The organism is Mesorhizobium sp. WSM4904, from assembly GCF_029674545.1.
Lineage (GTDB): Bacteria > Pseudomonadota > Alphaproteobacteria > Rhizobiales > Rhizobiaceae > Mesorhizobium.
Genome location: NZ_CP121354.1, coordinates 1,746,612 through 1,855,320 on the forward strand (window position 1 = coordinate 1,746,612; position 108,709 = coordinate 1,855,320).

Consider the following 108,709-nt stretch of genomic DNA (forward strand, 5'->3'; position numbering starts at 1 on the left):
CGCCCTAGAATGACGAAGCCGTGGGCCGCTTGGAGCGTTCAGTGATCCTTCGGCCGCCTTGCCTCGAACTCGGCCTTCTTGGCCTCGGAGGCCTCGGTCTGATTGAGCGCCTGCCATTCGGCATAGGGCATGCCGTAGATGATCTCGCGCGACTCATCCTTCGACAACGTCACACCGGCCGCCTCGGCGGCCTCGCGATACCAGTTCGACAGGCAGTTGCGGCAGAAGCCGGCGAGGTTCATCAGGTCGATGTTCTGGACGTCGCCGCGCTCGCGCAGGTGCCCGACCAGCCGGCGAAAGACGGCGGCTTCGAAATCGCGTTTCTGCTCGTTGCTGAGTTCGGCCATTTGATGGAACTCCGTGGGGCTTGAAGCGCGTCGCAATCCTTTAGATTCGCTCCATGCGCTTTAGGTTTTCGATTTTACGCATGTCTCCCGAAACCGGTTCCCACTTTCGGGAGACATGTGTCGAGGCCCGTCACACCGGGCCGGTGCGCGAGCCGAACATCTTCACCTCGTGTATGTCGGCACGGCGGTCGATGGCGTCAACGATCGGGGCCAACCGCTCCGCCCATGCAACGGCGCCGGCGCGATCGGCGATCAGGTCCTGGCGGATCTCGATCAGCGCATGGGCATAACCGTTGACGATGGCGTGCCGGAACATGGTGTCGCCGCGCAGCGCGCCGTCATAGGGCTCGTTGTCGCCGACGACGAGCGCCTTGTCCTCGGCCAGCATGTCGATCAGCGGCCGCGCCGCGCGGTCGTCGCGGTCCCACAGGATGCCGACATGCCACGGGCGAATGAAGCCTTGCATGCGAGGGGTGAAGGAATGCACCGAGAGGATGAACGGCGCTTTGCCGGAAGCATGCGCCACCGAGGAAATCATCGCGCCGACGGCGTCGTGATAAGGCCGGTAGAAGCGGTCGAGCCTTTTCTCCCGCTCCTCGGCGGCCATCGGATAATTCCCTGTCACGATAGTGCCGTCATAAAGCTGGCGGATCAGCGTCGGGTCGTCCTCGCCGCGGTTGGGGTCGATCAGAAGCCGCGAGAAGCCGGCAAGCACGGCCGGCGCGTCGAGCGCCGCCGCCAGCTCGCGCGTCACCGTCTCGACGCCGATGTCATAGGCGATGTGGCGCTCGAACTCCGCCGCCGGCAGGCCGAGGCTGCCATATTCGTCCGGTACATCCCGGCGGGCGTGATCGGCCAGAAGCACGATGCCTTTCTTGCGATCGCCTTCGACGATGTCGAAAGGCGCGAAAACTGTGGATCGGGTCATCGGCTGAAAAACGGTCTGTTCGCGGGCTTCCAGGCGGGGTGGTATCGTCATTCCACGAAGAGGACTGAGGCGCAATGCCGTTGTTTGGCCACGGTTTCTGCAAAAGAATCCCTGATGGGACGACTTACTGCGCGCTGACCCCTTCTAAATCGATTGGAATTGAACAAAACGGCGCGTTGACATGCGCCCGGAGTTTGCTGAAAAGGGGCTTCGAGAGATGCAGATGTGGTTCGCGAAGGGATTTAGAATGGGTTTCGGCGGCAGGCCGAGCAAGCGCTTGACCCTGCCGCTCCTGATCTTTGGCGCGGGCCTCGGCGCGCTTTGCGCGACCTCTTCGGCGCGCGCCGACTTCCGCGTCTGCAACGCGACACAGAATCTGGTGGGCGTCGGAATCGGCTATCGGGCGAAGGCCGGCTGGATCACCGAGGGCTGGTGGCACATCGAAGGGTCGACCTGCAAGACGCTGATCGAGGGGCCTCTGTCATCAAGGTTTTACTATCTTTATGCAGAAGACGCCGAGCGTGGTGGGCGTTGGGACGGCCCGATCAACATGTGCGTGGCCGAAAAAGAGTTCAAGATCGCCGGCGTGAATGATTGCGTCGCCCGGGGCTTTCAGCGCGCCGGATTTCAGGAATATGACACGGGCGAGCAGGCAAGCTGGATGGTCCAGCTGACCGACGAGCCCGCAACGGGAGGCGCGCCAGCGGCCCCCGCTCCGGGAACAAACAATCAATGAGACGTAACCGCAAGGTCAAGATCCTCGCCACCATCGGTCCGGCTTCCTCGTCCGAGGGGATGCTCAAGAGGCTGTTCGAAGCGGGCGCCGATGTCTTCCGCATCAATATGAGCCACACCGACCATGAGCTGATGCGCACGCTCGTCGGCCGCATCCGCGCCGTCGAGGCGGCCGTCGGCCGGCCGATCGGTATTCTCGCCGATTTGCAGGGACCGAAGCTCAGGGTCGGCAAGTTTGCCAACGGCAAGGAAGCGCTGACCGTCGGTCAGACCTTCACGCTCGACGACAATCCGGAACCCGGCACGTCCAGCCGCGTCTACCTGCCGCATCCGGAAATCCTGAGCTCGGTCGAAGCCGGTCATCGTCTTTTGATCGACGACGGCAAGCTGGAGCTCAGGGCGGTGAAGAGCGACGGCAAGTCGATCGTCTGCACAGTGGTCGCCGGCACCTCGATCTCCGACAAGAAGGGCGTCAGCCTGCCCGACACCGACCTGCCGGTCGGCGCGCTGACCGAGAAGGATCGCGCCGATCTCGATGCGGTGCTCGCGGCCAGCGTCGACTGGGTGGCGTTGTCCTTCGTTCAGCGGCCCGAGGATCTGGCCGAAGCGCGCAAGATCGCGCGCGGCCGGGCGCTGATCATGGCCAAGATCGAAAAGCCGCAGGCGGTGGCTCGCCTTGCCGAGATCATCGAGCTCTCGGACGCGCTAATGGTCGCGCGCGGCGATCTCGGCGTCGAGATGCCGCTCGAGGCCGTGCCCGGCATACAGAAGCAGATCACCCGCGCCGCGCGCCGCGCCGGCAAGCCGGTGGTGATCGCGACCCAGATGCTGGAATCGATGATCACCGCGCCGGTGCCGACCCGCGCCGAGGTGTCCGACGTGTCGATCGCCGTATTCGAAGGCGCGGACGCGATCATGCTTTCGGCCGAATCCGCGGCCGGCGCCTATCCGGTCGAAGCGGTCGCCATGATGAACCGCATCGCCACCAAGGTCGAAGCCGACCCGACCTATGCCGGCATCATCAACGCGCAGCGCTCGGAGCCGGAAGCGACCGGGGCGGATGCGATTTCGCTCGCCGCGCGCGAGATCGCCGAGACGCTGAAACTGTCGGCGATCATCTCCTACACGGCTTCCGGCACCACGGGCCTGCGCGCCGCGCGCGAGCGCCCGCAGGTGCCGATCGTGGCGCTGTCGCCGATCGTCAACACGGCGCGCCGGCTGTCGCTCCTGTGGGGCACGCATTGCGTGGTTTCGGAGGACGCCACCGACCTCGACGACATGGTCGACCGCGCCTGCCGCATCGCGCTGGAAGAGGGCTTCGGCAAGCCGGGCGACCGCGTCATCATCACCGCGGGCGTGCCGCTGAGGACGCCAGGCTCGACCAATATGCTGCGCATTGCCTATGTCGGGTCGGAGACGCACTGATCTGCAGCATCAGTGATCCGTACCGTCAGCCCGGCGCCAGTTCGGCGTCCGGCACCTTGAGTTCCGGATATCTGCCGGCGCCTTGCGCGTCACCAGCGATACGGCTTTCCACGGCGCTCGCCATCGCCTGCAAGTCGACGGGCGCGCCGGCAGCCCTCTCGACGGCGCCGACGACGAGGCCGGGAGCGGTCCAGTCGGGCTTGTGGCCGAGATTGCGGACCCAGACCAGCTCGGCGCCGGGGATGTCGCGTCCGAGGCCGACGGAATGGATGGTGGCGTAGACCACCTTGTCGCGATCGCCCGAGATGACGACCGTCGGCGCCCTGATCTCGCGGTAGCCCGGCGAAGCCGCGCGCACATAATCGTAGAGCTGTGCCACATCACGGGCGTTGGCGCGGAACGCGCGCGGCCTCAGCACCAATGGGATCGCGGCCTTGCCGATATAATCGCCCGGCATATGGTTTGGCGAAAAGACACAGGCCGTCGCGCTGCCGATCTGCAGCATGCCGGCGGGGTAGGCAACCGTCTCGGAAAACAGCCAGCCGACCGCCGGAACGGCCGTCAGCCTATAGTACCAGGCGGTCGCGCCGCCCGGCCAGGGATGACTGACGGGCGCCAGGAAGACGAGGCCGAGCGTCTTTTCCGGATGCTCGCGGGCAAAGGCGGTGGTGATCGCGCCGCCGAAGGAATGGCCGACGATAATCGCCCCAGTGATGCCAAGGCGATCCATCAGCGCGGCGACGGTGTCCGCCTGTGCCGCCAGCGTTTCGTTGCGGCCCGATCCGCGCTCGGACCAGCCGAGGCCGGGCCGATCGAGGAACAGCAGCTCGGCACGGCCCTCGAGCAGCGGCCTCAGCGGCAACATCTGATCCTTCAGATTGGCGCTGGCGCCATGGATGAAGACGACCGGCGGCAGGTCGGCGCCGGCAGGTGCCGGAATGTGGACATAGTGGATGCGGGCGCCGTCGATGTCGGCGAATTCACCGACCGGAGGGTTGCGGCGCTCGATCAGCCGGACACCGGCACGGGTGATGCCGGCAAGGGCGAAGAGGAGCGCAATGAGGAAGAGAAAGGCAGCGCAGATGAGGTTCATGCGGGGAGATAAGTGTAGGGGAGTAGGGGAGTAGGGGAGGTGTTTCTGAGCCTTTTCCCCTACTCCCCTACTCCCTCAAATGAATCAAATGCCTTCGCCGGCCAGCTCTTCCGAAAGCGTCGAAACCTGGTCCTGGGCGCTGCGCATCATCGGATAGATGGCGAGCACCTTCTGCCAGGCTTCCAGCGCGGACTGCTTGTGGCCGGTTTCGGCCATGATTTGCGCCAAGCCGGAAAGGGCGCCGAAATGGCGGGGTTCGAGATGCAGCGTGTGGTCAATGTCCGACATCGACTTCCCGTAATTCTTCATCAGGAAATGCACCGTGGCGCGGCGGTTCCAGCCTTCGGCATAGCTGGGCTGCAAGGTCACCACCTGGTCGAGGAAGTCGAGCGCAACGTCGAATTTCTGGTCTTCCGTCGCCTTCTGCGCCCACTGCATCATCAGGTCGATGGAGGCGCTGCCGGACTGGTTCCACTCATTCCAGATGCGGCCGGCGATGCGTTCGGCGGCCTTTTCGTTGCGCTCGCGCTTGAGATCGACAAAGAGCTGGTCGAGTCGTCCTTGCCTGGTCGAGGCGACCGGCGGCGGCGTAATGGCGGGCGGCGGCGAATTGGTGGGCGGTTGGGCGGCGGGCGGCGAGGCGGGCTCCTGAGCCCATGCGGGCATGGCTGTGCCGAGGAGGAGCAGGGCGGTGAAAGAAGCAAAAAGAATCCGCATCGCCGGAATCTAATGCCGGACGGCGGATCGTCAAAATGATTTTAGCGTGAGAAGGCCGGCGAACCGGCAATCGACATCGACAGAGCGCTGCGTCTTTGGTTTTGTGCATGCCGTCTCGACATGCACAAGCCGCGCGCAAGCGTCAGCCCTGGCGCGCCTTGTAGCGCGGAGCGGTCTTGTTGATGATGTAGATGCGTCCCTTGCGGCGAACCAGCCGGTTGTCGCGGTGACGCGCCTTGAGCGCCTTGAGCGAATTCTTGATCTTCATGGTCTTGCCTGTTCGGTCGGGGGCCCGGTCCCGGGCCGAATTTTAAAGGCGCGCCCGAAAAAGCGCGCCTTTGAACTTGCGTGGCTCATAAACGAGGAGCCTTGCCCATGTCAACCGCAAGCGCGCAACTCGGACGCCGCGAACGGCGCACCTCATCAAATATTCGCCATCGGAGTCGCGCCGCATTGCGCGACTCAGGAGCGGCTGGAATGTTGGCGCGACGCAAAGCGATTGGAGATCCAGCATGCGCCGTCTCTTTCTGCCCGCCTGCCTTATCCTCTTCGCGACGGCTTCGGCTGCGTGGGCCGAGGACTGCGACCGCAGCGACGACAGCCAGTCGATGATGAATATCTGCGCCGATGCCGACTATCAGGCGGCCGACGCCAAGCTCAACGCCACCTACAAGGATATCGTCGGCCGCAACGACGAGAAGGCCAATAAGCTGCTGCAGACGTCGCAGCGCGCCTGGATCGCCTTCCGCGACGCCGAATGCGCCTATTCGACCGCCGACAGCGAGGGCGGCTCGATCCACCCGATGGAGCTTTCGCAGTGCCTGACCGAGCTCACCAACGAGCGCATCAAGCAGCTCACCTCTGGCCCCAACTGCCAGGAAGGCGATCCGAGCTGCGCCAGCCCGGACGAAGACGAAGACCAGGACGTGCAGTAGGCGCGGAGCTAAAGCATGTCTCCCGTAAGTGGGAACCGGTTTCGGGACAAAGACATGCGCAAAATCAAAAGCCTCTGTTCGTCGCAATTCCGGACGGAAAACCGCGATGTACTTTTCCTGGAATTGCTTCAGCGCCTGATCCGGGTGAAATGGCCCATCTTGCGGCCGGGGCGTGACTCCGCCTTGCCGTAGAGATGCAGCATCACATCGGGCTCCGCGAGCAGCGCCGGCACCTTCAGCATGTCGTCGCCGACCAGGTTTTCCATCACGCAGTCGCAATGCCTGGCAGGCGAGCCCAGCGGCAGGCCGGCTACGGCGCGGATATGCTGCTCGAACTGCGAGACGGCGCAGGCCGCTTCCGTCCAGTGGCCGGAATTGTGGACGCGCGGCGCCAGCTCGTTGGCCAGCAGCGAGCCGTCGGCAAGGACGAAGAACTCGACGCCGATGACGCCGACATAGTCGAGCGCCGCGAGGATTTTTGCCGCCGCATCCTTGGCTGCCGCGGCGGTTTCCGGACCGATGCCGGCCGGTATCGTCGATGTGCGCAAGATACCGTCGCGATGGACGTTCTCGGCCGGATCGTAAGCGGCGACGCTCCCGTCAAGCCCACGCGCGGCGATCACCGAAATCTCGCGCTCGAAGGCGACGAGCGATTCGAGGATCAGCGGCACATTGCCCATCGCCTCGCAGGTGCCGGCAAAGCCGCCTGTCTCCATGTTGCGGAAGACGCGCTGGCCCTTGCCGTCATAGCCCAGGCGTCGCGTTTTCAGCACGCCGCTGCCGTTGAATTTCTTCAGCACCAGCGTCAGCTGGTCATCATTGTCGACGGGGCAGAATTCGGCCGTCGGAATGCCGATGCCGTTCAGAAAACTCTTCTCGGCCACGCGATCCTGCGCAACTTCGAGCGCGCGGGGCGGCGGATAGACCGGGACGCGCGCGGCGAGCATTTCCGCGGCTCGAACCGGGACATTCTCGAATTCGTAGGTGACGACGGCGCTGGCGGCAGCCAGCTCGGCAAGCTCCGTCGGATCGTCGTAGGCCGCGGTGATCTGCCGATTGGCGACCTGTGCCGCCGGGCAGTCGGCCTGCGGCTCAAGCACGATCGTGCGATAGCCGAGACGAGCGGCCGCCATTGCCAGCATGCGGCCGAGCTGGCCACCACCGATGATGCCGATGGTCGATCCCGGAGCCAGGCTCACGGCGTATCCGCCGGCTCGCTAGCGACCTTGGCGGTCTGGGCGGCGCGCCAGGCGTCGAGCCGCGCGGCGAGCTTGTCATCATTGAGCGCCAGCACAGCCGCGGCAAGAAGCGCCGCGTTGGCGGCGCCCGCCTTGCCGATCGCCAGCGTGCCGACGGGAATGCCGGCCGGCATCTGCACGATGGAGAGCAGCGAATCCTGCCCGGACAATGCCTTGGATTCGACCGGAACGCCGAAGACGGGCAGCGGCGTCATCGCCGCCGTCATGCCGGGCAGGTGCGCGGCGCCGCCGGCGCCGGCGATGATCACCTTGTAGCCGGCCGCCTTGGCGCCCTTGGCGAATTCATAGAGGCGGTCGGGCGTGCGGTGCGCCGAGACGATCAGCCTTTTGTGCGGGATGCCCAGCGCATCCAGCGTTTCGGCCGCCTGGCGCATCGTCGCCCAGTCGGACTGGCTGCCCATGATGATGGCGACGTCGGCACGCTGATCGGTCAAGGTTTTCGCTCCGCGGCGGCAAAGGCGCGCCTTAGCGGAATTCGCCGGCAGCCGCAAGGATTGTCGCGGCTGCCTGCATAGCCGATAGAACCTAGTCCGGCCAGCGCAGCGCGCCGGCCGAATCCTTGCGCGCGGCTTTCATCGCGTCGGCCGGACGCTCCTTCGCGGTCAGCACGGCGCGAAGCTGCTCGGCGACGATCTCGGCCTCGCCGGGATGCAGGTTGCAGGGGTCGAGGAAGAAGTGGCCGCGCTCGACCTCGTGGTTGCGCACGATGACGGGCGGCGAACCGGCGGCGAGCGCGGAGGCAAGGCCGGCGGCGGTGAAGCGGCTTTCCGGCCGCACGAAGACCTGCAGGCGGTCGAGCGGGTTCGCGGTCGGATCAGGGACGATCTGGGCGCCGATGCCGGGAATGCCTTGCAGCGCATCCTTCCACAGATTGAGCGCCGCCTCCTCGCGCCGGCGGATGCCGGCATGGTCGCGCTTCTCCCAGGCTTCGAGCGCCGCCATGGTGCCGGCGATGCTCTCCTTGCCGACTTTCATGGCGCGCGCGACGCCGCGGTTCTGCAGATAGGCTGCGCGCACCAGGTCCTTGCGGCCGGTGACGATGCCGCTGGTCGGGCCGCTCAGGAATTTGTGGCCGCTATAGACGACGATGTCGGCGCCGCGCGCCAGGAAACTGCGCAGATCATATTCCGAGGCCGCGTCGACGATCACCGGAATGTTTTTGGCGTGACAAATCTCGCAGAACTCCTCCAGCGATAGCATGCCGTATTGCACCGTATGGTGCGCGACGACGTAGAGTGCCGCCGCCGTGCGCTCGTTGATCGCCTCGCGCACGTGATAGTCCTGGGTGACGCTGACGGTGCCGGCGGGGATGACCTTGGCGCCGGCGACGCGGATCGACTGGTCGATCGGCGCGCCGTAATTGACGATATGGCCGAGCTGGATCACGACCTCCGACTTCAGGCCTTCGGTGTCGTCCGGCAGCCGTTCGATCGCCAGAAGGTTGGTGCCCGTCATCGCGCCGGCGATCGCCATGGTGATGCCCGAGGCGCAGCAGGCGGTGATGAAGCCGGCCTCACCGCCGGTCAGGCGCGCGACGATGGTGCTCGCGGCGCGCTGCAGATCGTCCATCTCCACCCATTGCGAGGCGATCTCGGCCATGGCGCTGATCGCCTCGGGAACAATGATCGAGGCGCCGAGCGAGGTCATCGTGCCGGAGACGTTGATGATGGGCCTCAACCCTAGGCGCTCGCGGATCGTGGTGTTGGAGCCAGTATCGGAATAGGTTTTCATGGCAGCAGATCCTAATGTCAGGCGGCGATCTCGACGATCGCTTCGATTTCGACGGTGATGTTCCCAGGCAGCGAGCCGACGCCGATCGCCGAGCGCGCATGGCCGCCGATCTTGTCGAAGACATCGGCGAAGAGATCGGAACAGCCGTTGACCACTTTCGGGTGGTCGCTGAAGGTGGGCGTCGCGTTGACGAAGCCGAGCAGCTTGACGACGCGCACGATGCGGCCGAGGTCGCCCGCCGCCGCATGCATGACGGCGAGCAGGTTGAGGCCGGTGAGGCGGGCATGCTCGTAGGCCTGCTCGACGGTCACGTCCTCGCCGACCTTGCCGGTGCAAAGCGTGCCGTCGGCGCGCAACGGCCCCTGGCCGGACAGGAAGATCAGCCGGCCGCTCTCGGCATGGGTGACGAAGTTGGCGATGGGCGTCGGCGGCTCGGGCAGCGTCAGGCCGAGTTCGGCGAGCCGGGTGTAAGGCGTCATGGAAGAGGGCTCCCTTGGATGGCCTTGGCCATCCGATGTCAAAGGTGAATGGCTTGCGTCATCCGATTTCAGAAATGCGAGGCGCGGAAGCGCGCCAGGAAGGTGCGGAGGCGTTCGTTGGTGGTCTCCGCGGCGAGAACCTCCTTGGGCGGACCGACGGCGCTGACGCCGCCATCGGCCATGAAGACGATGCGGCTGGACGCGTCGCGGGCGAAGGCCATTTCATGCGTCACCATCACCATGGTCATGCCGTCCTCGGCCAGGCTGCGCACGACGGCCAGCACCTCGCCGACGAGCTCGGGATCGAGCGCCGAGGTGATCTCGTCGAGCAGCAGGATTTTCGGTTCCATGGCGACGGCTCGGGCGATGCCGACGCGCTGCTGCTGGCCGCCGGAAAGTTCCGCGGGCAGGCTGTCGGCCTTGTGGGCGAGGCCGACGCGGCCCAGCCAATGCTCGGCTATCGAGCGCGCCTCCGTCTTGCTCTTGCCGCGCACCTTGGTGAGGCCGAGCATGATGTTGCCGGCCGCCGTCAGATGCGGGAACAGATTGAAGCCCTGGAACACCATGCCGGTCTCGGCGCGCATCGCGGCCAAGTCGCGCTCGCTGCGGCGCTGGCGCGCGCCGCCGTCGCGGAAACCGACCTCCTTGCCATCGATGCGGATCGAGCCGCTGTCGTAGCTTTCGAGGAAGTTGACGCAGCGCAGCAGCGTGGTCTTGCCGCTGCCGGACGGGCCGATGACGGTGACCACCTCGCCCTTCGCCACCGTGAGGCTGACGGAGCGCAGCACCTCGACGGAGCCGAAGGATTTCGAGACCTTGGCTATGTCGAGAAGCGCTAGACTGTCGTGGGAACTGGTGGCCATCGTGCTATTCCCGGATGAAGGCGAAGCGCCGCTCGAGCCGTCGGCTGGCGAGCGAAAGCGCGTAGTTGACGGCGAAATAGAGAAGAGCGCCGAGGATATAGAGCGGCATCGCCTCATAGGTGCGGCCGATGACCTGATTGATGGCCTGCATCAGATCGGTGATGCCGAGCAGCGAGACCAGCGCGCTGCCTTTCACCGCGTCGGTGACGCCGTTGATCCAAGGCGGCAGGAAGCGGCGGAAGGCCTGCGGAAAGATGACGTAGGCAAGCCGCTGCCGGAAGGTCAGGCCGATCGCCATCGCCGCTTCGGACTGGCCCTTCGGAATGGAGGCGACAGCGCCGCGCAGATATTCGACGACCTGAGCGGTCTTGAACAGAGTGAGCGCGAGCACCGCGGCCCAGAAGGACTGGAGATGCACGCCGACCGCCGGCAGGCCGTAATAGACGAAGAAGATCAGCACCAGGATCGGGATGCCGCGAATGGTGTCGCTGAAGATGCGCACCGCCCAGCGCAGCGGCGCCGGGCCATAGACCAAGCCTACGCCGAGGATGACGCCGGCAATCAGCGACAGCACCACAACCAGCAGAGACACCCAAAGCGTCAGCGCGAAGCCTTCGGCGAGGAACGGCAGGGCGTAGGCGATCTGGCCGAACATCAGCGCGCCGTCCTGTACCAGCGCTCGACCTGGCGCAACGCGAAGAGCAGGGCGTAGCCCGTCAACAGATACATCGCCGTCACCACCAGATAGACCTCGACGATGCGGAAGGTGTTGAAGTTGATCCACTGTGCGCCATAGGTCAGCTCCGGCACCGAGATGACGGAAGCGACGGAGGTGTCCTTGAACAGCGAGATGAAAGTGTTGGAGAGCGCCGGCAGCGTGATGCGCATCATCGTCGGCAAGCGCACATGGACAAGCCGCTGCCAGGGCGTGAGCCCGATCGCCTTGCCGGCGTCGATCTGGCCGCGCGGCACGGCCTCCAGGCCGGAGCGAAACACCTCGACCAGATAGGCGCCGCTGTAGAGGGAAAGTGTCGCGACGAAGGAGGTCTGCGCGCTGTAGACGAGGTCGACGACGGTCGGCAGGCCGTAGAAGACCAGATAGACCAGCAGGATCAGCGGCACGTTGCGAATGAATTCGACGTAAGCCGCGATGATGCCGCGCACGACGCGGCCGGCCGAGACATACCAGACGGCCAGCACCAGCCCGATGACGATGCCGATGGCGATCGAGATCACGGCAAGCTCGAGGCTGAGCAGCAAGCCGCCCCACAGCTTGTCGAAGTGCCGCCAGATCAGGTTGAAGTTGAGCGTATAGCCCATGCGTCCGTCTCAATGGCCTGCGGTGACGAGCATAGGATTCGTCCTCCGCATGGCCCGTGTCGAGGAGAAACAGACGGAAGAGCGTTTGCGCGCCCTTCCGCCGACTTGTCTGACCGCTTGGTCAGATAACGGGGAAGCCCGGGTGACGTGGCGGCGGCTCCTGGCCGAAATATTCCTTGAAGGCGGCATCGTAGAGTGCCGTCTCGTGGCCGAACATGGCGATGGTGAAGGTCTGGTTGACATAGGTCAGCCAGTCGAGATCGCCCTGGCGGACCGCCGCGCCGTAAAGCATCGAATACCAGCTCTTGCCGGCATCGAAATATTTGTCCGGATTGCGCGAGGCGAGCCAGCGCACGGTGGAGAGGTCGACCGCGGCGGCGTCGACGCGCTTCGATTCCAGCGCCTGGAGCACGTTGGCCTGGGTGTCGATCTGCATCACCTGCGCCTGCGGCAGGGCAAAGTGGACCGAGCTTTCGGCATCGACATTCTGCAGGATCGAGACGCGGGTGGCCGGGCCTCCCGCAAGCAGCTTGTCGAAGGTCTTGTTCTCCGAGCCGGGCAGCGTCAGCAGCGCGACGCCTTCGACATAGTAGGGCCGCGAGAAGTGGATCAGCTGCGAGCGCTGCGCGGTCATGGTCATGAACTGGATGGTGATGTCGACCTTGTTGGTGGTCACGTTCGGAATGCGCTGCGCCGGGTCCTGCATGACGAACTCGACCTTGGTCGGATCATCGAAGAGGCCCTTGGCGAGGATACGGCCCATGGTGATGTCCATGCCGACCAGCTCGCCGGCATCGTTCTCGAAATGCCAGGGCGCATTGGTGCTGCCGGTGCCGACGATGAGCTTACCGCGATCGAGCGCGGTGCGCAGCACGCTGTCGGATGCGGCCTGCGCGGCTGCCTTTTCGGCGCTGATCGCGGTGAGCGCGCCGGCGGTGGCAAGTCCCGCCATTCCCAATTTCAGAAAATCACGTCTTCCGGATGTGTCGTTCACAGCGACCTCCTTTCGTGGTGTGTTCCCCAATGAAGCAGCGATACTTGCGTCCGTCGTCATTTGTCTCTTACAAGAGACGCGTGTATCCTGTACAAGACAGATACTAGCATTAGGAATTTGCAATGCAAGATGGCGAGACACTGACCGGGTGGCCGGCCGCTGGCATGGACGAGGAGAAGCCCGCGAATTCGCGCGAGAAGGGCCTCAACCGGGTGCTTCACATTCTGGAATTCCTGCATGCCAACCAGCGCGCGATCGGCATCGGTGAGCTGGCGAAAGGCCTCAACGCGCCACGCTCGACGACCTACACGCTGGTGCGCGAGCTGGTCGAGGCCGGGCTGCTGGAGATGGAAGGCGACGGCAACCGCGTCTATTTCGGCAAGAAGCTCTACCTCTATGGAATGGCCTATATGCGCGGCAACGATCTGCTCAGGCGCGGTCGGCAGGAGGTCGACACGCTGTCGCGCGAGACGGGCGAAACCTCGGAACTGTGCATGCTGCAGAGCGGCCGCTACACGATCGTCCATTCGAGCCCGGGCACCAGGCCGTTCCGCATCAGCTCGGCCACCGGCCTGCAGATACCGCTTCCCTGGACCGCTTCCGGCCGGCTGCTGCTTGCCGGCCTGGAACGGAGCCGGATCGAAGCCATGATCTCGCAGGACGATCTCGTGCTGCCGGACGGCCGCAAGATCGAGCTCGACGATTTCATCGACGACATCGGAAAAGCCCGCGTCACCGGCTATTGCGTGACGTCGGGCCTCGTCGACGCCTACACCAAATGCCTGGCGGCGCCGGTCTTCTCGGCGCCCGGCAAGGTCGAGGCGACGATGTGCCTGGTGGTTCCGATCGACACCTCGGAAGAGCGGACAGGCGAACTGGTGGCGCTGCTGCGCGAGCGCGCCGCGCGGCTGTCGATCTCGTAGCGAAGGAAAGCTGTTGTCAGGCGATGATGTCGGGAATAATCCGGTCTTCGAGCGCCATCAGCCGGTCCTTCAGCATCAGCTTCTTCTTCTTCATGCGCTGGATCTGAAGCGGGTCGCAACCCATGGCAACCATCGCGTTGATGGCGGCGTCGAAATCGGCGTGTTCCTGTTTGAGCCGGGAATATTCTAGGCGTATTTCAGCCTGTTCCTGTTCGGACATTATCTACCGTCTGCGCATGCGTCGCCCCGGATGGGCCTTGGGCGGGCCGGTGGGGTTTGTGACCTGTTGGTCTTGTCACCGGCGCGCCGCTGATATCACATTTCACATTGTCGTGGAATGCTACCACGCGGCATTCGACATCGGGATTGGATGGTGGCAAACTGTCATTGTGCCGTCACAGTAGCGACCTGCGGTGGAACGTGCCTGCGACGGCTGCAATCGAGGAAACCATGAAAGGGAGAACCAATCATGTCTCTTGCATCCCATCTTGATGAGCTGCAGCGGAAGCACGGCGACATCGAGCGTGAGCTTATCGATGCGATGAACCATCCTTCGGTAGACGACCTCGAAATCGCCAGTCTCAAGCGGCGCAAGTTGGCAATCAAGGACGAGATTGAAAAGCTGAAGGCGAAACCGACCGCGCACTGAAGCTCTCTAGACAACATCACCCGCGCCCGTCGTGGTGCAACCCACCGGTGGCAAGAAATGCCACCGGCATGGTGTGTTACACAAAAATCTGCTGGACCGTTTCGGCGCACATCTCGCAGCCCGACCTGTTCGTTTGAGCCGCGGGGCCGCCGATCGAGGACAGCCGATTTGAGGACAATGGCCGTCACTGGCCATTGACAAGCCATCTTTGCTCCGCCACCTCATGCCCGGAACTTCCAGATGAAGGCGGCCGGCATGACCGGATATTTTTCCTCTCCTTTCCCACGCCGCGCATCGGTCGGCGTCGATGTCGGCGGCGTGATGGTCGGCGGCGGCGCGCCGGTCGTCGTGCAGTCGATGACCAATACCGATACCGCCGATATCGACCAGACCGTGGCGCAGGTCGCCGCGCTGCGTCGCGCCGGTTCCGAGATCGTGCGCATCACCGTCGATCGCGACGAGAGCGCCGCCGCCGTGCCGCGCATCCAGGAGAGGCTGGCGAAGCTCGGCGTCAACGTGCCGCTGGTCGGCGATTTCCACTATATCGGCCACAAGCTGCTCGCCGATCATCCGGCCTGCGCCGAGGCGCTGGCGAAATATCGCATCAATCCCGGCAATGTCGGCTTCAAGGAGAAGAAGGACCGCCAGTTCGCGGCGATCGTCGAAATGGCGATCAAGCACGACAAGCCGGTGCGCATCGGCGTCAACTGGGGCTCGCTCGACCAGGAGCTTCTGACCCGGCTGATGGACGAGAACCAGGCCCAGGGCTCGCCGCTCACCGCGCAGGAGGTCACCCGCGAAGTGATCGTGCAGTCGGCGATCCTGTCGGCCGAGATGGCCGAAGAAATCGGACTTGGCCGCGACAAGATCATCCTGTCGGCCAAGGTCAGCGGCGTGCAGGACCTGATCGCCGTCTATACCGAACTTGCGACCCGTTCGAACCACGCGCTGCATCTCGGCCTGACCGAGGCCGGCATGGGCACCAAGGGCATCGTCGCCTCTTCCGCGGCGATGGGCATCCTCCTGCAGCAGGGCATCGGCGACACGATCCGCATTTCGCTGACGCCGGAGCCGAATGGCGACCGCACGCGCGAGGTGCAGGTCTCGCAGGAACTTTTGCAGACCATGGGCTTCCGGCAGTTCGTGCCGATCGTCGCTGCCTGCCCCGGCTGCGGCCGCACGACGTCCACCGTGTTCCAGGAGCTGGCGCAGAGCATCCAGGCCGACATCCGCAAGAACATGCCGGTGTGGCGCGAGAAGTATCCCGGCGTCGAGAACCTCAAGGTGGCGGTGATGGGCTGCATCGTCAACGGCCCCGGCGAATCCAAGCATGCCGATATCGGCATATCGCTGCCTGGCACCGGCGAGACGCCGACGGCGCCGGTGTTCATCGACGGCAAGAAGGTGGCGACGCTACGCGGTCCTTCGATCGCGCAGGATTTCGAGAAGATGGTCGCCGACTATATCGAGCAGCGCTACGGACACGGCAAGGCCGCGGCCGAATAGGCCGATGCGGCGATTGCTCAAAGCCGCGCTGATCCTGCTCTGCTGGCTCGGCTGCGCCGGGCAGGCGCTCGCCGATCCGCCGCAGTCGCGATCCGCGGCCAAACGGCTGATCAACCGCGTCTGCGATCTGATCGAGACCGAGGCCGGCAAGAACGGCCTGCCCCAGGATTTCTTCGCGCGGCTGATCTGGAAGGAGAGCCGTTTCGATCCGAATGCGGTGAGCCCGGTCGGAGCCGAAGGCATCGCGCAATTCATGCCGGGCACGGCCAAGCTGCGCGGGCTTGCCGACCCCTTCGACATCGAGCAGGCTATCCCCGCGTCGGCGAAATATCTTGCCGAAATGAAGGTAGGCTACGGCAATCTCGGCCTCGCGGCGGCCGCCTACAATGCCGGCGAGAACCGCGTGTCGCGCTGGCTGGATTTGGGCGGCTTCCTGCCGATGGAAACCGAGAGCTATGTCTTCGACATCATGGGCGAGCCGGTCGACAAGTTCTCGGACACCGCTTACGGCGGCACCATCCAGCCGCTCGATCCGAAGACGAGCTTCGCGGTTGCCTGCCGCAGGCTGCCGGTGATCATGTCCGAGACCGTCGCCATGGCCTCGATCAACGTCAAGCCGTGGGGCGTGCAGGTGGCCGGCAATTTCCGCCGCTCCGCCGCGATCGGCCAATGGCTGCGAGTGCGCGGCCGGTTCCCGGCCCTGCTCGCCAGCCACGATCCGGTGGTGAGCCGCGTGCGCACGCCGATCGGCCGGCGCGGCATCTACGCGGTCAGGATCGGCGCCGACTCGCGCGCCGAGGCGGACGGCATCTGCGGCAAGCTGCACAGCGTCGGCGGGGCATGCGTGGTTATGCGCAACCGGTAGCGGCGGATGAGCTGGAAAGTACGGGCATGACAGCCAAAATCATCTTGCTCAACGGTGCCGGCAGTGCCGGCAAGACTTCGATCGCCAAGGCACTGCAGACGATGACCGTCGAACCTTTCCTGCATGTGCAGATGGACGCCTTCCTGGAGATGCTGCCGGAAGCGCTGCAGGAGACTATGCCGGGCTTCGCCTACGAGACCATCTGGCAGAACGGCAAACCATCCATCGCCATCGCAACCGGGCCGGTCGGCAGGCGGGCGATGCAAGGCATGCGGCATGCCATCGCCGCTATGGCGCGCCAGGGTAACAACCTCATCGTCGACGACGTGATGGTCGGCGACGAGATGGCCGAATACCGAGCTCTGCTCCACGATTTCGAGGTGTTCGGCGTTGGCGTGTTCGCTCCGCTCGATGTGCTGGAAGCTCGCGAAAGCGAGCGCGGCGATAGGCTGCCCGGACTGTCGCGCTGGCAGTATGAGCGCGTGCACAAGGGTATCAGCTACGATCTCGAGATCGACTCCAGCGTGCTTTCACCGTTCGAATGCGCTGAGCGGATAAGGGCAAAGTTCCGACTATAGAGCCACGGCTCAACCAGGCGGACGGCATCTGCGGCAAGCTGCACAGCGTCGGCGGGGCGTGCGTGGTTATGCGCAACCGGTAGTTCGCATCGCAAGGGAAAGTCTGAAACGCTGGCGGGACAGCGCCCCCTCTGGCCTGCCGGCCATCTCCCCCACTTGGGCATAGGCGCTAAGATAGGTGTTGCAGCGCGGAATCGGTTGTGATTCTACGCTGAGGATGACACACGAATCACTTGTTGATGACGGCTGGGCCGAGACGATTGCGCTTCTCGGCGGCGAAGAGTTGATCGCAGGAAGTGCGCGCGAGACGAAGGCGTTCCTGCGACCGCGGGGTATCCGGTCGGCGTGCGATCTGTTGCGCCTGACATTGGCTTACTGCCTTGGCAAGGTGGGCATGCGGGGCGTCGTGGCCTGGGCGGCGGCGAGCGGGATTGCCGACATCTCGGACGTGGCCTTGCTCGGCCGGCTGCGCAATGCAGGGCCGTGGCTGCAGCAGTTGATTGGGCATCTTTTGAAGCGCGAGGAAAAAGGCTTGGCCAAGGGCCGGCTGATCCGCATCCTCGATGCGACGGCGGTTGCCAAGGCCGGTGCGCATGAGAAGAAGAACAATGGCCTTTGGCGCATGCACTGCGCCTTCGAGCTTGAGCGCGAGCAGTTCGATTTCCTCGAGATCACCGACCAAAGCGAGGCCGAGCTGATCGACCGCGTGCCGGTGGTGGCGGGCGAGATCCGCATCGGCGACCGCGCCTATCTGCAGGCCGAGCGGATCGCAAGGGTCATGGCGCAAGGCGGCGACGTTGTCGTGCGCGCGTCGTGGAAGAATGCGCGATGGCTCGACGCCAACGGCAAGGCGTTCGATCTCATCGGCTACCTGGAGAGCCGCCGCGAGGAAGTCTTCGAAACGCCTGTCCGGTTGGCCCTCAAGAAGGGCGAGCCTGTGAAGATGCGCCTGATCGCCTTGCGCAAATCCGAGGCAGCGGCACAAGAAGCGCGGCGCAAAATCAACAAGGAAGCCAAGGCCAAGGGCAACAAGGTTCGACCCGAGACGCTGATTGCGGCCGGCTTCGTCATCCTTGTGACCTCGCTTGACCGGCAGGAGTTTCCCGCCGGCACGGTTCTCAAGCTCTATCGCATGCGCTGGCGCATCGAGCTCGCCTTCAAGCGTCTGAAGAGCCTGATCGGGCTGCGCGCGCCTCCCGCCAAAGACCCAAGGATCGCAAAGCCTTGGATTCTTGCCCACTTCCTCATCGCGCTTGTGACCGAACCCCTCTCGCAGGAGTTGGGTGTCTCTCCCCCTTGAGCGACGGGCGCCCGCTGCTGTGGCGCGCCACCCGCCAGATCGTCGCCTCGCTGATCGCAGCGATCTTTACTCAGCCTCGCTTGGCAAGCTTGCGCCAAAATCTCCATGCCTTGCGGCATCGTTGGCGTGAGCCACCGCGAAAACGCAAATTTCAAGCCATGCCAAAGCTATCTTAGCGCATATGCCCACTTGGGGGTGTATGGACTGGGGACATCGCGAACAGGTGTGCGAAGACATCGCGAACAGTTTCGTGCGTTTTGCGCGGGGAGGTTCGTGGTGCCATTCGAGGCCAGGAGCGTGATGAGCCAGAAGGAAGAGTTTGTAAGACTGGCGCTGGCGCCAGGGGCGAATGTGAGCGCGCTGTGCCGTCGCTTCGGGATCGGACGAACCTGCGGGCACAAATTGATCGCGCGGTTTGGTGCGGAAGGCGTAGCCGGGCTGGCGGAGCGTTCGCGGCGGCCAAAGTCGAGCCCGCGGCGCAGCCCGCCGTCGCTGGAAGCAGCGGTTGTGTCGCTGCGGAAGGAATGCCCGGCCTGGGGTGGGCGCAAGATCGCTGGCGTGCTCGAGCGCGACGGCATCGGCGCCATTGCTCCTTCGACGGTGAGCGGCATCTTGCGGCGCAACGGCGTCGAGCTGGGTGCGTTGGGCGGCGGCGCTCAGCCCTTCATCCGCTTCGAGCACGAAGCCCCCAACGATCTGTGGCAGATGGACTTCAAGGGCCATGTGCCACTGCGCCAGGGACGGCTGCATCCGCTCACCGTGCTCGACGACCATTCGCGCTTCTCGCTGGCCCTGGAGGCCTGCTCCGACGAGACGACCGAGACCGTCAAGGCGCGGCTGATCACGGCGTTCCGGCGCTATGGCCTGCCGTGGCGCATCGCCATCGACAACGGCCCGCCCTGGGGCGACGGCGGCCGCAACAACCTCACCGTGCTCGGCGTCTGGCTGATCGAGGTGGGCGTGGCCATCAGTCATTCCCGGCCCTACCATCCCCAGACGCTGGGCAAGGACGAGCGCTTCCACCGCTCCCTCAAGGCCGAGGCGCTGCAGGGGCCGCCCTTCGAGAGCCTCCAGCACGCCCAGAGCGCCTTCGACAGCTGGCGCCATCTCTACAACACCAAGCGCCCGCACGACGGCCTTGCCGGCGCTGTGCCGCTCGACCGCTACCGGCCCTCCGGCCGCGACTTCTGCGAGACCGTGGCGCCCTTCGACTACGCCGCCGGCGACCTCCTGCGCAAAATCCAGCAGAAGGGAGCGACCTCGCTGTTCGGGCGTGCCTTCAAGATCTGCAACGCCGTCGCCGGCAAGGTCGTCGCCTTCAGGCCGACCGAAATCGACGGCGTCTTCGATGTCTTCTTCCGACACCAGAAGATCCAAACCATCGACCTCAACCAGTTCCAGCGCTAGCATGGGAAACTGTTCGCGATGTCTTCGCACACCTGTTCGCGATGTCCCCAGTCCATACAGGGGGGAGATCAGATGTTGTGCGCATCTTTCCCAACGCCGAAAGCTGCCTGCGCCTGGTCAGGGCGCTGGCCGTCGAAACCAACGAAAACTGGATGGAGGCCAACCGCTACATCAACATGGACGACCTGCGCGAGCACAAGAAGCTCGCTCTGCGCCAAGCCGCATGACCAGCCTCATGGCCGCCCCTTTTTGCAGAACTTGACGCACACAACCATCTCCCCCCAAGTGGGGGAGATGGCCGGCAGGCCAGAGGGGGGCGCGAAGGAACTCGGCGGTGGTCGATGGCCGCTAGACGCCACCTGCCCTTACGCCGTCTTGGCCGTCACCGTCTCGCTGAGCCAGGTGCCGATCTTGGCGCCGAGGCGATCGGGGGAGACGGGCTTCGGCAGGTAGTCATCCATGCCGGCCTCGATGCATTTTTCGCGGTCGCCCTTCAGCGCATGCGCGGTGACGCCGATGATCGGCGTGTGGCTGCCGTTCCGCTCTTCGATCGCGCGGATGGCGCGCGTCGCCTCATAGCCGTTCATCTCCGGCATGGACACGTCCATCAGCACCAACCGCGGCCGCAGCGAGCGATACATCTCGACTGCGGTACGGCCGTTGCCGGCGATGCGGTAACTGAGGCCCAGGCCGTTGAGGATCTGGCCGAAGACCAACTGGTTCACGTCATTGTCCTCGGCGATCAGGATGTCGATCGGCCCGCTCGGCGCGGCGGTGGACTCCGGCGCCGCCGGTACCGGAACGGCAGGGCCGCGAATGACGGTGAAGGCCGGTGGAGCCGCCTGGGCGAGGATCGGCTCGCGCACGAAATGCGCCTTGGCGCCTTGTGTGCGCGCCCTCTGGATGGCGGAGATCACGGTGCCGAGCAGCACCGCCGAGCGCGCCGGCTTGGTGAGATGCGCGACGATGCCGAAATCGATCACCATCCTGCCGAAATCGACCTGATCGACGGAGGTGAGCAGCACGACCGGAATGGAAGACAGCCGGCTGTCGGCGGCGATCGCCCTGGCGACGTCGGCGCCGTTCATGCCGGGCATCTGGTAGTCGAGGATGATGCAGTCGACCGAGGCGCCGAGCTGGCAGGCACGGTCGAGGAAGGCGAGGCCGACCGCGCCGCTTTCGGCAGCGGCGCAATCGAAGCTCCAGCTGCGCAACTGCTCCAGCAGGATCTCGCGATTGACGGGGTTGTCGTCGATGACCAGCACACGGGCGCCGGTGACGTCGACGGGCACGATCTCGTCGCGCGCTTCCTGGCGGTGCATCGGCAGCGGCACGGCGAACCAGAAGACCGAGCCGCGGCCGATCTCGCTTTCGACGCCGATCTTGCCGCCCATCAGGTCGACGAGGCGGGCCGAGATGGCCAGCCCAAGGCCAGTGCCTTCGTGGCGACGGGTGGACGAGCCGTCGACCTGGGCGAATTTCTCGAACACGCTCTGCAGCTTCTCGGCGGGAATGCCGATGCCGGTGTCCTCGACGCGGACCTTGAGCTGGACCGTGCCATCGGCGACATCGCCGCCGACATCGATCAGCACATGCCCCTTCTCGGTGAATTTCACCGCATTGCCGAGCAGGTTGGTGACGATCTGGCGGAAGCGTCCGGCGTCGCCGACGACGAAAGCCGGCAAGCGCGGATCGACGCGCACGATGAGCTCGAGGTTCTTTTCGGCAACGCGGGCCGACACCAAAGTGGCCACGTCCTCGACCGCTTCCGCGAGGCGGAAGGGAGCGGGGTCGAGCGTCAGCTGGCCGGCATTGATCTTCGAGAAATCGAGAATGTCATTGATAATGGTGAGCAGCGCGTTGCCGGATTTGACGATGACGTCGGTGAAGGTCTTCTGGCGCGGCGTCAGCTCGGTCTTGGCGAGAAGCTCGGCCATGCCGAGCACGCCGTTCATCGGCGTGCGGATCTCGTGGCTCATGTTGGCGAGGAATTCGGACTTGGCGCGATCGGCCGCCTCCGCCTTGAACAAGGAGGCGGCGGTCTCGGCGAAGGCGCGGCGGATCGCGTTCTCCATCGGCCGGAAGATCAGAACCGCCGCGACGGCGATCACGGCGATCAGCAGGCCGCTCGCCCACATGAGCAGCCGGTCGTTGGAGGCGTCGGCGAGGCGCCGTTCGTTATCGAGCGCGGTGCGCACGCGCACCAGCATCGGCTGGGCGAAAAGGTCGTTCTGGTTGCGGATCTCGCGATAGCTCCATTCGTCGACTTTCTGGGCCACCGACATCAGGTTGAAGTTGCGCACCATGTCGCGCGCCGACCAGAACAGATCGCCGTTCACCGAGGCGGATTCGAGCGCGTTGAGGGTGTCGTTCGACAGGCGTGGCCTGATCGCCGCAAGCCGCGCGTTCAGGATATCGATCTCGCCCATCAGCCGTTCGGAATGGCCACGCGCGGCGGTGGTCAGTGCTTCGCGGGTCTCGGCCCGCCAGGCCGTTCCGGTCGTCTCGGCGAAATTGGTGGCGTTGCGCAGGTCGCGGGAGAAGATGACGAAGTTGCCGCTGAGGGCGTCGACCTCGTGACGGTATGAATTCACGCGGTTGAGCGCGAACATGACGGCGGCCGAGGCCAGTGCGAAGACGAGCAATCCCGAAAAGTAGCGAATCCGGATCGACCGGATGAAGGAGGAGTACTCCGGCATGCGCAACCCCAAACCCATACGCACAATTTTAACGGTCGGGATTACGCTTGATTTACATTAAGATTTCGTTGGTGCCGGGCGGGTTTCGCCGGAGGTGCTACTGGTTGACGACGAGAGAGCGGTATCGAGAAGCCACCACCGCAATGATCGCCAGGTGAAGCAGGATCGCGAGAGCTGCACCGATCAATTGCGGGGCAAGGCCTCCCGTCCGGCCAATCATCCAGATCGTGGCGACGCTCAGCGGCAAAAACAAGGTGACGCTGGTGATGAGGCCGGGATTGTATTTGCGGAGCCGCGCCGATGTGACGAGGTGCGCGAGCGCGTTCACGACCATGACATAAGGGGCAACCAGGCCCCAGGCAGGCCCCCATAGGAATGCCGCGTAAAGAGCCAGCAGGTTGATGCCCCAGACAAAAGGTAGATTGATCACGAGAACCGAGGCGACGGTAAGAGCGTTTCGGCCGCCGAAAACATTCTCGTTCGCGAATTTGCGGAATCGGTCGCCGGTGTGCTCTTCGACCTGATGGATCATGTAAAGCGGGCTGTGCAAGAGGATCAGGAACACCGGCAACGAAAGCGAGACCACTGGCGCAACCGCGATAAGCGATGCCGCCATGAACCCGGCACCGATGACCCAATAATCGGCCAGCCAGCCTTGCAGTTTAAGCATTGGTTCCCGCCTCGTCACATTTGTCAGTTGGTGATCCTGCACGAATGGACGCGGATCACCAGAACCAATCGAATGCGTGGACGCCTTGCCCATAGGGACCGGCGCTCCGTGACGGTGTCGAACATTGACTGCCGCGACCGGCCCTGAGACAGTCAATAAAGAAGCGCCCTCCGAAACATGGCACTCCGTCGGCTCAGCCACCCGTTTGCGGCTGCCGGCCGCCTGTCATTGATCAGAGATGGAAACACCGAGCACGAGAGGCGGCCGTGAGCGAACCTACACAGCGAGTGGTTGAGACCAACGGCATCCACCTCAACATCGCGGAGCAGGGAGATGGACCCCTGGTGCTTTTGTGCCACGGCTTTCCCGAGTCGTGGTATTCCTGGCGTCATCAGTTGGCCGCGCTTGCGGCGGCGGGCTTTCGCGCCGTCGCCCCCGACATGCGGGGCTATGGCAAGAGCGATCGGCCGGAAGCGATCGACCAATATACGCTCTTTCACCTGGTCGGCGACATGGTGGGCCTTCTCGACGCCCTTGAAGCCCCCACCTCCGTCATCGTCGGCCACGACTGGGGCGCGGTCGTCGCCTGGCATGCGGCGTTGCTGCGGCCGGACCGTTTCCACGCCGTCATCGGCCTCAGCGTGCCGTTTCGGCCACGCGGCAATGGGCGCCCGACCAGCCTCATGCCGCGAACGGCGGATTCCCAATTCTACCAGCTCTATTTCCAAGAACCCGGCGTTGCCGAGGCAGAGTTGGAACGAGACCCGCGGGCCACGGTGCGCACCATGCTTTACGCCGTATCGGGAGATGCTTTGGACGGTGGCGCCGGAATTGCCATGGTCCCGCACGGCGGAGGCCTCCTGCAAGCCGCCGAGGCGCCTGCGAACCTGCCGCACTGGCTCAGCGAAAGCGACATCGATTTCTACGCCGGCGAGTTCCAGCGCACCGGCTTTGCCGGAGGTCTCAACTGGTACCGCAACATCGACCGGAACTGGGAGCTAATGGCGCCCTTTGCCGGCGCGCGGATCAAGGTTCCCGCGCTCTACATAGCAGGCGACCGCGACTTGGTGGTCGCTTTCCCCGGCATGGATCAACTGTTGGCCAATCTCAGGAACTTCGTTCCGCAAATCCGCGATACGCTGATGCTGTCCGGCTGCGGGCATTGGACCCAGCAGGAGCGCCCGGACGAGGTCAACGCCGCGATGATCGATTTCCTGCGGAGCTTGCCGAACCGGGGCTAGTCCAAGGGAAAAGCGCGTATCGGCTCCGACACGGAAAGTTGGGCGGGCCGCTCTGCAAGCGGCCCGCTTTGCTCGGGTTCAGACCCTATTCCTTGGCCCGGTAGGCGTCGGGAATGACGAAGACCTCGTCGGCGCGGCCATAGCCGCCATCGGGAACCTCCTCGATCAGCACCATCGTGGTGGGACGCACACGTTCGCCGAAATAGTCGACGAACATCTGCGTGGTCTTGTGGACCAGGTCCTCTTTCTGCGCTCTCGTAAGAGCGGCTTCGGGCATCTTGAAGTTGGCAAAGGGCATTTCCAGGTTCCTTTCAGGTTGGGTTTCAGGGCTTTGGGTGAAGGAGGTCGGCAAGGCCGATGCGCTCCAGAAGCTGGGCGCGGACGCGGTCGGCGACACCGTTGACGATGGCCGCACCGTCATCGGACGGATCGATATGGACGCGGAACGGCCGGCGGCCATGCGGCATTGCCACCAGATCGACAATGGCCTCGGCGACTTTCGAGGGATCGGCATCGGCGGGCTCGAGGCCGGCAAGACCTTTTAGCGCCTGCTCATCCGCGCCGGCATAAAGGCCCGACCAATAAGCGGCGGCTCGCCCGGAGTCGGCCGGCTTGCCGGAATGGGCGAAATGCTCCGTGCCCTTGGTGAAGGCACCCGGCACCACGATGCTCGTCTCGATGCCGAAACGGGCAAGCTCCAGCGCGTAGCTCTGCGCCAGCGCATCCATGCCCGCCTTGGCGGCGAAATACGGCGCGAGGAAAGGCGGCGTGCCGCCGCGCGTGCTGCTCGATCCGACCCATATCATCAGTGCGCGGCCGAGCGAGCGCATATGCGGAAGCACGGCACGGTTGACGCGCTGGGTGCCCAGCACATTGACGTCGTAGAGCGCAGCCAATTGATCCGGCGTGAAGGCTTCGGCAGGCCCGAACACCATATGGCCGGCATTGTGGATGACGACGTCGATCCTGCCGGCTTCCGCCAGGATGGTTTCCACGGCCGCCTCGATCGACGGTTCCGACAGCACGTCGAGCGCGATCGGACGCAGCGCCAGTCCCTCCTCGCGCGCCAGCCTTTCCATGTCGGCGGCTGCGGCTCCTCCACGCGCTTGCGGATCGCGCATCGAGGCATAGACCCGGTGACCGGCCATGGCGAGCGCCTTCGCGGTCATCGCGCCAAAGCCGCTCGATGCGCCGGTGATGAGAATTGTCTGCTGCATGGTAGCTCTACCTTTAGATCGCGCCGCCATTGGCGCGGATGATCTGGCCGTTGACCCAGTGGCTGTCCGGGCCGGCAAGGAAGGCGACGAGCCCGGCGATGTCGTCGGGCTGGCCGAGGCGGCCGAGCGGGATGAGCCGGGTGATCGCCTCGATCTGCGCGGCGCTCTTGCCGTCGGTGAAGAGTTCCGTGTCGACCGGGCCGGGCGCGACGGCGTTGACCGTGATGCGGCGCGGGCCGAGCTCCTTGGCAAGGATATGCGTCATCGCTTCGACGCCGGCCTTGGTCGCGGCATAGATGCCGTAGGCCGGCTGGTAGAAGCCCACGACACTTGAAGAAAAATTGATGATGCGGCCGCCATCGTTCAGACGCCTTGCAGCTTCGCGCATGCCGCGGAACGTGCCGCCGAGATTGACGGCGAGCTGGCGTTCGAACGCAGCGTCGTCGGTGTCCGCGATCGGCGACAGCCGCATCATGCCGGCATTGTTGACGAGGATGTCGGCCTTGCCAAAGGCCTTTTCGGCCGCATCGAACAAAGTGACCATGCCGCTCGGTTCGGCGACGTCTGCCTGTACCGCGAGCGCTTTTCCGCTGGCGGCTTCGATGACTGATACGACTTCGTCGGCAGCGTCCTTGCCACGCGCATAGTTGACGATGACGGCCATGCCATCCTGGGCGAGCCGTTCGGCGATGGCCGCGCCGATGCCTCTGGAGGCGCCTGTTACGATCGCGGTTCTTGTCTTCTGCATGATCGATCTCCGTTCATTGTTGTGAAGGGGATATAGATCGCGGCGCTTTCAGGTTAATCGGTCTTCTATTGACAGCAGTATTCGGATGGAGCGAACAATTGGCGATGGATCGATTGGACAGGATGCGGCTGTTCGTCCGCGTGGTGGAGCGGCGCAATTTCACCGCGGCCGCAGCCGATCTCGGCCTGCCGCGCTCGACCGCGACCGAAGCGATCCAGCAACTGGAGGAGCATCTGGGGACAAGGCTGCTGGACCGAACCACGCGCCATGTCGCCACGACGCTCGACGGGCAGGCCTATTACGAGCGCTGCCTGTCGATCCTGGGCGAGGTGGAAGATGCCGAGGCCGGGTTTCGCAGCGCCGAGCCGCGCGGTCTTTTGCGCATCGATGCGCATCCGCTGCTCACGCAGCGCTTCCTGCTGCCGGAACTCCCGGCCTTCCTGGAGCGCTATCCCGGCATCGATCTGCATATCGGCCAGGGCGACCGGCTGGTCGACCTGGTGCGCGAAGGGGTCGACTGTGTCGTTCGCGCCGGTGAACCGCAGGACAGCGGCATGATCATGCGGCGGCTGGCGATGATTAGCGAAATCACCTGCGCCAGCCCGAGCTATCTGAGGCGGCATGGGATGCCGGCCTCACCGGAAGCGCTGGACGGCCATCAGGCCGTCGGGTTCGTCTCCTCGCGCACGGGCGAGGTCCTGCCGCTGGAGTTCACGATCGGCTCAACGGTGCGTCAGGTCACGTTACCCGGCCGGGTGCGTGTGAACAATTCCGACACCGCCGTCGCGCTGGCGCGCCTCGGTTTTGGGCTTCTGCAAGCGCCACGCTACCGGCTGGAAAAGGATCTCATGGACGGGACGCTGGTCGAGGTTCTTGGGGATTTTCCACCCACCCCGACGCCGCTCTCGGCGCTTTATCCGCAGAACCGCCAGCTCGCGCCGCGACTGCGTGTGTTCCTGGAATGGGCGTCGCGCATTTTCGCCAAGGCAAAACTGTGAAACCGGTTCGGCTCGGCTAATACCCACGCCTTCAGTTATTGCGCGTCGCGACAAATGTCGCCGCCGCCTTCAGCAACGCTGCCCGCTCTCCATAAGGATCGAGCAGCGCGTGCGCCTGGTCGATCAGGCCGTGCAGCTGCTCGCGCGCCCAGTCGGGGCCGTGCAGCGCGGCGAGCGTCGCCTTGCCGGCGGCGGCGTCCTTCTTCGTCGCCTTGCCCATCTGCTTTGCGTCGGCCGTGAGGTCGAGCAGGTCGTCGGCGAGCTGGAAGGCAAGGCCGATGGCCGAGCCGAATTCCGCCAGTCTTTCGCGATCGGCGGCGGGCGCGCCGGCGACGATGGCGCCGGCCTCGCAGGCGAAGCGGATCAGCGCGCCGGTCTTCATCGCCTGCAGCCTGATGATGCCGGCCTCGTCCGGCCGCTTGCGCTCGGCCTCGAGGTCGAGCGTCTGGCCGCCGACCATGCCGCCGGCTCCCGCGGCGCGGGCGAGCGCCAATACGAGCGCAATCCGGCGCTCGGCCGGCAGCACGGTCGCCTGATCGGCGATGATGTCGAAAGCCAGCGTCAGCAGCGCATCGCCGGCAAGGATCGCGGTCGCCTCGTCAAAGGCCTTGTGCACGGTCGGCTGGCCGCGGCGCAAATCATCGTCGTCCATGGCCGGCAAATCGTCATGGATCAGCGAATAGCAATGCACGCATTCCAGCGCTGCCGCGACGCGCAGCGCCGCTTCATCATCTGCTGAAAAGAGCGCCGCACTTTCCATGACCAGAAAAGGGCGGAGCCGCTTGCCTCCGTTGAGCGCGCCATGGCGCATCGCCGCCATCAGGCGTTCAGGCCGGGCGATTTCGCCGGAAAGCAGGGGTGCATCGAGGATTTGCCGCAGCAGGTCCTCGCTTGCTGCGGCGCGCGCAAAAAGCGCGGTTTCGAAGGCCGTCTGGTCGTCTTTCATCATGGCCGGGACCGGTAGCCGACACTCAGACATTGCGCAAGAAGCCTGGCACCTTTATGCCGTTGAGCGCATGGCACGGGTGGGGCGGCTTGACGGAACCGATCGTCGAACATGAAAGCGAAGGGCTGGACATGGCGCGACCGCGGCGCCTGAATCGCGCCGGTCTCAAGCGCCTTGGCCGGCGCTGCCTGATCACGGCGATCGTGCTGGCGGCTATCCCGGTCGTGCTTACCTTCCTCTATCTGCCGCCCTTCGTGCATCCCGTCTCGACGCTGATGCTGAAGGATCTCGCGACCTTCTCCGGCTACGACCGACGCTGGGTGTCGATCGACGACGTAGCGCCGGTGCTGGCGCATTCGGTGATCATGTCGGAGGATGGGCAGTTCTGTTTCCATCGCGGCGTCGATCTCGGCGAGTTGCGCGGCGTGGTCGACGATGCGCTTGCCGGCGAGGCGACGCGCGGCGCCTCCACCATCACCATGCAGACGGTGAAGAACCTGTTTTTGTGGTCGCGGCCGCTGGGCAGCGTGCGCAAGGTGGTCGAACTGCCCCTGGCCGTCTATTTCGACGCGGTGATGTCGAAGCGGCGCATCATGGAGATCTATCTCAACATCGCCGAATGGGGCCCGGGCATCTACGGCATCGAGGCCGCCGCGCAGCATCATTTCGGCGTCTCGGCCAGGCAATTGTCGCGCCGGCAGGCGGCACTGCTTGCCGTCACCTTGCCCAACCCGATCGCGCGCAATCCGGCCAGGCCCGGCCCGGGTTTGAGGCGACTCGCCAATCTGATCGAACGGCGGGCCGGCAGGTCGGGAGCGTATGTGGGCTGCTTGGATTGACGCGGACGGGCGCCGGCTCAAAAAAATTCGCGGGCAGTGCTGGCCAAAACGGCGCAACGCGTGTATAGGCACCCGACTTTCTCAGATTATGGCCTCGATGCGGCCCTTTCGCGAGGGTTGCCGGGGCATTTTGACCATGTAGTGGAGCATATCCATGGCCGTTCCAAAAAGAAAAACCTCTCCGTCGAAGCGCGGCATGCGCCGCTCGGCCGACGCCCTCAAGGCCCCGACCTATGTCGAGGACAAGAATTCCGGCGAAATGCGCCGCCCGCATCATATCGACCTGAAGACCGGCATGTATCGCGGCCGCCAGGTGCTGGAGCCGAAGGAAAGCTGAGAAGCTACCACGGTTTGTGATTTTCAAAGACCGGCCAATGGCCGGTCTTTTTGATTTGGCATCAGCGACTACAGAGCCTTCGGGCGAGATCGTGCGTGTTGGCCAAAAGCAGAGGACAACCGGCTGACATCGTTATTTCATTAGGTCTTACAGCGTGTTCGCCCGGTTGCCGAAAAATCTTGACGGCATGCCTGCCGCGGATTTTACAAAAGGGTGCCTCATTGGAGACGCCCAGATGTTCGGTGCCATCCCGCTGCTGATCGTGCCCTTCGTCCTCTACAATCTCGGACTGCTCGGGTTGTTCGGCGGCGGCGACGATCCATGGATGACCGAGATGTTCTCGTTCCGCATGATGTCGGGCGGCGTCTTCTCGATGACGCTCGGCGATCTGATGTTGCTGATCGGGCTGATCTTCCTGTTCATCGAGATCTCGAAATCGGTGCGCACCACCAATGCATCGATCCTGGATCATCTTTTGTCGACGCTGGTCTTCATCGCCTTCCTGGTCGAGTTCCTGCTGGTGAAGGGCGCGGCGCATTCGGTGTTCTTCACGCTGACGATCATAGCGCTGTTCGATGTACTGGCAGGCTTCTCGGTGTCGATGCGGTCGGCCAGCCGCGATATCAATTTGAACTGAAGACATAGAATTTCTGATCGCATGACTTCGCGATTGGCGCAGCACATTGATCGCGTCGTCATTCTATGGCGGAGCAAGGAGCGAAGCGACGCGCGCAGACCGTAGAATCCATTCCGTGACTTCGAAGCGTTGCCGCGGTACAGAATTCTGCTCCGCTGCATTGCCTGGCCAAGGTAACGGCATGGATTCCAGGGTCTCCGCGACGGAGCTTCGCTCCTGCTTCGCCCTGGAATGACGAAGTTTCTTCGCCCCGCCTCAGCCTGCCACCGCTTCAGCCTTCCGCGCGACCACTGCTTCGTACGCGGCCTGCAGCTGCTGGCGCACGGTCGGGGTGCCAGGCGGCGTCTTTGCCGGCGCGCCGAGATGTTCGTGGCGAAGCTCGTCCATGAACTGCTCCCATAGCGGGGGGCCGCCCTTTTCGAGGAGCTCGGCGCGGATCGAAAGCTCCTCGCTGACCGGAAGCCACACGCGCCCCCAGGCGCCGAGATGCGCCATGATCGGCACCAGCGTGATCGCCATCTCGGTCAGGCTGTAGATCGCCTTCTGCTTGTGACTGGGATCGTCGGCCTTGGTCAGCAGACCGAGCTCCATCAGCCGTTTCAGCCGGTCGGCCAGGATGTTGGAGGCGATGCCTTCCAGCGATCCGTTGAGCAATTCGCGGAAATGGCGCCTGCCGCCGAAGATCATGTCGCGCAGGATGATCAGGCTCCAGCGGTCGCCAAAAACCTCGAGCGACAGATTGATCGGGCAGCCGGACCGGTGGTCGATGCTCATGACAGTCTCCAAAAAAACCAGTTGCATTATGATATCGGTCTGATTATCGTGCAACTGATTGCAAAATGCAATCGGATTGAAGCGCAGAGGAGAGAAGAATGACCGCTTTGCCTCGTCCTGAAATCGTCTCGGAGACCTTTGGCAATCCGGCCGATCCGGCGATCCTTCTGATCATGGGCGCCATGGCCTCGATGCTCTGGTGGCCGGAAGCCTTCTGCCGGCAGCTCGCCGAACGCGGCCGCTTCGTCATCCGCTACGACAATCGCGACACCGGCCGGTCAACCAAATATAAGCCCGGCCAGCCGCCCTATGCGTTCGAGGACATGGTGGACGACGCCATCCGCGTGCTCGACGACCACAATGTCCGCAAGGCGCATGTCGTCGGCATGTCGATGGGCGGCATGATCGCGCAGATCGTGGCGCTGAAATATCCCGAGCGTGTCGGCGCGCTCACCGTGATCTCCAGCTCGCCGCTCGGCGTCGATACCTCCGGTTTGCCGGGGACGAGCCAGGCCTACAAGGAGCATTCCGCCGAAGGCGCCGGTGTCGACTGGTCGAACCGGGATCGGGTGCTCGACTACATGGTGAAGGACGCGCGGGCGCTTGGCAGCACTCTGCATCCGTTCGACGAGAGACGTACGCGGGCGATGATCCAGGAAGACTACGACCGTTCCGGCGGTCTCGGCAGCGCGAGCAACCACTTCCTGCTGAAGGGCGGCGAGCAGGAGCGACGGATAAACGACCTGACGGTGCCGCTGCTCGTCATCCATGGCGCCACCGATCCGATCTTCCCGATCGAGCATGGCGAGGCGCTTGCCGACGCGGTTCCCGGCGCCAGGCTGGTGCGGATCGAAGGCGGCGGCCACGAATTGCACCGCAACGACTGGCTGCAAATCGTCGAAGCCATCGCGACGCATCGCTAGAGCGTTTCACCGTTTCACGGAAACGGCGAACCGCTCTATCTCTTTGTTTTGGCGCAATTCCGGACGGAAGGCTACGGCGAAGTCGCCGAGCCCAACCGTTTCACACTTTTCCTGAAATTGCTCTAGCCGGCAGGGGCAGCCTTGACTCTGGCGGTCCATGAAAATAGTTAAGTGATCACTTCAGTGTTACCACCTCGACGCCCGACGACAGGAGAAAAAATGTCCCTGACGCTGCATTTCCATCCGCTCGCTTCCTTCTGCTGGAAGCCGCTGCTCGCGTTCTACGAGAACGGCACGCCCTTCACGCCGGTGATCGTCGATCTCGGTGACGAGCAATCGCGCGCGGCCTTCCTGAAGGTTTCGCCAACGGGCAAGATGCCGGCTCTGCGCGACGACGCGCGGGACCGCACGGTGCTGGAATCGACCATCGTCATCGAATATCTCGCCGTCCACTATCCCGGGCCGGTCGAGCTCATCCCCGCCGACACCGACCTCGCCATCAAGGTCCGCCAGGCCGACCGCTTCTACGACTTCTACGTGCAGGAGCCGATGCAGAAGATCGTCGGCGACCGGCTGCGGCCAAAGGACAAGACCGATCCATTCGGGGTCGAGCAGGCGCGCGAGCAGCTGCGCAATTCCTACGCCATCATCGAAGAGGAGATGAGAGGGAAGGAGATGCAGGGAAAGACTTGGGCGGTCGGCGAGACCTTCAGCATGGCAGACTGCGCGGCCTCGCCGGCGCTGTTCTACGCCAACAAGGTCGAGCCGTTCGGCGACAAATTCCCCACCGTGAAGCGCTATCACGACCGCCTGCTCGAGCGCCCGAGCTTCGTCCGCGTGATCGAGGAAGCGCAGCCCTATTTCAAGCTCTTCCCCTATAGCAACGGCTAACCGGCGATGCTGCACGATCCCGCCCAGCTCGACCTGATGTTCCAGGCGCTCGCGGATCCTGCGCGGCGCCAGATGGTGGACCGTCTATCGCGTGGGCCGGCCTCGGTCAGTCAGCTGGCCGAACCGCTGGCGATGTCGCTGTCGGCCGTCGTCCAACATCTCAACGTTCTCGAGGCGAGCGGCCTGGTGAGCACCGAGAAGCTTGGCCGGGTGCGCACCTGCCGGATCGAGCCGAAGGCGCTACGGGCCGCCGAGCACTGGATCAACGAGCGGCGGCTCGCCTGGGAACGCCGGCTCGACCGCCTCGGCGATTTTCTCGCTGAAACCAAAGACCAAAACTGAGGAACGCCGTCATGACCGAACGATCCGTCGTCCATTCCACCTTCGTCATCGAGCGCTTCTACCCGGCGGCGCCCGAAAGGGTCTATTTCGCGCTGAGCGATCCGGCGGCCAAGAAGCGTTGGTTCTTCGATCCCGACAATCCGATGCCGAGCCGGCATGAAATGGACTTTCGCGTCGGCGGCAGGGAGGTGAATGCCGGTTGCCCGAGAGACGGGCAGATGCATTTCTTCAATGCCGTCTATCAGGACATCGTGCCCAACCGGCGCATCGTCTACAGTTATGAACTGTTGTTCGGCGAAACCCGGGTCTCGGTTTCGCTTGCGACGATCGAGCTTGTCGCGGAAGGCAAGGGCACGCGACTTGTCCTGACTGAGCAAGGGGCCTTCTTCGACGGCATCGATACGCCCTCCACACGCGAGCATGGGACGGGCGAGCTGCTCGACGCGCTCGGGGCGGCGCTGGCCGAGGGAATCTAGAGCGTTTCACCATTTCACGGAAGCGCCGAACCGCTCTAACTCTTTGTTTTGCGCAATTCCGGGCGGAAAACCGCTCACACTTTTCCTCGAATTGCTCTAGGAATCGGGACGGAAGGAGCGGTTAGCTGCCGGGCGTGCCGATCTCCTCGACATTCCAGAACTGATCGAGCCAGATGTTGAGTCGGAGGAAGCCGGCGGTGCTGACGGCGTAGACCCGCCTGGTGCCCTCCGCCTTGGCGTTGACCAAGCCGGCGTCGAGCAGGACTTTCAGGTGCTGGGAAACGGCCGGGCGCGAGACGGGCAACCCGGCTGCCAATTCGTTCACTGTCTTGGGACCGCGGCGGAGCTCTTCCAAGAGATAACGCCGGTTAGGATCGGCTATCGCCACGAAGGCGTCGGAAAACATCATGCCTTATTTGTGAGGCAAAGTTCTCCAAATCTCAACTATCGGTTTCAACCTTTCTGCGCGGATCGAGCCGCAAGGCTTCCGGCGTGACGGCACGGTCGGCCGGCTGCGTCTTGAAGGCGTCGCGGTTTTCGATCGGAACCGGCGCGCGAGCGCGGATGCGCAGCAGCGTGTAACCGGCGAGGCAGAGATGGGCGAGCGCGGTTGCAAGGAAGAGCGCTTCGGGGCGCAGCCAGCCCATCAAGGCGGCCGCAAGCAACGGTCCGATCATGGTGCCGAAACCATAGAGCAGAAGCAGGCCGCCCGAAACCTTGACGAAATCCTCCGCCCGCGCGTGGTCGTTGGCGTGCGCGACGGCGATCGAATAGAGCGTGTAGGCGAAGGCGCCGTAGGCGGCGGTCATCACGATGACGAAGACACCCGAGTGCGGCGCAAAGAGGAAGATCAGCACCGCGACCAGCGCCGCGCCGAAGGCAGCGCCCGCCAGCACGAAGCGGCGGTCCGTCGTGTCGGAAAGCCGCCCCGCGGGGAGCTGCATGGCCGCACCGGCGATGACCACCAGGCTCATCATCAGCGCGATCTCGGCGGTGGAGATGCCGATGCGGGCGCCATAGACGGCGCCGAGCGTGCCCCAGGCGCCATTGGCGATGCCGATCAGAAGGCAGGCCACCGCCGAAACCGGCGAATTTGCATAGAGGCCTTTGACGTCGAGCTTGACGTCCTGCAGCGGCTTCGGATGCGACTGCGTCGACACCGCAGTCGGAATGAGCGACAGGCAGAACAGGATGCCGGTGATCATGAACAGCGAGGCTGATCTCACGTCGCCGCCGGCGACGATCATCTGGCCGCCCATGATCGAGGCATAGGTGACCATCATATAGAGGCCGAAGACGGTGCCGCGGTTCTCGTTGGTCGCCTTCTCGTTCAGCCAGCTTTCGATGACCATGAAAGCGCCGGCCATGGTGAAGCCGGTGAAGGCGCGCAGCAGGATCCAGAAATATTCGTCGATGATGAGGCCGGTGAGCAGTGCGATGATCGCACCGGAGGCGGCGAAGGCGCCGAACGCCCTGACATGGCCGGCGCGGCGCACGAGGCGCGGCGCGAAGAAGCAGCCGGTGACGAAACCGCCGGCCCAGGCTGTGCCCATCAGGCCGAGCGAGGCGGTCGAGAACCCCTCGACCTGGCCGCGCAGCGGCAAAAGCAGGCCATGCAGGCCGGACGCCGCCAGCAGGAATGCGGTGCCGCGCAGCAGCGAGAGGATCGGTCGGTAGGTTGCGAACATGGGCTGATCCGGCTGGAGATTTCAGAGCGCAGCTCTGGCAGTCGCTTTCAGGCTTTTCCGGGGCGAGCGGCCACGCAGCCAGGATTATCCGCGGCGAAACAGCGCCTCGGCGGCGGATTTGGTGGCGCCCTTGGCTGCCCGTTCGGCTTCCAATCTGGCGATCTCCTCGCGCAGCAGGGCAATGCGCGCGGACAACTCGTCGACGGACAGCAACGAGAGATCCTGGCCGATTTCGTGCGGGCGCGGCTTCTTCCTGGGTTCGTCGTCGAAGATCGCCATCGTCGCTCCTCCCTCACTTGGCCATTTGCCTGATTTGGCAATCAGCATACATAGGGCAGGGGCGCCGATGCAAACGACCGGCCAGCAACCGGCACAAGGAGACGGGACACCATGGCAAGCGGACAGAAGATTCCGGCAAAGATGACGGCCGTCGCGATCTCGCAGCCCGGCGGTCCCAGGGTGCTGAAGCCGGAGACGCGCGACGTGCCCGCGCCCGGCCCCGGCGAGATCCTCATTCGCGTGCGCGCCGCCGGCGTCAACCGGCCGGACGTGCAGCAACGCAAGGGCGCCTATCCACCGCCGCCGGGCGCCTCGGACCTGCCGGGCCTCGAGGCGGCCGGTGAAGTCGCGGCGCTCGGCGACGAAATATCGCGCTGGCGCATCGGCGACCGGGTCTGCGCGCTGACACCGGGCGGCGGCTATGCCGAATATGTCAAGGTCCATGCCGGCAGCGTGCTGCCGATCCCGGCCGGCTTCACCTATTCCGAGGCCGCCGCCGTGCCGGAGAACTATTTCACCGTCTGGCACAACGTGTTCGAGCGCGGCGGGTTGAAGAAAGGCGAGACGCTGCTCGTCCATGGCGGCTCGTCCGGCATCGGCACCACCGCCATACAGCTGGCCTCGGCGTTCGGCGCCTATGTCGTCACCACTGCCGGCAGCAAGGAAAAATGCGACGCCTGCCTAAAGCTCGGCGCCGAGCGGGCGATCAATTACCGCGAGCAGGATTTCGTCGCCGAGGTCAAGGACGCAACCGGCGGCCGGGGCGCCGACGTCATCCTCGACATGGTGGGCGGCGACTATGTGGCGCGCAACTACGATGCGGCGGCGGTCGAAGGACGCATCGTCCAGATCGCCGTGCAGGCCGGCGCCGTCGCAAGCGCCGACTTCGCAAAGCTCATGGTCAAGCGCCTTGTCCATACCGGGTCGACGCTCAGGCCCCGCACCGTCGAGTTCAAGGCGGGCATCGCGACTGCTCTCGAGGCTCAGGTCTGGCCGCTGCTCGGCACCCGCAAGGTCGCTCCGGTCATGGACATGATCTTCCCTCTGACGGAAGCCTGGCGAGCGCATGAGCGCATGGAAGAGGGCGAGCATATTGGAAAGATCGTGCTCGACGTCGGCTAGGCTCGAGTCGATATCCAGTGAGGCCGGCCTGACCTGAATCTCGATCCATCCTGCATCGCTGGCGACAGGTTCAACAATGCTTAATGCTGCATTGCACAAAATGCATTGCCGCCATGCAAAAGCGTCCGTTCAATTCGTAGGCAAGGGTGCCTATTTACGCGGCATCGAAACAATTGATCCACGAATGGAGGACTGAAATGAACCCGATCCGCGCTTTCCGCAACTGGCGCCTTTACAACGAGACGGTGCGTGAGCTGAACCGCCTCAACGCCCGTCAGCTGAACGACCTCGGCATCAACCGCGCCGACATCGAGAAGATCGCCCGCCAGGCTCTTTGATTTCAAGCGCGACCCGGCCGCAAGGCCGGACCGCGGCCTCGAAGCCAGAGCCGTCGCAGACGCTTGCTCGTCTCCGGTTCCGAACCCGCTGGACCCTGTCCAGCGGGTTTTGTCTTGTGGAGCCTACAGCGCGTCGCGATCTTTCAGATTCGCTCCCTGCGCTTTAGGTTTTTGATTCACGCATGTCTTTATCCCGAAACCGGTTCCCACTTTCGGGAGACATGCTTTGGTTCCTGATTTTACGCATGTCATTGTCCCGAAACCGCTGCGCACCCTCGGGCCAAGACCGTGGGCATGCTTTTGGGCGACATGCATTAGGCGCTCCTCCCAAAAACATTGCGAAATCGTGACGGAGCGTTTATACAGGCCGCGAATTTCCCATTTTGGTGGCTGTAAAACCACCGCCCGCGCGGGAACGCGGGCGAACGAGAAGGATTTTTGATATGGCCAATACGCTGCTGATGCCCAAGGCGACCGCCGTCTGGCTGGTCGACAATACCGCGCTCTCCTTCGAGCAGATCGCGCAGTTCTGCGGCCTGCATCCGTTGGAGGTCAAGGCGATCGCGGACGGCGAGTCGGCGCAGGGCATCAAGGGCATGGACCCGATCATGACCGGCCAGCTCACCCGCGACGAGATCGCGCGCGGCGAGAAGGACCCGAACCACCGGCTGAAACTGTCCGATCCCAAGGTGCGGGTGCCGGAATCGAAGCGCAAGGGTCCGCGCTACACGCCGCTGTCGAAGCGGCAGGACCGCCCGAACGCCATCCTGTGGCTGGTGCGCAACCATCCCGAGCTCAAGGACGCGCAGATCGCGCGGCTGGTCGGCACCACCAAGTCGACGATCGAGCAGATCCGCGAGCGCCGGCACTGGAACTCGGCCAACCTGCAGCCGATGGACCCGGTGACGCTGGGCCTCACCTCGCAGATCGACCTCGACATGGAAGTCAACCGCGCCTCGCGCGGTCGCGAGCAGGCACAGCCGGTCGCCGGCGACACGCTGCTGCCGGCCGCGCTGACCGAAAGGCTGACGCCCGCTCCGGAGAAGCCGAAGGACGAGGATCAGGAACTGGACGCCAACGCCGTCTTCGCCAAGCTTTCGGCGCTGAAGTCGAAGGACAAGAAAGAAGACGAGGAGTAGGCGCGCTTTCCCTTCTCTCCTTGTGGGAGAAGGTGTCGCCGGAGGCGACGGATGAGGGGTGTTCCAGGGAACGCCGACGCCTCATTCCGTCCAACACCCCTCATCCGTCTCGGCGCTACGCGCCGATCACCTTCCCCCACAAGGGGGGAAGGAGAGGTGCGGGCTTCAGCTCCGCGCCGCACGGTCGGGCGCCATGCCGTAGTCCTCGCTGCGCTCCACGGCGCGATAGAAGTCGGCGAGCTGCTTGCCGCGCTCGGGCTTGTAGATACGGCCGGCAATCACCACCGAAGCGATGCGGTCGATGCGGAAGGCGCGAAAATCGTCGCGCATCTCGCACCAGGCGACCAGGGTCCACACCTTGCCCCAGAACCACAGGCCGAGGGGTCGGATGTCGCGCGCCGTGCCGCGACCGGCTTCGTCCGAATAGTCGATGGTCAGCACCTGGCGCTTCTCGATGGCGCGCTCGATCAAGTCGATCGCTTCGCGCGCGGCATCGCTCACCACCCACATCGGCGTGTGGATCTCGGTGCGGGCGATGCGGTCCTTCTCGGTGTCGGGCAGCACGGCGCCGATCTTGACCAGCGCCTCGTCGGCCGCCCTTGCCATCGCCGCGCCGCCGAAGGCGCGCACCATGCGGGCGCCGGCGACCAGCGCCACGATCTCGTCACGCGTGAACATCAGCGGCGGAAGATCGAAACCCTCTCTCATCATGTAGCCGACACCCGCCTCGCCGTCGATCGGTACGCCGGTCGACTGCAAGTCGGCTATGTCGCGATAGATGGTCCGCTCGGAAACCTCGAGCCACGTCCCGAGCTTCTGCGCCGTGACCAACCGGCCACCGCGCAAATGCTGGACGATTTGAAAAAGCCTGTCGGCGCGGCGCATCGTTTAACCCCTTGGTTTCGGTTCTATGCATGCCGCGGTTCCAAAACCGGTACCCGCAGGTTCGAGGTAGCTTCAATAACGCAAACCTCCTGACAACATACTGTCAGGAGGCTGCGATGAAACCAACCGGGAACAGCGGCGTCCGTCCTGAAACCCAGCGTCTCAATCAACATTACAGCTAGGCGCCGCACAGCCGCTGTCCAAGTCGTGCGCCAAGAATTTTCAGTTCTTGCGCACGCGACCATCGTAGAGGTCCGGCCAACCGATGTCCTTGCGGATATCCGCCGGCAAAGTGTTCAGGAAACGCTGAGTGCGGATCTCGTTCCGCACGGTGCGGATCTTGCCGACATAGTTCTGCGTGCTGCGCAGGATGGTAAAACCGTTCATGACCAGGCTCCTCTTTTTCGATGAGAAGAGTATCTCACACCCCTGCTGACAGCAGTCTGTCAGGAGCTTGGCAGGTTGCCGGAGCCGGCGCCGGAAAGATCGACGCGGCCTTGGGCAACCGGCTGTTTGTCAGGAGAGTGCGGCTGGCCGAAGCGCCAAGAACCGCTTTGACAGCCGCCGGCGATACTGGTCAAAGGCGGCATGACGAAACTTCTCGCCCTTGTCATCATCGGCATCATGCTGATCCAGATCATCAAGCCGCTCGGCTGGCCGGGGCTGAAGCGCCGCAGCGACTTCTGGAAGCTGGCGCTGCTTGCCATGGCCGCGATCTCGCTGGCGGCCGTGCTTGGGCACTGGGCCTGAGGTCTGTCGATATTGGTCGCGCACGGCTTGTGTATGATGGCCTCCTTCGCTTGCGGGAATGAAGCCCGTCACGCGCAACAGTCCGGCCGGTCCTTGCCCTCGGCCTGATATTCGTCGTGCAGGCGCACCCAGTCCATCAGGCCGTGATAGGGTCCGTTCTCGTTGCGGCCCTTCGGCGTCATGTCGAGATAATGATAGGCGCCGATCAGAGCGTCGCCGCCGCGGGCGCGTGACATGAAGGTGAGGAAGATGTCGCCGTTTTCGTCGCGATAGAAGACGCTAGTGCCGGGCAGGTCCTTCGATCGCAGCGGGCGCTTCTCGAAATTATAGACGGTGTCGCCGGCCGCGATCTGCCTGTCGGTAAAGGAGACCTGCATGTCGAAGTTGAAGTCCGATGCGTAGGACGACACCCAGTCGAATTTCCAGCCCATGCGCTGCTTGTAGGGCAGGATCTCGGCCAACGGCGCCCGCGAGACGACGACGAGCGACACGTCGTGGTGTTTGAGATGCCTGTTGGCCCCGTCGATATGATCGGCGAGGAATGAGCAGCCCTCGCAGCGATGGTCCGAGCCGGGCGTCATCATGAAATGGTAGACGATCAGCTGGCTCTTGCCCGCGAACAGCTCCGCGAGGCGCTTCGGGCCCTGCTCGCTTTCGAAGACATAGTCCTTGCGGAGTTTGAGCCAGGGCAGTTGCCGCCGCTCGGCGGCGACGCAGTCGCGAAACCGCGTCAGCTCCTTCTCGCGTTCGAGGTGCCTTCTGTGCGCCTCGAACCAGTCGTCTCGCGAAACCACGGCATTGCGATGCATGACTATCTCCTGTCCTCTCCTGCCAAGGACGTTCGACATGGGCGCGACCCGACATCGCCGCCGCTGTTTCGATGCATCAGGTAGGAATGCGGCCGACAAAAACAAAACCCGGCCTAAAGCGCGTCGCGCCGGAACGGCCTCAGGCGACGCGCTTTAGGTTACTTGTCTTGATGCATGTCATTCGCCCAAAACCGCTGCGCACCCTCGGGGTCAAGCCCGTGGGCATGCTTTTGGGCGACATGCAATAGGCCCGGGTTTTCAGCGCTTTTGGGGAACCAGGTATCAGGCGGCTTTCTCCAACGCCGGCCGCCATTTCCCGAGCGCGGCCAGATGGTTCATGTGGGCGCGATGGATGAAGGCGGCCTGGCCGGCGGCGACGTTCGATGCCTTGCCGCTCCAGGCCTTCTGCGCGGCCGCCTGCAGGGCACGGCCATAGGAGAAGGAAAGCTTCCACGGATGCGGGCCGATGACGTTGATGGCGTTGAGGTTGGCCGTCGCTTCCTCGTCGTCTTGGCCGCCGGAAAGGAAGGCAATGCCCGGCACCGCCACGGGCACGGTTTCGCGGAACAGCTTTATCGTCTTCTCGGCAACCTGCTCGGGACTGTCCTTCTGGCCCGATTTCTTGCCGGAGATGACCATATTCGGCTTGAGGATGGTGCCTTCCAGTACCACGCGCGCGGCATACAGCTCGCCATAGAGCTTCAGCAAAGTCGCCTTGCTCACCTCGTAGCAGGTGTCGATCGAGTGGGCGCCGTCCATCAGCACTTCCGGCTCGACGATCGGCACGATGCCGGCCTCCTGGCAGAGCGCCGCATAGCGGGCAAGCGCGTGCGCGTTGGAGCCGATCGAGGTGGCCGAAGGCACTTCCTTGGCGATATCGATATCGATCACCGCGCGCCATTTGGCAAAACGGGCGCCGAGCTTGTAGTAGTCCGCCAGCCGCTCGCGCAGGCCGTCGAGACCCTCGGTGATGGTGTCGCCGGGAAAGCCGGCGAGAGGCTTGGCGCCCAAATCGACCTTGATGCCCGGGATGGCGCCGGAGGCCTTGATGATGTCGACCAGCGGCGTGCCGTCGGCAGCCTTCTGGCGGATGGTCTCGTCATAGAGAATGACGCCGGAGATGTACTTGGTCATCGCCTCCTTGGCGCGGAACATCATCTCGCGATAGTCGCGCCGGCTGTCGGCGGTCGATTCGACGCCGATGACGTCGAAACGCTTCTTGATGGTGCCGGAACTCTCATCGGCGGCCAAAAGGCCCTTGCCATCGGCCACGATCGCGGCGGCAATGTCTTCGAGACGTTCGCTCATGGTGCTCTCCTTGACGGTTATGTTCCGCGGCAAAGGCAATTCAGCGGGCACCGCTGAATTGCTTGGTAGCCATCTTTTCGCAATTCCGCACGGAAACAGCTGCGCACCATTCCTGGAATTGCTCAAGCAGAACACTACCGCCAAAGGAATGACGCCGGAAAGCTCGAATCGATTGAAAGTCTTTGAGACGCGGACGGCTCGCCGACTGTTGATCGTGTGATGGCTCCGGCCGGATTTCTGCAACGCCAAGCCCGCCTGGCGGCAGACGCTCAGCGCTTCAGCACCTCGACGCCGGGCAGCGGCTTGCCTTCCATCCACTCCAGAAAGGCGCCGCCGGCGGTCGAGACATAGGTGAAGTCGTCGGCAACGCCGGCATGGTTGAGCGCGGCCACCGTATCGCCGCCACCGGCGACCGAAACCAGCTTGCCTTCCTTGGTGCGGGCTGCCGCGTGCTTTGCCGCCGCGACCGTGGCGCGGTCGAAGGGCTCGATCTCGAAGGCGCCGAGCGGACCGTTCCACACAAGCGTCGCGGCGCGGTCGATCCAGTCGGTGACGGTCTTCACCGTCTTCTCGCCGACATCGAGGATCATGCCGTCGGCCGGTACGGCCTCGATAGCGACGGTTTCGCTCGCAGCACCGGCCTTGAACTCCCTCGCGACGACGCCGTCCGCGGGCAGGATGATGGCGCAGCCGGCTTCGGCCGCCTCGATCATGATCTGCTTGGCGGTGGAGGCCAAGTCATGCTCGCAGAGCGATTTGCCGACATCGGTGCCGCGTGCGGCAAGGAAGGTGTTGGCCATGCCGCCGCCGATGACCAGCGCATCGACCTTCTTCACCAGGTTCATCAGAAGATCGATCTTGGTCGAGACCTTGGCGCCGCCGACGATGGCCACCACCGGCCGCACCGGATCGCCGAGGCCCTTTTCCAGCGCATCGAGCTCGGCCTGCATGGTGCGGCCGGCATAGGCCGGCAGCCGGTGCGCCAGGCCCTCGGTCGACGCGTGCGCGCGGTGCGCGGCGGAAAAGGCGTCGTTGACATAGATGTCGCCATTGGCGGCGAGCTTTTCGGTGAAGGCCGGCTCGTTCTTCTCCTCGGCCTTGTAGAAGCGGGTGTTCTCCAGAAGCAGGACGTCGCCGTCCTTCATGGCGGCAACGGCGCCTGCCGCCTTGTCGCCGATGCAATCGGCGGCGAAGCCGACCGGACGGCCGAGCACGTCAGCAGTGGCGCGGGCGATCGGCTCCAGCGAGAATTCGGCCGACGGGCCGTCTTTCGGACGGCCGAAATGCGCGAGCAGGATGACCTTGGCGCCCTTGCCGGAAAGCTCGGAAATCGTCGGCGCGATGCGCTCGATGCGCGTGGCATCTGTCACCTTGCCGTCGGCAACAGGTACGTTGAGGTCGACGCGCACCAGGACGCGCTTGCCGCTGACGGCATCGATATCGTCGAGTGTCTTGAAGCCGGCCATGGTCGTTCCTTTTTAGCGAAAAACGCGGCGACCTTACCCGGCACCGGGGACGATGCAAGGGCTGCGTTGAAGCGCGCGCGCAAAAATGATGTCGTTGTGTGACGTCATCCTTCGGTCGCGGCTTTTTGCACCGCGGGCTCGGACGCCGCCGTTTCGCCTGGTTCGCTTTCGTCGGCTTGCGTTTGAGCGGGCTTGCGCCAGTTGCGGATGAAGGCGACGACGCGGTCGGCGATCTCGCCGGCGCTCAGGAAAACCGGCACACGCGCCACCGGCGCGGTCGGCTCGAAGGACAGGCCAAGGCCAGTGATGCGGCCCTTCTCGTCGACGTCGCGCACGATCAGCTCGATCGGGCCGATCATCACCCGGTCGGCATATTCGGCGTGGCCGCCGAGCCGCTCGGTGACCAGCGCTGCGACCGTGAGCTTCTGTTCGGCCTCGGTGAGGCCCGGCGCGTAGGCGGCTTCCAGCTCACCCGCCGGGCGGGCCGGATCGACGGCGAAGGCGCCGAAGAAATCGGCATCCTCGGGGTCGACCACGGCACGGCTGGCGAACAGCTTGTCGAGCAGGCGCGGATAGCGGTCCGGCACGAAGATGTAGACCTGGTCGCCAGCGGTTAGCCTGCCCATGTCCTGGAAACGCATCGAGCGGCCGTCGCGCAGCACCAGCGAGGGCCTCGCCCAGCGCGGGATGCGCTCGCCACGCGCCACCGGACTGCCCGGTGCCACGCGATAGGCGAGCAGCTCGTGATGCGCCGAGCCCGGCAACTCGAGCTCGACCTTGTCGAGCGGCCCGAGCCGCGCAGGGACGATGAGGCCCAGGCGGCGTGCCAGCGGGCCGACGGTCCAGCCTTGCACCACCAGCGACACCAGGACGATGATGAAGGCGACGTTGAAGATCAGCCGGCCGTTGGCGAGGCCGCCGAGCAGCGGTGTGATGGCAAGCAGAATCGAGACGGCGCCGCGCAAGCCGACCCAGGAGACGAAGGCGACTTCGGGACGCGGCAGGCGGAACGGGATCAGGCAGAGCCAGACGGCTAAAGGCCGGGCCACGAAGATCAGGAACAGGCCGAGCATGACCGCGGGCACCAGGATCGCCGGAAATTGCGAGGGCGTGGCAAACAGGCCGAGGATCAGGAACATGATGATTTGCGCCAGCCACGACATGCCGTCCTGGAAGCGCTTGAGAATGGTGACTGCGCGGATGTCTGAATTGCCGGCGACGAGGCCTGCGAGATAGACGGCCAGGAAGCCCGAGCCGCCGACGGCGCCGGCGGCCGCGAACACCATCAGCGAAAGCGTCAGCACGAAGATCGGCAGCAGGCCGTGGTCGAGGTTCAGCCGCTCGACGAGGCGAACGATGCCAAGGCCGCCGAGCACGCCGATGACGGCGCCAAGCCCCATATTGATGAGGAAGCCGATTGCCAAATTGGTGGCGAGAAAGCTCGCCTCCGGGTTGGCATGTGCGGCGATGATCTCGACCAAAGTGATGGTCAGGAAAATGGCGATCGGGTCGTTGGTGCCGGATTCGACCTCGAGCGTCGAACGAACGCGCTCGCGCAGATGGATCTCGCCGGCACGCAGCAGGAAGAACACCGCCGCCGCGTCGGTCGAGGCGACGGCGGCGCCGAGCAGCGAGGATTCCAGCCAGCTGAGATTCAGCAGATAAAAGGCGGCGACGCCGAAAATGCCCGTGGTCAGAACGACGCCGACGGTGGCCAGCGATAGCGCCGGTCCGGCTGCCTGGCGCAAGGCGTTGAGCGGCGTGCCGAAACCGGAATCGAACAGAATGATCGCCAGCGCAAGTGAGCCGGCAAAGTAAGCCAGCCGCGCATTGTCGAATTCGATGCCGAGGCCGTCGACACCCGTGACGAGGCCGATGCAAAGGAAGAGGAGCAGCAGAGGTGCGCCGAAGCGGAAGGCGATCAGGCTCGAAAAGGCGGCGGCGACAACAAGCGCTGTGCCGACCAGCGTCACGAGATAGATCGCATGCTCCATCCGGAATTGCCCCTCAAATCCGCGTCCCTCCCGCTTTACGGCAGAGTGGGGCGAAGACATGACCAGTGCAAGGCGGCAGCGTGGTTTTTTGCCCCATGCCGCTGATGTCGAACGAAAAACGCCCGGCCGAAGCCGGGCGTTTCACACGATCAAAGGAAGCCTGCGATCAGGCGATGGTCTTGCCGAAGGCGACGGCGGTGTCGCCCATGCGGTTGGAGAAGCCCCATTCGTTGTCGTACCAGGACAGCACCGAGACGAAATTGCCGTCCATGACCTTGGTCTGGTCGAGCGCCGCGATCGAGGAGTGCGGATCGTGGTTGAAGTCGATCGAGACATTCGGGTGATGGGTGACCGACAGGATGCCTTTCAGCTTGCCCTTGGAGGCGGCGATGAGCGCCTCATTGATCTCCTGCGGTGTGGTCGAGCGCTTGGCGATGAACTTGAAGTCGACGACCGAGACATTCGGGGTCGGCACGCGGATCGAAATGCCGTCGAGCTTGCCCTTGAGGTCGGGCAGCACGAGGCCGATCGCCTTGGCAGCACCCGTCGAGGTCGGGATCTGCGACAGCGCCGCCGCGCGGGCGCGATAGAGATCCTTGTGCATGGTGTCCAGCGTCGGCTGGTCGCCGGTGTAGGAGTGGATCGTCGTCATCATGCCCTTCTCGATGCCGACGGTCTCGTGCAGCACGGCGGCCAGCGGCGCCAGGCAGTTGGTGGTGCAGGACGCGTTCGAGATGACGACGTGGTCCTTGGTCAGCTTGTCATGGTTGATGCCGTAGACGACCGTGAGATCGGCGCCGTCGGACGGTGCCGAGACGATGACGCGCTTGGCGCCGGCGGCCAGATGCGCGGCCGCCTTGTCGCGGGCGGTGAAGATGCCGGTGCATTCGAGCGCGATGTCGATGCCGAGCTCCTTCCAGGGCAGCTGGGTCGGATCCTTGATGGCGGTGACCTTGAACTTCTCCTTGCCGACGGAGATCTGGTCGCCGTCGACCGTCACTTCATGCGGGAAACGGCCGTGCACGCTGTCATAGCGGAGCAGATGCGCGTTGGTCTCGACCGGGCCGAGGTCGTTGACGGCGACCACGTCGATGTCCTTGCGGCCGGACTCGTGGATCGCGCGCAGGACGTTGCGGCCGATGCGGCCAAATCCGTTGATGGCAACTCTGACGGTCATTTTTCTCTCCCTAGGGGCCTGGAAAGCGGACGGTTCCGCAGCTTCATAACGGCGGGCGGGCAAAGAATCCAGCCGCAGAAGGCCAAGTTTAAATCGATTAGGTCAGTCCAGCCCGACGCAACCCATTGAATGGTTTCGCCGGACTGGCCCTTCCTGCTTCCATATGTCGCTCAAAACCGCTGCGCGCTTTGAGCGACATGCGATGGCTCACTTGCCGTGCAGGCGCGTTTCCACGGCCTTTGCCGCGGCCTCGGCGGTGATGCCGAAATGCGGGTAGAGCTGTTCGATCGAGCCGGAAGCGCCGAAGCCGGTCATGCCGACGAAGATGCCGTCGGTGCCGATGAGGTGGTCCCAGCCTTGGCGGATGCCGGCCTCGATGGCGACCTTCACCTTGGCGTTGCCGATGGTCTTCTTGCGGTAGTCCTCGCTCTGCCGGTCGAACAGCTCGAAGCAGGGCACCGAGACGACGCGGGTCGGGTGGCCATGTTTTTCGAGCAGCTCGCGAGCGCCGAGGGCAACCTCCACCTCCGAGCCCGTGGCGAAGATCGTCACCGCCGCCTCGCCGTTTGCCGCGGCGAGCTCATAGGCCCCGGAGGCGCAGAGGTTCTCCTCGCTGAATTCGGTGCGAACGGTCGGCAGGTTCTGACGGGTCAGCGCCAGCGTCGACGGCGTCTTTTCCGATTTGAGCGCCAGCTGCCAGCATTCCGCCGTCTCGACCGCGTCGGCCGGGCGGAACACGTTGTGGTTCGGGATGGCGCGAAGCGCCGCCAGATGCTCGACCGGCTGGTGGGTCGGGCCGTCCTCGCCGAGGCCGATCGAGTCATGCGTCATGACGAAGATCGAGCGGATGCCCATCAGCGAGGCAAGGCGCATCGAGGGGCGCGCATAGTCGGAGAAGCACAGGAAGGTGCCGCCATAGGCGATCAGCCCGCCATGCAGCGTCAAGCCGTTGATCGCCGCCGCCATGCCGTGCTCGCGGATGCCGTAATGGATATAGCGCTGGCCGTAATCGTCCGGCGTGATGTTCTTGGTCTGGCTGGTCTTGGTGTTGTTGGAGCCGGTGAGGTCGGCCGAGCCGCCGATGGTTTCGGGAACCGCGCCGTTGATCACTTCCAGCGCCATTTCCGAAGACTTGCGGGTGGCGACCTTCGGCTTGTCGGCCGAGAGCTTCTTCTTGTAGTCGGAGATGACGGAGTCGAAATTGCCCGGCAGCTTGCCGCCGAGGCGGCGCTCGAATTCGCCCTGCAGTTTGGCGTCGGCCTTGGCAAGGCGGCCTTCCCAATCGGCGCGCGCCTTGGCGCCGCCGGCGCCGACCGCGCGCCATGCGTCGAGGATGTCGGCCGGTATCTCGAAGGGCGGCGACTCCCAGTTGAAGAACTTGCGGGCACCGGCGATTTCCTCGGCGCCGAGCGGCGAACCATGCGCCTTGTTGGTGCCGGCCTTGGTCGGGGCGCCGAAGCCGATGGTCGTCTTGCAGGCGATCATCGTCGGCTTGTCGGAATGGCGGGCGGCCTCGATGGCATAGGCGATCGCTTCCGGATCGGTGCCGTCGATGTGGCTGGCGTTCCAGCCGCTAGCCTGGAAGCGAGCGACCTGATCGGTGTTGTCGGCAAGCGAGACCGGTCCATCGATCGAGATGTTGTTGTTGTCCCAGAAGACGATCAGCTTGTTGAGCTTGAGGTGACCGGCCAGCGCGATGGCTTCCTGGGAAACGCCTTCCATCAGGCAGCCGTCGCCGGCCAGCACATAGGTGTAGTGATTGACGAGGTCGTTGCCGAAGGCGGCGTTCATGATGCGCTCGCCGAGCGCGAAGCCGACCGAGTTGGCGAGGCCCTGGCCGAGCGGACCGGTGGTGGTCTCGATGCCGGCGGCATGGCCGTATTCGGGATGCCCCGCGGTCCTCGATCCGAGCTGCCGGAAATTCTTGATCTGGTCGATCGTCATGTCCTCGTAGCCGGTGAGGTAGAGGAGCGAGTAGAGCAGCATCGAGCCGTGGCCGGCCGACAGGATGAAGCGGTCGCGGTCGGCCCAATGCGGGGCCTTGGCGTCGAATTTCAGGAAGCGGGTGAACAGCACCGTGGCGATGTCGGCGCAACCCATCGGCAGGCCGGGGTGGCCGGAATTCGCCTTCTCGACGGCGTCCATGGAAAGGAAACGGATCGCATTGGCCATCCGATCATGTTGTTCGCGCGAGGTCATGCTTCCTCCGGAAATAGGGGTTGGAGCCTTGGGAGAGCCCTTGGAAAGGATGCCGCGACACATAGCAGGCGCGGCCTTTTAGTCAACAAATCGGTCGGTTTTTGCCAGGCTTGTGATGGGGCCGCGCACGCTACATTAGCGTTAGCGGGGGACAGTCGCGAGAGCTTTATTGACGCGCGCTTCACCCGGCGCCTAATCTTTCCGAGATAACGCGTTCTGAACGCGAGCGATTCGGTGACGGGCAGGGCATAGGACGAAGGCCATGACCGGGGAAGCGACCCTCAAAGAAGTCATCGCCAGGCTCGGCAAAGCCATGGAAGGGCTGGAAAACGCCGTGGCGGCGCGGCTCGAGCATGAGCGCGACTATACGGAAGCCGAGGCCGAGGTGCAGCGCATGAACGCCGACCGCTCGCGGCTGGCGCAGGAGCTCGACAATTCCGAGGCCCGCGCCGAACGGCTGGAAGATGCCAACAAGGAAGTGTCGCGCCGACTGGTGACCGCCATGGAAACCATCCGCGCCGTGTTGGACAGGTAGGGCTCGACAGGTACGCCAATGGCACAGGTCACGGTTTCCATCGACGGCAAGCAGTATCGGATGGCTTGCGACGAGGGCCAGGAAGAGCATCTGATCGACCTCGCCGAGCGCTTCGACCGTTATGTCATGCATCTGAAGGATTCCTTCGGCGAGATCGGCGACCAGCGGCTGACCGTCATGGCCGGCATCATGGTCATGGACGAGCTCTCGGAGCTCTCCAAGCGCGTCAAGGGCATGGAGAGCGAGGTGCTGACGCTCCGCAAGACGCGCGACGAGGCGCTGACCAAGGCCGACAAGAGCGACAGCGTGCTGACCACCGCGCTTGCAGCACTGGCGCAGCGCATGGAAGATCTGGCGACGACGCTGGCGGTGAAGAAGGCTTAAAAGCGCGTCGCAACAAAACGGATTCAGGCGACACGCTTTAAGCCCCTATTTTGATGCATGTCGTTTTCCCAAAACCGTTGCGCACTTTTGGGCGACATGCATTGAGCCGCCCCACAGGGACCCAATATCCGTCGCGGAAATTCCTGCTGTCTTTTCCAGGAAAAGACGAAATTTTTCCGCTCCCTCGATCACGCTTGCCGACACAAGCCTTTTGAACCGGACCGTGCGGCGGTATAGAAGGCAGAGCCGCCGATGGGTTGGCCCATGCCGGCGAAATGTCACAGGGTTGGGAGCAACGTCATGAGCCTTCGTATCAACGATACCGCGCCGGACTTCACGGCCGAGACCACGCAAGGGACGATCAATTTCCATCAATGGATCGGTGACGGCTGGGCAGTGCTTTTCAGCCATCCGAAGAACTTCACGCCGGTCTGCACGACCGAGCTCGGCACGATGGCCGGGCTGGAAGGCGAATTCAAAAAGCGCAACGTCAAGATCATCGGCATTTCGGTCGATCCGGTATCGAGCCATGAGAAGTGGCATGCCGACATCAAGACCGCGACCGGCCAGACGGTGAACTACCCGCTGATCGGCGACAAGGACCTCAAGGTCGCCAAGCTTTACGAGATGCTGCCGGCCGGCGCCGGCGAGACCTCGGAAGGGCGCACGCCGGCCGACAACGCCACCGTGCGTTCGGTCTACGTCATCGGCCCGGACAAGAAGATCAAGCTGGTGCTGACCTATCCGATGACCACGGGGCGTAACTTCGACGAGATCCTGCGCGTCATCGATTCCATCCAGCTGACGGCCAAGCACCAGGTGGCGACGCCGGCGAACTGGAAGCAGGGCGAGGACGTCATCATCACTGCCGCCGTCTCCAATGAGGACGCGATCAAGCGCTTCGGCGCCTACGAGACGGTGCTGCCGTATCTGAGGAAGACCAAGCAGCCTACGGCGTGAGCTTTCCTTCTCCCCGTTCTACGGAGAGAAGGTGCCCGAAGGGCGGATGAGGGGGCAGCGCGGCGTTCGGAGATGATCGCGCCTCCGCTGCTGCCTCGCATGCGATCGTTTGGCCTGAACGACAATCTCGCGGACTCGGCGCTGCCCCTCATTGCCCTGCCGGGCATTTCTCCCCGTATATTGACAGGGAGAAGGGGCTGGTTCGCCGCTTTCGCCAATTGAAAACGGCGGCGCCAGATGTTGGCGCCGCCGTTTTGTTTTCGCGTATTGCCTTTAAGCTTTAAGCCGCCGGCTGCGCTTCGATGGTGCGCAGCGCCTGGCTCTGGCGCTTGGCCGCGGCCTTGACCGCGTCCTGCACCTTCTCGAAGGCGCGCACCTCGATTTGGCGCACGCGCTCGCGGCTGATGTCGAACTCCGCCGACAGCTCTTCCAGCGTCAGCGGCTCTTCGGCCAGACGGCGCGCCTCGAAGATGCGCCGCTCGCGATCGTTGAGCACCGACAGAGCGCCCGACAGCATGGCGCGCCGGCTTTCCAGCTCGTCCTGCTCGATCAGCATCTCTTCCTGGCTTTCGTGGTCATCGACCAGCCAGTCCTGCCATTCGCCGGATTCACCCTCGCTCGCCCGGATCGGGGCGTTGAGCGAGGCGTCACCCGACAGGCGGCGGTTCATCGACACCACCTCCGCCTCGGAAACGTTGAGGCGGGTGGCGATCTCGGCGATCTGGTCGGGCTTCAAATCGCCGTCGTCGAGCGCCTGGATTCTGCCCTTCACCTTGCGCAGGTTGAAGAACAGGCGCTTCTGATTGGCGGTGGTGCCCATTTTGACCAGGCTCCACGAACGCAGGATGTATTCCTGGATCGAGGCCTTGATCCACCACATGGCGTAGGTGGCGAGGCGGAAGCCTCGCTCCGGTTCGAATTTCTTCACGGCCTGCATGAGGCCGACATTGCCTTCCGAGATCACCTCGCCGATCGGCAGGCCGTAGCCGCGATAGCCCATGGCGATCTTGGCGACGAGCCGCAAATGGCTGGTGACGAGCTTGTGCGCGGCGGAAGTGTCCTGATGCTCGGCGTAACGCTTGGCGAGCATGTACTCTTCCTGCGGCTGAAGCATCGGAAAGCGACGGATTTCTTCCAGGTAACGGGCGAGACCGCCTTCACCGGAAACGATACTGGGTAGTGACTGGGCCATGATTGCGCCCCCTCTCTATTGGAGTGATGCCCCCTTAACGCGGCGGGCATGTGACGCGAATGCCAATCGGCTCATCCGCGACAACTGGTGTATATAGGAACAAAACCAGAAAGGACAGGCATTTGTTCAACACGAAACAGTGTGTCACGCTTAAGTGAACAACGCCAGTCAGGTTTTTTGATGGCTGGTTTGAAGCGTCTTGATGGCGGTTCAGAACTTGCGAAAGCCGCCCACGAGTTCCTCCATGTCCCTCGGCATCGACGCCTCGAACCTCATCGTTAGATGGGTGGTCGGGTGTCGGAATTCAAGAAGCCAGGCGTGCAGCGCCTGCCGGGAAAATGCCTTGACCTCGCTTTTCAGCGGTTCCGGCAGCCGGTTGGCCTTGGTGCGGAAGGCCTGGCCGTAGTCAGGATCGCCGATCACGGGGTGGCCGATATGCGCCATATGGACCCGGATCTGGTGCGTGCGACCGGTTTCGAGCCGGCATTCGACCAGGCTTGCGGTGGTGAATTCCTTCTGCTCCTCGCCGAAACGCTCGATGACGGTGAAATGGGTGACGGCATGCCGGGCATCGTCTCGGCCTTGGGGAACCACCGCGCGGCGGACGCGATCGGCGGCGCGGCCGAGCGGCGCGTCGACGGTGCCGGTCGGCCGCTGTGGAATGCCCCAGACCAGCGCCAGATAGGCGCGTTCGAGATCGCCGGTGCGACCGTGGTCGGCGAAGGCCTCCGACAGCGCCTTGTGGGCGCGGTCGGTCTTGGCCACCACCATGACGCCGCTGGTCTCCTTGTCCAGCCGATGGACGATGCCCGGCCGTTTGACGCCGCCGATGCCGGAGAGACTGTCGCCGCAGTGATGGATCAGCGCGTTGACCAGCGTGCCGGTCCAGTTGCCGGCGCCGGGATGGACGACCAGTCCGGCAGGCTTGTTGATGACGATCAGCTCATCGTCCTCGTAAAGGATGTCGAGAGGAATGTCCTCGCCTTGCGGCTCGGCCGGCTCCGGCTCCGGCATGACGATTAAGACGCGCTCGCCCGTCGCCATCTTGCGCCTGACCTCCCCGACCGGCTTGCCGGCGATCGAGACCGCGCCCTGCCGGATCAGGGTTTGCACGCGGCTGCGCGAGATTTCCGGACCGAGCCGGGCGGCGAGCCACTGGTCGAGGCGCTGGCCGGCGGCATCGGCGCCGGCTTCCAGCTCTACCGCCCCGGTCAACTCATCGCCTGGCAATTCATCCTGCATCAAAATCGGGGCCCTATCAAAATCCGGGTGTCTTCGTTATGAGCGCTCATCGAAACCCGTTGCGGACTGTTTAGCCATGGCCCGGCCGATCGCCGATGAAGATGAGGAAAAGCCGCTCGACCCCGCGGCGGAAAAGGTGCGCAGGAAGCTCATACGCTTCATGATCGTCAATCTCGGCCTTCTGTTCCTCGCCCTTATGGTGGTGATCGGGGCCCTTGTCTACAAAGCCCGCAATGCGCCGGTTGTTGGATCGACGCCTGCCGGCGATGTCCAGGCTCCGGCCGGGGCGCCGCTCAGCGGCGACATCGTGCTGCCGGTAGGCACCAAGGTGGTCAGCCAGGCGCTGTCCGGCAACCGCCTGTCGATCGACGCCGAGCTTGCCGACGGCAGCCGTTCCATCTTCGTCTACGACATTGCCGAGCGCCGAATGATCGGCCAGTTCGCGATCCGCAGCAAATGAGCGGCTTTGCCGAACATCGCAGCATCGCGACCGTGGCGCTCGTCGTCGAAAATTATGACGACGCGATCGCCTGGTATGTCGAGCGGCTCGGCTTCGTGCTGACCGACGACGTCGACCTCGGCGGCGGCAAGCGCTGGGTGACGGTCGCGCCGGCAAACGGGCAGGGTGCGCGGCTGCTCCTGGCGGAGGCTGCCGGCGAGGCGCAGGCGAACCGTATCGGCGACCAGACCGGCGGCCGGGTGTTTCTCTTCCTGGAAACGGACGACTTCGCCCGGGATCACCAGGCGATGCTTGCCAAGGGCATCGCGTTCCGCGAGGCGCCGCGCCATGAGGCCTATGGGACGGTAGCGGTGTTTGCCGATCTCTACGGCAATCTCTGGGACCTGATCGAGCCGAAACGGCCGGGTTGAACGGGGCCGTTCGGCAAAGTCTGCGAACAGCGCGAAACCCCAGTTGCTTTTTCGCGGCCTTCATCCTATGTAGCCGGTTCTTGAGCGCGCCCATCGTCTAGCGGTCAGGACACCGCCCTCTCACGGCGGTAACAGGGGTTCGATTCCCCTTGGGCGTACCATCTCTCAGACAGGGCTTCTCCAGGCTGCCGGCGCTGAAACCCGCGTCCAAGTCTAAATGCGGGCTTGGGTCCTTTCACGGGATGCCTGCTCCAACAACCGCGACAGGTGCTGGAGGTGCATCGATTGGGCATCTTCGAGCAACTGCAGAAAGTTGGACGCCTTGCCTCGCGGCAACCGGCGGCGCTTCAGCGCAGCGATGCGCGCACGCTGGCGCTTGATGTGCTGCTCGGCTTGCAGAACGTGTCGTTCCGCCATTTGGATGTCGTCGGCCAGGGCCATAAGCGATAAACGGTCGGGCGGTCAGAGCGTTCCGTTGGGGAGGCCGGCATCTGAAAGCGCGGCCCCCGGGATTGGGCCGACCCAGGCCATAGCTGCCGGCGGCGGATTGTTTCGGCAAGTTCCGCGAAAGCGTCGACAATGCCTGTGCCGCTCTTGGCGCTCACGAACCTGACGCTCGACCGCGCGAACTGGCCGATCCGTTGGGGGCTTCCGCGCCATGCGACGAGACGGGCTCTACGGCGCGCTCAACCATTCGATCTATTCCGGCAAGCCGAAAAGTGTTTGCGCGCCTGCTATTCCTCTGAGCGGATGACTGCCCATGGCGATCATCGGCTCGGTCGTTTCCCTCTCGAACGCCGTCGATGCGAGCACCGTCTGCCCTAACGGCTTGCACAGCCCTTCGATGCGGCTGACAAGGTTTACAGCCTTGCCGATCGCGGTGAAATCCAACCTGCCGGCAGTGCCGATGTTCCCCCAAAGCATCTCGCCGACATGCAGGCCAATGCCGTATCCGAACTCAGGGCTGCCGTTGCGGTGCCGAGTTTGGTTGAGATGATCTATCCCGGCGCGTGTGGCTTTCACGGCGCGTACCGCCGCGTCACATGCGGCCCTCGAATCGCGCTCGCCGATCGGGAAAATCGCGAGGACGCCATCACCGATAAACTTGAGAACCTCGCCACCAAATGCGTGCACCGCGCCGGCGACGCAATCGAACCAGGCATCAAGTATCGATACGATCTCGCCTGCATCGTGAACTTCGGATAGATCGGTGAAACCTCGAAGGTCCGCGCACAGAAGCGCAGCCCGTATCGTCTCTCCCTTTACTCGACGAGAACGACCGTTGAGCACATGCGCTGCGCTGCGCTTTCCCAAATATGCTTCGAGCAATGCTCGTTTCGCAGACCGTTCCGCGAGTGCGGTCATCGGAGCCGCAGCGAACCGGGAGATTTGCCGCAGCAGCTCCGACTGCGCCTCATCCGGAGTATGATCGAACGCCCATACCAAAGTCGGGGCGACACCGACCGCTCCCTCGTCGAACACGATCGCCCGCGTCGTGCCAAGCCACTCGCGCAGCACGAGCCGGGGATCGGCATTCTGGCGGTCGGCGCCTATCCCCAAAGCCTCGACCACTTCACCGCCAGGCGCTCGCCAGAGCCAGATGCGGCGTGAAATGATCGGGTCGGGAGCATCCTGCGCCAGCGCGCCGGCAATGGTCGGCAAGCCGTCTTCGATCAAATGCGTCGAGAGCTGCAATAGAAGTCGCCCACCATCGCCAATATGCGCGGCATCGTCCAGAAGGAATGAAAGCGAGTTTGCGAGAAGCATCTGTAGAGGGTCGCTCGGCACCGGCTCATGCTTACGCCTCGAACATTTTCTTGCAACTCCCCACATTCGCTTCAATCATGCACGGCATTCGATGTCGATGTAACCTGGGCGGATGTGACCTGGAGCGAGCGATGGCGGAATCGGTTTACACAGAGATTGAGGTCGCGGCGCCACAAGCGACCGTGTTCGCGCTTTTGACCGATCCGGAACAGATCGTGCGATGGATCGGGACCGAAGCGAATTTGGATGCAACGCCGGGCGGTCTGTTCCTCGTCAATGTCGGTGGTCGCCATATGGCGCGCGGTGAGTTCACCGAGGTGATTCCGGTCCACCGTCTTGCCTACAGTTTTGGCTGGGATGACAACGCGACCGTGCCGCCCGGCTCCAGTCATGTCGAGATCGACCTGATCGCGAGGGATGCGGGGACACTGATCCGTTTAACGCACAGCGGATTGCCGAACGCAGAGGAGCGTGACAGCCATCGAAAGGGATGGGAGCACTACCTCTCCAGGCTGAAGATCACTGCCGATGGGGGACATGCCGGTCCCGACGTGCCGATGAAGACTACGTGATTTTCATCAAGGGTCGCGGATGCCCGTCATGCAAAAATTTGGATGCCTTGGCAAGCGCAGATCTCCGTCGAGCGACCGTCAAAGCTTGGACCGACCACTATAGCTGCCGGCGACGAATCGTTTCGGCGAGTTCGGCAAAGGCATCCACGATTCCCTCGCCGCTCTTGGCGCTTACGAACTTGACGCTCGATCGGGCGAGCTGGCCGATCTGTTCGGCGCTTCCGGGCGCTTCGGCGAGATCGATCTTGTTCACCAGGGCCCTCAATGGCCTGCCTGGGAATCTCGTCTCGAAATTGCGGGCCAGTTCGACCATGCGCGTCACCGTTTGCGGGCGCGTCACGTCCGATACGACAATCGCTGCCGAAGCGCCGGTAACGTAAACGGTGTCGAAAATACGCATGCCGAAATCGCCGTCCGTGTCCCAGAGCACCAGACGCGTCGCTTCGTCCGCGCGAGCCGGATCGGCGGGAACGTCGTAGCTTAGAACTTCGACGCCGAGCGTGGATTTGTATTCGCCGTCGAAACGATCGTGCACGAGACGGTACATGATCGATGTCTTGCCCACCCCCATGTCGCCCAGCAGCATGACCTTCGCGGTAAACATTACTGGAGGCGCTCGGCTCGAAACACGTTTTCGAAGGTGACCCGGCGGTTCCCTTCGCTCGGCACGTCGGAGATGGGCACCGAGGACGAGCGCGAAACCACAAACAGGCGCGAAGGCTCGATGCCGAGCGAGGTCAACGCCCGCACCACCTGATCGGCCCTCTTGCGGGCAACCACGTGGTTGATGGAGTCCGTTCCGGTATCGTCGGCGTGGCCGACGACACGGATCCTCAGATCGTTGCCCTCAAGCAGCCCGGCCAGATCGCGGATCTGTCGGTCCGCCTCCTTGTCGTCGGCAAAAGCGTCGGCTGTGCCAAAGAAGATTGCCGTCGAGGCCATGAAGCGGTCGAGCCGCCCGGCGGGGCTGTCGGCTACCGAGCGCAGGGCGTCGTATTGCTGGTTTCTGGACCGTGTTTCCTCGGCGATCGCCGCGCGTGTCTCGTCGATACGCGCCTGCAGGCTGGCAAGGGATTGCAGCTCCCGCGCACTTGACCCGCGCGTTTCATCGATACGGGCCTGTAGGCCGGCGAGAGACTGTCGCTGCTCGGCGATCGCCGCGCCTGCTTCCCCGACGGACTTCTGCAGACTGGTGAGTGACTGTTGCTGTTCGGTGATCGCGTTGCCGGTTTCACCGCCGGACTTCTGCAAGTCGGCGAGGGATCGTTGCAGCTCAGCGACCGACTGGCGCGTTCCATCGATGCTTGCCTGGATGCCGGCCAAGGATTGCCGCACGGCGTCGACATCGGCGCGCAGCGCCGCCGGCTGTTCCATTCCCGGCACAACGCCGATCCGGTCGACGATCCGATACGGGGCGGCCGCCTTGGCCAAGGCGCCGACCAGCGGAGCGACCTCCACCTGGCTGGGCTCTATCCCGGACACCGACACGGTGCGATTGCCATGGTCGAAGTCCAGCCGCAGCGGGAAAGACTGCAGCAGCGGCTCCTTGCCGACAAGGTCGTGCAGCGCGTCATTCGCCCGCCGCTCCAGCATCGTCCGGGTGAGGTAGACGCCAGCCAGCCATGCCAGCCCGGCGGCAACGAGAGCAGCGAGCACGAGCAGGACGACCTTCCCGCCCCGGCGCGGCTTCCTGTCCAGGGAAGCATCGGCTTCGATCGATGCGGCCAGCGACACCAGCGTGGCGGTGTCGCAGTCGCCATCCATGCCCTCGATCGTGTCGAAGAAAAGCGAATTGATCCTGGCGTCGTCCGCGGGGCGCAGGGGACCGATGCATTCCGCCGCCAGGATGAACCGGGGCGAGGCGCGGAGCACGATCTCCCGTCCGCCGAAGTCGAGCTTCTCAAGGTTGCCTTCGCCCGCGAGCGCCTGGACGGAAAATTCCAGGATCGCCGCGACCATGGCGCTCAGCAGATCGGCCCTCTCGTCGGGGATCGCTTCGCGCTTCCAATCCGCGACGAGGCGCCCGTTGCCGCGCTCGATCATCAGCAGCCGGCTGACGCGCGGCGGGCTGGCGTTCGCCAGAACGAACTCGCTGATCGGGCGGCCGGTCGCCAGCGACTTGACGCGACCGACCCACAGCTCCGTCGACGTCAGAGCATTGAGGCGCTGCTCCAGCCGCGCCACGAGCTCCTTGAAGGCATTTGCCACAGCCGCGCTGACCAGTCGCCCGGTGATCGGGTAGAGCGCATCGACCATGAGGTCGCGTGAATTCCTGATCTCGCTCCTGATCGCGGAGACCACCGACGGGGCGATGACATTCGCCAGCTCGCGCGGCCGGCTGACTTCCGCGCGTTCAAGCGCGGCGACCAGTATGTCGGCCGTCGCCGCTTCGAGACGGTCGGGGTTGCCTATATATTGCTGAAGGAGAGCGACATCGGCTCCCAGCGCTTCAAGACGCGCGGCCTCCGGTTGAAAGAGCAAGGTCTTGAGCTGCTCGATCTCACGGTTCTGGCCGACGGCGGAAGTCATGCTACCTTCCCGTGGCGGAACCCAGCCTGGTTATGGTTGCGCCAAGCTCCGAAATCGCGGCGCCGATGTCCCTGTGCGAGGCGAGCCGTTTCTGCTCCGTATCCTGCTCGAGCTCCTGCAGCCGGGCTTGCAGCGCTGCGACCTCCTTGGCGAAATCTGCCTGCAGCAGTTTGAGAGAGGCCTGCATCTCCTCTCGCAAACCGGCCAGGTTGTTCTCGATCGATCGCTGCGCGCCCCCGAACAGCAGATTGCGGACCTGATCGATGGTCGCTTCGGGATGGACTGTCGCTTCCGATCCGTTGGCGGAAGCGGCTCCGCCCGCGGCTTTTCCAGCTTGCTCGGCGCCTTTCATGGTCATTCCCCGGTTAATCCTACGCTTAACGACACTGTCGTGACCGTTATACCAAATCCCAATTCATATGACAGGCAATTGACTTGGTACGGGATCGCGGGCCGGCACGGATCGAACGTGGCATTGGTGCCGGGCCATCGTCACGTACCGCAATGAGGAGTCTCATGCCAGCCTTACCTTCCTTCCGGAGCCAATCCGCCTGCACTTCAAGAGCCGAGCCGCCTGCTCCGCGTGAAAGGTGGTAGGCGCGCCTGCCGGAGCCGGCGCCCCTGTCAAGTAAGTGCCGTGTTAAGTAAGTGCCGTCTGGGCGCCAGCGAATATGACTTTCGTCATCTTCGGTCCTGACCTTCGTCAGATGTCGCGGCCTCGCGAAACGTCCTAGACCATCACTGGCCGCACGTTGTGCAAACGGCGAGCGTGATTTTCGACGGGAGGTTCCTCGATGGGATTTTTGGACAGTCTGCAAAGCGCGTTGCAGGGCGGGCAGCAAGGTGGCGGCTCCAACGTCTTGGCCGATGCGCTGGCTAGCGTCGGCGGTTACCAGGGCGTGCTCGCCATGCTGCAGAAATCAGGTCTCGGCGACCGTGTCGAATCCTGGCTGAGCACCAACTCGGCAAACCTCCCGATCGCGCCCGACGAGATCAAGGCGGCGCTTGGCGATCCGCAGCTTCGGCAACTGGCGAGCCAGTTCGGCATTCCGCTGGATCAGGTGGCCAGCGTGCTGGCGCAGCATCTTCCGGCTGCCGTCGACCAGGCCAGCCCCGACGGGGTGCTTGCGACGCGCGGCAGCTGACGCTCCGGGAGCAACGAGACGATCGATATCAAGCGGCAACCCGGGCAGCGCAGCTCGACAGCAACGTCGCTGCCGCGCCCGAGATGAGAGGACAAGCGTGTGAGCAAGCAAGACGAACTGATCAGCAAATATGCGGCGGACCTGAAGGTGAAGTGCGGCCTTACGGCGGATATGGATCTTTTGACAAAGGTCACGAAGGGCTGCGGCCCGGCGATCTACGACAAGGATGCGTCCACGGTTTCGGCCTCGGACAAGGAGGAGATGGAACGGGTCAAGAAGAACTTTCTCGTCGAGAGGCTGGGACTGGCGGCCGATGCGGCCCTGGACGCGGGACTCGCCAAGGTCATCGACCAGTACGGCCGGACCAATCGCAACAAACATCGCGTCGTCTTCTACTATCTGCTCGTCAAGCATTTCAGGCGCGAGAGCGTATACGCCTGACACGCAACCAGGCGAATGGGTTAATGCATGTCGCCCGAACGTGCGCAGCGGTTTTGGGAAAACGACATGCATCAAAACAAAGACTTAAAGTGCGGCGCCTGAATCCGCTTCGGCGCGACGCGCTTTAAAAGGAGATGGGGATGCTGAAGGAATTCCAGGAATTCATTTCCAAGGGCAATGTGATGGACCTGGCCGTCGGCGTCATCATCGGCGCGGCCTTCTCCAAGATCGTCGATTCGCTGGTCAACGACATCATCATGCCGATCGTCGGCGCGATCTTCGGCGGGCTGGACTTCAACAACTATTTCTTTGGACTGTCCTCGAACGTCCACTCGGCCACGCTGGCCGATGCCAAGAAAGAGGGCGCCGTTTTCGCCTATGGCAGCTTCATCACCGTGGTGCTGAACTTCCTGATCCTTGCCTTCATCATCTTCCTGATGGTCAAGATGGTGAACAATCTGCGCAAGCGCCTTGAAGGCCAAAAACCGGCCGCTGCCGCAGCCCCGCCGCCCGCCGACGTGCAGCTTCTGACTGAAATCCGCGACCTGCTCGCGAGAAAATAGCCCCGTGCTATTCACAGCGGCCGGACTAGGTCCGGCCGCTGTCCGGCGCCTGACTGAGCCGCGCCCTTTCTCGTTCCGCAAGCCTTCGCGGCCACCTCCAGCACTGCGTTCCGCCGCTCGGGCGCCCCGCTCGAACCCATGCGGCAGGGCTTCAGGAAATGAAGATCGTTGCAGAATTGCTCACAAGGCTCGACGACACCATGCGGGTCGTCAAAGGCCAGTTGGCCGAGATGGACGGCGAGCAGCTCGATGCGCTCGTGGCCCTGCTCACGCCGAGACCGCCGATCGGCAGCGCCGAAATGGTTCTGACCATCCCGGCGCTTCGCGAAACGGAAGCGCGCAATCGGGCAAAGAGGTAACCGGCGAGAACCGAATTTGTGAAGAGGCCCCTGCTGCCTCCGTCTTTCCGCGACCTGCCGCGAAGAGCAGGAACTCGGGCAACCAGACTGCCCGCGGCTCCCCTCACCCCGAAGCCGCGGGCCTCTTTTTCAGGCGACCGCATCACGCCAACACGGGACAAGACTGTGACGGCGCAATGCACGATCATCCCGTAGGCTGGTTCAGGTTATTGTTTTTATGGCCAGTTCCGTCCGGTTCTTGGCCCCGCACTTTTCCAGGATCGTGCTCACGTAATTCTTGATCGTACCCTCGGCCAAATGCAGTTGCACGCCGATTTCGCCATTGCTCTTGCCTTCGATGATCAGCTTGAGGATTTCGTTCTCACGCGCGGTCAGGTCGTCGCGAACCGACGCGCTGGCCGGCGCGTGCCGTGGGCGTAAACGCTTGAACTCTTCGAGAATTCGCGCGGCAACGCCCGGCGAGAGCGCGGATTGGCCCTTCGCCACCGTGCGGATCGTCGTCGCGATCTCGTCGATCCTGGCGTCCTTCAAAAGATATGCTCTGGCTCCCGCGCTGACGGCTTCGAAAATCAGGTCGTTGGTCTCGAAAGTGGTCAGGACGACGATGCTGGTCCCTGGAAACTCGCGCAGGATCCGCTGTGTTGCCGTGACGCCATCGACACGCGGCATTTGCAGATCCATCAAAATGACATCCGGCCGATATCGGCGCGCAAACTCGATCGCCTGCTCGCCGTCGGCGGCGCCGCCGACGATTTCAAAGTCGTCGTTCTGCTGTCCGAGAAGCGTGGCAAGGCCTTCCCGGATCAAGGTCTGATCCTCGGCGATCAGCACGCGTATGCTTTCGGGTTGACGGTGCGGGTCGGTCATCTTTTCGAGGCCCCTGCGGCTCCATGCCCGGACTTCATCGCCGGCGCGGTCAAGGGAAGCGATATTCGAACCAGTGTGCCCGCCCCAGGCGAGCTTTCCACCGTGCATTCTCCCCCGGCAAGCTCGGCGAACTCGGCCATGCCGATCAGCCCGAAATGCCCCGGCCTGGAAGTGGCGCGGTCAAAACCGCGTCCGTCGTCCCGGATATCGACGAGGAGCCTACCACCGGCTCCAGTCCCCTCCACGACAGCATCAAACCGGACCTGCCGCGCCTTCGCGTGCGCCTCGATGTTGCGCAAAGCCTCGCCAACGATGCGCTGAACCGTCGTCGCGTGCTCCTGCAGCCCGACGCGGGCTCCATCATCGATATTCACGGAGACCTCGGCGCCGGTCTGACGCGCGAAGTCCGAGAGCATTCCCTCGACATCCGAGCCCAGCTCTAGCTCGTCGGGCATCCTGAGCCGTGCGATGGCATCGCGCGCCCGCGCCAGGCCGTTGATCGCCGCTTCCTCGGCAATCGCGAGTCCCTCCGAAACGCGGGCAGGATCGGTCGCCAGAAAATGCCGCGTCAGGCGGATCTGCGTCAGCAAGGCGATGATCGAATGCACGAGCGTGTCGTGGAGGTCGCGTGCCAGGCGAAGCCGTGTTCGCGCAAGCGAGGCAAAGCGCACCTCGGAGTTGGCCGCTTCGAGCTGCTGCTCCATCAGGCGTCGGGCCCGCCGTTCGCTTTCGAACATGATCTCGGCCTGGCGCGCCGTGAAGTCGGGCATCGCAATCACGACGTAGTGCGATTGATCGCTGTTCCACAAGACGACCGCCGTGACCGGACGATCGAGCCCCGGCAGTTCCGCTCGCACGCCCGACAAGGCGATCAGGTCGCGGCGTCCTTCCGAAAGCGCGGCCATTTCGGCCTCCATCCCGACCAGCAGCGGGCACAGGCAGCAGTCCGCACCGATGGCGGGAAGCCACTCGACGAGATGTCCCACTTTCTGTTGAACCGTTCTGTCGGCCCGCACAACGGCGAGCCCTATGACATCGGCTTGCGCGGCCGGCAGTAATTCTGTGCCGAGGTCGATCATTCGTTCCCACAAACCAGCCACAAGACACGGCCCGTCCACTTTGACGTAAGCCCGAACCGGCCGCAAACGAATATGACTTTCGTCATCATCGTCCCTGACTTTCGCCAGATGTCTTTCCCAAACGAAGGGGCTAGATCGGAAGCCGATATGAAGCTCAACGTCCAATTCATCAAGCATCCAGGCGCCCGGGAGCGCATGGTCGTGTTGCCGGAATCCCAGTTCCGCGTGCTCAAGCGGACGGCGTTGGCAAGCCTGACCGACCTTGGCGATCTTGCCGGCAACGGCTCGCTGCCCAAGCGCGTGTTGGACAAAATCGCCGGCGGCGAGAATCCGGTTCGCGCCGTCAGGGTACTGCGCGGCCTGAGCGGAAGGCAACTCGCGGCTCAGGCGGGAATAACGCCCAGCATGCTGTCGCAGATAGAGCGCAGTGGAAAGACAGCCTCCACCAAGACCCTCAAGACCATCGCACGCATCCTGGATGTACCCCTGGATACCATTTCGCCCGATCTCTCCGCCGGAGCGCGCGATATGTTGACCAATACCAGCAGGCCGGTGGCCTGGATCTTGACCTGAGCGATCGAGATCACGCGGAAAATTCGCCGGCAATCTCGGTTCCACGTTGCCAGCCGTCCCCCGTTTCCGCATTCCGTTAGCGAGCCGGCGTAGCGCCCTTGAAGCGACGGCTCTTCTGGCGCAACGCCTCGGATTGAATTAGCATCTGGTGATCAAAGCTCCGGCCGCAATCCAAGAAGATGCGGCAAGCGCAGCGCAGGGAAGCGAAGCCGGGGCGGCGATCAAATGCCGAGCGCTGATCCAAGCGCGACTGGCATCCGAAACGCATCCGGCGGCAGAGGCCATGCGTGGCCGGGAGGAGCCAATGCAGAAACTGCAATCGCAAGGCGTCCATCACATCACGCTGGTCGGCGCCGATCGCCGAACCTCGATCGATTTCTGGGAAGGCGTGCTCGGCATGCCCTTCATCTTCGAACAGCCCAATCTCGACAAGGCGAGCGAAAGCCACCTCTATTTCGATCCGGGCGATGGCCGGCTGATCACCGTCTTCACCGATGAGAGCCGCAGCCCGGTGAAGCGGCGCACGCCGACCGATATCGGCTGCGTCCACCACATCGCGTTCTCGGTGTCGCGGGTGACCTTCCTGCAAGCGGTCGCCCGGCTCGACGAGCGCGGCATCAAGCACAGCGGCGTCAAGGATCGCGGCTTCATGGATTCGATCTATTTCGAGGATCCGCTCGGCCTGCTGATCGAGCTTGCCTCCTACCGCTTCGAGCCGCCGGCCGGTTTCGGCCATGCCGACGTGCTGATGGCGGCGCACAAGATCCGCGTCGCGCGCGGCGACTACAATATCGCCGAGGTGCACCTTGCCGACGCCATCCAGGCGCTGATCGAGCGGTCGCGCGAGACGTTGTCCGAGGACCGGGCGGCGAAGAATCCATACTGAACAGGTCGGAGGGAGGACCAAGATGGCAAAGGCAGCCACAAAGGGAACAAGGAAGGCCACGGTGAAGGCAAAGGCAACGACCGCCGCCAAGGTTTCGGCCAAGGCCGCGCCCAAAGCGACGGCCAAGGCCGCGCCTAAAGCCAAGGCGAAGCCGGCCAAGAAAACCGCGGTCAAGCTCAGCATGCTGCGGCCGAGCGTCAACAACATGACGGTCCGGGTGTTCACGCGCGCGGCCGGGCTCGACCATGCCGAGACCGACGCCTGGGGCCTGACGCGCACGCCCGAATTCCTGGCGCGCAATCCGGCGCATCTGACGCCGATGATCGAGGACAAGGGGCTGCCGCGCGGCGTGCTTTGGGAAAGCTGCGCCATCATGCAGTATCTCGCCAACAAGCACGGGCTGGAGAAATTCTATCCGAAAGCGCCGGCAAAGCGCGCGATGATCGACAGCGCCATGTTCTATCTGGTCGGCACGCTCTATCCCTATGTGGCTAGAGCCACCTATCCGGCGCTCGGCTTTCCGCAGTATGCCGGCGAGGTCGGCCACAGCGACGCCCATCCCGACAAGAAATCGGAGGCGCAGAAGGCAGCCGCCGCAGCGATCGCCGAGCCGCTGGAGGTGTTTCACAGCTTCTTCAGGGACGGCAAGCCGTTCATCGGCGGCAACAATCCGTCGATCGCCGACATCCGTCTGGCGGCGACGCTCGAGTTCCTGGCCGTCATCGACTACGCGCTGCCCAGATGGGCGAAGGACTATATGGCCGCGATCGAGAAGAAGCTCGGCAAGGCCTATGCAGAGCCGGCCGGCGACGTGCGCGGCTATATCGCCCATGTGAAGACGCAGGCCACGGCTTAAAGCGCGACGCGTCGAACGGATCCAAGTAACGCATGTTGTCTTCCCAAAACCGCCGCACACTTATGGGCGACATGCACCAAGAAAACCGCGGAGTTAGGGATTCGTTAACCAAAGCCCTGTCTAGTGTCTCGGTCCTCGCCGCGACCACGGATGTACTGGCGCGAGTGCCGAGGCGAAGGAAAGGTCGGCTCAGCGCCGGCCTTTTGCTTTTCCGGCGACGGCCGTGCCCGGATCACCACAGCATGATCTTGGCGATTTTGCAGGGGCCGGCCGGGTCGAAATCCTATTGTCATCCTCCTCGTTGATCGTACCATGCCGTCAGGCGAACTGGCGAAAGCGAGGAGGACTAGCGATGAGAGGCATGGCAGGATATTCGGCGATTGTCGGCGCGCTGCTGGTGCTGGCCCTTCCGGCGAATGCCGCGTCGCTCAACACCATGAACGAGGTCGGCGTCGCCCTGCAGGCGTGCTGGACCCCGCCTGCCAACTCCGAAAACTCCTCGGTCACCTTGAGCTTCAGCTTCAAGCGCGACGGCACGCTGATCGGCCCGCCGAAGCCAACGGCTATCAAGGTCAGCGGCGATGACAAGGCGCGCCAGGCCTATGTCGACGCGGCGACGGCCGCCTTGCGCAATTGCCTGCCGCTCAGCTTCTCGCCGGCCCTGGCGCAAGGAATTGCCGGCAACGTCTTCACACTTCAGTTCAATTCGCCGAAGAAGTAAGGCTCAAGCAGTTCAGCGGTCGGTGGAATTTGCCGATCGGCTCGAACTATTGTTTAGACGCAATCCCGACCGGAAGACCGTTACACACTTTTCCGAAGCATGTCCCCCGAAAGTGGAAACCGGTTTCGGGGCAAAGACATGCGTAAAATCAAAAACCTAAAAGCGCATGGAGCGAATCCGAAGGATCGCGACGCGCTTTAGAATTGCTCCGGGACGAAACCGTATCACGTCGGATTGCGGCTGCGCCGATCGGTCAGGTGCTTTTCCAGTTCGGGCATCTCGAAGACATAGTCGCTCCACGCCGATTCCGGAATTTGCCCGGCCAGATAGCATTCCAGCAGCAGATTTTGCTCAGGCGTCAGATGCCTCGGCGCCCGCTCGTGATCCAGTCCAAGCGAATGGATCAGGTTCCTGGTCAGGCCAGAGACGGTGAAGTGAACAGACATCTTCAGTCTCCCTTGCGTTGCGCCGATAACGTCAAATGCTAGCCGAAAGTTTCATCAGCAGTCTGTGATCGCGGTCGCATTCGGGCCCTGCCGCGACCGAAGGCGCGGGACTCCTCAAACTGAGATGGAAAGCGATGTTTCTATCGTACGGCAGGCGGGGCTGCGCACCAGTCGGACAAGGGATCTACATCAGGCCCTAAAGTCGGCTTCAAAAGAGCGAAAGTGGGATTTAGTCGCAGACGACACGATAGCGCTTGCCGGGCTCGCTGACATTCCTGCATGTGAGCGCCTTCTCCGGCTGGGAGGGCGCATCGGGCGAATCCGGCTGAAAGGACGGCCTTGTCGAAGCCGGCCTGAAATGCCTTGGGCTGGACGGGCTGGCAGGGGCGCTCGGCGGCAGAGGAAATACGTCGGACGCAATCTGCCGCGTGGCGGTTGTCCCTGGCGGGGCCTTGTCCCAAATGCGCCTGACGTCCATCCGGCTTGGAATGATAACCGTGCCGTCGTCGCTGCGCGTGCAGCCGCTTGCCGCCAGCAGCGCCGGGCAGAGAACAAAAGTCAGCATTCGACCAAGCATCAGCAATACCCCCGCCGATTTTATAGCCCGGCAGCGGTGGGTCCGCCAATGGACGGATTACCGCATCGGGCATGGGACCAGCGTCCTACCGAGGCGCGTCGCCCTGAAACGGAGTGAGGCGAGGCGTTTTGTTTCGCGCATGTCGCTCAAAGCCGCCGCATGGTTTTGGGCGACACGCGTTAACGGCACCGGGCGTGGTCGGTTGCGAATCGTTAAGGTTAGCGGATCGTTAATGCTTGTCGGGCACATTCCGCCGACGAACTGGCGAGGTTCGGCCTTGGGGGTAGGAATGGCGGATTCGGACGGGACGGTCGGGGCGGGCGACGCGCGTGATTCTCAAAGGGCAATTGCGGGCGGAAACGAGATATTCGCCGCAACGCAGCACGCGGCAGCGGCTTCGGAAGCGCTTACCAATCTTCGCCTGATGGTCGATTCGATGCCGATCGGCGTCATCGTCCTCGATGCCGATCTCAGGGCGGAGATCATCAACCGCGCCTTCTATGATTTCTGGCAGATCGATCCGCTTCGCGCCGCGGTCGGCTGCGGCTTCCGCGAGCTGATGGAAGCGAGCCGCGACGCCGATCCCTACGGCGCCGACCAGGCCGCCTGGCAGCGCCACATCGCTGAGCGCGAGGCGGAAATCCGGGCGGGCATTGCCGGCTCCAGGCAGCTGCCGCGCAATGACGGCCGCACGCTGATCGCTTCCTTGGCGCCGCTTGCCGGCGGCAAGCGATTGATCTCCTATGTCGACATCACCGACATGAAGCATCGCGAGACCGAGGCCGAGGATGCGCGCAAGAACCTCGCTACCGTGCTGGAGTCGCTGCCGGCCGGCGTCATCATCTATGACCGCGACGACCGGTTCGTCTTCGCCAATCGCAAGCTGCAGGATACGCTGCCGGCGCTGAAGCCGGCCTGGCAGCCAGGCCGCACCTTTCGCGAGGCATTGGCGCTCGGCCATTCCGTGGGCTATTTCCGGTCGAGCGGCGACAGTGAGATCGACAGCCTCTACGGCGTCGATACCGAACGCTGGCTCGACGCAATGCTCAGGCGCTACCGTTTGCCCAATTCGTCCTACGAGCGCCTCAATCCCGACGGGCGCTGGTACCAAGTATACGACATGCGCACCGACGACGGCACGTTCATCGGCGTGCGCGTCGACATCACCGGCATCAAGACCCGCGAGAAGGCGCTGCGCGACTCGATGCAGCAGATCGATCTCTACCGGCATGTGATGGACGAACTGCCTGTGGCCGCCTTCATCAAGGCCGAGGACCTCTCGATCGAGTTCGTCAACAAGGCCTGGTGCGCGCTGACCGGCATTCCCAAGGAAGACGTCATCGGCAAGACAGACCGCCAGCTTTTCGGCGCCGAGGACGCCGAAAGCTATAGCCACGACGACACCGAGGTCGTCGCCACCGGCAAGGGGCGCGAGGTGGAGGAACCCGTCACCCATCGCGACGGCACGGTGCGGCAGCTGATGACGCGCAAGAGCCGCCTCGTCGCCACCGACGGGTCGGTGCATCTTGTCGGCTCCAGCACCGACATCACCGACGTCAAGGCGCGCGAGCGGGCGCTCAAGGAAAGCATGCGCGAGAACGAGGTGTTCCGCAGCCTCATCGACAACGTGCCCGTGTCGATCTACGCCAAGCGCTCGGATCTGAGGCAATTCTACGTCAACAAGGGCTGGTGCGACCTCACCGGCTTCAGCAAGGAAGAGGCGATCGGCAAGACCGATGTCGAGATATTCGGCGCCGACGGCGAGGCCTTCGTGGCGGGCGACCTCGCGGTGCTGCGTACCGGAGAGACGCAGGAGGTTGAGGAGAAGGTGACGCTGCCCGACGGCAGCGTGCGCCACCAGTTCGCGCGCAAGGGCGCGATGATCGCGTCCGACGGCTCGCTCTATCTGATCGGGTCGACCACGGACATAACGGAACTGAAACAGCGCGAGGCGGAGCTCAGAGAGGCACGCCAGCGTGCCGTGCTCGCCGATCGCGCCAAGTCGGAATTCCTGGCAAATATGAGCCACGAAATCCGCACGCCGATGAACGGCGTGCTCGGCATGGCCGAACTGCTCGCCAAATCGGACCTCGATTCGAAGCAGAAGACGTTCACCGACATCATCGTCAAATCCGGCAACGCCCTGCTCACCATCATCAACGACATCCTCGACTTCTCCAAGATCGACGCCGGCCAGCTCGTGCTGGACCCGGCGCCCTTCAATCTCGCCGAGGCGATCGAGGATGTGGCGACGCTGGTTTCGACGCGCGCCAAGGAGAAGGATCTCGAGCTCATCGTCCGCGTCCAGCCCGGGCTCGACGGGCAGTTCGTCGGCGATGTCGGCCGCATCCGGCAGATCGTCACCAACCTTCTCGGCAACGCGGTGAAATTCACCGACGAGGGCCACGTGCTGGTCGACGTCACCGGCGAGCGGGTGCCGGCCGGCACCAGGCTCACCATCTCGATCACCGACACGGGCATAGGCATTCCCGAGGACAAGCTGAAGCTGGTGTTCGAGAAGTTCAGCCAGGTCGACACCTCCTCGACAAGACGGCATGAGGGCACCGGGCTCGGCCTTGCCATCACCTCGCGGCTGGTCGAGCTGATGGGCGGCGAGATCGGCGTCGACAGCGCCGAGGGCAAGGGCTCGACCTTCTGGTTCACCGTGACGCTGCCGCGGGCCGCGCAAAGCGGGCAGCGGATCATGCCGGTCGACGTGACCGGCGCGCGCGTGCTGATCGTCGACGACAATGCCGTCAACCGGTCGATCCTCAGCGAGCAGATGGCCTCGTGGACCTTCGATTCCTGCGCGGCTGAAAGCGGCGCCGAGGGACTGAAGGTGCTGATTGCCGCCGCCGCCTACGGCGTGGCCGTCGATTGCGTCGTGCTCGACTACCAGATGCCGGGCATGACCGGCGCCGAAATGGCGCGCATCGTGCGCAACACCGCCGGCCTCGCCCGCACACCGATCATCATGCTGACCTCGGTCGACCAGTCGCTCGCCAGCGCCGCCTACCGCGATCTCGGCATCGATGCGCAGCTCATCAAGCCTGCGCGCTCGTCCATCCTCTTGGAGACGCTGGTCGCCACCATCCAGCGCCATCGCCACAGCACGACGGCCATCCACGCGCCTTTGGCAGGCGGCGTCGGATCGGCGCCCGGCGCGCCGCGGGCGTCGACGGCACAAGCGGCGGCGTCGGATCGCGTCCTGCTGCAGCCGCCACCGGCGCGGGCCCGTCCGCGCCCGGCCGGCGTGGAGAGCGGGCTCGACATACTCGTCGCCGAGGACAACGAGGTGAACCAGCTGGTGTTCACGCAGATCCTTAGCGAGACCGGCTATCATTTCGAGATCGTCGCCAACGGCCGCAAGGCGCTCGAGGCTTTCGGCAAGCTCAACCCGCGCATGATCCTCATGGACGTGTCGATGCCGGAGATGAGCGGTCTGGAGGCGACCGCGGCCATCCGCAAGCTTGAGGAGGAGACGGGCACGCATGTGCCGATCGTCGGCGTCACCGCGCACGCGCTGAAAGGGGACCGCGAACGCTGCCTGGAAGCCGGCATGGATGATTACCTGCCGAAGCCGATCAGCCCGAAGGCGCTGCTCGAGAAGCTCGAAAGATGGCTCGGTCCAGGCGCCGAGGTCCGTCGCAGCGCCGGCTAGATCGGTTCATCGTTTCACGGAAACGCCGAACCGCTCTAACTCTTTGTTTTTACGCAATTCCGGGCGGAGAACCGCTCACACTTTTCCTGGAATTGGTCTGGAAGCAAATCAAGGAAAATGCGCGGCGGCTGGAGCTTTTTTCTACCCGGTCGACCGCCGGCGCGCTTCCGCCAGCGGGCCGTCTGATCGCTTGACGCGGACGTATGGTGTGATCGCACCATACCAAAGCGGAGGCCAAGCCAAGACAATGCTCCTTGTCGATTCCGCCCCTCGGTTACGGGCGGGAGCAGCGACCGCCGGCAAGGAACAGCGTCGACTCTACCCCAACGGACCTGTTTTCGGCGATGGCTATGCCATGATCCGCTCTGGCATTCGAGCAACGCGCTCTCGTCCGGATTTTATTTCCCGGCGGCCGATATTTCGGCCGCCGGGATATTTTTTAATCAAAAGTCAGACAAGTTACTGATTCCGGCGGCAAACTCCGGCTGGTCCGCGAAGGCCGCCGCGGGCCTCTCCAGACATCCCTGTTCGGACGTTACGCGGCTGACACGAAACTGTCATCCAACTGTAATAATCGAGGGCTATTGCGCTCACCGGGCGCCGTCAGAAGGCGGTGCCAAGAGACCATATTCCGAACAGGAGCAGGCCACATGAGACATTTCATCCGCTCGGCGGCCGTTGCGATTGCAATGGCTACGGCGTCCACGCTCACCCTGTCCGCCGCTTGGGCCGCGGACATCTCGGGTGCCGGCGCCACCTTCCCCTATCCGATCTATGCCAAGTGGGCCGACGCCTACAAAAAGGAAACCGGCATCGGGCTCAACTATCAGTCGATCGGTTCCGGCGGCGGCATCAAGCAGATCAAAGCCAAGACCGTGACCTTCGGCGCTTCCGATGCGCCGCTCGGCGGCGACGATCTCAAGTCGACCGGCCTTGCACAGTTCCCGATGGTGATGGGCGGCATCGTTCCGGTCGTCAACCTCGAAGGCGTCAAGCCGGGCGAGTTGGTTCTGGATGGCCCGACGCTGGCCGACATCTTCATGGGCAAGATCACCAACTGGAACGACGCGGCGATCAAGAAGCTCAACCCCAAGATCAAGCTGCCCGACCAAGCGATCGCGGTCGTCCACCGTTCCGACGGCTCGGGCACCACGTTCAACTTCACATACTATCTCGGCGACGTGAGCGCGGACTGGAAGGCAAAGGTCGGTGTCGACAAGGCAGTTGAGTGGCCGGTGGGCATCGGCGCCAAGGGCAATGAAGGCGTTGCCAACAACGTCTCGCAGACCGGCGGTGCCATCGGCTATGTCGAATACGCCTATGCCAAGCAGAACAAGCTCACCTATGCCGACATGGTCAACAAGGACGGCAAGAAGGTCGCGCCGACCGGGAAGGCGTTCTCGGCCGCCGCGGCCAACGCCGACTGGAGCTCGCAGCCAGGCTATGGCGTCATCCTCGCCAACCAGCCGGGCGCGGAGTCGTGGCCGATGACCGCAGCGACCTGGATCCTCGTCTATCAGAAGCCCGACGATGCGGCGGCCACGACCGAAGCGCTCAAGTTCTTCGCCTGGTCTTATGCCAAGGGCGACAAGATGGCCGCCGAGCTCGACTACGTTCCGATGCCCGACAAGGTCGTGAAGAGCGTCGAGGAAATGTGGGGCAAGGACATCGTCGACAGCAACGGCAAGCCGCTCTATTCCGGCATGTAATTCCTACGGAATGAGGAGGGCGCTTCCGGCGCCCTCCTGTCTACCTTTTGAAATGCGAGGGGCTCGATGAGTGCCGTTTCCGAAGCCGTGACATCGTCTGCCATGCGGACCAGAGAAGCGACGGTGCGCCGCTTCGCCTTCACCGACATGGTCTTCCGGGCGGCCACGCGCGCTTCCGCCATTCTCGTGCTGGTCATTCTTGGCGGCGTCGCGATCTCGCTGTTCGCCGGCTCGTGGGAGGCGCTGTCGAAGTTCGGCTTCTCCTTCCTGACGACGGAGGCGTGGAACCCGGTCACCGAGAATTTCGGCGCCCTTGCACCCATCTATGGCACCATCGTCACCTCGGCCATCGCCATCATCATCGCCGTTCCGATCGGCATCGGCATTGCCGTCTTCCTGACCGAGCTCTGTCCGCGCCCGCTCAGGCGCCCGATCGGCATCGCGGTCGAGCTGCTCGCCGGCATTCCCTCGATCATCTACGGCATCTGGGGCCTGTTCGTGTTCGCGCCGTTCCTGCAGACGACGATACAGCCCTTCATCATCGACATTTTTCACGGCATACCGGGGCTCTCCAGCCTGTTTGCCGGTCCGCCCTACGGTATCGGCCTGCTGACGTCGTCGCTCATCCTCGCCATCATGGTGCTGCCGTTCATCACCTCGATCACCAAGGACGTGTTCGACACGGTGCCGGCGGTGCTGAAGGAATCGGCCTACGGAATCGGCTGCACGACCTGGGAAGTGACCCGGCGCGTGACCATTCCCTACACCCGCGTCGGCATCATGGGCGGCGTCATGCTCGGCCTCGGCCGCGCGCTCGGCGAGACGATGGCGGTCACCTTCGTCATCGGCAACGCGCACCGCATCAGCGCCTCGCTGTTCGCGCCGGGCACGACGATCTCGGCCACCATCGCCAACGAATTCACCGAGGCGGACGGCGAGCTTTATACGTCGTCGCTGGTGGCGCTCGGCCTGATCCTGTTCATCATCACCTTCATCATCCTCGCGCTCGCACGCTACATGCTGTTGCGCATCGATAGCCGCACGGGAGCCTGACCGATGTCGACCGCCGCATCGCTCCACCAAAGCCGCAAGCGCAAGAATGCCGTGATGATGGCGCTATGCGTCGTCGCGGCGGGCATTGGCCTCGCCTGGCTGGCGCTGATCCTTGGAGCGCTGGCCTACAAGGGGCTCTCCGGCGTCTCGCTGGCGGTGTTCACGGAAATGACGCCGCCGCCCGGCGACGCCGGCGGCCTGCTCAACGCCATCTATGGCAGCATCATCATGACCATCATCGGCATCGTCGTTGGCACGCCCATCGGCGTGCTCGCCGGGACCTATATGGCGGAGTACGGGCGCTTCTCGCGGCTCACCACGGTGGTGCGTTTCATCAACGACATCCTCTTGTCGGCGCCGTCGATCATCGTCGGCCTGTTCGTCTATGAGCTGATGGTGCGGCCGATGGGCCATTTCTCGGCGATAGCCGGCGCCGTCGCGCTGTCGATCCTGGTGATCCCCGTCGTGGTGCGCACCACCGAAGACATGCTCAACCTTGTGCCCAACGCTTTGCGCGAAGCCGGCACCGCCATCGGCGCGCCGCGCTGGGTGGTGATCCGCTCGGTCGCCTATCGCGCGGCGCTTTCCGGCATCGTCACCGGCATATTGCTGGCGATCGCCCGCATCTCCGGCGAGACGGCGCCGCTGCTCTTCACCGCTCTCAACAACCAGTTCTGGTCGAGCAATCTCAACGCGCCGATGGCCAGCCTGCCGGTGACCATCTTCCAATTTGCGCTCAGCCCCTATGAGGAATGGCAGCAACTGGCCTGGACGGGCGCACTCATAATAACCCTGACGGTTCTCGGGCTGAGCATCTTCGCCCGCAGCCTTACCGGACGCAGAGAGGACAGATGAAACCGATGTTGTCCACCGACCTTAACGTAGCCGACACGGCCGTCGAGAAGGCCAAGATCGAGGTCAAGAACCTCAACTTCTACTATGGCCAGTCGAAGGCGCTGAAGGACATCAACCTGTCGCTGCCCGAGCGCAGCGTCACCGCTTTCATCGGGCCGTCGGGCTGCGGGAAATCGACTCTGCTGCGCGTGCTGAACCGCATCTACGAGCTCTACCCGAAGCAGAGCGCGGAAGGCCAGGTGCTGCTCGACGGCAAGAACATCCTCGACCGCTCGCAGGACCTCAACCTGCTCAGGACCAAGATCGGCATGGTGTTCCAGAAGCCGACGCCGTTCCCGATGTCGATCTACGAGAACATCGCCTTCGGCGTCAGGCTGTACGAGAAGATCAGCAAGGCCGAGATGGACAACCGCGTCGAGTCGGCGCTGAAGCGCGCGGCGCTCTGGGGCGAGGTCAAGGACAAGCTCAACGCCAGCGGCCAGAGCCTTTCCGGCGGCCAGCAGCAGCGGCTTTGCATCGCCCGCACCGTGGCGGTGAAGCCGGAGGTCATCCTGCTCGACGAGCCGGCCTCGGCGCTCGACCCGCTGTCGACCGCCAAGATCGAAGAGCTGATCGACGAGCTGCAGGCCGACTACACGATCGTGATCGTCACCCACAACATGCAGCAGGCAGCGCGCGTGTCGCGGCAGACGGCGTTCATGTATCTCGGCGAGCTGGTCGAGTTCGACCGGACGGAGAAGATCTTCACCTCGCCTCGCGAGAAGCGCACGCAGGACTATATCACCGGCCGCTTCGGCTGAGTTTCATACGAGGACATAATCATGGCCCATACGGTCGCTTCCTTCGACGAGGATCTGAGGCAGATCAGCCAGCTTATCCGTGACATGGGCGATCTCGCCGGCTCGATGGTCGGCGCGTCGACCAAGGCCCTGCTCAATTCCGACAACGCGCTGGCGCAGCGCGTGGTCTCCGACGACGCCATCATGGACGCGCGCCAGCGCGAGCTCGACGATCGCGCCATCACCTTGATCGCCAAGCGCCAGCCGATGGCCGACGACCTGCGCAGCGTGGTCGGCGCGATCCGCATGGCTGGCGACCTCGAGCGCATCGGCGATCTCGCCAAGAACATCGCCAAGCGCGTCGGCTCCGTCGGCGTCAGCGCCGCGCCGCGCGACCTGTCGCACTCGATCGACTCGATGGCGCAGCTGGTGCTGATCCAGGTCCAGGGCGTGATCGAGGAGTACACGGCGGGCGACGCCACGGCGCTCGCCAAGCTCCGGAACGACGACGAGCGCATCGACGTCAAATACACCTCCGTCTTCCGCGAGCTCCTGACCTACATGATGGAGGATCCGCGCAACATCACGGCCTGCACGCATCTCCTGTTCTGCGCCAAGAATCTGGAGCGCATCGGCGACCACGTCACCAACATCGCCGAGAATGCCTATTATGTGCTGACCGGCACCCAATTGCCCGCGAACCGTCCGAAGCAGGACGAGACGGCGATGTCGGCGCCGGCGGCCTGACAACGAAGGTACCTGCTAAATGATCGCGCCACGCATCATGGTGGTGGAGGACGAGGAGCCGCTGGGGGTGCTGCTCCGCTATAACCTCGAATCCGAAGGCTATCAGGTCGAGGTGGTCACCCGCGGCGACGAGGCCGAGATCCGCCTGCAGGAGAACGTGCCCGATCTCCTAGTGCTCGACTGGATGGTGCCGGCGGTTTCCGGCATCGAGCTTTGCCGCCGCCTCAGGATGCGGCCCGAGACCGAACGGCTGCCGATCATCATGCTGACGGCGCGCGGCGAGGAAAGCGACAGGGTGCGCGGCCTCTCGACGGGCGCCGACGACTATCTGGTCAAGCCGTTCTCGACGCCGGAATTCATGGCCAGGGTCAAGGCGCTGTTGCGCCGCGCCAAGCCGGAGGTGCTTTCCAGCGTGCTCAAGGTCGGCGACATCGTGCTCGACCGCGAATCGCACCGCGTCTACCGCAAGAAGAGCGAGATCAGGCTCGGTCCGACCGAGTTCCGGCTGCTCGAGTTCATGATGCGGCATCCCGGCCGGGTGTTCTCGCGCAGCCAGTTGCTCGACAATGTCTGGGGCGAGACGATCTATATCGACGAGCGCACGGTCGACGTGCATGTCGGGCGCCTGCGCAAGGCGGTCAACAACGGCCGCATGCCCGATGTCATCCGCACCATCCGCGGCGCGGGATACGCAATCCGCGAGGATTAGGCGCACCGTTCGTGGAATTGACGCGTCCGCTACCGGATCGCATGCGTTGGTGAGTAGCTGAGACGCTCGTGCTTCGTCATCCACGGGCGGAGCAAGGAGCGAAGCGACGCGGCGCAGACCCGAGGATCCATTCCGTGACGTCGACGCGGCACTGCGGTGCAGAATTCTGCTCCGCTGCGCATTTCGATCAAGGTGACGGCATGGATTCCAGGGTCTTCGCGACGGAGCTTCGCTCCTGCTCCGCCCTGGAATGACGAAAGCTCAAAAGGCCTTCGCTAATCTCCGGCGATTCGGAAAGCCGCTCAGGCCACATTCTTCCCGGCGCCTGCCCTTGCCTGGACGCCCGGGGCGAAAATCTCCTGGTCGACGAAGGTCAGTGCGCGCATGGCGCAGCCTTCGCGGATCAGCGGCAGTTCGTTCGGCTCGGTGTCGAAGGAGATCGATTCCGAGTGCTGGCCACCGGCGGTCTGGGCGATGGCCTCGCGCAGCGACGGCTCGATCAGGTCGAAAGCGGCGGCGCTGACGCCGACCATGGCAACCGGCGCCGGGTCTATCAGCGCGAACAGGCTGCCGAGGCTGAAGCCCAACGCCTCGCCCGCCCGCCGGTATGCCTCGCGCTCCGGGCCGTCCTTCTCCCGCGCCTTGGCGGCAAGCGCCCGCATGTCGGCGTCGCCGACGTCGACCGGCTCGGCGTCCTCGCTCATCTTCATGGCGCTGCGCCAGATGGCGTAGTTCCCGGCATACGCCTCGACGCAGCCGCGGCGTCCGCAACGGCAGAGCGCGCCGCCTGGACGATGGATCATGTGGCCGAACTCGCCGCCGGAAGAATGCGTGCCGGTGAAAAGCTCGCCCTTCAGCACCAGGCCCATGCCGATGCCGTGCGACAGCAGGATAGCAATGAAGTTGTCGCGATAGCGGTTGGGGTCGCGCCATTGCAGCGCCACCGCCATCATGTTGCAGTCGTTCTCCATGGTGGCCGTGATGCCGAATTCCTTTTCCAGGATGTCGGCGAAAGGGATGTCGGTCAAAGGCGTGATCGGCGACCACAGCATTGCCCGCGCATGGGAATCGGTGATGCCCTGGATGCCCATGGCGATGCGGGCGACGCTGCGGACATCGAGGTCAGGGTCTTCCAGCCGGCGCCGGACGATCGCCACGCATTCGCCGATCAGCTCGTCGCGCGGCATGGTCAGCGTATCGAGGCGCCGCTGCTCCTCGGCGATGACCTGCCCGGCATAGTCGATGACGGCGACGGAAAGGAAATTCAGCGACAGCACCACCGTCACCACCGCAGCCGCCTCGGGATTGAGGGCGAGGCCGACCTGCGGCCGGCCGCGCTTCAGCGATGCCGCCTCGCTCGGTTTGCTCTCGGCCAGGATGCCTTCCTGGATCAGGTCCGAGGAAATTGCCGAAATGGTCGAGTGGCTGAGCCCGGTGGTCGCGGCGATCTCCGTACGCGACGGCTGGCCGGCGCGGCGCACGGCCGAGAGCACCATGGCGCGGTTGCGCCGGCGCAGGTCGTCGTGGCGGATTCCGACCGACATTTTTCTCCTCCCGGTCAGCGCGGCCTCTTGATAATGCATGGGCCGTCGGCGACGCGCCAGATCGGTTCGGTTGCGGATACACCACCGAACCCGCTCTAGATTTTGTTTCATTCAGTTCCGACGGCAGCGGCTCCGCGCTTCCTGTGCAACTGTTTTCAGGATAGTGGCAGAAGCGGCCAGAGCTGTCATTATTTATTGCGGGTCTCGAAAAAAAGTTCGTGGCACCTCAAAAACCATCAGAATCGCAGTTGACAGTGCTTCGGCGTTGGATCAGTGTTTTTTCGAGGCTCGAAAAAAAGCCTCTGTTACCGGCCTTCGGGCCAGTCTGGGTCGCGCCGCAAGGGCGCAGGGAGGAAATCATGAAGAGATTCGCAACCGCCATGCTGGCGGGTGTCGCCATGTCGTTGACGCTGGCGTCGGTCGCAGAGGCGAAGGACAAGGTGATCGGCGTTTCGTGGTCGAATTTCCAGGAAGAGCGCTGGAAGACCGACGAAGCGGCGATGAAGAAGGCGATCGAGGCGGCCGGCGACAAATACATTTCGGCCGACGCGCAGTCCAATCCGGGCAAGCAGCTGACCGACGTCGAAAGCCTGATCTCGCAGGGCGCAAACGCGCTGATCATCCTGGCGCAGGATGCCTCGGCGATCGGCCCGGCGGTGCAGAAGGCGCTCGACGAGGGCATTCCGGTCGTCGGCTACGATCGCCTGATCGAGAACAAGGACGTGTTCTACCTGACCTTCGACAACAAGGAAGTCGGGCGCATGCAGGCCCGCGAGGTGTTCAAGGCCAAGCCTGAAGGCAACTACGTCTTCATCAAGGGCTCGGGTGCCGATCCGAATGCGGATTTCCTGTTCGCGGGCTCGATGGAAGTGCTGAAGGAAGCCATCGACAGCGGCAAGATCAAGAATGTCGGAGAGGCCTATACGGACGGCTGGCTGCCCGCCAATGCGCAGAAGAACATGGAACAGTTCCTGACCGCCAACGACAACAAGGTTGATGCTGTCGTGGCGGCCAATGACGGTACTGCCGGCGGCGTCGTCGCGGCGCTGACGGCGCAAGGCCTGGCCGGCACCGTTCCGGTCTCGGGCCAGGACGGCGACCACGCGGCGCTCAACCGCATCGCCCTCGGCACGCAGACCGTGTCGGTGTGGAAGGACGCCCGCGAGCTCGGCAAGAACGCCGCCGAGATCGCCTCGCAGCTCGCCGACGGCAAGAAGATGGCCGACATCGCCGGCGCCCAGGACTTCACCACGCCTGGCGGCAACACCGTCAAGTCGCTGTTCCTGACCCCGATCGCCATCACCAAGGACAATCTCAACGTCGTCATCGACGCAGGCTGGATCAAGAAGGACGAAGTCTGCGCCGGCGTCGCGGCTGGCGCGGTCGCAGTCTGCAATTGATCCGGCCGACGTTTATTCAAATCCTGACGCCGCGGCCCAAAGCCGCGGCGTTTCTCAAAAAAGGGCTTCCTGCTTCAAATGATACGGGAAAGCCGGTGGAGCGGTTCATCGTCTGGCAGAATCGTCGAACCGCCCCAGCCATTTGTTTCCAAGCAATTCCGGACGGATTACACACTTTTCCTGGAGTTGCCCTAGCATTTGTGGTCCGGCATCCGAGTCAGAGGGCAGCCGGTGGGAGGAGATCATGACCGATACGACCTCTGAGACGGCGGCCAACCCGGCGGCGGATCGCGCACGTGCTTCCGAACTCAGCGCGATCGGCCGTTTCCTCAAGGCGACCGAACTCGACACCCGCATGCTCGGCATGGTCGGCGCCCTGCTGATCATCTGGATCGGCCTGCACGTCATTTCGAGCCTGCGGCTCGGCGTCAATCCGCTCGATTTCGACAGCCGCACGTTCCTTACGCCGCGCAATCTGTGGAACCTGTCGGTGCAGACCTCGGCCGTGGCGATCATGGCGTCCGGCATGGTGCTGGTCATCGTCATGCGCAACATCGACCTCTCCGTCGGCTCGGCCGAGGGGCTGATCGGCATGGTCATGGGCTTTGCCCAGGTGCATTTCCTGGTGCGGATGGTCGGGCTCGAGCTCGGCAATCCGTGGATCTGGGTGCTGGCGCTGGCCATCGGCCTGGCGCTCGGCCTGCTGATCGGGGCCTTCCAGGGCTTCGTCATCGCCTATCTCGAGGTGCCGGCCTTCATCGTGACGCTGGGCGGGCTGCTGGTGTGGCGCGGCGCCGCCTGGTGGGTCACCAGCGGCCAGACGGTCGCGCCGCTCGACGCCACCTACCAGCTGATGGGCGGCGGGCCGGCCGGCTCGATCGGCGCCAGATGGAGCTGGGTGGTGGGCGTCGTCGCCTGCCTGGCGGTGGTGTTTGCGCTTTTCCACGGCCGGGTGCAGCGCAAGCGCTTCCGTTTCCCGCTGCGGCCGATCTGGGCCGAGACGCTGCTCGGCGCGGTCGCCTGCGCGATCATCATGGGCGCGGTGTGGCTGGCCAATTCCTATCCCTGGCCGGTCGGCATCGTGAACCGATACGCCGCCGCCAACAACATCACCGTTCCAGAAGGCGGGTTGTTCATCGCCCACGGCATCGCCATTCCGGTGCTGATGGCGGTCGCGGTCGGCCTGATCATGACCTTCATCACCAAGCGCACCCGCTTCGGCCGTTATGTCTTCGCCATCGGCGGCAATCCGGAAGCGGCGAACCTTGCCGGCATCAACACCCGCTGGATCACCATGAAGGTGTTCATGATCATGGGCGTGCTGGCAACGATCGCGGCGGCGATCTCGTCGGCCAGGCAGAATTCGTCGACCAATGCGCTGGGCACCCTGGACGAGCTCCTGGTCATCGCCGCGGCGGTGATCGGCGGCACCTCGCTTGCCGGCGGCTCGGGAACCGTGCTCGGCGCCATGCTCGGCGCGCTTTTGATGCAGTCGCTGCAGTCCGGCATGGTGCTGCTCGGCGTCGACTCGCCGCTGCAAAGCATCGTCGTCGGCGCCGTGCTGGTCGTCGCGGTCTGGCTCGACACCATCTACCGCAAGCGCGTCTGAGCATGATCCCGCAAAGTGGAAACCGGTTTGCGGAAATGATCATGCTCAAAGGTTACTACTAGGGAGGAGACCATGGCAGACAAGAATGCTTCCGCCGGCGTCCCGCTGGTCGACATGCGCAACATCTCGATCGCCTTCGGCGGCATCCGCGCCGTCGACGACGCCTCCATCGATCTCTTCCCCGGCGAAGTGGTGGCGCTGCTTGGCCACAACGGCGCGGGCAAGTCGACGCTGATCAAGATCCTGTCCGGCGCCTACAAGCGCGATGCCGGGCAGATCTTCGTCAACGGCGAAGACGCATCGATCTCCAATCCGCGCGATGCCAAGAGATACGGCATCGAGACGATCTACCAGACGCTGGCGCTTGCCGACAATGTCGATGCCGCCGCCAATCTTTTCCTCGGCCGCGAGCTGATGACCGCCTGGGGCACGCTCGACGACGTCGCCATGGAGGCCGAGGCGCGCAAGGTGATGGGCCGGCTCAATCCGCGCTTCCAGCGCTTCAAGGAGCCGGTGATCAAGCTGTCCGGCGGGCAGAGGCAGTCGGTGGCGATCGCCCGCGCGATCCTGTTCAACGCCCGCATCCTGATCATGGACGAGCCGACAGCCGCGCTTGGTCCCCAGGAGACGGCCCAGGTCGGCGAACTGGTGCGGCAGCTCAAGGCGGACGGCATCGGCATCTTCCTGATCAGCCACGACATCCATGACGTGTTCGATCTGGCAGACAGGGTCTGCGTGATGAAGAACGGCCAGGTCGTCGGCACGGCGCGCACCGGCGACGTGACCCAGGACGAGGTGCTCGGCATGATCATTTTGGGCAAGTGCCCGCCGGGCGCCATTCCGGGTCCCGGAGCGCTGAAGATCGCGGCCTAAGACAATAAGTTAGCTGGCTAATTTACGTTTAGGTGATGTGCCAGCGGCCGTGATGGATTGGCTTCGCCATTGTGTTGGCGCGGAGACTTGCCCATAAAGGTGGTCAACCATCGAGGGGCCGCATCCTGCGTTGAAAAAGCTCTTTCCGATCGTCGCTTTCATCGCCGTCGCACTGATCAGCCTGACGATGGCGGGGTTCGCCTATTTCGCGACCCAGGAGGCGGCGCGCATCAAGTTCGAGGGAACGGCCGACGACGCGCTCAACCGCATCGAGAGCCGCATCGACCTGCACCTGTCGCTGCTGCGCTCGACGCAGGCGCTGTTCGACGCCCGCAACGGCGACATCACGCGCGGCGAGTTCAACGCCTTCTTCACCGCACTCGACATCGACGACAATTTCGCCGGCCTGCGCGGCATCGGCTTCCTGAAGCTGGTCAAGACCGGCGACGAGGCAGCGGTCGAGCGCGACATCCTGCGCGATCACGGTTCGGCGCATCCTGTCTATCCGGCCACCAGCGAGCAGCAATGGCGAACGCCGATCGTGCTTTTCGAGCCGCTCGATACGTCCAACCAGTCGGCCATCGGCTTCGACATGTTCAGCGAGCCGGCGCGGCGGACGGCGATCGAGAAGGCCATGGCCGACGACCAGCAGCATGCGAGCGGGCTTATCCAACTCGGCCAGGGCGTTGGCGCGAAGCAGACCTTTCCGGGTTTCCTGGTCTTCGTGCGGCTGAACGTGGAAACGGCGCCGGACGTGATCAATGCCAGCCGGTCCTCGACCGCGGGCTTTCTCTATGCCGCCTTCCGCTCGCGCGACTTGTTCCAGGTGGCGCTCAGCAAGGCGCCGCTGCTGCCGGTCAATGTCGAGATCTATGACGGCAAGCCTAATGCCGACAATCTCTTGTTCCGGTCGGAAGCGCCGCCGGCCGAGTCCCTGGGTGCGAAGCTTGTGGCGCGGCGGAATGTCGTCGTCGCCGGCCGACCCTGGACCGTCCTGTTTAGGCCGACGAGCGCTTTCTCGCTGCCTTCGTCGCGCGCCATTCCGGTGATGCTCGGGCTGTTCGGCCTGCTGCTTGCCGGGGCGATCGCCCTGGTGGCCCGCTATCAGGAGCGTGCCTATGAGGCGAAGTCGCTGCTGCATGAGGCGACGGAGAAGAGCCTGCTGGAGAAGGACCTGATCCTGCAGGAGATGAAGCATCGCATCAAGAATTCGATCACCAGGGTTTTGGCGATCGCGCGGCAGACGGCATCCCAGGCCACCGACGTGAAGGAATTCTCCGCATCTTTCTCGGCCCGTCTGCAGGCGATGGCTGCTTCGCAGGACATGCTGACACGCTCGCGCTGGCAGAAGGCGGATCTTGGCGACCTGCTGCGCATCGAGCTCGGGCAGGTGTTCGGCAAGGAGCTACCGGCAGGCATCTTGTCTGGGCCGGAGGTGCTGCTTGACGAGACGACCACGCAGGCGCTCGGTTTGACCTTCCACGAGCTTGCCACCAATGCGCTCAAATATGGCGAGGCAGGCAGCTCGGTTGGCGCCTTGAAAGTCGAGTGGTTGGTCGAAGGGCGCGGCCGCGAACGGACGCTGGTGCTCAACTGGCGGGAGGCAGGACAAAAACAGCTGGAAGAGCCGGCAAAAACCGGTTTCGGCACCAAGCTGATCGATCTCAACGTCACGCGCGAACTGCGCGGCACGATCAAGCGCGATTTTCAGGCCGACGGGCTGAAGGTGGAAATAAGGATTCCGCTGACGAGTTGAACGGCGCCGCTATGCCAGCGGGCGGCCATGTCCCCAGGCAAAGAAATGGAGGCCGGCAGACCGGCCTCCAGATCAAAATTTTAGTTGCAGCGGGCGGTGTAGATCCGGCCGCGATGATCGCGATACTGACAATAACCGTTGCGCAGGTTGCGGACCAGGAGGCCCGATCCGGCGCCGACAGCCGCGCCGATCAGCGCGCCCTTGCCGCCGCCTACCAAGCCGCCGACACCGGCGCCGATCAGACCGCCGCCGACCACATCCTGCTCGGTCGTGGTGCAGCCGCTGACAGCGACCACGGCAACCATGGCAATGATCATCTTCCGCATAAAATTGCTCCTCACTTTTGTCCTCACTTTCGGCAGTGCCAGCCGCCATTTAGCACGAAAAAAAGGGCTTTGCCTGCACGATCTTACTGTTGATTAAGATAGTCTTTTTCAGGGCGCGCGCCGTTCGACGCGACAAGCCTGCCGGAGACTTCCAGCGACGCCTCGAGCGAACCGTCGGGGCGCACGGTCCAGACGATCTGGTCGTAGTCGTCCTCCAGCGCCGGGTCGACGACGAGGCACTCGCCGACGACATGTCGTGCCTGACCCCGGACGTCAGCGAGCGCGAAGGGCCGTTCGGCGGTGCAAGCCTCAAAGGTCTCGAAGACGCTGACCGGGACAGTCAGCTCGCGGCATTCGGTCATGGCGTCCGAGCAGCCGATGACGAGGAGCAAAGCGGCGATGTGTTCCACGGGTGAACCCTCTCCGCGGCAAAGAACGATTCTCGCCGCTCAAAAGTTCCTGCCGCCGCCATGCCGCGAGCCCTTGCCGACTAAAGCGCGACCGGGAACTGCCGGATCAGGTCAGCTGCCACGCTGCCGCCAGCACCAGGGCAGCAAGGAGCGCGACGGGACCGAGACGAAGCGAAAGATAGGAGGAACGGGGCAAGGGCGGCGTCTCGGCGTGCTGGAAGCTGCTCATCGAGACGCGCGCGGCCTGCTCCAACCTGTTCATGTCGGAAACCATCATTCAGTCCTCCCAAATCGCGTGCCAAATCGTGTGCCAAATCGCGTGATTGGGCGCGGCTGGAGCTTTCGGTGCGGTTTTAGCCAGGAACACAGAATCGGGCCTTATGGTGAACAGCCGGTTAAGTCGGCGAATGTTCGTGTGTGGCGGTCAATCCGTCTCGAAATTGCCGTGCGGGATCGTCAGGCGATATTCGAGCCGACCCTCATCGATCTCGAGGATGGCGGAGCCGCCGAGCGACGTCGGCACGACGCGTTCCAGAGCGACGCTGCCAAAGCGCTTTTCGTTGCGCCTGCCGGCGCCGATCCTTTCCGTCCACATCAGCAAAAGGTCGGCCGAAGTTCCGCCGCCGGGCGCGATTTTGGCGCTTACCTCGACATGGCCGTCAGGCTGCGACAGGGCGCCGTAACTTACCGAATTCACGGCCAGCTCATGCATGGCCAGCCCGATATGCAAGGCGGCGTTTGGGTTGAGGTAAGGGTTTTCGCCATCGAAACGCAGACTGCGGCGGGGGTCGGCGCTGTAGCGGCCGACCTGGCCGGATACGAGCTCTCGAAGCGCCGCGCCGCGCCAGTTGGAGGATGTAACCAGATCCTGGGACGAGGCGAGCGACTGAATGCGGCCGCGAAAGCGGGTCAGGAAGTCGCCAAGCGTCTCGGAGTAGCGCCCGGTCTGGGTGGCTATGCTCTGGATGATGGCCAGAAGGTTCTTCGAGCGATGGCTCACCTCACGCAGCAGCGTCTTCAGCGTCTGCTCGCGACGTTTCTGCTCCGTGGTCTCGACCATGGTGGTGACGACGCCCTGGACCTCCCCGGTATCGCTATGATCGGCATCGACCCAGATCTGGAACCAGCGCACGCCGTCACCGCCGGGAATGCCGAGTTCGAGGCGATCAGCGTTGCCGGTTTCAACCGCCCTGTGTTTGGCCGCACTTAGGCGTTCGGCCTGAGCAGGCGAGAGCAAATCCTTGCCGTCGGCCGTCTCGGCTGCCCAAGGCGCGCGCATGTTGCGGGCCCAGACGGTCTTCATTTCCCGGTCCTGATAGAGGACCGAAATTCCGGCATTGTGGAGCGCGTGCAGCAACGCACGCCCCAACTGCATCCCGCTTTCCGCCGGATGCATCGCGATCACCTCGTCGCTGCGCTTGCCCGGATCGTCCTTTTCTGAGGCCTTGGAACGCATCCAATAATACTTCCCGCATCCAGGCTGAACGGCTTTACGATAGACTGCTGCTTCGGCCTTGACATGCCGAGGCTGGCGCGCAGCCTCAAAAACGGTCCGCCGGACGACGTCCTTTGGGGACACCGCCCGGCGGTGGCTGGAAACCGTTTGAGGGGTGCGGCTTCCAGTGTCCGGTGCTCCCCGCGTCAGGCTCTTCTGAAAAGGCCGGCGATGAGCGAAATCACCAGGAAGGCCAGGAAGATGAAGAACAATATCTGCGCGATGCCAGCCGATGTGCCGGCAATGCCGCCGAATCCAAGAGCGCCGGCGATGATCGCGACCACAAGAAAAACGAGCGCCCAGTACAGCATGATATGCCTCCTTCTAACGTCCTGAAAAAACGTGGCTGAATGCCGTTTGTTCCACCATTTGCGGAAAAAGACGACCCCCCGGAAGCGCTTTCGCGGATCAGATTCCGCACTGCATCATGCGAGGCGCGGGAGCCTCGCATGGAACCTCGATGACCAGACATCGGTGCGGTCAGGCTGCAGCTTTCGCCTGGCGGTCGAAGAACAGCGCCTGGCTGATCAGAGCCTTGACCATATCGGGGTTGAACGGCTTGGTCACCAGAAACGCCGGCTCGGGGCGCTCGCCGGTCAACAGGCGTTCGGGGAAGGCGGTGATGAAGATCACCGGCACCGGCGTCGAGGACAGGATTTCATTCACGGCCTCGATGCCCGAGCTGCCGTCGGCAAGCTGGATGTCCGCCAGGACCATTTTCGGGCGCGTCCTGCCGAACATGGCGACCGCTTCGGCATGCGTGCGCGCGGTGCCGACAACGCGGTGGCCAAGGCTTTCGACCATCTCCTCGATGTCCATGGCAATCAGCGGCTCGTCCTCGATGATCAGCACATCGGTCGCGACCTGGCGGGAAATCTCGGCGCTTGCCTGAGCAAGCAATTCGGAAAATTCCTGCTCGTCGGCGTCGAGGATCTCCGCTGCTTCGTCCTCGCTGAAACCTTCCACGGCGACAAGCAGGAACGCCTGCCGCGGCCGCGGCGCGATAGCATTCAGATTGGCGGCGGCCCGCTGTTCCCAGGCGGTCTGCGCATGCTCTTGCGGCACGCGGATGGCAATCGAGGTGAAAAGCCTGGCAAAAACCTTGTACAACGCGATGCGATCGCTCGATGCCTCGGGGAAGACTTCGGTGTCGGCGATGATGGCCTCCAGCATGGCGGCGACCAACGCGTCACCGCTTTCCTGCGATCCCGACACGGCGCGCGAGAAACGGCGAAGGAACGGCAGGTGAGGAGCGATAGTTGCGGATAGACTCATATTGACGTCTCCCTCAGATGACGTTGTTCGTTTCCATCAGGCCAGACGGGTCGCAAACCCCAAGCAAACCAACGTCGGCTTTCTGAAAAAGTTCCGCCGGCTGTGGAACTAAATTAGGAAATGGGCGTTTGGCGGTTTCGGGATGGGCAACCAGACAAGGGTGCCGCTTGCGTTGTGGTCTGCAGTTCCAGAGCGGTTCGAGTGCTGGGAATTAGGGCAAATATGAAAGAAATGTCAAAGAATTCGACGACTGGCGCCGTGAGCAGGCACCGGAATGGGGGTGGCAATCCGCTCGGACCAAACTCCGAAATCGCCCGCAAACTCAAACAATACTACGACGAGCTGGTCTCCGATCAGGTGCCAGATCGATTCGCCCAGTTGCTTAGCCAGCTGGAAGAGGCCGAGCCCGCCGAGAAAAAGGACTGAGGCATGGCGGCGGTCTCCCAGAGCTTCAAGACCGAGCTGCTCGGCGCAATACCGAGCCTGCGCGCCTTTGCAGTCTCGCTGACGCAGAATGCCGACAAGGCAGATGACCTCGTCCAGGAAACCTTGGTCAAGGCGTGGGACAAGCACGAGAGTTTCCAGCCGGGCACCAACCTCAAGGCCTGGCTGTTCACCATCCTGCGCAACGAATTCTATTCGCAGATGCGCAAGCGTGGCCGCGAGGTACAGGACAGCGACGGCATCATGACCGCCAGGCTTGCCGTTCACCCGGCCCAGCATGGCCAGCTCGACCTCAAGGATTTCCGCGGCGCGCTGGAGCAGTTGCCGGAGGATCAGCGCGAAGCCATCATCCTGATCGGGGCGTCCGGCTTCTCTTACGAGGAGGCGGCCGAGATCTGCGGTTGCGCGGTCGGCACCATCAAGAGCCGGGTCAGCCGGGCGCGCGCCCGGCTGCAGGACATCCTCAAGATTTCCGGCGAGGACGAATACGGTCCCGATGCGATCTCGGCTCAAGTGACTGGTTCGAACGCGGCCTGACACCGACATCCGGGCCGCGACGTCGTCAAGCCGCCTTCGCGCGTCCGCAGGCGAGCGCCACGGCTTCGATCAGATCGTCTCCCGAATAAGGTTTGGCGACCAGCCGGATCTCCGGGAAAGAACCCTCGATCTCTTCCGCGTCGGAGTAACCGGAGGCAAAGACGAATGGAACGCCTTCGCCTCGCAGCCGCTTGGCGAAGTCGAGCGTCGAGACGCCGCCCAGCATCAGGTCGACAATGGCGGCGTCGAACGACGACAGCCCGTCCCCCAGGTCGATTTCGGCCAGATCGCGGACAATCGTAACATCGGCGGCGCCCTGGTCGCGGCACAGTTGCTCGACATCCATCGCGATCAGGAATTCGTCTTCCAGGACCAGGATACGCAATCCGTCTAACAATGGGGGCACGTGTCGGCGACTCCTACGATCGCCGCAGTCATGCGCGGTATTCGGCTCTGTGTCATTAAAAAAGATATGACCGGCGATGCATCCCGTGATCGGGCGGAACCTCGATCCGCGTGGAGCGTTTTCAACAACCGCACCGGGGCAGGGATTTCGAGGAGGGTCGAAATGTCCGGCCAGAGTGTAGGTTCCGCCACTGCCCGCCAATATCCCTGCGAGAAATGCCCGCTGCGGCTGCTGCCGGCCTTTCGCGCGTTCGAAAGCCAAGAAGGCCCTAAGGGAGGCATGGACGGAGAACAAGGACTTCTGATCCGAGAGAATTTGACAGCTGTCAATGTGCCCGCCCTTCGGTCTTGCTAAGGGGCGATCCAGCTTCGGAACTCTTGACGTAGATCGAGCGTTTAAAGGTAGAAAACACAAGGAGTTACGCGATGGCGACCGCCGCAGGCAAAAGCGCAACAGATGCTCCCTCCAACTCCGATCTGGAAGCCGATATCCGGCAGTTGAAAGCGGATATAGAGGAGCTTACCAGGCAATTGGCCAAGACCAGGGACGACGGTTACGGCGCGGCGCGGCGCGCGGCGGCCGAAGGTGTCGAACAGCTGCGGACGCAGGGCGAGGCGGCATTCGAAAGCGTGCGCGGCAGCGCTCAGGATATCGAAGCGCAGCTCATAGCCAGCGTTCGAGAAAAGCCGGTAACGTCGCTGGCGATCGCCGCCGGCGTCGGCTTCCTGTTTGCGCTGCTGTCCCGCCGTTAGCCCGCAGATGGAGACGCTGGTCTCGCTGATTTCGACCCTTGCCTCCGGCGAGGCGGCGGCTGCTCTGCGACGGGCGCGCATGACGGCAGTCCTTTATGGGCTTGCCGGCGTTTTCGCCTTGTGCGGCATCGGCTTCCTCATTGGTGCGGCCTATATCTGGCTGGCGGGGCGCTACGGGCCGTTGGCGACTTCCCTCGGCTTCGGCATTGGCTTCCTGGTGCTTGCCGGGCTCATTCTCGTGATCCACAAGCTGACCGCCGGTACGCAGGCGCGGCGCCGGGCGCGAAGACGAAAGGCCGACATGACCGCGGTTGGCGTCACCGCAGCGCTCGCGCTGCTTCCGGCGCTTGCGAAAAGCAAGGGCGGCATGGGCGCGCTTCTCGCGCCCGCCGTCGCGCTCGTCGCTTACGCAGTCTACCGCGAGAATGCGAAGCCCGGCCCTCAAGACAAGGATCCCGGCGAAAAGCCGTAGCCAAACCGATCCGCATCCTCAATGAAAGCGGCTGATGTCGGCCGGCTACCCCCACACCCCGCGACAAGCGGCCCCCATCGTCGCCGAACCTCGCTGTCGGATTCGGAACCTTCGCGGAGAGGGCCCGTTACCCGACCATGCCGAAGCGTCCGCCGCCACGCGACATGGAGGCCAACAATGACCAAGACCGTTCCTGAAAACAAAGCCCGCCAGGGGCATTGGGGCTGGCACGCGCTGAGGATCCTTATCGCCGGGCTGTTGCTGGCCTTCATTGCGTGGGGTGCGGTCGAGGTCTATGGCGAGCTGATCAAGAGCCAGACGACCGGACAGAGCGTACCTCAGGCGCCGGCGGCCGGGCAGAAGCCCGCGCAGGGCGGCTGACCGCTTAGGTCTTTGTTTTTATGCGTGTCGTTTCCGCAAAACCGCTGCGCAGTTTTGCGCGACATGCACTAGGCCGCCTTTGTCTGCACATTTCTAGCCGGAACCAACACCTTCAACGCGCCGGGATGAATCTCGATCACCGTCTCGCGTTCCAGCCCGAACAACTCGCCGTCCATGACGGCGCTGAACTTCTTCGTCGGCGAATGGATCTTGAGGATCGCCTTGTCGGCCTGATGGATTTCGACATGTTGGCTGTCGCGCCAACGGCCGCGCAGCATGGCGAGGAATAGCTTCACCAGGTCGCGGCGTCTGCGCGCGACGCTGACATAGATGCCGAGCAGGCCGCCCGCCGGATCGTCCGCGTAAGGCAGATGGCCCTCGCCGAACAGATTGTTGCTGATGCTGATGCCGGTCGCGCGGGTGATGATCTCCGTCTTGCCGATGGTCAAGCTCACCTTGAGAGTGCGCGGGTTCTTGATCGTTGCCCATGCCGCACGAACGGAAGCCTGCATCTTTCCCAGCCGCGAGCCGAAATCCATCTTCTCGCGGAGCTGCACCATCCTGGCATGCATGCCGATCGAAAACTGATGCACGAAGGGCCGGCCGTTGGCGCTCGCCATGTCGACGGCCGTCACCTCGCCTTCGGCGAAGGATGTCAGCGCCCCGTCCAGCGTCTGCGGTATGCCAAGGCCGCGCGCGAAGAGATTCATCGTGCCGCCCGGCAATATGGCCAAGGCTTTCTTCTTGTTCATGAGCAGGGACGCCGCCGTCGAAACAGTGCCATCGCCGCCGCCAGCGATCACGACGTCGACGTTCCGCTTCGCCACGGCCTTTTCCAAGGCCGCGGCGACTTCGCGGCGGGTAACGATGTCGATCTGAACCGAATGGCCTACCGCTTCGAGTGTTTGGCGCAGACGTTCGGCAAAGGCTGCCATATCGGTGGTACGCAGCGTGCCGCCGTCCTGGTTCAGCACCGCAGCAAACCGCATGTCCCGCTCCGCCTTCCTCGCAATTCCTTGGCCGAAAATGACCCCTCAGCCGCTGGCTCAAACGAAAGGGTGGCCCAAAGGTTCCTTGGCCACTCAGGACTTCGACGCCAGCGCGTAGCTTTTGGAACAAGGCAACGGTCACGACGTTGTGAAGACATTGGACAATTCCGCGTCCGGTCCGGTTCGTCAAGGCCGGCCGCTGCTTTGCCGAAATCAGGCAGGAGGAGAGACGATCATGACCCGCACTCTTTTTGCGACGACCGCGCTTGCGACGCTGCTCGCAACCGGCGCTTTCGCACAAACGGCGACGCCGACACCGGCACAGCCGCCCGCCGCCGAGAACCCGGAACCCGTGATGCGTTCGGAGGGTTCCCTCATGACCAATATCATCGGCGAGTCCGTCTATAACGGCACTGGCAAAGACGCCCAGGACATAGGCAAGGTCGACGACATCGTCTTCGACGCAAGCGGCAAAGCCAAGTCCGCGATCATCGGCGTCGGCGGCTTCCTTGGCGTCGGCACCAAGGATGTCGCCTTCGACTACAGCAAGATGGAATGGGCCGAGAAGAACGGTGACCGCTGGCTGGTGGCCAAGACAAGTAAGGACGAGCTCAATGCCCAGCCGGCATTCGACCGCAAGCCCTACGATCCGGCCCCGGCGCAGTCGGCTGACGCCACGCAACCTTCAACCACCGACACGGGCGGAGCCCAGAAGCCGGTGGATCTCAATGCCAAGCCGGCTGAACCGGTGAAGAAGGCGGAAGGCAATCTCGCCACCAATATCATGGGCGAAACGGTCTACAACGGCACCGCTGACGACGCCCAGAAGATCGGCGACGTGAAGGACATCGTGCTCGCCAAGGACGGCAAGGCCGAGTCGCTTGTCATCGGCGTCGGCGGCTTCCTCGGCATAGGCACGAAGAACGTCACCTTCGACTTCGCCAAGGCAAAGTGGGCGGAGAAGAATGGAGACCGCTGGCTGGTTGCCGAGACGACAAAGGAGGAGCTTCAGGCGCAGCCGGATTTCAACCGCAAGGCGTATGATCCTGCGCCGGCTTCGACAAGCACTGCGTCTTCGAGTGAGACGCCGCCTACCACCACCCCTGCCGTGGCGTCGTCGGATACCACGGCCGACAAGGGGAGCAAGCCTGCCCAGCCGGCACAGACAGCCGAGAACAAGCCCGCGGCGCCGGCTCCGGCCACGGCCGAAAACAAACCGGCGAACACGTCCGCTACCGACGAGACCAAGACGGCCTCGATCGACAAGTCGACGCTGACCGAAATGCCGATGGGCAATATCCGCGGCGACGAGCTGAAGGGCGCGGCCGTCTATGGCGCCAACGATGCCAAGATCGGTGAAATCGGCGACGTCGTGCTGACGCCGGACAAAAAGCCGGATGCGGTGATCGTCGACGTCGGCGGCTTCCTCGGCATCGGCGCCAAGGAAGTCGCGGTCGGCATGGACAAGCTCAAATTCATGACCGACAAGAGCGGCAAGAAATATCTCTATACCAACTTCACCAAGGAGCAGCTGCAGGCGCAGGCGGCCTATGACAAGAGCACCTATGCCACGAAGCGCGACCAGCAGAGGATGATCTTGAAGTAAGTAGGGCAGTAGGGCAGTAGGGCAGTAGGGTACAGGCTCGTTGCATACTCCCCTACTCCCCTACTCCCCTACTCCCTTACTGCCTTGGCCACGTGGCCAACCACGCCGCCGCTCGTCAGCTCCGCCAGCGCCAGCGACTGGTCGAGATGCCTGGCGCGCCAGGCGAGCATCTTTTCGGCGAATTCCAGGCGCGACGGCAGATAGGCAGTGTCGTTCGCGACGTTGCTCAGCTCGCCCGGATCCTTGGCGAGGTCGAACAGCAGCGGCGGCAGGCCGCCGCCGAAATGGACATATTTGAAGTCCTTGGTGCGCAGGACGGCCAGGTTGCAATCGCGCGGGCCGATGCCGAAGTGACGCTCGGCCTCGCCGTCGGCGACCGAGCGGAAATCGAACTCCCAATGCGCGGCCTCGCGCCAGTCTGCCGGCTCCTCGCCGTCCAGCCACGGCGCCAGCGACCTGCCATCGAGATGCGGCTCGGGTGCGGCACCGATCAGGTCGAGCAAGGTCGGAAAGATGTCGACCGCCTCGGTGAAACGGTCGACCGTCATGCCGGCGGCTGCTCCGCGACTCGGATCGCGGATGATCAGCGGAATGTGGTAGCTGGCGTCGAAGTAGCCGCCTTTGCCCAGCATGAAATGGTCGCCCATCATCTCGGCATGGTCGGAGGTGAGCACGATCACGGTATCGTCCCACGCGCCGGCCGCCTTTACCGCTTGCCAGACGCGGCCGAGCTGTACGTCGAGTTCCGAGATCATGCCGTAATAGATGGCGCGGATGCGGCGGAAATTTTCCTCGCTCCAGTCCGGCACCTTGCCCTCGGCGCCGGGTATGAATTTCGTCCGCTTCTGCTGGTCGAGATCGTAAGCGAGATAGGGGTGGCTTTCCGCCTCGGCCTGCCAGCTTGCAGCGCGCCGGAAAGCCGGGCCGTCGGCCGGATCGTACATTGTGTTGTAGGGCTCCGGCACGACGAAGGGCGGGTGCGGACTGATGAAGGAGATATGCGCGAACCACGGCGCAGCCTCGTCCTGCTCGCCAAGCCAGCGGATGAATTCGCCGGCCAGGAAGGCGGTTGGCGTCTGGTCCTTCGAATAGACCGGCGGCGCGTTGCTCACATCGCCCCGGGGCTGGCCGTGCTCCCCAGCCGGACGGTGGATGTCAGGGCTGCCGGCGTTGGCATCGATGCCTTGCATCCTCAGCCAGGACAGCCATTGTTTCTGGTGCTCGGGCAGGAACTGCCGCACGGTGAAGCCCGGCAGCACGCCTTCATAGCTCTTCAGCCGTGGATCGGCTGCCGAGAGCCGGCGCGGGTCCGGCGCGACATCGGTGTAGCCGAACAAGGTCGGGTCGTAGCCAACCGCGCGTGCCGACAGGGCGACGTTGCCGTGACGCGCATCGAGCGGCGTGCCGTTGCGGCAGACGCGGTTGTTCATCTGGTAGAGGCCGGTGTAGAGGCAGGCACGGGCCGGAGAGCAAGGTGCGGCGCCGCCATAGTGGCGCCGAAACAGCACGCCCTCGGCGGCAAGCGCGTCAACGTTCGGCGTCCTGACCACCGTATGGCCTGCGGCCGAAAGGCAATCGCCACGCCACTGGTCGCAGGTGATGAGGAGAACGTTCGGGCGGCGGGTTCGGTTGTCCAAAATCTTCCTCCTCAAGAAGTCGCGCCGCTCATGGAGCCGAAATTCGCCGGCGTTGCAAGGCAAGCCGGTTCATCAGTCGGTGAACATAAACATCAGGTCGTTCACTTTTATGACACAGTCCATCCTGTGATTGCCCGCTTTGCCGCGGACGGGCCTATCCTCATATTGGCGTGGACAGCGGCGAGGGCCGCAGCAAGGACAGGGAAGGAGCAACACCATGCTCAATCAGATCAAGGGCCTGCATCACGTCACCTCGATGGCCAGCGATGCGCGCCGCAACAATGAGTTCTTCACCAGGAAGCTCGGCCTGCGTCGGGTCAAGAAGACCGTCAACTTCGACGCGCCGGACGTCTATCACCTCTACTACGCCGACGAGTTCGGCACGCCCGGCTCGGTGATGACCTATTTCCCGTTCCCCGATATCGGCAAGGGCCGGCATGGGGTGGGTGAGGTCGGCACCACGGTCTTCTCGGTGCCGGAAGGCACGCTCCGCTATTGGGAAAAGCGTTTTGCCGACGAGGGCGTGAGCGGCGTTGCCCGCTCGACAAGCTTCGGCGAGAAGCGGCTCGCCTTCACCGGCCCCGACGGCGACAGTTTCGCTCTCGTCGAGGACAAGGCCGACAGCCGCGCGCCCTGGGTCAAGGGCGGCGTTCCCGGCGACGAAGCGATCCGCGGCTTCCACTCGGTCGCGCTGAGGCTGAAGGACGGCGGCGCCACCGAGGAGCTGTTGAAGTTCATGGGCTATGAGGAGGTCGACAAGTCCGGCAACGTCCGCCGGCTGGCGATCAAGAACGGCAACGGCGCCGACGTCGTCGACATCGAGTCGCTGCCGGGCGCAGGCTTTGCCAATCTCGGTGCCGGCTCGGTGCATCACGTCGCCTTCGCGGTCGAGGATCGCGCCAGGCAGATCGAGGTGCGCAAGGCGCTGGTCGACACGGGCTACGGCGTGACGCCGGTCATCGATCGCGATTACTTCTGGGCGATCTATTTCCGCACGCCGGGCGGCGTGCTGTTCGAGGTGTCCACCAACGAGCCGGGCTTCGACCGCGACGAGGACACCGCGCATCTGGGCGAGGCGCTGAAGCTGCCGACGCAGCATCAGCATCTGAGACCCTATCTCGAACAGCACCTGCAGAAGCTGGAAGACTAAGCCATGAGCAAGGACGCATACATCCATAAAGTGCTGCCCGGTTCGCCGGGCAGTCCGTTGCTCTTCGTCTTCCACGGGACCGGAGCCGACGAGAATCAGCTTCTGTCGTTCGGTCAGGAGCTTGCGCCGTCGGCGACGATCGTGTCGCCGCGCGGCGACGTGTCCGAGCATGGCGCCGCCCGCTTCTTCCGCCGCACCGGCGAGGGCGTCTACGACATGGACGACCTCGCGCGGGCGACGGTCAAGATGGCAGGCTTCGTCAAGGCGCATGTCGATGCCGCAAAGCCCTCGGCGGTGTTCGGGCTCGGCTATTCCAACGGCGCCAACATCCTGGCCTCGGTGATGTTCGCGGAGCCGGCCCTGTTCGATGCCGCGGCGCTGATGCATCCGCTGATCCCGTTCGAACCGGAGGTCCGGGGCAGCCTTGTCGGCCGCCGCATCCTGATCACCGCCGGCAGGCGCGATCCGATCTGTCCGCCCAATCTGACGTCGCGACTGGAAGCCTATTTGCGCGCCGACGGGGCCGATGTCACAGTGGAATGGCACGACGGCGGGCACGAGGTGCGGCCGAATGAAATCGAAGCGGCGCGGCGGCTGTTCACCCGCTCGCCGACCGCCGAAGGAGGCAAGAACGATGGCTGACCAGCTGCCCGAGATCGAACTGGAAGACCACGGCTCCAAGGGGCGCTATGTGCTGCGCGGGCCGGGCGGCGCCGAGGCCGAGATGACCTTCACCAAGATCGGCGAGCATCAGCTCATCATCGATCACACCGAGGTGCCGGACGTCTTCCGTGGCCAGGGCGCCGGGCTTCGCCTCGTCACCCGCGCGGTCGAGGATGCGCGTGCGGCCGGCAAGAAGATCATCCCGCTCTGCCCCTTCGCCAACGCCCAGTTCCGCCGCCACCCGGAATGGGCGGACGTGCTGAAGCAGTAGCACCGTCTTCCCCTTCTCCCTCTGTGGGAGAAGGTGGATCGGCGCGCAGCGCCGAGACGGTTGAGGGGTGCTGGACGGAGTACCGTCGGTGCCAAGCTGGAGCACCCCTCATCCGTCGCCTTCGGCGACACCTTCTCCCACAAGGGGAGAAGGAAAACAGCCACCCAGCCACAAACGCGAACACGTCACTGGCATTTGCGCAGTTCGGCCATCTTGCCTAAGTTGGCAGTTCGCTCGGACGGGATTTCGTCCCGCCTCGCCCCGTCACCGAAATGAATGGCTCCCCTGATGACCGAAACCGACCTCATCCCCGTTTTCGACGGCCACAACGACACGCTGCTTCGACTCTACCAGTCGAAGGAAACGGATGTCGAAAAGCTGTTCATCGAGGGTACGCCGGGCGGTCATATCGACCTGCCGCGCGCCAGAGAGGGTGGCTTTGCCGGCGGCATGTTCGCGATCTTCCCGCCGCCGATCGAAAAAACCAAGCGCAGCGCCGTTCCGCCGGCGCCGAGCGACAACGAACCCCTGCCGCCGGAACTGCCGCGCGCCGAGGCGATCACATCCACAATCGGCATGGCGTCGATCCTGTTCAGACTTGAGCGGGCAGGCGCGCTGAGCGTGTGCCGCAGCGCCGGCGACATCCGCGATGCGATGGCCAAGGGTTCGGTCGCGGCGGTCTTCCACATCGAGGGCGTCGAGGCAATCGATCCCGAGCTTGCCATGCTCGACGTGCTTCATGCCGCCGGCCTGCGCTCGCTGGGCATCGTCTGGAGCCGGCCGAACGCCTTCGGCAACGGCGTGCCGTTCCGCTTTCCCTCCTCGCCCGATACCGGGCCCGGCCTCACCGATGCCGGCAAGGCGCTGGTCAAGGCCTGCAACCAGCTCAGGATCATGATCGACCTCTCGCATCTCAACGAGAAGGGTTTTCGCGACGTGGCTGAATTGAGCGACGCGCCGCTGGTCGCGACGCATTCCAACGTGCATGCGATCTGCGGCCATTCGCGCAACCTGACCGACTGGCAGCTCGGCGCGATCCGCGAGTCTGGCGGCATGGTGGGCCTGAACTTCGCCACCGGCTTCCTGCGCGAGGACGGCCGCATGAACGCCGATACCGGACTCGACGTCATGGTGCGCCATATCGATTCGCTCTTACAGGCGCTGGGCGAGGATGGCGTCGGCCTGGGCTCGGATTTCGACGGCGCCATGATCCCCGCCGTCATCGGCGACGTCGCCGGCCTGCCCAAGCTCATCGACGCGCTGGCGGCGCGCGGCTTCGGACGCGCGCTGATCGAGAAGATCGCCTATCGCAATTGGCTGAATGTGCTCGAAAGAACGATTGGATAGGCCTTCCGTGTGAAGGGACAATCCTGAGTGCTCGGGGATTGGAGGCAGAACGCTCTCAACTTCGTCATTCTAGGGCGAAGCAGGAGCGAAGCTCCGTCGCGAAGACCCTAGAATCCATGCCGTTACCTTCGCCAAGGACCGCAACGGAGCAAAATTCTGAACAGTAGCAGCGCTTCCAAGTCACGGCATGGGTTCTAGGGTCTGCGCGCGTCGCTTCGCTCCTTGCTCCGCCCTTGAATGACGATCGCGCGGTGCCGCCCCTCGCGCGGTGCCGCCATCCGCGTACGGTCCGCCTAAGCACCCATCCGCATCAGCCATTCCTTGCCGACACCGCGGTCGCGGATGATCGGCAGGGGGTCCTCGTGGTCGAGCCTCGCGCAGATGCGATAGACCTCCAGCGTCTCGGCATTCATCTCGCCGCGCTTGAAGAAATACATCGCCGCCGCATAGCGGGTGCGGCCGGACCACATCTCGCCAAGCGGCGTGTTGACCAGCGCCCACTGCTCGGCGGCTTCCGCGTTCAGGTCATCCGCTTCGCTTGCCATCTCAAAAATCCGCCGGCGGATTGGCGGTGCGGCGGTCGAGCTTGATGAAGGGCCGCAGCACCACTTTCGCCCGCTTCATCAGTTTTTGGTATTGCAGCTCGCGCATGGCGTAGATCTCGACCCAGAGGTCGTCGACGATCGTGTCGCCATAGGGCCGCTGCAACGAGGCGATGGCGATGTTGCGCTTGGCCATCGGCGACCACATAGCGGCGCTCACCAGCCCCACCTCCTGGCTCTTGCGATAATAGACGATCGCATGCTCGGCCGGGATGTTGCCCTCGATCTCAAGCCCGACCAGCACATGGCGCAGCTTACGCTTGGTTCTCACCTCCAGGATGGCGCGGCGGCCGTTGAAGTGGCCCTTCTCGGGATCGACCATGAAGCCGAGGCCGATCTCGTCCGGCATGCGCAGGCGGTCGGCCCGGACGGCATGCTCGGCGGTGGTGAAGTCGGCGTTGGCGACGATCAGTCCGGCTTCCAGCCGGGCGCGGTTCAGCGCGGCGTAGCCGATGGCGCGGATGCCGCGCAGCGCGCCCGCCGTCATCAGCCGATCCCACAAACTCAGCGCCTTGTCCGCCGGCACGAACAGCTCATAGCCGAGATCGCCGGTGAAGCCGGTGCGCGAGATGGTGACGGTGGCGCCGTCATGCGCGAACTCCGCGAGGTCGAAGATTTTCAGCCGCTCTATGCCGGCGAAGCCCGCGTCGCGCAGGATGGCGAAGGAGGTCGGGCCCTGCAGCGCCAGCCCGGCGACGGCTTCGGTCTCTTCCTCGACGCTGACGTCAAACCGAAAAGCGCTGTCGAGCAGCCAGGGCAGATGCCGCTCCTGCGAGCAGAGGCGAAAGCGCGTCGGCGACAGCCGGAACAGCGTGCCGTCGTCGAGAACCAAGCCGTCGTCGTCGCACCAGGCAGTGTAGTGGACACGGCCGGGTTTGAGCTTGGTCACGTCGCGCAGCGTGACGCGGTCGAGATAGGCTTCGGCGTCCGGACCCTCGATCCGGTATTTCGTCATCGGCGAGATGTCGAACAATGCCGCCTGGCTGCGGATGGCGAAATATTCGAGCTCCTCGTCCCACAGCGAATGTGGCGCGCGATAGCCGGCCCAGTTGTACCAGTCGTTTGTCAGCGCCAGCGCGTCGATGCGCGGCTGGAAGGGCGTGCCGAGCCGCAGCGTGCGGAAGTGGGACTGGGCGATGGCGCGGTCGGTTGATGGTTTGATGGTGGGATGATGGTTCATGACGGCGTTCCTTCGCCGTAGAGCGCAGCTTCGGCGATTTGCAAAATCATCTCACCCCCTCATCGCGATGATGCGGCGCGCGGCGTTGAGGCCGGGCGCGCCGGAAATGCCGCCGCCCGGATGCGAGCCGGCGCTCGCAAGAAACAGACCTTCGAGCGGCGTGTCGTAACCGGACCAGCCGGAGACTGGTCGCGACATCAGCATCTGGTCGGCCTGCAGCTCGCCATGATGCCAGTGGCCGCCCGGCATGCGATAGCGTGTCTCGATGTCGGCGGGCGTGAGCAGTTCGGCATGGCGGACCGTCGCGCCGATCCCGGGCGCATAGGTTTCGAGCTGCGCCATGATTGCGTTGAGGAATTGCGGCTTGCCGGCGGTCCAGCCCTGCCTCAGCGCATAGGGGGCGTATTGCACCACCGCCGAGAGCACGCAGGCGCCGGAGGGCGCCAGCGCGGGATCGGCGAGGCTGGGCAGCGTGATCTCCATGACCGGCTCTGGCGAAAACTCGCCATATTTCGACGGGTTGAAGGCGCGCTCGACATGGTCGGGCGAAGGCGCGATGACGAGACGGCCCTTGTGGCCGGCGGCGTCGACGCCTTCGAATTGCGGCGGCCGGTCGAGCGCGAGATGGAGCTTTGCCGCATCGCCCTTCATGCGAATGTTCTTCACCTTGCGCATGAAGCCGGTATCGACCTCGCGCGGGCCGACGAGATCGAGGATCGTCGTCGCGGGGTTGATGGCCGAGACGACGGTCCTGGCCTGCAGCGTTTGGCCGCTCTGGGTGACGACGCCGACGGCGCGACCGTTCTCGACGATAACCCTGGCGACGGGCGATGCCGGGCGGATCGCAACCCCAGCCTTCTCCGCCGCCGAGCGAATGGCGGCGACGACGGCGCCCATGCCGCCCTTGGGCTGTATCTGCGCGCCGGCGAGGCCGCCGATCTCGCCGGCCAACCGGTAGTAGAGGCCAAGCAGCGAGGTCGGCGAGCGCGGCCCGAGATGGCTGCCCAGCGTTGCGTCGAAGGCGAGCAGGCCCTTCAGCCGGTCATCCTCAAGCTGCTCGTCGAGCAGGTCGGAGACGTTCATCAACAGCACGCGCAGAAAGTCGCGCATGTCTTCCTTGCCGAGTCTCTTCAGCGCCAGCGCCGTCTGGCCGAGCCCGGTCATTTCGGCGAGCGACATGTTGCCGAGGTCCGGCGGCCGGCGCGACAGGAACGGTTTCAGGATGCCGGCGTAGCGCAACAGCTGCGCGCGCAGGTCCTTCCAGGCGGATTGCTCCGAAGGGCTGGCGCCCGTCAGCACCTCGCCATAGGCGCCGTGCAGCACCAGCGGGCCGTTCTTCGACAGCGCGACCGACGGGACGAAGTCCGAGCGCTCGACCTTGAGACCATGGCGCTCCAGCTCAAGCGTCTTCACCACATCGGGATGCAGGCGGTTGAGCAGATGGGCGACGGCGGAGACGCGGAAGCCGGGCGCGAATTCCTCGGTGCGCGCCGCACCGCCGACGTCGTTGCCTGCTTCGAGCAGCAGCACCTTGCGGCCGGACTTGGCCAGCGTGGCGGCGGCGACAAGGCCGTTGTGGCCGCCGCCGATGACGATGGCGTCCCAGTTCGCTTCAGATGACGTCATGGGCCGGGCTCATATGCAGGGTTGGTTTGGCGAGGTCGCGCAGGATCTCGGCGGCGGCGTTGCGTCCGGGCGCGCCCATGACGCCGCCGCCAGGATGGGTGGAGGAGCCACACATATAGAGCCCGCCGACCGGCGAGCGGTATTGCGCGTAGCCCGGCACCGGGCGGTTGAAGAGCAATTGGTCGAAGGTGAGCTCGCCCTGGAAAATGTTGCCTTCGGTGAGCCCGACCTCGGCTTCGATCTCGCGTGGCGTGCGCACTTCCATATGGACGATGCGGTCGCGGAAGCCCGGCGAATATTCGGCGATCTGCGCAATCACGCTCTCGGCGAAGCCGTCGCGGTCGGCATCGGTCCAGTCCGCTCCTGCGATCTTCGGCGGCGCGTATTGCACGAAGCAGCTCATGAAGTGCTTGCCCGGCGGCGCCATGGTCGGGTCGAGCGTGGTCGGGATCATCATGTCGAGGAAGGGATCGGCCGACCAGCGCCCGGCCTTCCAGTCGTCATAGGCGCGCTCCATGCGCTCGATGGAATCGGTGAAATGCATGTCGGCGCGATAGACGGGCGAGTCCTTGGGCAGAGCCGGGAATTCGGGCAGCGAGTCGAGCGCGATGTTGACCTTGCCGGACGAGCCGCGGATCTTGAAATTCCTGACGCGCCTGAGGAAGATTTCGGGCAGCTCCTTCTCCTCGACGAGCTTCAGGAAGGTGCGCTTGACGTCGGCGTTGGAGACGACGAGCTTGCCGTAGATCTCCTCGCCGCCGGCGAGCACGACGCCCCTGGCCTTGCCGTTCCTGATCAGCACATGATCGACCTCGGCGCCCGTGCGGATGGTGCCGCCTGAGGCTTTGAAGGAGGCGGCGAGCGCCCTGGTGACGGCGCCCATGCCGCCACGCGCATAGCCCCAGGCACCGACCGAGCCGTCGACCTCGCCCATATAGTGGTGGAGCAGCACGTACGCGGTCCCGGGCGACATCGGCCCGAGCGCGGTGCCGATGATGCCGGAGAGCGCGAAGTTCGCCTTGATGACGTCGGTCTCGAAATATTCGTCGAGGAAGTCGGAGATCGACATCGTCCAGAAGCGCAAGGTCAGCGCCATCTCCTCGGCCGAAAGCCCGGCGAACTTCTTGCCGAGATAGAGCAACTCGCCCAGATCGCGCGGCTTGAAGCTGGTCGGGTCGGGCGCGGTGCGTATCAACAGCGGCTGGATGAAACGGCACTGCCTTGTGACGTCGCGCGAGTAGCGGTCATAGGCCTCGGCGTCGCGTTTGGAGAAGCGGGCGAACTCGCGCCGATGCGCGTCGTGATCGCGGTAGTTGGCGAGATAGTCGCCGTCGCGCGTGAACACCGCGCCGCCCTCATAGGAGATCACCTGGAGGCCGAAGCGCGGCAGCTCCAGATCGCGCATGATCTCGGGTCGGAACAGCGAGCAGACATAGGAACAGTTGGAATAGAGAAAGCCCGGCGTCAGCTCGCGGCTGGTGGCCGCACCGCCGATCCATTCGTTTTTCTCGACCACCAGCACGTCCAGCCCGGCGCGCTGCAGGTAACAGGCGTTGACCAGCCCGTTATGGCCGCCGCCGATGACGATCGCGTCCCATGCCTTCATGTGCGCATCCTCCGGCCGGCCGCCCTATCTTCCTGTTCTTACGCAATTCCGGACGGAAAACCGCTTCACACTTTTCCTGGAATTGCTCGGGGCTGTTTGTTCCCGATGCACGGAATTTGGCACGGCTAACGGCTTTTTGTCCAGACATATTGAATGAATGTTCAACAAATGATGTTGCGTTTTCCCGTTAATGCGCTAGGCTTTTGCCTGTATCTCTGGACTGACCCACGTCGGCAGCTGGGGCTGAAGATCCGATGATCGAAACGGCTGACGCCGAGCCGGAATATGACGATGCCGCCATTCGCTTCCTCGAAGCGCTCTGGGGCGACGGCTACCTGTCGCCGGGCGGCCCCGACGAGGTCGACCGCGTGGTCGAAGGCCTGTCGCTGAAGGGCAAGACGATCCTCGATATCGGCTGCGGGGCCGGCGGCATCACGCTGCATCTGGTCGCGCGGCATGGCGCTGCTCGAGTCACCGGCTTCGACGTCGAAACGCCGGTGATCGAGACGGCGAGGCGAAAGGCGATCCTGAAAGGTCTCCAAGACCGCGTCCGTTTCGTGCAGGCGCCGCCGGGGCCGCTGCCGTTCGCCGACGCCTCCTTCGACGTCGTCTTCTCCAAGGACGCGCTGCTGCACGTGCGGGACAAGGACGCGCTGTTCGCCGAGATCTTCCGCGTGCTGAAATCCGGCGGCGTCTTTGCCGCGTCGAACTGGATGATCTCGCATGACGGCGAGCCGTCCGCGGACATGAAGGCCTATGTCGCGGCGGAAGGCCTGTCCTTCGCCATGGCTTCGCCGGCGCGCTACGCCGAGGCGATGCGCCGAGCCGGCTTCATCGACGTCGCCGTTCGCGACCGCAACGCGTGGTACCGCGAGGTCGCGCGGGAGGAACTGGTTCGCCTCAAGGGGCCGCTTTATCAACTCGTCGCCGCCGCGGTCGGCGCGGCCTATGTCGACAAGAACATCCGGACCTGGGAGGCGATGCAGAAGGTGCTTGACAGTGGTGAGCACCGCCCCACTCATCTGCGCGGTTGGAAGCCGGTCGGATAGCCGGCGATGCTGGAGACCGTCACACCCATGAAGAGCACAGAGGCCAAGGACACCATCGCCGAGCCGGGAAAAGCCGACGGCGAGAAGCGCGGCCGCAAGGCTTCGAAAGAGGTCAGGCGGCTGCAGCTGATCGAGGCGACGATCGATTCCCTGGCCAAGCGCGGCTACGCGGAAACGACGATGGCCGACGTCGCCGACGGCGCGGGTCTCTCGCGCGGCATCGTCAACTTCCATTTCGAGAGCAAGGAAAAGCTGCTCGTCGCCACGCTGCAGCACATGTATGACGAGTATTCGGCGCATTGGCGCACCGCCTTGCAGAAGGCAGGCGACGATCCGGCGAGACAGCTGCAGGCGCTGGTGTGGGCCGATTTCGATCGCTCGATCTGCAACAAGCGCAAGCTCGCCGCCTGGTGCGCCTTCTGGGGCGAGGCCAAGTCGCGGCCGACCTACCAGGCGCTGAGCAGCTCGCGCGATGCCTATTACCAACAGGTCTTCATAGATCTCTGCGCGACGCTGAAGCAAAGCGGCGGTTACGCCTACGAGCCGCAGGTCATGGCCCTGGCGCTTTCGGCCATGCTGGAGGGCCTGTGGCTGCGGCTGATGATGGGAACGGAGGACACCACGCGCGAAACCGCGCTGCAGGCGGCCAATGCCTTTTTGGCGGCCGCGTTCCCGAAACACTACGGTTAGCGAACAGCCGAGGTTAGCAGCAGCCGGCCAGCAAGACCGGCAAGACCAAAAGAGGATGGAACAGCATGAAGAAACTCAGCCGACGCCTGACACTGACATTGGCGCTCGCCGGGACGCTTGCGGCTTCGGCGGCGGCGTTCGCCGTTGCCGCCGACAAGGACCTGATCGTGTTCGACTGGTCCGGCTATGAGGATCCGGGCTTCCACGGCAAGTATGTCGAGAAGAACGGCGACTCGCCGACCTTCGCCTTCTTCGGCGACGAAGACGAAGCGTTCGAGAAAATCCGCTCCGGCTTCAAGGCCGACGTCGGCCATCCCTGCTCGCAGAGCGTGGTGAAATGGCGCGAGGCGGGGCTGCTGCAGCCGCTCGATACCTCGAAGATCGCCGGCTGGAAGGACCTCAACCCGGGCATCATGGCGATGAAGGATCTTGCCACCACTCCCGACGGCAAGGCCTGGTTCATGCCGTGGGACTGGGGTGACACGCAGCTCACCTACAATTCCGACAAGATCGCCGAGAAGGACGTGCAGTCGCTGAAAGCCTTCGCCGATCCGAAGTACAAGGGCCGCGTCTCGATTGGCGACAATGTCGACGACGCCTATGCGCTGGCCAGCCTCGCCATCGGGCTCAAGGACTGGACCAAGATGACGGACGAGCAGTTCAAGCAGGCGTCCGACTTCCTGCGCCAGGTGCACAAGAACGTCCGCTCCTACTGGACCGACACGACCGACATCGTGCAGCTCTTGAGCGGCGGCGAGGTCGACCTCGCCTGGGCCTGGAACGATGCCACCGTGCAATCGGTAGCGGCCGGCGTGCCGATCAAGTCCAAGAAGGACACCGACGAGGGCATGTCGACCTGGGTGTGCGGCTATGTGCTGTTCAAGGACGCGCCCGACAACGTCGACAAAGCCTATGACTATCTCAACGCCGTCAACGATCCGGAAGTCGCCAAGGTGCTGGTCAAGGACTGGGGCTACGGCCAGGCCAACGCCAAGGGCATGGCCGGCGTCGACCAGGCGGTGCTGAAGGAAAAGGGCTACGACAATGTGGAAAAGTGGGTCGACAAGACCTTGTTCCAGCAGCCGCTGCCTTCCGAGCTCAAGCTCAAGATGATCGCCGAGTTCGAGAAGATCAAAGCGGGCTATTGAGTGCTGTGGAAACGACCGGTCGCTCCTGAACTGAAACGGCGTTGCGCAATCGCTTCAATTGCGGCTTGTGGTTGTTTGGCAGGCGCAGATCGCCGATGCTTGCGCTGCCCCTCATCCCCCTGCCGGGACCTTCTCCCCGTATAGTGACGGGGAGAAGGGGGCCGGCCGCGGCCTTGGCGCTTGTCCTGCAACGCCGGCGATTGGCGAAACCGTTCGCGGCAGCGTCTTTCTCCCCGTCACTATACGGGGAGAAATGCCCGGCAGGGCAATGAGGGGCAGCGCCGACTTCGGCAATTGGTGGTCCCTGGCATTGGGTTGGAGACAGGGTCAGAAAGCTGTCGGCCGGGGGCCGAAGCGGGCGGGCTCGCCAAAGCCGGGGAATTCTCCTAACGTCTCCGACGCGTTCGCGACGGGGGAGTTCTCGCGCCATGATATCCATGCTTCGCAGCCTTGCCCTGGCCGCCGTTATGACGGTCGGTGCAAGCGCCGCTTATGTGCTCGCCGAGGGTGGCGGCGATCTCGTGGTCTTCGACTGGTCGGGCTATGAGGATCCGCTGCTGCATCCGGCCTATACCGCCAAGTATGGCGCCGAGCCGGCCTTCTCCTTCTTCGGTGACGAGGACGAAGCCTTCGAGAAGATGCGGGCCGGCTTCAAGGCCGACATCGCGCATCCCTGCTCGCAGAGCGTGGTGAAATGGCGCGAGGCCGGGCTGCTGCAGCCGCTTGACACATCCAGGATCACCGGCTGGAAGGACCTCAATCCGGGCATCATGGCGATGAAGGATCTGGCGACCACCGCCGACGGCAAGGCCTGGTTCATGCCCTTCGACTGGGGCAACACTTCGCTTCTCTACCGCACCGACAAGGTGACGGCGGAAGAGGCGCAGTCGCTGAAAATCCTCGCCGATCCCAAGTTCAAGGGCCGCGTCACCATCGGCGACAATGTCGATGACGCCTATGCGCTGGCGAGCCTGGTCATCGGACTGAAGGACTGGACCAAGATGACCGACGAGCAGTTCAGCCAAGCTTCCGCCTTCCTGCGCGACGTGCACAAGAACATCCGCTTCTACTGGACGGACGATACCGATCTCAACCAGGCCTTCATCGGCAACGAGGTCGATCTGGTCTGGGGCTGGAACGAGACCTATGTGACGCTGAAAGGACAAGGATTGCCGATCGAGATGAACCGCAACACCAAGGAGGGCCTGTCGACCTGGGTGTGCGGCTACGTGCTGATGAAGGATGCGCCGGGCAAGCTCGACCAGGCCTATGATTTCCTGAACGCCGTCAACGCGCCCGACGTTTCGGAATATATGGTGAAGACCTTCGGCTATGGCCACGGCAACAGCGCCGGCATGGCGGCGATGGACCAGAAGCTGCTCACCGATCGCGGCTTCGACAATCTCGACAAGTTCCTCGACAAGACGCTGTTCCAGCAGCCGGTCGCGCCTGAGCTCAAGCAGCGCATGGTTGCCGAGTTCGAGAAGATCAAGGCCGGCTATTGAGCAGCAAATCGGAAAAAACCGACGTTGCCATCGTCGGCGCCGGCTTCACCGGCCTGTCGGCCGCGCGCGAATTGAAGCGCGCCGGGATCGGCTTCTTGCTGCTCGAAGCACGTGACCGTGTCGGCGGCCGGGTCGAGGCCATGCAAAACGGGCTCGGCGAACGGATCGACAGCGGCGGCCAGTTCCTGTGCGATGACATGCCGGAAGTGATGGCGCTGGCAAAGACGCGCGGCAGGACATTGGTCGAGACTTATGTCGAGGGCGAGTTCATTACCCATCCGTCGATGCCCGCCAAGGAAGCCGAGCGGACCTATCAGATCGCGATGGCGATCCGCGAGCGCATGAACGGGATCGAGCAAGACGATCCCTCGATCGCCGGGCTGACCGTTGCGACATGGCTCGAGCGCCAGAAGGACACAGCCGACGCCAAGGCCGCCTTCCGCTCGATGATCGAAGGCCTGTGGTGCCTGGCGCTGGACAAGGTGCCGTTATGGTACCTGATCGACAACGATCGCCGCATCACCAACGAGGTGTTCGAGCTGCAGTATTTCTTGCGCGATACGATGCAGTCGCTGGCCGACGACCTGGCGTGTGACCTCGGCGATCGGCTGCGGCTGGGCGAACCGGCGACACGGATCGAGCACTGGCAGCAAGGCGTTCGTGTCGTCTCGGCTCGCGGTGTGATCGAAGCACGCAAGGCGCTGATCGCTCTGCCGCCGGCGACGGCGGCGAAGCTCGTATTCGCGCCCGCCTTGCCGGCGGAGCTTGCAAAGGCTCTGGGCGTCTGGGAAAGCGGCGCGGTGATCAAGATCCTGGTGCGCTATGCCAGGCCATTCTGGCGCGAGCGAAATCTGCGCGGCATGGTCATGTGGCGCGATCAGCCGGGGCTGTTTGCCTGCGACGCCAGCAAGGATCTCGACCATGCCGCGCTTATCGT

General features: G+C 63.9%; 119 protein-coding genes, 1 tRNA gene and 2 pseudogenes (1 of these 122 running past the window's edge). 67 read left to right on the forward strand and 55 right to left on the reverse strand.

Translation table 11 applies throughout. The features are described from left to right. Window positions 1-38: 38 nt before the first annotated feature. Both QAZ47_RS08185 and QAZ47_RS08190 read right to left on the reverse strand, forming a co-directional pair. Window positions 39-347, reverse strand: coding sequence for a DUF1244 domain-containing protein (locus QAZ47_RS08185; protein WP_278232890.1), 309 nt, complete (start codon window positions 345-347; stop codon window positions 39-41). A gap of 130 nt (window positions 348-477) precedes the next feature. Further along, a complete protein-coding gene (locus QAZ47_RS08190; protein ID WP_278232891.1) occupies window positions 478-1,275 on the reverse strand; it encodes an N-formylglutamate amidohydrolase in 798 nt (265 codons plus the stop codon). 223 nt (window positions 1,276-1,498) lie between these two features. Here QAZ47_RS08190 and QAZ47_RS08195 point away from each other — a divergent pair, with 223 nt between their 5' ends. Continuing rightward, a complete protein-coding gene (locus tag QAZ47_RS08195; RefSeq protein ID WP_278233779.1) occupies window positions 1,499-2,011 on the forward strand; it encodes a DUF1036 domain-containing protein in 513 nt (170 codons plus the stop codon). Then, complete coding sequence (pyk, locus tag QAZ47_RS08200) at window positions 2,008-3,435, forward strand: pyruvate kinase (protein WP_278232892.1); 1,428 nt, start codon at window positions 2,008-2,010, stop codon at window positions 3,433-3,435. Before QAZ47_RS08195 ends, pyk begins: the two co-directional genes overlap by 4 nt. A 25-nt stretch (window positions 3,436-3,460) precedes the next feature. Here pyk and QAZ47_RS08205 read toward each other — a convergent pair whose 3' ends face one another. The 3 genes from QAZ47_RS08205 to ykgO all read right to left on the reverse strand — a co-directional run bounded on the left by QAZ47_RS08205 (window position 3,461) and on the right by ykgO (window position 5,513). Next, window positions 3,461-4,528, reverse strand: coding sequence for an alpha/beta hydrolase (locus QAZ47_RS08205; protein ID WP_278232893.1), 1,068 nt, complete (start codon window positions 4,526-4,528; stop codon window positions 3,461-3,463). An 84-nt stretch (window positions 4,529-4,612) separates the two neighbouring features. Continuing rightward, a complete protein-coding gene (locus tag QAZ47_RS08210; protein WP_278206170.1) occupies window positions 4,613-5,245 on the reverse strand; it encodes a hypothetical protein in 633 nt (210 codons plus the stop codon). A gap of 142 nt (window positions 5,246-5,387) precedes the next feature. Further along, on the reverse strand, window positions 5,388-5,513 hold the full coding sequence (gene ykgO / locus QAZ47_RS08215; RefSeq protein ID WP_040974291.1) for a type B 50S ribosomal protein L36: 126 nt from the start codon (window positions 5,511-5,513) through the stop codon (window positions 5,388-5,390). Between the two features lie 244 nt (window positions 5,514-5,757). Here ykgO and QAZ47_RS08220 point away from each other — a divergent pair, with 244 nt between their 5' ends. Then, window positions 5,758-6,180: a lysozyme inhibitor LprI family protein gene (locus tag QAZ47_RS08220; RefSeq protein WP_278232894.1), complete on the forward strand. Its 423-nt coding sequence runs from the start codon at window positions 5,758-5,760 to the stop codon at window positions 6,178-6,180. Between the two features lie 128 nt (window positions 6,181-6,308). Here the strand turns inward: QAZ47_RS08220 and QAZ47_RS08225 are convergent, their stop codons facing one another. From QAZ47_RS08225 to QAZ47_RS08260, 8 genes are all read right to left on the reverse strand, one after another. Continuing rightward, window positions 6,309-7,379, reverse strand: a complete 1,071-nt coding sequence (locus tag QAZ47_RS08225; RefSeq protein ID WP_278232895.1) for a 5-(carboxyamino)imidazole ribonucleotide synthase — start codon at window positions 7,377-7,379, stop codon at window positions 6,309-6,311. Further along, on the reverse strand, window positions 7,376-7,873 hold the full coding sequence (purE, locus tag QAZ47_RS08230; RefSeq protein ID WP_278076285.1) for a 5-(carboxyamino)imidazole ribonucleotide mutase: 498 nt from the start codon (window positions 7,871-7,873) through the stop codon (window positions 7,376-7,378). The genes QAZ47_RS08225 and purE overlap by 4 nt, the downstream gene beginning before the upstream one ends. A 91-nt stretch (window positions 7,874-7,964) precedes the next feature. Continuing rightward, on the reverse strand, window positions 7,965-9,170 hold the full coding sequence (locus QAZ47_RS08235; RefSeq protein WP_278232896.1) for an aminotransferase class V-fold PLP-dependent enzyme: 1,206 nt from the start codon (window positions 9,168-9,170) through the stop codon (window positions 7,965-7,967). A 17-nt stretch (window positions 9,171-9,187) separates the two neighbouring features. Then, window positions 9,188-9,649, reverse strand: a complete 462-nt coding sequence (locus tag QAZ47_RS08240) for a RidA family protein (protein ID WP_278232897.1) — start codon at window positions 9,647-9,649, stop codon at window positions 9,188-9,190. 68 nt (window positions 9,650-9,717) lie between these two features. Continuing rightward, on the reverse strand, window positions 9,718-10,512 hold the full coding sequence (locus tag QAZ47_RS08245) for an amino acid ABC transporter ATP-binding protein (protein ID WP_278232898.1): 795 nt from the start codon (window positions 10,510-10,512) through the stop codon (window positions 9,718-9,720). A gap of 4 nt (window positions 10,513-10,516) precedes the next feature. Beyond that, window positions 10,517-11,167, reverse strand: coding sequence for an amino acid ABC transporter permease (locus QAZ47_RS08250; RefSeq protein WP_278232899.1), 651 nt, complete (start codon window positions 11,165-11,167; stop codon window positions 10,517-10,519). Beyond that, the gene (locus tag QAZ47_RS08255) at window positions 11,167-11,832 is read right to left on the reverse strand and encodes an amino acid ABC transporter permease (protein WP_278232900.1); all 666 of its coding nucleotides are present in this window, start codon (window positions 11,830-11,832) and stop codon (window positions 11,167-11,169) included. Before QAZ47_RS08255 ends, QAZ47_RS08250 begins: the two co-directional genes overlap by 1 nt. Before the next feature lie 121 nt (window positions 11,833-11,953). Next, window positions 11,954-12,784: a transporter substrate-binding domain-containing protein gene (locus QAZ47_RS08260; protein ID WP_278232901.1), complete on the reverse strand. Its 831-nt coding sequence runs from the start codon at window positions 12,782-12,784 to the stop codon at window positions 11,954-11,956. Between the two features lie 164 nt (window positions 12,785-12,948). On the opposite strand from QAZ47_RS08260, the gene QAZ47_RS08265 reads away from it, so the two are divergent. Further along, window positions 12,949-13,749: an IclR family transcriptional regulator gene (locus tag QAZ47_RS08265; protein ID WP_278206179.1), complete on the forward strand. Its 801-nt coding sequence runs from the start codon at window positions 12,949-12,951 to the stop codon at window positions 13,747-13,749. 16 nt (window positions 13,750-13,765) lie between these two features. Here the strand turns inward: QAZ47_RS08265 and QAZ47_RS08270 are convergent, their stop codons facing one another. Beyond that, on the reverse strand, window positions 13,766-13,969 hold the full coding sequence (locus tag QAZ47_RS08270; protein WP_040974304.1) for a DUF465 domain-containing protein: 204 nt from the start codon (window positions 13,967-13,969) through the stop codon (window positions 13,766-13,768). A 249-nt stretch (window positions 13,970-14,218) separates the two neighbouring features. On the opposite strand from QAZ47_RS08270, the gene QAZ47_RS08275 reads away from it, so the two are divergent. The 7 genes and pseudogenes from QAZ47_RS08275 to QAZ47_RS08305 all read left to right on the forward strand — a co-directional run. Then, complete coding sequence (locus tag QAZ47_RS08275) at window positions 14,219-14,398, forward strand: YdcH family protein (RefSeq protein WP_126087177.1); 180 nt, start codon at window positions 14,219-14,221, stop codon at window positions 14,396-14,398. 255 nt (window positions 14,399-14,653) lie between these two features. Then, window positions 14,654-15,904, forward strand: coding sequence for a flavodoxin-dependent (E)-4-hydroxy-3-methylbut-2-enyl-diphosphate synthase (gene ispG, locus QAZ47_RS08280; RefSeq protein ID WP_278232902.1), 1,251 nt, complete (start codon window positions 14,654-14,656; stop codon window positions 15,902-15,904). 4 nt (window positions 15,905-15,908) lie between these two features. Further along, on the forward strand, window positions 15,909-16,769 hold the full coding sequence (locus tag QAZ47_RS08285) for a lytic transglycosylase domain-containing protein (protein WP_278232903.1): 861 nt from the start codon (window positions 15,909-15,911) through the stop codon (window positions 16,767-16,769). Window positions 16,770-16,795: 26 nt separating this feature from the next. Further along, window positions 16,796-17,347: a chloramphenicol phosphotransferase gene (locus QAZ47_RS08290; protein WP_278232904.1), complete on the forward strand. Its 552-nt coding sequence runs from the start codon at window positions 16,796-16,798 to the stop codon at window positions 17,345-17,347. A gap of 394 nt (window positions 17,348-17,741) precedes the next feature. Next, window positions 17,742-18,647: a transposase gene (locus QAZ47_RS08295; protein WP_347567203.1), complete on the forward strand. Its 906-nt coding sequence runs from the start codon at window positions 17,742-17,744 to the stop codon at window positions 18,645-18,647. 300 nt (window positions 18,648-18,947) lie between these two features. After that, on the forward strand, window positions 18,948-20,054 hold the full coding sequence (locus QAZ47_RS08300; RefSeq protein WP_278207931.1) for an IS481 family transposase: 1,107 nt from the start codon (window positions 18,948-18,950) through the stop codon (window positions 20,052-20,054). Between the two features lie 65 nt (window positions 20,055-20,119). Beyond that, window positions 20,120-20,281, forward strand: a pseudogene (locus QAZ47_RS08305) (transposase); the annotation flags it as partial. A 138-nt stretch (window positions 20,282-20,419) separates the two neighbouring features. Here QAZ47_RS08305 and QAZ47_RS08310 read toward each other — a convergent pair. Then, on the reverse strand, window positions 20,420-22,753 hold the full coding sequence (locus tag QAZ47_RS08310) for a response regulator (RefSeq protein ID WP_278232905.1): 2,334 nt from the start codon (window positions 22,751-22,753) through the stop codon (window positions 20,420-20,422). A 97-nt stretch (window positions 22,754-22,850) separates the two neighbouring features. After that, complete coding sequence (locus QAZ47_RS08315; protein WP_278232906.1) at window positions 22,851-23,516, reverse strand: HXXEE domain-containing protein; 666 nt, start codon at window positions 23,514-23,516, stop codon at window positions 22,851-22,853. Between the two features lie 173 nt (window positions 23,517-23,689). On the opposite strand from QAZ47_RS08315, the gene QAZ47_RS08320 reads away from it, so the two are divergent. Then, on the forward strand, window positions 23,690-24,664 hold the full coding sequence (locus QAZ47_RS08320) for an alpha/beta hydrolase (protein ID WP_278232907.1): 975 nt from the start codon (window positions 23,690-23,692) through the stop codon (window positions 24,662-24,664). An 85-nt stretch (window positions 24,665-24,749) separates the two neighbouring features. On the opposite strand, the gene QAZ47_RS08325 is transcribed toward QAZ47_RS08320, so the two are convergent. The 3 genes from QAZ47_RS08325 to QAZ47_RS08335 are packed head-to-tail and all read right to left on the reverse strand — an operon-like array spanning window position 24,750 to window position 26,629. Beyond that, window positions 24,750-24,962, reverse strand: a complete 213-nt coding sequence (locus QAZ47_RS08325; RefSeq protein WP_278206187.1) for a 4-oxalocrotonate tautomerase family protein — start codon at window positions 24,960-24,962, stop codon at window positions 24,750-24,752. Between the two features lie 25 nt (window positions 24,963-24,987). Then, complete coding sequence (locus tag QAZ47_RS08330; protein WP_278232908.1) at window positions 24,988-25,881, reverse strand: SDR family oxidoreductase; 894 nt, start codon at window positions 25,879-25,881, stop codon at window positions 24,988-24,990. Window positions 25,882-25,894: 13 nt separating this feature from the next. Then, window positions 25,895-26,629, reverse strand: a complete 735-nt coding sequence (locus tag QAZ47_RS08335) for an SDR family oxidoreductase (RefSeq protein WP_278232909.1) — start codon at window positions 26,627-26,629, stop codon at window positions 25,895-25,897. 104 nt (window positions 26,630-26,733) lie between these two features. Between QAZ47_RS08335 and QAZ47_RS08340 the strand changes: the two genes are divergently transcribed. Beyond that, on the forward strand, window positions 26,734-27,627 hold the full coding sequence (locus tag QAZ47_RS08340) for a LysR family transcriptional regulator (protein WP_278232910.1): 894 nt from the start codon (window positions 26,734-26,736) through the stop codon (window positions 27,625-27,627). Between the two features lie 31 nt (window positions 27,628-27,658). Here QAZ47_RS08340 and QAZ47_RS08345 read toward each other — a convergent pair whose 3' ends face one another. Beyond that, complete coding sequence (locus QAZ47_RS08345; RefSeq protein WP_278232911.1) at window positions 27,659-28,576, reverse strand: polyprenyl synthetase family protein; 918 nt, start codon at window positions 28,574-28,576, stop codon at window positions 27,659-27,661. A 128-nt stretch (window positions 28,577-28,704) separates the two neighbouring features. Between QAZ47_RS08345 and QAZ47_RS08350 the strand changes: the two genes are divergently transcribed. The 3 genes from QAZ47_RS08350 to QAZ47_RS08360 all read left to right on the forward strand — a co-directional run bounded on the left by QAZ47_RS08350 (window position 28,705) and on the right by QAZ47_RS08360 (window position 30,386). Then, entirely contained in the window at window positions 28,705-29,412 is a 708-nt protein-coding gene (locus QAZ47_RS08350) for a transglycosylase domain-containing protein (RefSeq protein WP_278233780.1), read from the forward strand. Between the two features lie 154 nt (window positions 29,413-29,566). Continuing rightward, window positions 29,567-29,749, forward strand: coding sequence for a 50S ribosomal protein L32 (rpmF, locus tag QAZ47_RS08355; protein ID WP_006203806.1), 183 nt, complete (start codon window positions 29,567-29,569; stop codon window positions 29,747-29,749). A 235-nt stretch (window positions 29,750-29,984) separates the two neighbouring features. After that, complete coding sequence (locus QAZ47_RS08360; protein WP_278232912.1) at window positions 29,985-30,386, forward strand: hypothetical protein; 402 nt, start codon at window positions 29,985-29,987, stop codon at window positions 30,384-30,386. A gap of 255 nt (window positions 30,387-30,641) precedes the next feature. On the opposite strand, the gene QAZ47_RS08365 is transcribed toward QAZ47_RS08360, so the two are convergent. Then, complete coding sequence (locus tag QAZ47_RS08365; protein WP_278206201.1) at window positions 30,642-31,160, reverse strand: helix-turn-helix domain-containing protein; 519 nt, start codon at window positions 31,158-31,160, stop codon at window positions 30,642-30,644. A 98-nt stretch (window positions 31,161-31,258) separates the two neighbouring features. On the opposite strand from QAZ47_RS08365, the gene QAZ47_RS08370 reads away from it, so the two are divergent. From QAZ47_RS08370 to QAZ47_RS08385, 4 genes are all read left to right on the forward strand, one after another. Next, on the forward strand, window positions 31,259-32,083 hold the full coding sequence (locus QAZ47_RS08370; protein WP_278232913.1) for an alpha/beta hydrolase: 825 nt from the start codon (window positions 31,259-31,261) through the stop codon (window positions 32,081-32,083). Between the two features lie 219 nt (window positions 32,084-32,302). Next, window positions 32,303-32,974 (forward strand): glutathione S-transferase family protein, encoded by a 672-nt coding sequence (locus QAZ47_RS08375; protein WP_278232914.1) that lies wholly within the window; start codon window positions 32,303-32,305, stop codon window positions 32,972-32,974. 6 nt (window positions 32,975-32,980) lie between these two features. Next, a complete protein-coding gene (locus QAZ47_RS08380; protein ID WP_278206206.1) occupies window positions 32,981-33,316 on the forward strand; it encodes a metalloregulator ArsR/SmtB family transcription factor in 336 nt (111 codons plus the stop codon). A gap of 11 nt (window positions 33,317-33,327) precedes the next feature. Then, window positions 33,328-33,792, forward strand: coding sequence for an SRPBCC family protein (locus QAZ47_RS08385; protein WP_278232915.1), 465 nt, complete (start codon window positions 33,328-33,330; stop codon window positions 33,790-33,792). Window positions 33,793-33,913: 121 nt separating this feature from the next. Here the strand turns inward: QAZ47_RS08385 and QAZ47_RS08390 are convergent, their stop codons facing one another. The 3 genes from QAZ47_RS08390 to QAZ47_RS08400 form a co-directional block, all read right to left on the reverse strand. Then, window positions 33,914-34,201: a metalloregulator ArsR/SmtB family transcription factor gene (locus QAZ47_RS08390; protein WP_278076308.1), complete on the reverse strand. Its 288-nt coding sequence runs from the start codon at window positions 34,199-34,201 to the stop codon at window positions 33,914-33,916. Window positions 34,202-34,232: 31 nt separating this feature from the next. Next, on the reverse strand, window positions 34,233-35,480 hold the full coding sequence (locus QAZ47_RS08395; protein WP_278076309.1) for an MFS transporter: 1,248 nt from the start codon (window positions 35,478-35,480) through the stop codon (window positions 34,233-34,235). Window positions 35,481-35,564: 84 nt separating this feature from the next. Then, on the reverse strand, window positions 35,565-35,759 hold the full coding sequence (locus QAZ47_RS08400) for a DUF1192 domain-containing protein (protein ID WP_278076310.1): 195 nt from the start codon (window positions 35,757-35,759) through the stop codon (window positions 35,565-35,567). Window positions 35,760-35,870: 111 nt separating this feature from the next. Between QAZ47_RS08400 and QAZ47_RS08405 the strand changes: the two genes are divergently transcribed. The 3 genes from QAZ47_RS08405 to QAZ47_RS08415 all read left to right on the forward strand — a co-directional run bounded on the left by QAZ47_RS08405 (window position 35,871) and on the right by QAZ47_RS08415 (window position 38,358). Continuing rightward, entirely contained in the window at window positions 35,871-36,881 is a 1,011-nt protein-coding gene (locus QAZ47_RS08405) for an NAD(P)H-quinone oxidoreductase (protein ID WP_278232916.1), read from the forward strand. Between the two features lie 197 nt (window positions 36,882-37,078). Continuing rightward, the gene (locus QAZ47_RS08410; RefSeq protein ID WP_082044546.1) at window positions 37,079-37,219 is read left to right on the forward strand and encodes a DUF1127 domain-containing protein; all 141 of its coding nucleotides are present in this window, start codon (window positions 37,079-37,081) and stop codon (window positions 37,217-37,219) included. 443 nt (window positions 37,220-37,662) lie between these two features. Continuing rightward, a complete protein-coding gene (locus QAZ47_RS08415) occupies window positions 37,663-38,358 on the forward strand; it encodes a DUF1013 domain-containing protein (RefSeq protein ID WP_278206213.1) in 696 nt (231 codons plus the stop codon). A 165-nt stretch (window positions 38,359-38,523) separates the two neighbouring features. On the opposite strand, the gene QAZ47_RS08420 is transcribed toward QAZ47_RS08415, so the two are convergent. Together QAZ47_RS08420 and QAZ47_RS08425 are read right to left on the reverse strand one after the other, a co-directional pair. Beyond that, entirely contained in the window at window positions 38,524-39,243 is a 720-nt protein-coding gene (locus QAZ47_RS08420; RefSeq protein WP_278206214.1) for a YafY family protein, read from the reverse strand. A gap of 222 nt (window positions 39,244-39,465) precedes the next feature. Continuing rightward, window positions 39,466-39,630: a hypothetical protein gene (locus QAZ47_RS08425; protein WP_278232917.1), complete on the reverse strand. Its 165-nt coding sequence runs from the start codon at window positions 39,628-39,630 to the stop codon at window positions 39,466-39,468. A 201-nt stretch (window positions 39,631-39,831) separates the two neighbouring features. Here QAZ47_RS08425 and QAZ47_RS08430 point away from each other — a divergent pair, with 201 nt between their 5' ends. Then, window positions 39,832-39,993, forward strand: coding sequence for a hypothetical protein (locus QAZ47_RS08430; protein ID WP_082953665.1), 162 nt, complete (start codon window positions 39,832-39,834; stop codon window positions 39,991-39,993). Between the two features lie 68 nt (window positions 39,994-40,061). Here the strand turns inward: QAZ47_RS08430 and QAZ47_RS08435 are convergent, their stop codons facing one another. Then, a complete protein-coding gene (locus QAZ47_RS08435; protein WP_278232918.1) occupies window positions 40,062-40,802 on the reverse strand; it encodes a thioredoxin family protein in 741 nt (246 codons plus the stop codon). A gap of 282 nt (window positions 40,803-41,084) precedes the next feature. After that, a complete protein-coding gene (locus QAZ47_RS08440) occupies window positions 41,085-42,110 on the reverse strand; it encodes a class I fructose-bisphosphate aldolase (protein ID WP_278232919.1) in 1,026 nt (341 codons plus the stop codon). Between QAZ47_RS08440 and QAZ47_RS08445 the strand changes: the two genes are divergently transcribed. Continuing rightward, entirely contained in the window at window positions 42,109-42,330 is a 222-nt protein-coding gene (locus tag QAZ47_RS08445) for a hypothetical protein (protein WP_278232920.1), read from the forward strand. The two genes, QAZ47_RS08440 and QAZ47_RS08445, sit on opposite strands and share 2 nt — an antisense overlap. 49 nt (window positions 42,331-42,379) lie before the next feature. On the opposite strand, the gene QAZ47_RS08450 is transcribed toward QAZ47_RS08445, so the two are convergent. The 4 genes from QAZ47_RS08450 to tkt all read right to left on the reverse strand — a co-directional run bounded on the left by QAZ47_RS08450 (window position 42,380) and on the right by tkt (window position 48,946). Further along, window positions 42,380-43,576, reverse strand: coding sequence for a phosphoglycerate kinase (locus tag QAZ47_RS08450; protein WP_278232921.1), 1,197 nt, complete (start codon window positions 43,574-43,576; stop codon window positions 42,380-42,382). Between the two features lie 104 nt (window positions 43,577-43,680). Continuing rightward, on the reverse strand, window positions 43,681-45,570 hold the full coding sequence (locus QAZ47_RS08455; RefSeq protein WP_278232922.1) for a potassium/proton antiporter: 1,890 nt from the start codon (window positions 45,568-45,570) through the stop codon (window positions 43,681-43,683). A 166-nt stretch (window positions 45,571-45,736) separates the two neighbouring features. Then, a complete protein-coding gene (gene gap / locus QAZ47_RS08460) occupies window positions 45,737-46,747 on the reverse strand; it encodes a type I glyceraldehyde-3-phosphate dehydrogenase (RefSeq protein WP_278076323.1) in 1,011 nt (336 codons plus the stop codon). A 207-nt stretch (window positions 46,748-46,954) separates the two neighbouring features. Continuing rightward, window positions 46,955-48,946 (reverse strand): transketolase, encoded by a 1,992-nt coding sequence (gene tkt, locus QAZ47_RS08465; RefSeq protein WP_278232923.1) that lies wholly within the window; start codon window positions 48,944-48,946, stop codon window positions 46,955-46,957. Between the two features lie 262 nt (window positions 48,947-49,208). Between tkt and QAZ47_RS08470 the strand changes: the two genes are divergently transcribed. The 3 genes from QAZ47_RS08470 (at window position 49,209) to QAZ47_RS08480 (ending at window position 50,825) form a co-directional block, all read left to right on the forward strand. Further along, entirely contained in the window at window positions 49,209-49,481 is a 273-nt protein-coding gene (locus QAZ47_RS08470) for a DUF4164 domain-containing protein (RefSeq protein WP_278076326.1), read from the forward strand. An 18-nt stretch (window positions 49,482-49,499) separates the two neighbouring features. Beyond that, complete coding sequence (locus tag QAZ47_RS08475; RefSeq protein WP_278076327.1) at window positions 49,500-49,865, forward strand: cell division protein ZapA; 366 nt, start codon at window positions 49,500-49,502, stop codon at window positions 49,863-49,865. A 300-nt stretch (window positions 49,866-50,165) separates the two neighbouring features. Beyond that, a complete protein-coding gene (locus QAZ47_RS08480) occupies window positions 50,166-50,825 on the forward strand; it encodes a peroxiredoxin (RefSeq protein ID WP_278206226.1) in 660 nt (219 codons plus the stop codon). 280 nt (window positions 50,826-51,105) lie between these two features. Here the strand turns inward: QAZ47_RS08480 and rpoH are convergent, their stop codons facing one another. After that, window positions 51,106-52,017, reverse strand: coding sequence for an RNA polymerase sigma factor RpoH (gene rpoH / locus QAZ47_RS08485; protein ID WP_278206228.1), 912 nt, complete (start codon window positions 52,015-52,017; stop codon window positions 51,106-51,108). A 210-nt stretch (window positions 52,018-52,227) separates the two neighbouring features. Further along, entirely contained in the window at window positions 52,228-53,232 is a 1,005-nt protein-coding gene (locus QAZ47_RS08490; RefSeq protein WP_278232924.1) for an RluA family pseudouridine synthase, read from the reverse strand. Window positions 53,233-53,335: 103 nt separating this feature from the next. On the opposite strand from QAZ47_RS08490, the gene QAZ47_RS08495 reads away from it, so the two are divergent. The 4 genes from QAZ47_RS08495 (at window position 53,336) to QAZ47_RS08510 (ending at window position 54,579) form a co-directional block, all read left to right on the forward strand. Then, on the forward strand, window positions 53,336-53,719 hold the full coding sequence (locus tag QAZ47_RS08495) for a fimbrial protein (RefSeq protein WP_278232925.1): 384 nt from the start codon (window positions 53,336-53,338) through the stop codon (window positions 53,717-53,719). Next, window positions 53,716-54,129 carry a VOC family protein gene (locus QAZ47_RS08500; protein ID WP_278232926.1) on the forward strand — a complete coding sequence of 138 codons (414 nt, stop codon included), beginning with the start codon at window positions 53,716-53,718 and terminating at the stop codon, window positions 54,127-54,129. Before QAZ47_RS08495 ends, QAZ47_RS08500 begins: the two co-directional genes overlap by 4 nt. Window positions 54,130-54,215: 86 nt before the next feature. Next, window positions 54,216-54,290 (forward strand) — tRNA-Glu (locus tag QAZ47_RS08505). A 124-nt stretch (window positions 54,291-54,414) separates the two neighbouring features. Next, window positions 54,415-54,579 (forward strand): hypothetical protein, encoded by a 165-nt coding sequence (locus QAZ47_RS08510; RefSeq protein WP_278232927.1) that lies wholly within the window; start codon window positions 54,415-54,417, stop codon window positions 54,577-54,579. Between the two features lie 249 nt (window positions 54,580-54,828). Here the strand turns inward: QAZ47_RS08510 and QAZ47_RS08515 are convergent, their stop codons facing one another. Next, window positions 54,829-55,896 (reverse strand): adenylate/guanylate cyclase domain-containing protein, encoded by a 1,068-nt coding sequence (locus tag QAZ47_RS08515; RefSeq protein ID WP_278232928.1) that lies wholly within the window; start codon window positions 55,894-55,896, stop codon window positions 54,829-54,831. Window positions 55,897-56,027: 131 nt separating this feature from the next. Between QAZ47_RS08515 and QAZ47_RS08520 the strand changes: the two genes are divergently transcribed. Continuing rightward, window positions 56,028-56,468: an SRPBCC domain-containing protein gene (locus QAZ47_RS08520; RefSeq protein WP_278232929.1), complete on the forward strand. Its 441-nt coding sequence runs from the start codon at window positions 56,028-56,030 to the stop codon at window positions 56,466-56,468. A 97-nt stretch (window positions 56,469-56,565) separates the two neighbouring features. Here QAZ47_RS08520 and QAZ47_RS08525 read toward each other — a convergent pair whose 3' ends face one another. From QAZ47_RS08525 to QAZ47_RS08535, 3 genes are all read right to left on the reverse strand, one after another. Further along, entirely contained in the window at window positions 56,566-57,072 is a 507-nt protein-coding gene (locus QAZ47_RS08525) for a GTP-binding protein (RefSeq protein WP_278232930.1), read from the reverse strand. After that, the gene (locus QAZ47_RS08530) at window positions 57,072-58,724 is read right to left on the reverse strand and encodes an OmpA family protein (RefSeq protein ID WP_278232931.1); all 1,653 of its coding nucleotides are present in this window, start codon (window positions 58,722-58,724) and stop codon (window positions 57,072-57,074) included. Before QAZ47_RS08530 ends, QAZ47_RS08525 begins: the two co-directional genes overlap by 1 nt. A gap of 274 nt (window positions 58,725-58,998) precedes the next feature. Further along, window positions 58,999-59,355, reverse strand: a complete 357-nt coding sequence (locus tag QAZ47_RS08535; protein ID WP_278232932.1) for a hypothetical protein — start codon at window positions 59,353-59,355, stop codon at window positions 58,999-59,001. Window positions 59,356-59,788: 433 nt separating this feature from the next. Here QAZ47_RS08535 and QAZ47_RS08540 point away from each other — a divergent pair. The 4 genes and pseudogenes from QAZ47_RS08540 to QAZ47_RS08555 all read left to right on the forward strand — a co-directional run. Further along, window positions 59,789-60,142: pseudogene (locus QAZ47_RS08540) on the forward strand (YidB family protein); the annotation flags it as partial. A 99-nt stretch (window positions 60,143-60,241) separates the two neighbouring features. Next, window positions 60,242-60,583 (forward strand): DUF2853 family protein, encoded by a 342-nt coding sequence (locus tag QAZ47_RS08545; RefSeq protein ID WP_278232933.1) that lies wholly within the window; start codon window positions 60,242-60,244, stop codon window positions 60,581-60,583. A gap of 140 nt (window positions 60,584-60,723) precedes the next feature. Further along, window positions 60,724-61,146, forward strand: a complete 423-nt coding sequence (mscL, locus tag QAZ47_RS08550; RefSeq protein ID WP_278206246.1) for a large conductance mechanosensitive channel protein MscL — start codon at window positions 60,724-60,726, stop codon at window positions 61,144-61,146. A gap of 158 nt (window positions 61,147-61,304) precedes the next feature. Further along, window positions 61,305-61,505, forward strand: a complete 201-nt coding sequence (locus QAZ47_RS08555; RefSeq protein ID WP_278232934.1) for a hypothetical protein — start codon at window positions 61,305-61,307, stop codon at window positions 61,503-61,505. A 201-nt stretch (window positions 61,506-61,706) separates the two neighbouring features. Here the strand turns inward: QAZ47_RS08555 and QAZ47_RS08560 are convergent, their stop codons facing one another. Continuing rightward, complete coding sequence (locus QAZ47_RS08560; protein WP_278232935.1) at window positions 61,707-62,372, reverse strand: response regulator transcription factor; 666 nt, start codon at window positions 62,370-62,372, stop codon at window positions 61,707-61,709. Further along, complete coding sequence (locus tag QAZ47_RS08565) at window positions 62,369-63,451, reverse strand: ATP-binding protein (RefSeq protein WP_278232936.1); 1,083 nt, start codon at window positions 63,449-63,451, stop codon at window positions 62,369-62,371. Before QAZ47_RS08565 ends, QAZ47_RS08560 begins: the two co-directional genes overlap by 4 nt. Window positions 63,452-63,523: 72 nt before the next feature. Between QAZ47_RS08565 and QAZ47_RS08570 the strand changes: the two genes are divergently transcribed. The 4 genes from QAZ47_RS08570 (at window position 63,524) to QAZ47_RS08585 (ending at window position 66,487) form a co-directional block, all read left to right on the forward strand. Further along, entirely contained in the window at window positions 63,524-64,024 is a 501-nt protein-coding gene (locus QAZ47_RS08570; RefSeq protein WP_278232937.1) for a helix-turn-helix transcriptional regulator, read from the forward strand. Between the two features lie 304 nt (window positions 64,025-64,328). Further along, on the forward strand, window positions 64,329-64,910 hold the full coding sequence (locus QAZ47_RS08575) for a VOC family protein (protein ID WP_278206252.1): 582 nt from the start codon (window positions 64,329-64,331) through the stop codon (window positions 64,908-64,910). Between the two features lie 22 nt (window positions 64,911-64,932). After that, window positions 64,933-65,766, forward strand: coding sequence for a glutathione S-transferase family protein (locus QAZ47_RS08580; RefSeq protein WP_278232938.1), 834 nt, complete (start codon window positions 64,933-64,935; stop codon window positions 65,764-65,766). A 352-nt stretch (window positions 65,767-66,118) separates the two neighbouring features. Next, window positions 66,119-66,487 carry a hypothetical protein gene (locus QAZ47_RS08585; RefSeq protein WP_278206255.1) on the forward strand — a complete coding sequence of 123 codons (369 nt, stop codon included), beginning with the start codon at window positions 66,119-66,121 and terminating at the stop codon, window positions 66,485-66,487. 224 nt (window positions 66,488-66,711) lie between these two features. Here the strand turns inward: QAZ47_RS08585 and QAZ47_RS08590 are convergent, their stop codons facing one another. Continuing rightward, window positions 66,712-66,933: a hypothetical protein gene (locus tag QAZ47_RS08590; protein ID WP_278206257.1), complete on the reverse strand. Its 222-nt coding sequence runs from the start codon at window positions 66,931-66,933 to the stop codon at window positions 66,712-66,714. Window positions 66,934-67,799: 866 nt separating this feature from the next. Here QAZ47_RS08590 and QAZ47_RS08595 point away from each other — a divergent pair. From QAZ47_RS08595 to phoB, 7 genes are all read left to right on the forward strand, one after another. After that, on the forward strand, window positions 67,800-71,171 hold the full coding sequence (locus QAZ47_RS08595) for a response regulator (RefSeq protein WP_278232939.1): 3,372 nt from the start codon (window positions 67,800-67,802) through the stop codon (window positions 71,169-71,171). Between the two features lie 650 nt (window positions 71,172-71,821). Beyond that, on the forward strand, window positions 71,822-72,880 hold the full coding sequence (gene pstS / locus QAZ47_RS08600) for a phosphate ABC transporter substrate-binding protein PstS (RefSeq protein ID WP_278076345.1): 1,059 nt from the start codon (window positions 71,822-71,824) through the stop codon (window positions 72,878-72,880). A gap of 66 nt (window positions 72,881-72,946) precedes the next feature. After that, complete coding sequence (gene pstC / locus QAZ47_RS08605) at window positions 72,947-73,933, forward strand: phosphate ABC transporter permease subunit PstC (RefSeq protein ID WP_278232940.1); 987 nt, start codon at window positions 72,947-72,949, stop codon at window positions 73,931-73,933. A 3-nt stretch (window positions 73,934-73,936) separates the two neighbouring features. Beyond that, window positions 73,937-74,788 carry a phosphate ABC transporter permease PstA gene (gene pstA / locus QAZ47_RS08610; RefSeq protein ID WP_278232941.1) on the forward strand — a complete coding sequence of 284 codons (852 nt, stop codon included), beginning with the start codon at window positions 73,937-73,939 and terminating at the stop codon, window positions 74,786-74,788. After that, the gene (pstB, locus tag QAZ47_RS08615; RefSeq protein WP_278232942.1) at window positions 74,785-75,588 is read left to right on the forward strand and encodes a phosphate ABC transporter ATP-binding protein PstB; all 804 of its coding nucleotides are present in this window, start codon (window positions 74,785-74,787) and stop codon (window positions 75,586-75,588) included. Before pstA ends, pstB begins: the two co-directional genes overlap by 4 nt. An 18-nt stretch (window positions 75,589-75,606) precedes the next feature. Next, window positions 75,607-76,314: a phosphate signaling complex protein PhoU gene (gene phoU / locus QAZ47_RS08620; RefSeq protein WP_128088863.1), complete on the forward strand. Its 708-nt coding sequence runs from the start codon at window positions 75,607-75,609 to the stop codon at window positions 76,312-76,314. A 19-nt stretch (window positions 76,315-76,333) separates the two neighbouring features. Then, window positions 76,334-77,023 (forward strand): phosphate regulon transcriptional regulator PhoB, encoded by a 690-nt coding sequence (gene phoB / locus QAZ47_RS08625; protein ID WP_010911896.1) that lies wholly within the window; start codon window positions 76,334-76,336, stop codon window positions 77,021-77,023. A gap of 302 nt (window positions 77,024-77,325) precedes the next feature. Here phoB and QAZ47_RS08630 read toward each other — a convergent pair whose 3' ends face one another. After that, window positions 77,326-78,567, reverse strand: coding sequence for an ROK family transcriptional regulator (locus QAZ47_RS08630; RefSeq protein ID WP_278232943.1), 1,242 nt, complete (start codon window positions 78,565-78,567; stop codon window positions 77,326-77,328). A 359-nt stretch (window positions 78,568-78,926) separates the two neighbouring features. Here QAZ47_RS08630 and xylF point away from each other — a divergent pair, with 359 nt between their 5' ends. The 4 genes from xylF (at window position 78,927) to QAZ47_RS08650 (ending at window position 84,205) form a co-directional block, all read left to right on the forward strand. Then, window positions 78,927-79,967, forward strand: a complete 1,041-nt coding sequence (gene xylF, locus QAZ47_RS08635; protein WP_278232944.1) for a D-xylose ABC transporter substrate-binding protein — start codon at window positions 78,927-78,929, stop codon at window positions 79,965-79,967. Between the two features lie 244 nt (window positions 79,968-80,211). Then, on the forward strand, window positions 80,212-81,576 hold the full coding sequence (locus QAZ47_RS08640; RefSeq protein ID WP_278206283.1) for a sugar ABC transporter permease: 1,365 nt from the start codon (window positions 80,212-80,214) through the stop codon (window positions 81,574-81,576). Between the two features lie 72 nt (window positions 81,577-81,648). Continuing rightward, the gene (locus tag QAZ47_RS08645; protein ID WP_278206284.1) at window positions 81,649-82,449 is read left to right on the forward strand and encodes an ATP-binding cassette domain-containing protein; all 801 of its coding nucleotides are present in this window, start codon (window positions 81,649-81,651) and stop codon (window positions 82,447-82,449) included. Between the two features lie 130 nt (window positions 82,450-82,579). Then, entirely contained in the window at window positions 82,580-84,205 is a 1,626-nt protein-coding gene (locus QAZ47_RS08650; protein ID WP_278232945.1) for a CHASE domain-containing protein, read from the forward strand. 80 nt (window positions 84,206-84,285) lie between these two features. On the opposite strand, the gene QAZ47_RS08655 is transcribed toward QAZ47_RS08650, so the two are convergent. The 6 genes from QAZ47_RS08655 to QAZ47_RS08680 all read right to left on the reverse strand — a co-directional run bounded on the left by QAZ47_RS08655 (window position 84,286) and on the right by QAZ47_RS08680 (window position 87,711). Then, window positions 84,286-84,531: a YMGG-like glycine zipper-containing protein gene (locus QAZ47_RS08655; RefSeq protein WP_027166589.1), complete on the reverse strand. Its 246-nt coding sequence runs from the start codon at window positions 84,529-84,531 to the stop codon at window positions 84,286-84,288. An 83-nt stretch (window positions 84,532-84,614) separates the two neighbouring features. After that, on the reverse strand, window positions 84,615-84,941 hold the full coding sequence (locus tag QAZ47_RS08660) for a hypothetical protein (RefSeq protein ID WP_278232946.1): 327 nt from the start codon (window positions 84,939-84,941) through the stop codon (window positions 84,615-84,617). Window positions 84,942-85,047: 106 nt separating this feature from the next. Continuing rightward, window positions 85,048-85,218, reverse strand: coding sequence for a hypothetical protein (locus tag QAZ47_RS08665; protein WP_278232947.1), 171 nt, complete (start codon window positions 85,216-85,218; stop codon window positions 85,048-85,050). Between the two features lie 147 nt (window positions 85,219-85,365). Next, a complete protein-coding gene (locus QAZ47_RS08670; protein WP_278232948.1) occupies window positions 85,366-86,397 on the reverse strand; it encodes a sensor histidine kinase in 1,032 nt (343 codons plus the stop codon). 185 nt (window positions 86,398-86,582) lie between these two features. Next, on the reverse strand, window positions 86,583-86,747 hold the full coding sequence (locus QAZ47_RS08675) for a DUF1328 domain-containing protein (RefSeq protein WP_018429836.1): 165 nt from the start codon (window positions 86,745-86,747) through the stop codon (window positions 86,583-86,585). 169 nt (window positions 86,748-86,916) lie between these two features. Further along, window positions 86,917-87,711 carry a response regulator gene (locus QAZ47_RS08680; protein WP_278206297.1) on the reverse strand — a complete coding sequence of 265 codons (795 nt, stop codon included), beginning with the start codon at window positions 87,709-87,711 and terminating at the stop codon, window positions 86,917-86,919. Window positions 87,712-87,933: 222 nt separating this feature from the next. On the opposite strand from QAZ47_RS08680, the gene QAZ47_RS08685 reads away from it, so the two are divergent. Next, window positions 87,934-88,137, forward strand: coding sequence for a NepR family anti-sigma factor (locus tag QAZ47_RS08685; RefSeq protein WP_278206299.1), 204 nt, complete (start codon window positions 87,934-87,936; stop codon window positions 88,135-88,137). Window positions 88,138-88,140: 3 nt separating this feature from the next. Beyond that, window positions 88,141-88,692: an RNA polymerase sigma factor gene (locus QAZ47_RS08690; protein WP_040973662.1), complete on the forward strand. Its 552-nt coding sequence runs from the start codon at window positions 88,141-88,143 to the stop codon at window positions 88,690-88,692. A gap of 25 nt (window positions 88,693-88,717) precedes the next feature. Here the strand turns inward: QAZ47_RS08690 and QAZ47_RS32080 are convergent, their stop codons facing one another. After that, on the reverse strand, window positions 88,718-89,392 hold the full coding sequence (locus QAZ47_RS32080; protein ID WP_347567187.1) for a response regulator: 675 nt from the start codon (window positions 89,390-89,392) through the stop codon (window positions 88,718-88,720). Window positions 89,393-89,523: 131 nt separating this feature from the next. Between QAZ47_RS32080 and QAZ47_RS08700 the strand changes: the two genes are divergently transcribed. The 3 genes from QAZ47_RS08700 to QAZ47_RS08710 all read left to right on the forward strand — a co-directional run bounded on the left by QAZ47_RS08700 (window position 89,524) and on the right by QAZ47_RS08710 (window position 90,703). Then, the gene (locus tag QAZ47_RS08700) at window positions 89,524-89,850 is read left to right on the forward strand and encodes a hypothetical protein (protein WP_278206303.1); all 327 of its coding nucleotides are present in this window, start codon (window positions 89,524-89,526) and stop codon (window positions 89,848-89,850) included. Between the two features lie 7 nt (window positions 89,851-89,857). Then, complete coding sequence (locus QAZ47_RS08705) at window positions 89,858-90,322, forward strand: hypothetical protein (protein ID WP_278232949.1); 465 nt, start codon at window positions 89,858-89,860, stop codon at window positions 90,320-90,322. A 177-nt stretch (window positions 90,323-90,499) separates the two neighbouring features. Beyond that, on the forward strand, window positions 90,500-90,703 hold the full coding sequence (locus tag QAZ47_RS08710; RefSeq protein WP_278232950.1) for a hypothetical protein: 204 nt from the start codon (window positions 90,500-90,502) through the stop codon (window positions 90,701-90,703). A 68-nt stretch (window positions 90,704-90,771) separates the two neighbouring features. Here QAZ47_RS08710 and QAZ47_RS08715 read toward each other — a convergent pair whose 3' ends face one another. Further along, window positions 90,772-91,692 carry a diacylglycerol kinase family protein gene (locus tag QAZ47_RS08715; RefSeq protein ID WP_278232951.1) on the reverse strand — a complete coding sequence of 307 codons (921 nt, stop codon included), beginning with the start codon at window positions 91,690-91,692 and terminating at the stop codon, window positions 90,772-90,774. 235 nt (window positions 91,693-91,927) lie between these two features. Between QAZ47_RS08715 and QAZ47_RS08720 the strand changes: the two genes are divergently transcribed. Beyond that, complete coding sequence (locus QAZ47_RS08720) at window positions 91,928-93,298, forward strand: PRC-barrel domain-containing protein (protein ID WP_278206309.1); 1,371 nt, start codon at window positions 91,928-91,930, stop codon at window positions 93,296-93,298. Between the two features lie 68 nt (window positions 93,299-93,366). On the opposite strand, the gene QAZ47_RS08725 is transcribed toward QAZ47_RS08720, so the two are convergent. Beyond that, a complete protein-coding gene (locus tag QAZ47_RS08725; RefSeq protein WP_278232952.1) occupies window positions 93,367-94,935 on the reverse strand; it encodes an alkaline phosphatase family protein in 1,569 nt (522 codons plus the stop codon). Between the two features lie 217 nt (window positions 94,936-95,152). Here QAZ47_RS08725 and QAZ47_RS08730 point away from each other — a divergent pair, with 217 nt between their 5' ends. From QAZ47_RS08730 to QAZ47_RS08745, 4 genes are all read left to right on the forward strand, one after another. After that, on the forward strand, window positions 95,153-96,085 hold the full coding sequence (locus QAZ47_RS08730) for a VOC family protein (RefSeq protein ID WP_278232953.1): 933 nt from the start codon (window positions 95,153-95,155) through the stop codon (window positions 96,083-96,085). A gap of 3 nt (window positions 96,086-96,088) precedes the next feature. Then, a complete protein-coding gene (locus tag QAZ47_RS08735) occupies window positions 96,089-96,727 on the forward strand; it encodes an alpha/beta hydrolase (protein ID WP_278232954.1) in 639 nt (212 codons plus the stop codon). Further along, window positions 96,720-97,019 carry a GNAT family N-acetyltransferase gene (locus QAZ47_RS08740; RefSeq protein WP_040998912.1) on the forward strand — a complete coding sequence of 100 codons (300 nt, stop codon included), beginning with the start codon at window positions 96,720-96,722 and terminating at the stop codon, window positions 97,017-97,019. The genes QAZ47_RS08735 and QAZ47_RS08740 overlap by 8 nt, the downstream gene beginning before the upstream one ends. A gap of 288 nt (window positions 97,020-97,307) precedes the next feature. Next, complete coding sequence (locus QAZ47_RS08745) at window positions 97,308-98,366, forward strand: dipeptidase (protein ID WP_278232955.1); 1,059 nt, start codon at window positions 97,308-97,310, stop codon at window positions 98,364-98,366. A gap of 293 nt (window positions 98,367-98,659) precedes the next feature. On the opposite strand, the gene QAZ47_RS08750 is transcribed toward QAZ47_RS08745, so the two are convergent. The 4 genes from QAZ47_RS08750 to QAZ47_RS08765 are packed head-to-tail and all read right to left on the reverse strand — an operon-like array spanning window position 98,660 to window position 103,380. Further along, entirely contained in the window at window positions 98,660-98,911 is a 252-nt protein-coding gene (locus tag QAZ47_RS08750; RefSeq protein ID WP_278232956.1) for a hypothetical protein, read from the reverse strand. A 1-nt stretch (window position 98,912) separates the two neighbouring features. Further along, on the reverse strand, window positions 98,913-100,148 hold the full coding sequence (locus tag QAZ47_RS08755) for an aminomethyltransferase family protein (RefSeq protein ID WP_278232957.1): 1,236 nt from the start codon (window positions 100,146-100,148) through the stop codon (window positions 98,913-98,915). Window positions 100,149-100,199: 51 nt separating this feature from the next. Then, a complete protein-coding gene (locus tag QAZ47_RS08760; protein ID WP_278232958.1) occupies window positions 100,200-101,774 on the reverse strand; it encodes an NAD(P)/FAD-dependent oxidoreductase in 1,575 nt (524 codons plus the stop codon). Next, window positions 101,761-103,380 (reverse strand): NAD(P)/FAD-dependent oxidoreductase, encoded by a 1,620-nt coding sequence (locus QAZ47_RS08765; RefSeq protein WP_278232959.1) that lies wholly within the window; start codon window positions 103,378-103,380, stop codon window positions 101,761-101,763. The genes QAZ47_RS08760 and QAZ47_RS08765 overlap by 14 nt, the downstream gene beginning before the upstream one ends. Before the next feature lie 254 nt (window positions 103,381-103,634). Here QAZ47_RS08765 and QAZ47_RS08770 point away from each other — a divergent pair, with 254 nt between their 5' ends. The 5 genes from QAZ47_RS08770 to QAZ47_RS08790 form a co-directional block, all read left to right on the forward strand. Then, on the forward strand, window positions 103,635-104,429 hold the full coding sequence (locus QAZ47_RS08770) for a methyltransferase domain-containing protein (protein WP_278232960.1): 795 nt from the start codon (window positions 103,635-103,637) through the stop codon (window positions 104,427-104,429). A 27-nt stretch (window positions 104,430-104,456) separates the two neighbouring features. After that, the gene (betI, locus tag QAZ47_RS08775; RefSeq protein WP_278232961.1) at window positions 104,457-105,119 is read left to right on the forward strand and encodes a transcriptional regulator BetI; all 663 of its coding nucleotides are present in this window, start codon (window positions 104,457-104,459) and stop codon (window positions 105,117-105,119) included. A 65-nt stretch (window positions 105,120-105,184) separates the two neighbouring features. Beyond that, entirely contained in the window at window positions 105,185-106,267 is a 1,083-nt protein-coding gene (locus tag QAZ47_RS08780) for an ABC transporter substrate-binding protein (protein ID WP_278232962.1), read from the forward strand. 428 nt (window positions 106,268-106,695) lie between these two features. Further along, window positions 106,696-107,772: an extracellular solute-binding protein gene (locus QAZ47_RS08785; protein WP_278232963.1), complete on the forward strand. Its 1,077-nt coding sequence runs from the start codon at window positions 106,696-106,698 to the stop codon at window positions 107,770-107,772. Next, window positions 107,769-108,709, forward strand: the 5' portion of a protein-coding gene (locus tag QAZ47_RS08790) for a flavin monoamine oxidase family protein (protein WP_278232964.1). The gene runs 358 nt beyond the window's last position; 941 of the gene's 1,299 nt are visible here — the first part of the coding sequence; it begins with the start codon at window positions 107,769-107,771; its stop codon lies beyond the right edge, outside the window. The genes QAZ47_RS08785 and QAZ47_RS08790 overlap by 4 nt, the downstream gene beginning before the upstream one ends.

Coding starts and splice junctions, on each gene's coding strand:
- rpoH (WP_278206228.1), bottom strand. CDS start 52,017: ATGGCCCAGTCACTACCCAGTATCGTTTCCGGTGAAGGCGGTCTCGCC.
- QAZ47_RS08285 (WP_278232903.1), top strand. CDS start 15,909: ATGCGGCGATTGCTCAAAGCCGCGCTGATCCTGCTCTGCTGGCTCGGC.
- QAZ47_RS08665 (WP_278232947.1), bottom strand. CDS start 85,218: ATGATGGTTTCCGACATGAACAGGTTGGAGCAGGCCGCGCGCGTCTCG.
- QAZ47_RS08710 (WP_278232950.1), top strand. CDS start 90,500: ATGACCAAGACCGTTCCTGAAAACAAAGCCCGCCAGGGGCATTGGGGC.
- mscL (WP_278206246.1), top strand. CDS start 60,724: ATGCTGAAGGAATTCCAGGAATTCATTTCCAAGGGCAATGTGATGGAC.
- QAZ47_RS08720 (WP_278206309.1), top strand. CDS start 91,928: ATGACCCGCACTCTTTTTGCGACGACCGCGCTTGCGACGCTGCTCGCA.
- QAZ47_RS08680 (WP_278206297.1), bottom strand. CDS start 87,711: ATGAGTCTATCCGCAACTATCGCTCCTCACCTGCCGTTCCTTCGCCGT.
- QAZ47_RS08375 (WP_278232914.1), top strand. CDS start 32,303: ATGTCCCTGACGCTGCATTTCCATCCGCTCGCTTCCTTCTGCTGGAAG.
- QAZ47_RS08785 (WP_278232963.1), top strand. CDS start 106,696: ATGATATCCATGCTTCGCAGCCTTGCCCTGGCCGCCGTTATGACGGTC.
- QAZ47_RS08705 (WP_278232949.1), top strand. CDS start 89,858: ATGGAGACGCTGGTCTCGCTGATTTCGACCCTTGCCTCCGGCGAGGCG.
- QAZ47_RS08520 (WP_278232929.1), top strand. CDS start 56,028: ATGGCGGAATCGGTTTACACAGAGATTGAGGTCGCGGCGCCACAAGCG.
- QAZ47_RS08580 (WP_278232938.1), top strand. CDS start 64,933: ATGGCAAAGGCAGCCACAAAGGGAACAAGGAAGGCCACGGTGAAGGCA.
- QAZ47_RS08495 (WP_278232925.1), top strand. CDS start 53,336: ATGGCCCGGCCGATCGCCGATGAAGATGAGGAAAAGCCGCTCGACCCC.
- pstB (WP_278232942.1), top strand. CDS start 74,785: ATGAAACCGATGTTGTCCACCGACCTTAACGTAGCCGACACGGCCGTC.
- QAZ47_RS08455 (WP_278232922.1), bottom strand. CDS start 45,570: ATGGAGCATGCGATCTATCTCGTGACGCTGGTCGGCACAGCGCTTGTT.
- QAZ47_RS08530 (WP_278232931.1), bottom strand. CDS start 58,724: ATGGTCGATGCGCTCTACCCGATCACCGGGCGACTGGTCAGCGCGGCT.
- QAZ47_RS08275 (WP_126087177.1), top strand. CDS start 14,219: ATGTCTCTTGCATCCCATCTTGATGAGCTGCAGCGGAAGCACGGCGAC.
- QAZ47_RS08325 (WP_278206187.1), bottom strand. CDS start 24,962: ATGCCCTTTGCCAACTTCAAGATGCCCGAAGCCGCTCTTACGAGAGCG.
- QAZ47_RS08525 (WP_278232930.1), bottom strand. CDS start 57,072: ATGTTTACCGCGAAGGTCATGCTGCTGGGCGACATGGGGGTGGGCAAG.
- ispG (WP_278232902.1), top strand. CDS start 14,654: ATGACCGGATATTTTTCCTCTCCTTTCCCACGCCGCGCATCGGTCGGC.
- QAZ47_RS08500 (WP_278232926.1), top strand. CDS start 53,716: ATGAGCGGCTTTGCCGAACATCGCAGCATCGCGACCGTGGCGCTCGTC.
- QAZ47_RS08560 (WP_278232935.1), bottom strand. CDS start 62,372: ATGACCGACCCGCACCGTCAACCCGAAAGCATACGCGTGCTGATCGCC.
- QAZ47_RS08435 (WP_278232918.1), bottom strand. CDS start 40,802: ATGCATCGCAATGCCGTGGTTTCGCGAGACGACTGGTTCGAGGCGCAC.
- QAZ47_RS08730 (WP_278232953.1), top strand. CDS start 95,153: ATGCTCAATCAGATCAAGGGCCTGCATCACGTCACCTCGATGGCCAGC.
- QAZ47_RS08715 (WP_278232951.1), bottom strand. CDS start 91,692: ATGCGGTTTGCTGCGGTGCTGAACCAGGACGGCGGCACGCTGCGTACC.
- QAZ47_RS08205 (WP_278232893.1), bottom strand. CDS start 4,528: ATGAACCTCATCTGCGCTGCCTTTCTCTTCCTCATTGCGCTCCTCTTC.
- QAZ47_RS08685 (WP_278206299.1), top strand. CDS start 87,934: ATGAAAGAAATGTCAAAGAATTCGACGACTGGCGCCGTGAGCAGGCAC.
- QAZ47_RS08405 (WP_278232916.1), top strand. CDS start 35,871: ATGGCAAGCGGACAGAAGATTCCGGCAAAGATGACGGCCGTCGCGATC.
- QAZ47_RS08290 (WP_278232904.1), top strand. CDS start 16,796: ATGACAGCCAAAATCATCTTGCTCAACGGTGCCGGCAGTGCCGGCAAG.
- QAZ47_RS08340 (WP_278232910.1), top strand. CDS start 26,734: ATGGATCGATTGGACAGGATGCGGCTGTTCGTCCGCGTGGTGGAGCGG.
- QAZ47_RS08370 (WP_278232913.1), top strand. CDS start 31,259: ATGACCGCTTTGCCTCGTCCTGAAATCGTCTCGGAGACCTTTGGCAAT.
- QAZ47_RS08245 (WP_278232898.1), bottom strand. CDS start 10,512: ATGGCCACCAGTTCCCACGACAGTCTAGCGCTTCTCGACATAGCCAAG.
- QAZ47_RS08770 (WP_278232960.1), top strand. CDS start 103,635: ATGATCGAAACGGCTGACGCCGAGCCGGAATATGACGATGCCGCCATT.
- QAZ47_RS08315 (WP_278232906.1), bottom strand. CDS start 23,516: ATGGGCAAGGCGTCCACGCATTCGATTGGTTCTGGTGATCCGCGTCCA.
- ykgO (WP_040974291.1), bottom strand. CDS start 5,513: ATGAAGATCAAGAATTCGCTCAAGGCGCTCAAGGCGCGTCACCGCGAC.
- QAZ47_RS08390 (WP_278076308.1), bottom strand. CDS start 34,201: ATGATGTTTTCCGACGCCTTCGTGGCGATAGCCGATCCTAACCGGCGT.
- QAZ47_RS08270 (WP_040974304.1), bottom strand. CDS start 13,969: ATGTCCGAACAGGAACAGGCTGAAATACGCCTAGAATATTCCCGGCTC.
- QAZ47_RS08440 (WP_278232919.1), bottom strand. CDS start 42,110: ATGAGCGAACGTCTCGAAGACATTGCCGCCGCGATCGTGGCCGATGGC.
- rpmF (WP_006203806.1), top strand. CDS start 29,567: ATGGCCGTTCCAAAAAGAAAAACCTCTCCGTCGAAGCGCGGCATGCGC.
- QAZ47_RS08420 (WP_278206214.1), bottom strand. CDS start 39,243: ATGCGCCGCGCCGACAGGCTTTTTCAAATCGTCCAGCATTTGCGCGGT.
- QAZ47_RS08295 (WP_347567203.1), top strand. CDS start 17,742: ATGCGGGGCGTCGTGGCCTGGGCGGCGGCGAGCGGGATTGCCGACATC.
- QAZ47_RS08385 (WP_278232915.1), top strand. CDS start 33,328: ATGACCGAACGATCCGTCGTCCATTCCACCTTCGTCATCGAGCGCTTC.
- QAZ47_RS08210 (WP_278206170.1), bottom strand. CDS start 5,245: ATGCGGATTCTTTTTGCTTCTTTCACCGCCCTGCTCCTCCTCGGCACA.
- QAZ47_RS08675 (WP_018429836.1), bottom strand. CDS start 86,747: ATGCTGTACTGGGCGCTCGTTTTTCTTGTGGTCGCGATCATCGCCGGC.
- QAZ47_RS08410 (WP_082044546.1), top strand. CDS start 37,079: ATGAACCCGATCCGCGCTTTCCGCAACTGGCGCCTTTACAACGAGACG.
- QAZ47_RS08255 (WP_278232900.1), bottom strand. CDS start 11,832: ATGGGCTATACGCTCAACTTCAACCTGATCTGGCGGCACTTCGACAAG.
- QAZ47_RS08250 (WP_278232899.1), bottom strand. CDS start 11,167: ATGTTCGGCCAGATCGCCTACGCCCTGCCGTTCCTCGCCGAAGGCTTC.
- QAZ47_RS08380 (WP_278206206.1), top strand. CDS start 32,981: ATGCTGCACGATCCCGCCCAGCTCGACCTGATGTTCCAGGCGCTCGCG.
- pstC (WP_278232940.1), top strand. CDS start 72,947: ATGAGTGCCGTTTCCGAAGCCGTGACATCGTCTGCCATGCGGACCAGA.
- QAZ47_RS08400 (WP_278076310.1), bottom strand. CDS start 35,759: ATGGCGATCTTCGACGACGAACCCAGGAAGAAGCCGCGCCCGCACGAA.
- QAZ47_RS08310 (WP_278232905.1), bottom strand. CDS start 22,753: ATGCCGGAGTACTCCTCCTTCATCCGGTCGATCCGGATTCGCTACTTT.
- QAZ47_RS08780 (WP_278232962.1), top strand. CDS start 105,185: ATGAAGAAACTCAGCCGACGCCTGACACTGACATTGGCGCTCGCCGGG.
- QAZ47_RS08260 (WP_278232901.1), bottom strand. CDS start 12,784: ATGGCGGGACTTGCCACCGCCGGCGCGCTCACCGCGATCAGCGCCGAA.
- QAZ47_RS08480 (WP_278206226.1), top strand. CDS start 50,166: ATGAGCCTTCGTATCAACGATACCGCGCCGGACTTCACGGCCGAGACC.
- QAZ47_RS08760 (WP_278232958.1), bottom strand. CDS start 101,774: ATGACGTCATCTGAAGCGAACTGGGACGCCATCGTCATCGGCGGCGGC.
- QAZ47_RS08190 (WP_278232891.1), bottom strand. CDS start 1,275: ATGACCCGATCCACAGTTTTCGCGCCTTTCGACATCGTCGAAGGCGAT.
- QAZ47_RS08450 (WP_278232921.1), bottom strand. CDS start 43,576: ATGGCCGGCTTCAAGACACTCGACGATATCGATGCCGTCAGCGGCAAG.
- QAZ47_RS08445 (WP_278232920.1), top strand. CDS start 42,109: ATGGTGCTCTCCTTGACGGTTATGTTCCGCGGCAAAGGCAATTCAGCG.
- pstA (WP_278232941.1), top strand. CDS start 73,937: ATGTCGACCGCCGCATCGCTCCACCAAAGCCGCAAGCGCAAGAATGCC.
- QAZ47_RS08690 (WP_040973662.1), top strand. CDS start 88,141: ATGGCGGCGGTCTCCCAGAGCTTCAAGACCGAGCTGCTCGGCGCAATA.
- QAZ47_RS08750 (WP_278232956.1), bottom strand. CDS start 98,911: ATGGCAAGCGAAGCGGATGACCTGAACGCGGAAGCCGCCGAGCAGTGG.
- QAZ47_RS08655 (WP_027166589.1), bottom strand. CDS start 84,531: ATGCGGAAGATGATCATTGCCATGGTTGCCGTGGTCGCTGTCAGCGGC.
- QAZ47_RS08360 (WP_278232912.1), top strand. CDS start 29,985: ATGTTCGGTGCCATCCCGCTGCTGATCGTGCCCTTCGTCCTCTACAAT.
- QAZ47_RS08330 (WP_278232908.1), bottom strand. CDS start 25,881: ATGCAGCAGACAATTCTCATCACCGGCGCATCGAGCGGCTTTGGCGCG.
- QAZ47_RS08765 (WP_278232959.1), bottom strand. CDS start 103,380: ATGAAGGCATGGGACGCGATCGTCATCGGCGGCGGCCATAACGGGCTG.
- QAZ47_RS08740 (WP_040998912.1), top strand. CDS start 96,720: ATGGCTGACCAGCTGCCCGAGATCGAACTGGAAGACCACGGCTCCAAG.
- QAZ47_RS08565 (WP_278232936.1), bottom strand. CDS start 63,451: ATGATCGACCTCGGCACAGAATTACTGCCGGCCGCGCAAGCCGATGTC.
- pyk (WP_278232892.1), top strand. CDS start 2,008: ATGAGACGTAACCGCAAGGTCAAGATCCTCGCCACCATCGGTCCGGCT.
- QAZ47_RS08555 (WP_278232934.1), top strand. CDS start 61,305: ATGAAGATCGTTGCAGAATTGCTCACAAGGCTCGACGACACCATGCGG.
- gap (WP_278076323.1), bottom strand. CDS start 46,747: ATGACCGTCAGAGTTGCCATCAACGGATTTGGCCGCATCGGCCGCAAC.
- QAZ47_RS08365 (WP_278206201.1), bottom strand. CDS start 31,160: ATGAGCATCGACCACCGGTCCGGCTGCCCGATCAATCTGTCGCTCGAG.
- QAZ47_RS08535 (WP_278232932.1), bottom strand. CDS start 59,355: ATGACCATGAAAGGCGCCGAGCAAGCTGGAAAAGCCGCGGGCGGAGCC.
- QAZ47_RS08475 (WP_278076327.1), top strand. CDS start 49,500: ATGGCACAGGTCACGGTTTCCATCGACGGCAAGCAGTATCGGATGGCT.
- QAZ47_RS08745 (WP_278232955.1), top strand. CDS start 97,308: ATGACCGAAACCGACCTCATCCCCGTTTTCGACGGCCACAACGACACG.
- QAZ47_RS08640 (WP_278206283.1), top strand. CDS start 80,212: ATGACCGATACGACCTCTGAGACGGCGGCCAACCCGGCGGCGGATCGC.
- pstS (WP_278076345.1), top strand. CDS start 71,822: ATGAGACATTTCATCCGCTCGGCGGCCGTTGCGATTGCAATGGCTACG.
- QAZ47_RS08195 (WP_278233779.1), top strand. CDS start 1,499: ATGTGGTTCGCGAAGGGATTTAGAATGGGTTTCGGCGGCAGGCCGAGC.
- QAZ47_RS08240 (WP_278232897.1), bottom strand. CDS start 9,649: ATGACGCCTTACACCCGGCTCGCCGAACTCGGCCTGACGCTGCCCGAG.
- QAZ47_RS08350 (WP_278233780.1), top strand. CDS start 28,705: ATGGCGCGACCGCGGCGCCTGAATCGCGCCGGTCTCAAGCGCCTTGGC.
- QAZ47_RS08220 (WP_278232894.1), top strand. CDS start 5,758: ATGCGCCGTCTCTTTCTGCCCGCCTGCCTTATCCTCTTCGCGACGGCT.
- QAZ47_RS08645 (WP_278206284.1), top strand. CDS start 81,649: ATGGCAGACAAGAATGCTTCCGCCGGCGTCCCGCTGGTCGACATGCGC.
- phoB (WP_010911896.1), top strand. CDS start 76,334: ATGATCGCGCCACGCATCATGGTGGTGGAGGACGAGGAGCCGCTGGGG.
- QAZ47_RS08345 (WP_278232911.1), bottom strand. CDS start 28,576: ATGATGAAAGACGACCAGACGGCCTTCGAAACCGCGCTTTTTGCGCGC.
- QAZ47_RS08395 (WP_278076309.1), bottom strand. CDS start 35,480: ATGTTCGCAACCTACCGACCGATCCTCTCGCTGCTGCGCGGCACCGCA.
- QAZ47_RS08515 (WP_278232928.1), bottom strand. CDS start 55,896: ATGCTTCTCGCAAACTCGCTTTCATTCCTTCTGGACGATGCCGCGCAT.
- tkt (WP_278232923.1), bottom strand. CDS start 48,946: ATGACCTCGCGCGAACAACATGATCGGATGGCCAATGCGATCCGTTTC.
- QAZ47_RS08575 (WP_278206252.1), top strand. CDS start 64,329: ATGCAGAAACTGCAATCGCAAGGCGTCCATCACATCACGCTGGTCGGC.
- QAZ47_RS08700 (WP_278206303.1), top strand. CDS start 89,524: ATGGCGACCGCCGCAGGCAAAAGCGCAACAGATGCTCCCTCCAACTCC.
- QAZ47_RS08755 (WP_278232957.1), bottom strand. CDS start 100,148: ATGAACCATCATCCCACCATCAAACCATCAACCGACCGCGCCATCGCC.
- QAZ47_RS08590 (WP_278206257.1), bottom strand. CDS start 66,933: ATGTCTGTTCACTTCACCGTCTCTGGCCTGACCAGGAACCTGATCCAT.
- xylF (WP_278232944.1), top strand. CDS start 78,927: ATGAAGAGATTCGCAACCGCCATGCTGGCGGGTGTCGCCATGTCGTTG.
- QAZ47_RS08630 (WP_278232943.1), bottom strand. CDS start 78,567: ATGTCGGTCGGAATCCGCCACGACGACCTGCGCCGGCGCAACCGCGCC.
- QAZ47_RS08235 (WP_278232896.1), bottom strand. CDS start 9,170: ATGAAAACCTATTCCGATACTGGCTCCAACACCACGATCCGCGAGCGC.
- QAZ47_RS08425 (WP_278232917.1), bottom strand. CDS start 39,630: ATGAACGGTTTTACCATCCTGCGCAGCACGCAGAACTATGTCGGCAAG.
- QAZ47_RS08595 (WP_278232939.1), top strand. CDS start 67,800: ATGGCGGATTCGGACGGGACGGTCGGGGCGGGCGACGCGCGTGATTCT.
- QAZ47_RS08430 (WP_082953665.1), top strand. CDS start 39,832: ATGACGAAACTTCTCGCCCTTGTCATCATCGGCATCATGCTGATCCAG.
- QAZ47_RS08585 (WP_278206255.1), top strand. CDS start 66,119: ATGAGAGGCATGGCAGGATATTCGGCGATTGTCGGCGCGCTGCTGGTG.
- QAZ47_RS08335 (WP_278232909.1), bottom strand. CDS start 26,629: ATGCAGAAGACAAGAACCGCGATCGTAACAGGCGCCTCCAGAGGCATC.
- QAZ47_RS08265 (WP_278206179.1), top strand. CDS start 12,949: ATGCAAGATGGCGAGACACTGACCGGGTGGCCGGCCGCTGGCATGGAC.
- QAZ47_RS08470 (WP_278076326.1), top strand. CDS start 49,209: ATGACCGGGGAAGCGACCCTCAAAGAAGTCATCGCCAGGCTCGGCAAA.
- QAZ47_RS08735 (WP_278232954.1), top strand. CDS start 96,089: ATGAGCAAGGACGCATACATCCATAAAGTGCTGCCCGGTTCGCCGGGC.
- betI (WP_278232961.1), top strand. CDS start 104,457: ATGAAGAGCACAGAGGCCAAGGACACCATCGCCGAGCCGGGAAAAGCC.
- QAZ47_RS08185 (WP_278232890.1), bottom strand. CDS start 347: ATGGCCGAACTCAGCAACGAGCAGAAACGCGATTTCGAAGCCGCCGTC.
- QAZ47_RS08670 (WP_278232948.1), bottom strand. CDS start 86,397: ATGCGTTCCAAGGCCTCAGAAAAGGACGATCCGGGCAAGCGCAGCGAC.
- QAZ47_RS08570 (WP_278232937.1), top strand. CDS start 63,524: ATGACTTTCGTCATCATCGTCCCTGACTTTCGCCAGATGTCTTTCCCA.
- QAZ47_RS08300 (WP_278207931.1), top strand. CDS start 18,948: ATGAGCCAGAAGGAAGAGTTTGTAAGACTGGCGCTGGCGCCAGGGGCG.
- QAZ47_RS08415 (WP_278206213.1), top strand. CDS start 37,663: ATGGCCAATACGCTGCTGATGCCCAAGGCGACCGCCGTCTGGCTGGTC.